Annotated in this window: 92 protein-coding genes and 2 tRNA genes (2 of these 94 running past the window's edge); 53 read left to right on the top strand and 41 right to left on the bottom strand. The window is 66.2% G+C overall.

Translation table 11 applies throughout. From position 1 onward, the window contains the following. The 3 genes in view from J0A91_RS14695 to J0A91_RS14685 are tightly spaced (at most 39 nt apart) and all read left to right on the top strand, a layout consistent with a single transcriptional unit that may run on beyond the window. Positions 1-2,306 carry the 3' portion of a glycoside hydrolase family 2 TIM barrel-domain containing protein gene (locus tag J0A91_RS14695; RefSeq protein ID WP_069205531.1) on the top strand. It extends 364 nt beyond the left edge of the window, so the window shows 2,306 of its 2,670 coding nt (coding positions 365-2,670); the start codon falls outside the window, past its left edge; its stop codon occupies positions 2,304-2,306. Beyond that, complete coding sequence (gene uxuA, locus J0A91_RS14690) at positions 2,303-3,502, top strand: mannonate dehydratase (protein WP_240502029.1); 1,200 nt, start codon at positions 2,303-2,305, stop codon at positions 3,500-3,502. The genes J0A91_RS14695 and uxuA overlap by 4 nt, the downstream gene beginning before the upstream one ends. A gap of 39 nt (positions 3,503-3,541) precedes the next feature. After that, positions 3,542-5,167, top strand: coding sequence for a carboxylesterase/lipase family protein (locus J0A91_RS14685; RefSeq protein WP_069205530.1), 1,626 nt, complete (start codon positions 3,542-3,544; stop codon positions 5,165-5,167). 15 nt (positions 5,168-5,182) lie between these two features. Here the strand turns inward: J0A91_RS14685 and J0A91_RS14680 are convergent, their stop codons facing one another. Then, complete coding sequence (locus J0A91_RS14680; RefSeq protein WP_069205529.1) at positions 5,183-5,851, bottom strand: TetR family transcriptional regulator; 669 nt, start codon at positions 5,849-5,851, stop codon at positions 5,183-5,185. A gap of 106 nt (positions 5,852-5,957) precedes the next feature. Here J0A91_RS14680 and J0A91_RS14675 point away from each other — a divergent pair, with 106 nt between their 5' ends. The 4 genes from J0A91_RS14675 (at position 5,958) to J0A91_RS14660 (ending at position 10,647) form a co-directional block, all read left to right on the top strand. After that, on the top strand, positions 5,958-6,941 hold the full coding sequence (locus J0A91_RS14675) for an MBL fold metallo-hydrolase (protein WP_069205528.1): 984 nt from the start codon (positions 5,958-5,960) through the stop codon (positions 6,939-6,941). After that, positions 6,931-8,235 carry a fumarylacetoacetate hydrolase family protein gene (locus tag J0A91_RS14670; RefSeq protein WP_069205527.1) on the top strand — a complete coding sequence of 435 codons (1,305 nt, stop codon included), beginning with the start codon at positions 6,931-6,933 and terminating at the stop codon, positions 8,233-8,235. Before J0A91_RS14675 ends, J0A91_RS14670 begins: the two co-directional genes overlap by 11 nt. After that, positions 8,232-9,278, top strand: a complete 1,047-nt coding sequence (locus J0A91_RS14665) for an amidohydrolase family protein (RefSeq protein ID WP_069205526.1) — start codon at positions 8,232-8,234, stop codon at positions 9,276-9,278. Before J0A91_RS14670 ends, J0A91_RS14665 begins: the two co-directional genes overlap by 4 nt. 61 nt (positions 9,279-9,339) lie before the next feature. Next, positions 9,340-10,647: an MFS transporter gene (locus tag J0A91_RS14660; protein ID WP_069205525.1), complete on the top strand. Its 1,308-nt coding sequence runs from the start codon at positions 9,340-9,342 to the stop codon at positions 10,645-10,647. Here J0A91_RS14660 and J0A91_RS14655 read toward each other — a convergent pair. The 3 genes from J0A91_RS14655 to J0A91_RS14645 form a co-directional block, all read right to left on the bottom strand. Continuing rightward, positions 10,641-11,393 (bottom strand): alpha/beta fold hydrolase, encoded by a 753-nt coding sequence (locus tag J0A91_RS14655; protein ID WP_069205524.1) that lies wholly within the window; start codon positions 11,391-11,393, stop codon positions 10,641-10,643. The two genes, J0A91_RS14660 and J0A91_RS14655, sit on opposite strands and share 7 nt — an antisense overlap. 90 nt (positions 11,394-11,483) lie before the next feature. Next, positions 11,484-11,876 carry a nuclear transport factor 2 family protein gene (locus tag J0A91_RS14650; protein WP_240502028.1) on the bottom strand — a complete coding sequence of 131 codons (393 nt, stop codon included), beginning with the start codon at positions 11,874-11,876 and terminating at the stop codon, positions 11,484-11,486. Further along, entirely contained in the window at positions 11,873-13,003 is a 1,131-nt protein-coding gene (locus J0A91_RS14645; protein ID WP_069205522.1) for a cobalamin-independent methionine synthase II family protein, read from the bottom strand. The genes J0A91_RS14650 and J0A91_RS14645 overlap by 4 nt, the downstream gene beginning before the upstream one ends. A gap of 161 nt (positions 13,004-13,164) precedes the next feature. Between J0A91_RS14645 and J0A91_RS14640 the strand changes: the two genes are divergently transcribed. From J0A91_RS14640 to J0A91_RS14625, 4 genes are all read left to right on the top strand, one after another. After that, the gene (locus J0A91_RS14640; RefSeq protein WP_083224963.1) at positions 13,165-15,696 is read left to right on the top strand and encodes a TonB-dependent receptor domain-containing protein; all 2,532 of its coding nucleotides are present in this window, start codon (positions 13,165-13,167) and stop codon (positions 15,694-15,696) included. 66 nt (positions 15,697-15,762) lie between these two features. After that, a complete protein-coding gene (locus tag J0A91_RS14635) occupies positions 15,763-16,668 on the top strand; it encodes a VOC family protein (RefSeq protein WP_069205521.1) in 906 nt (301 codons plus the stop codon). A gap of 21 nt (positions 16,669-16,689) precedes the next feature. Further along, a complete protein-coding gene (locus tag J0A91_RS14630) occupies positions 16,690-17,805 on the top strand; it encodes an FAD-dependent oxidoreductase (protein ID WP_069205520.1) in 1,116 nt (371 codons plus the stop codon). Positions 17,806-17,819: 14 nt separating this feature from the next. Beyond that, positions 17,820-18,779: a fumarylacetoacetate hydrolase family protein gene (locus tag J0A91_RS14625; RefSeq protein WP_069205519.1), complete on the top strand. Its 960-nt coding sequence runs from the start codon at positions 17,820-17,822 to the stop codon at positions 18,777-18,779. Between the two features lie 176 nt (positions 18,780-18,955). Here J0A91_RS14625 and J0A91_RS14620 read toward each other — a convergent pair whose 3' ends face one another. From J0A91_RS14620 to J0A91_RS14550, 15 genes are all read right to left on the bottom strand, one after another. Continuing rightward, complete coding sequence (locus tag J0A91_RS14620) at positions 18,956-22,087, bottom strand: TonB-dependent receptor (RefSeq protein ID WP_069205518.1); 3,132 nt, start codon at positions 22,085-22,087, stop codon at positions 18,956-18,958. A 561-nt stretch (positions 22,088-22,648) separates the two neighbouring features. Beyond that, positions 22,649-24,220: a glycoside hydrolase family 32 protein gene (locus J0A91_RS14615; RefSeq protein ID WP_169833149.1), complete on the bottom strand. Its 1,572-nt coding sequence runs from the start codon at positions 24,218-24,220 to the stop codon at positions 22,649-22,651. Positions 24,221-24,397: 177 nt separating this feature from the next. After that, complete coding sequence (locus tag J0A91_RS14610; RefSeq protein ID WP_069205516.1) at positions 24,398-27,256, bottom strand: TonB-dependent receptor; 2,859 nt, start codon at positions 27,254-27,256, stop codon at positions 24,398-24,400. A gap of 119 nt (positions 27,257-27,375) precedes the next feature. Then, positions 27,376-28,896, bottom strand: coding sequence for a glycoside hydrolase family 32 protein (locus J0A91_RS14605; protein WP_083224685.1), 1,521 nt, complete (start codon positions 28,894-28,896; stop codon positions 27,376-27,378). After that, positions 28,893-30,269, bottom strand: coding sequence for a sugar porter family MFS transporter (locus J0A91_RS14600; RefSeq protein ID WP_169833148.1), 1,377 nt, complete (start codon positions 30,267-30,269; stop codon positions 28,893-28,895). Before J0A91_RS14600 ends, J0A91_RS14605 begins: the two co-directional genes overlap by 4 nt. Continuing rightward, positions 30,262-31,224: an ROK family protein gene (locus J0A91_RS14595; protein ID WP_069205515.1), complete on the bottom strand. Its 963-nt coding sequence runs from the start codon at positions 31,222-31,224 to the stop codon at positions 30,262-30,264. The genes J0A91_RS14600 and J0A91_RS14595 overlap by 8 nt, the downstream gene beginning before the upstream one ends. A 172-nt stretch (positions 31,225-31,396) precedes the next feature. Beyond that, the gene (locus J0A91_RS14590) at positions 31,397-32,485 is read right to left on the bottom strand and encodes an ROK family transcriptional regulator (protein WP_206364909.1); all 1,089 of its coding nucleotides are present in this window, start codon (positions 32,483-32,485) and stop codon (positions 31,397-31,399) included. A gap of 229 nt (positions 32,486-32,714) precedes the next feature. After that, positions 32,715-35,486: a glycosyl hydrolase 115 family protein gene (locus J0A91_RS14585; RefSeq protein WP_240502027.1), complete on the bottom strand. Its 2,772-nt coding sequence runs from the start codon at positions 35,484-35,486 to the stop codon at positions 32,715-32,717. Between the two features lie 202 nt (positions 35,487-35,688). Beyond that, positions 35,689-37,092 (bottom strand): aldehyde dehydrogenase family protein, encoded by a 1,404-nt coding sequence (locus J0A91_RS14580; RefSeq protein WP_069205513.1) that lies wholly within the window; start codon positions 37,090-37,092, stop codon positions 35,689-35,691. Position 37,093: 1 nt separating this feature from the next. After that, positions 37,094-38,188 (bottom strand): NAD(P)-dependent alcohol dehydrogenase, encoded by a 1,095-nt coding sequence (locus tag J0A91_RS14575; protein WP_069205512.1) that lies wholly within the window; start codon positions 38,186-38,188, stop codon positions 37,094-37,096. 1 nt (position 38,189) lies between these two features. Continuing rightward, entirely contained in the window at positions 38,190-40,820 is a 2,631-nt protein-coding gene (locus J0A91_RS14570; RefSeq protein WP_083224684.1) for a TonB-dependent receptor, read from the bottom strand. A 119-nt stretch (positions 40,821-40,939) separates the two neighbouring features. Next, positions 40,940-41,875, bottom strand: coding sequence for a helix-turn-helix domain-containing protein (locus J0A91_RS14565; RefSeq protein ID WP_069205511.1), 936 nt, complete (start codon positions 41,873-41,875; stop codon positions 40,940-40,942). 206 nt (positions 41,876-42,081) lie between these two features. Further along, complete coding sequence (gene guaB / locus J0A91_RS14560; RefSeq protein WP_069205510.1) at positions 42,082-43,539, bottom strand: IMP dehydrogenase; 1,458 nt, start codon at positions 43,537-43,539, stop codon at positions 42,082-42,084. A gap of 95 nt (positions 43,540-43,634) precedes the next feature. Continuing rightward, positions 43,635-44,735 (bottom strand): mechanosensitive ion channel family protein, encoded by a 1,101-nt coding sequence (locus J0A91_RS14555; protein ID WP_069205509.1) that lies wholly within the window; start codon positions 44,733-44,735, stop codon positions 43,635-43,637. Between the two features lie 111 nt (positions 44,736-44,846). Continuing rightward, entirely contained in the window at positions 44,847-46,454 is a 1,608-nt protein-coding gene (locus J0A91_RS14550; RefSeq protein WP_069205508.1) for a phosphoenolpyruvate carboxykinase, read from the bottom strand. A gap of 397 nt (positions 46,455-46,851) precedes the next feature. Between J0A91_RS14550 and J0A91_RS14545 the strand changes: the two genes are divergently transcribed. From J0A91_RS14545 to J0A91_RS14520, 6 genes are read left to right on the top strand one after another with little or no spacing between them, the layout of a single operon-like run. Beyond that, positions 46,852-47,559: a response regulator transcription factor gene (locus tag J0A91_RS14545; RefSeq protein WP_069207353.1), complete on the top strand. Its 708-nt coding sequence runs from the start codon at positions 46,852-46,854 to the stop codon at positions 47,557-47,559. Next, entirely contained in the window at positions 47,528-49,096 is a 1,569-nt protein-coding gene (locus J0A91_RS14540; RefSeq protein WP_069205507.1) for a sensor histidine kinase, read from the top strand. The genes J0A91_RS14545 and J0A91_RS14540 overlap by 32 nt, the downstream gene beginning before the upstream one ends. Next, positions 49,093-49,521: an HPr kinase/phosphorylase gene (locus J0A91_RS14535; protein WP_069205506.1), complete on the top strand. Its 429-nt coding sequence runs from the start codon at positions 49,093-49,095 to the stop codon at positions 49,519-49,521. Before J0A91_RS14540 ends, J0A91_RS14535 begins: the two co-directional genes overlap by 4 nt. Then, the gene (rapZ, locus tag J0A91_RS14530) at positions 49,518-50,468 is read left to right on the top strand and encodes an RNase adapter RapZ (RefSeq protein WP_240502026.1); all 951 of its coding nucleotides are present in this window, start codon (positions 49,518-49,520) and stop codon (positions 50,466-50,468) included. Before J0A91_RS14535 ends, rapZ begins: the two co-directional genes overlap by 4 nt. 16 nt (positions 50,469-50,484) lie before the next feature. Then, the gene (locus J0A91_RS14525; protein ID WP_069205505.1) at positions 50,485-50,892 is read left to right on the top strand and encodes a PTS sugar transporter subunit IIA; all 408 of its coding nucleotides are present in this window, start codon (positions 50,485-50,487) and stop codon (positions 50,890-50,892) included. After that, positions 50,889-51,164 carry an HPr family phosphocarrier protein gene (locus tag J0A91_RS14520; RefSeq protein ID WP_069205504.1) on the top strand — a complete coding sequence of 92 codons (276 nt, stop codon included), beginning with the start codon at positions 50,889-50,891 and terminating at the stop codon, positions 51,162-51,164. The genes J0A91_RS14525 and J0A91_RS14520 overlap by 4 nt, the downstream gene beginning before the upstream one ends. A 37-nt stretch (positions 51,165-51,201) precedes the next feature. Here the strand turns inward: J0A91_RS14520 and J0A91_RS14515 are convergent, their stop codons facing one another. Beyond that, the gene (locus J0A91_RS14515; protein WP_083224682.1) at positions 51,202-51,648 is read right to left on the bottom strand and encodes a MarR family winged helix-turn-helix transcriptional regulator; all 447 of its coding nucleotides are present in this window, start codon (positions 51,646-51,648) and stop codon (positions 51,202-51,204) included. 54 nt (positions 51,649-51,702) lie between these two features. Here J0A91_RS14515 and J0A91_RS14510 point away from each other — a divergent pair, with 54 nt between their 5' ends. Next, positions 51,703-52,818 carry an FAD-dependent oxidoreductase gene (locus tag J0A91_RS14510; protein WP_069207350.1) on the top strand — a complete coding sequence of 372 codons (1,116 nt, stop codon included), beginning with the start codon at positions 51,703-51,705 and terminating at the stop codon, positions 52,816-52,818. A 128-nt stretch (positions 52,819-52,946) separates the two neighbouring features. Then, a complete protein-coding gene (locus J0A91_RS14505) occupies positions 52,947-53,525 on the top strand; it encodes a CC0125/CC1285 family lipoprotein (RefSeq protein ID WP_069207349.1) in 579 nt (192 codons plus the stop codon). A 34-nt stretch (positions 53,526-53,559) separates the two neighbouring features. Here the strand turns inward: J0A91_RS14505 and J0A91_RS14500 are convergent, their stop codons facing one another. Together J0A91_RS14500 and J0A91_RS14495 are read right to left on the bottom strand one after the other, a co-directional pair. Beyond that, complete coding sequence (locus tag J0A91_RS14500) at positions 53,560-54,654, bottom strand: NAD(P)/FAD-dependent oxidoreductase (RefSeq protein WP_069205503.1); 1,095 nt, start codon at positions 54,652-54,654, stop codon at positions 53,560-53,562. Beyond that, the gene (locus J0A91_RS14495; protein ID WP_069205502.1) at positions 54,651-55,598 is read right to left on the bottom strand and encodes an alpha/beta hydrolase; all 948 of its coding nucleotides are present in this window, start codon (positions 55,596-55,598) and stop codon (positions 54,651-54,653) included. Before J0A91_RS14495 ends, J0A91_RS14500 begins: the two co-directional genes overlap by 4 nt. 48 nt (positions 55,599-55,646) lie before the next feature. Here J0A91_RS14495 and J0A91_RS14490 point away from each other — a divergent pair, with 48 nt between their 5' ends. The 8 genes from J0A91_RS14490 (at position 55,647) to J0A91_RS14455 (ending at position 63,314) form a co-directional block, all read left to right on the top strand. Continuing rightward, a complete protein-coding gene (locus J0A91_RS14490) occupies positions 55,647-56,126 on the top strand; it encodes an A24 family peptidase (protein WP_069205501.1) in 480 nt (159 codons plus the stop codon). Between the two features lie 32 nt (positions 56,127-56,158). After that, on the top strand, positions 56,159-57,160 hold the full coding sequence (gene cpaB, locus J0A91_RS14485; protein WP_069205500.1) for a Flp pilus assembly protein CpaB: 1,002 nt from the start codon (positions 56,159-56,161) through the stop codon (positions 57,158-57,160). Between the two features lies 1 nt (position 57,161). After that, a complete protein-coding gene (locus tag J0A91_RS14480) occupies positions 57,162-58,745 on the top strand; it encodes a type II and III secretion system protein family protein (RefSeq protein WP_083224681.1) in 1,584 nt (527 codons plus the stop codon). Between the two features lie 22 nt (positions 58,746-58,767). Next, a complete protein-coding gene (locus J0A91_RS14475; RefSeq protein WP_069205498.1) occupies positions 58,768-59,379 on the top strand; it encodes a CpaD family pilus assembly protein in 612 nt (203 codons plus the stop codon). After that, a complete protein-coding gene (locus tag J0A91_RS14470) occupies positions 59,376-60,662 on the top strand; it encodes a CpaE/TadZ family protein (RefSeq protein ID WP_069205497.1) in 1,287 nt (428 codons plus the stop codon). Before J0A91_RS14475 ends, J0A91_RS14470 begins: the two co-directional genes overlap by 4 nt. Before the next feature lie 35 nt (positions 60,663-60,697). Beyond that, positions 60,698-61,672, top strand: coding sequence for a type II secretion system F family protein (locus tag J0A91_RS14465; RefSeq protein ID WP_069205496.1), 975 nt, complete (start codon positions 60,698-60,700; stop codon positions 61,670-61,672). A gap of 22 nt (positions 61,673-61,694) precedes the next feature. Next, on the top strand, positions 61,695-62,693 hold the full coding sequence (locus tag J0A91_RS14460; protein WP_069205495.1) for a type II secretion system F family protein: 999 nt from the start codon (positions 61,695-61,697) through the stop codon (positions 62,691-62,693). A 90-nt stretch (positions 62,694-62,783) separates the two neighbouring features. Next, positions 62,784-63,314 carry a hypothetical protein gene (locus J0A91_RS14455; protein WP_069205494.1) on the top strand — a complete coding sequence of 177 codons (531 nt, stop codon included), beginning with the start codon at positions 62,784-62,786 and terminating at the stop codon, positions 63,312-63,314. Positions 63,315-63,320: 6 nt separating this feature from the next. Here J0A91_RS14455 and J0A91_RS14450 read toward each other — a convergent pair whose 3' ends face one another. Both J0A91_RS14450 and J0A91_RS14445 read right to left on the bottom strand, forming a co-directional pair. Beyond that, complete coding sequence (locus J0A91_RS14450; RefSeq protein WP_069205493.1) at positions 63,321-64,211, bottom strand: TraB/GumN family protein; 891 nt, start codon at positions 64,209-64,211, stop codon at positions 63,321-63,323. Positions 64,212-64,281: 70 nt separating this feature from the next. Then, positions 64,282-65,406, bottom strand: a complete 1,125-nt coding sequence (locus J0A91_RS14445) for a TraB/GumN family protein (protein WP_169833147.1) — start codon at positions 65,404-65,406, stop codon at positions 64,282-64,284. Positions 65,407-65,592: 186 nt separating this feature from the next. Between J0A91_RS14445 and J0A91_RS14440 the strand changes: the two genes are divergently transcribed. The 3 genes from J0A91_RS14440 (at position 65,593) to ppdK (ending at position 71,978) form a co-directional block, all read left to right on the top strand. Continuing rightward, complete coding sequence (locus J0A91_RS14440) at positions 65,593-66,447, top strand: glycine--tRNA ligase subunit alpha (RefSeq protein ID WP_069205492.1); 855 nt, start codon at positions 65,593-65,595, stop codon at positions 66,445-66,447. 244 nt (positions 66,448-66,691) lie between these two features. Further along, positions 66,692-69,139: a glycine--tRNA ligase subunit beta gene (gene glyS, locus J0A91_RS14435; protein WP_069205491.1), complete on the top strand. Its 2,448-nt coding sequence runs from the start codon at positions 66,692-66,694 to the stop codon at positions 69,137-69,139. A 136-nt stretch (positions 69,140-69,275) separates the two neighbouring features. Beyond that, positions 69,276-71,978 (top strand): pyruvate, phosphate dikinase, encoded by a 2,703-nt coding sequence (ppdK, locus tag J0A91_RS14430; protein ID WP_069207347.1) that lies wholly within the window; start codon positions 69,276-69,278, stop codon positions 71,976-71,978. Positions 71,979-72,002: 24 nt separating this feature from the next. On the opposite strand, the gene J0A91_RS14425 is transcribed toward ppdK, so the two are convergent. Further along, a complete protein-coding gene (locus J0A91_RS14425) occupies positions 72,003-72,158 on the bottom strand; it encodes a hypothetical protein (RefSeq protein ID WP_169833146.1) in 156 nt (51 codons plus the stop codon). A gap of 180 nt (positions 72,159-72,338) precedes the next feature. Here J0A91_RS14425 and J0A91_RS14420 point away from each other — a divergent pair, with 180 nt between their 5' ends. The 5 genes from J0A91_RS14420 to J0A91_RS14400 all read left to right on the top strand — a co-directional run bounded on the left by J0A91_RS14420 (position 72,339) and on the right by J0A91_RS14400 (position 77,049). Next, positions 72,339-72,986: a 50S ribosomal protein L25/general stress protein Ctc gene (locus J0A91_RS14420; RefSeq protein WP_069205490.1), complete on the top strand. Its 648-nt coding sequence runs from the start codon at positions 72,339-72,341 to the stop codon at positions 72,984-72,986. A gap of 270 nt (positions 72,987-73,256) precedes the next feature. After that, positions 73,257-73,832 carry an aminoacyl-tRNA hydrolase gene (gene pth, locus J0A91_RS14415; protein WP_069205489.1) on the top strand — a complete coding sequence of 192 codons (576 nt, stop codon included), beginning with the start codon at positions 73,257-73,259 and terminating at the stop codon, positions 73,830-73,832. After that, the gene (locus J0A91_RS14410) at positions 73,829-74,431 is read left to right on the top strand and encodes a TIGR02466 family protein (protein ID WP_069205488.1); all 603 of its coding nucleotides are present in this window, start codon (positions 73,829-73,831) and stop codon (positions 74,429-74,431) included. The genes pth and J0A91_RS14410 overlap by 4 nt, the downstream gene beginning before the upstream one ends. Before the next feature lie 182 nt (positions 74,432-74,613). Continuing rightward, positions 74,614-75,714, top strand: a complete 1,101-nt coding sequence (ychF, locus tag J0A91_RS14405) for a redox-regulated ATPase YchF (protein WP_069207346.1) — start codon at positions 74,614-74,616, stop codon at positions 75,712-75,714. Between the two features lie 54 nt (positions 75,715-75,768). Further along, a complete protein-coding gene (locus J0A91_RS14400; RefSeq protein ID WP_069205487.1) occupies positions 75,769-77,049 on the top strand; it encodes an alkaline phosphatase family protein in 1,281 nt (426 codons plus the stop codon). A gap of 2 nt (positions 77,050-77,051) precedes the next feature. Here J0A91_RS14400 and J0A91_RS14395 read toward each other — a convergent pair whose 3' ends face one another. From J0A91_RS14395 to J0A91_RS14385, 3 genes are all read right to left on the bottom strand, one after another. Beyond that, a complete protein-coding gene (locus J0A91_RS14395) occupies positions 77,052-78,233 on the bottom strand; it encodes a histidine-type phosphatase (RefSeq protein ID WP_069205486.1) in 1,182 nt (393 codons plus the stop codon). 51 nt (positions 78,234-78,284) lie between these two features. After that, complete coding sequence (locus J0A91_RS14390) at positions 78,285-80,852, bottom strand: TonB-dependent receptor (RefSeq protein ID WP_069205485.1); 2,568 nt, start codon at positions 80,850-80,852, stop codon at positions 78,285-78,287. Positions 80,853-80,950: 98 nt separating this feature from the next. Beyond that, on the bottom strand, positions 80,951-81,844 hold the full coding sequence (locus tag J0A91_RS14385; protein WP_069205484.1) for a peptidylprolyl isomerase: 894 nt from the start codon (positions 81,842-81,844) through the stop codon (positions 80,951-80,953). 100 nt (positions 81,845-81,944) lie between these two features. Between J0A91_RS14385 and J0A91_RS14380 the strand changes: the two genes are divergently transcribed. The 7 genes from J0A91_RS14380 (at position 81,945) to J0A91_RS14350 (ending at position 91,631) form a co-directional block, all read left to right on the top strand. Beyond that, positions 81,945-82,035: transfer RNA gene (locus J0A91_RS14380), tRNA-Ser, on the top strand. 324 nt (positions 82,036-82,359) lie between these two features. After that, positions 82,360-84,729: a PAS domain S-box protein gene (locus J0A91_RS14375; RefSeq protein WP_240502025.1), complete on the top strand. Its 2,370-nt coding sequence runs from the start codon at positions 82,360-82,362 to the stop codon at positions 84,727-84,729. Positions 84,730-84,786: 57 nt separating this feature from the next. Then, positions 84,787-84,984 (top strand): hypothetical protein, encoded by a 198-nt coding sequence (locus tag J0A91_RS14370; protein WP_069205483.1) that lies wholly within the window; start codon positions 84,787-84,789, stop codon positions 84,982-84,984. A 121-nt stretch (positions 84,985-85,105) separates the two neighbouring features. Further along, positions 85,106-87,334: a hypothetical protein gene (locus tag J0A91_RS14365; RefSeq protein ID WP_240502024.1), complete on the top strand. Its 2,229-nt coding sequence runs from the start codon at positions 85,106-85,108 to the stop codon at positions 87,332-87,334. A 101-nt stretch (positions 87,335-87,435) separates the two neighbouring features. Beyond that, complete coding sequence (locus J0A91_RS14360) at positions 87,436-87,834, top strand: DUF2946 family protein (RefSeq protein ID WP_069207343.1); 399 nt, start codon at positions 87,436-87,438, stop codon at positions 87,832-87,834. A 102-nt stretch (positions 87,835-87,936) separates the two neighbouring features. After that, positions 87,937-90,291 (top strand): TonB-dependent receptor family protein, encoded by a 2,355-nt coding sequence (locus tag J0A91_RS14355; RefSeq protein WP_069205482.1) that lies wholly within the window; start codon positions 87,937-87,939, stop codon positions 90,289-90,291. After that, on the top strand, positions 90,291-91,631 hold the full coding sequence (locus tag J0A91_RS14350) for a PepSY-associated TM helix domain-containing protein (RefSeq protein WP_069205481.1): 1,341 nt from the start codon (positions 90,291-90,293) through the stop codon (positions 91,629-91,631). Before J0A91_RS14355 ends, J0A91_RS14350 begins: the two co-directional genes overlap by 1 nt. Here J0A91_RS14350 and J0A91_RS14345 read toward each other — a convergent pair. Further along, the gene (locus J0A91_RS14345) at positions 91,628-93,913 is read right to left on the bottom strand and encodes an FdhF/YdeP family oxidoreductase (protein WP_069205480.1); all 2,286 of its coding nucleotides are present in this window, start codon (positions 93,911-93,913) and stop codon (positions 91,628-91,630) included. The two genes, J0A91_RS14350 and J0A91_RS14345, sit on opposite strands and share 4 nt — an antisense overlap. A 124-nt stretch (positions 93,914-94,037) precedes the next feature. Here J0A91_RS14345 and J0A91_RS14340 point away from each other — a divergent pair. After that, positions 94,038-94,110, top strand: a tRNA-Thr gene (locus J0A91_RS14340). 100 nt (positions 94,111-94,210) lie between these two features. Further along, on the top strand, positions 94,211-96,484 hold the full coding sequence (locus tag J0A91_RS14335) for an FdhF/YdeP family oxidoreductase (RefSeq protein WP_069205479.1): 2,274 nt from the start codon (positions 94,211-94,213) through the stop codon (positions 96,482-96,484). Between the two features lie 47 nt (positions 96,485-96,531). Here the strand turns inward: J0A91_RS14335 and J0A91_RS14330 are convergent, their stop codons facing one another. The 6 genes from J0A91_RS14330 to dusB all read right to left on the bottom strand — a co-directional run bounded on the left by J0A91_RS14330 (position 96,532) and on the right by dusB (position 101,377). Further along, the gene (locus J0A91_RS14330; RefSeq protein WP_069205478.1) at positions 96,532-96,846 is read right to left on the bottom strand and encodes an I78 family peptidase inhibitor; all 315 of its coding nucleotides are present in this window, start codon (positions 96,844-96,846) and stop codon (positions 96,532-96,534) included. Further along, complete coding sequence (locus J0A91_RS14325) at positions 96,843-97,364, bottom strand: DUF6438 domain-containing protein (protein ID WP_069205477.1); 522 nt, start codon at positions 97,362-97,364, stop codon at positions 96,843-96,845. The genes J0A91_RS14330 and J0A91_RS14325 overlap by 4 nt, the downstream gene beginning before the upstream one ends. Further along, positions 97,361-97,798 carry a hypothetical protein gene (locus J0A91_RS14320; RefSeq protein ID WP_069205476.1) on the bottom strand — a complete coding sequence of 146 codons (438 nt, stop codon included), beginning with the start codon at positions 97,796-97,798 and terminating at the stop codon, positions 97,361-97,363. The genes J0A91_RS14325 and J0A91_RS14320 overlap by 4 nt, the downstream gene beginning before the upstream one ends. Before the next feature lie 87 nt (positions 97,799-97,885). Next, the gene (ntrC, locus tag J0A91_RS14315) at positions 97,886-99,304 is read right to left on the bottom strand and encodes a nitrogen regulation protein NR(I) (RefSeq protein WP_069205475.1); all 1,419 of its coding nucleotides are present in this window, start codon (positions 99,302-99,304) and stop codon (positions 97,886-97,888) included. After that, on the bottom strand, positions 99,301-100,368 hold the full coding sequence (locus tag J0A91_RS14310) for a two-component system sensor histidine kinase NtrB (RefSeq protein WP_069205474.1): 1,068 nt from the start codon (positions 100,366-100,368) through the stop codon (positions 99,301-99,303). The genes ntrC and J0A91_RS14310 overlap by 4 nt, the downstream gene beginning before the upstream one ends. A 4-nt stretch (positions 100,369-100,372) precedes the next feature. After that, entirely contained in the window at positions 100,373-101,377 is a 1,005-nt protein-coding gene (dusB, locus tag J0A91_RS14305) for a tRNA dihydrouridine synthase DusB (protein ID WP_069205473.1), read from the bottom strand. Between the two features lie 95 nt (positions 101,378-101,472). On the opposite strand from dusB, the gene J0A91_RS14300 reads away from it, so the two are divergent. From J0A91_RS14300 to J0A91_RS14290, 3 genes are read left to right on the top strand one after another with little or no spacing between them, the layout of a single operon-like run. Next, on the top strand, positions 101,473-102,615 hold the full coding sequence (locus J0A91_RS14300) for a bifunctional 2-C-methyl-D-erythritol 4-phosphate cytidylyltransferase/2-C-methyl-D-erythritol 2,4-cyclodiphosphate synthase (protein WP_069205472.1): 1,143 nt from the start codon (positions 101,473-101,475) through the stop codon (positions 102,613-102,615). Continuing rightward, on the top strand, positions 102,612-103,151 hold the full coding sequence (locus J0A91_RS14295) for a hypothetical protein (protein WP_069205471.1): 540 nt from the start codon (positions 102,612-102,614) through the stop codon (positions 103,149-103,151). Before J0A91_RS14300 ends, J0A91_RS14295 begins: the two co-directional genes overlap by 4 nt. A 2-nt stretch (positions 103,152-103,153) precedes the next feature. Then, positions 103,154-103,681 (top strand): CinA family protein, encoded by a 528-nt coding sequence (locus tag J0A91_RS14290; protein WP_069205470.1) that lies wholly within the window; start codon positions 103,154-103,156, stop codon positions 103,679-103,681. Here the strand turns inward: J0A91_RS14290 and J0A91_RS14285 are convergent. Both J0A91_RS14285 and lipA read right to left on the bottom strand, forming a co-directional pair. Then, entirely contained in the window at positions 103,615-104,100 is a 486-nt protein-coding gene (locus tag J0A91_RS14285; protein ID WP_069205469.1) for a type II toxin-antitoxin system RatA family toxin, read from the bottom strand. The two genes, J0A91_RS14290 and J0A91_RS14285, sit on opposite strands and share 67 nt — an antisense overlap. 138 nt (positions 104,101-104,238) lie before the next feature. Next, the gene (gene lipA, locus J0A91_RS14280) at positions 104,239-105,180 is read right to left on the bottom strand and encodes a lipoyl synthase (protein WP_069207342.1); all 942 of its coding nucleotides are present in this window, start codon (positions 105,178-105,180) and stop codon (positions 104,239-104,241) included. Positions 105,181-105,303: 123 nt separating this feature from the next. On the opposite strand from lipA, the gene J0A91_RS14275 reads away from it, so the two are divergent. After that, positions 105,304-105,933: a carbonic anhydrase gene (locus J0A91_RS14275; RefSeq protein ID WP_069205468.1), complete on the top strand. Its 630-nt coding sequence runs from the start codon at positions 105,304-105,306 to the stop codon at positions 105,931-105,933. Positions 105,934-105,938: 5 nt separating this feature from the next. Here J0A91_RS14275 and J0A91_RS14270 read toward each other — a convergent pair whose 3' ends face one another. From J0A91_RS14270 to aspS, 3 genes are all read right to left on the bottom strand, one after another. Beyond that, positions 105,939-106,910 carry a cell wall hydrolase gene (locus J0A91_RS14270; protein WP_069205467.1) on the bottom strand — a complete coding sequence of 324 codons (972 nt, stop codon included), beginning with the start codon at positions 106,908-106,910 and terminating at the stop codon, positions 105,939-105,941. A 71-nt stretch (positions 106,911-106,981) separates the two neighbouring features. Next, positions 106,982-107,755, bottom strand: coding sequence for a polyphosphate kinase 2 family protein (locus J0A91_RS14265; protein ID WP_069205466.1), 774 nt, complete (start codon positions 107,753-107,755; stop codon positions 106,982-106,984). 72 nt (positions 107,756-107,827) lie between these two features. Continuing rightward, positions 107,828-109,621 carry an aspartate--tRNA ligase gene (aspS, locus tag J0A91_RS14260; RefSeq protein ID WP_069205465.1) on the bottom strand — a complete coding sequence of 598 codons (1,794 nt, stop codon included), beginning with the start codon at positions 109,619-109,621 and terminating at the stop codon, positions 107,828-107,830. A 188-nt stretch (positions 109,622-109,809) separates the two neighbouring features. Here aspS and rnd point away from each other — a divergent pair, with 188 nt between their 5' ends. Next, entirely contained in the window at positions 109,810-110,985 is a 1,176-nt protein-coding gene (gene rnd, locus J0A91_RS14255; protein WP_069205464.1) for a ribonuclease D, read from the top strand. A 223-nt stretch (positions 110,986-111,208) separates the two neighbouring features. On the opposite strand, the gene J0A91_RS14250 is transcribed toward rnd, so the two are convergent. Next, positions 111,209-112,522: a tetratricopeptide repeat protein gene (locus tag J0A91_RS14250; RefSeq protein WP_240502023.1), complete on the bottom strand. Its 1,314-nt coding sequence runs from the start codon at positions 112,520-112,522 to the stop codon at positions 111,209-111,211. A 171-nt stretch (positions 112,523-112,693) separates the two neighbouring features. Between J0A91_RS14250 and yaaA the strand changes: the two genes are divergently transcribed. The 4 genes from yaaA to gyrA all read left to right on the top strand — a co-directional run. Beyond that, a complete protein-coding gene (yaaA, locus tag J0A91_RS14245) occupies positions 112,694-113,446 on the top strand; it encodes a peroxide stress protein YaaA (RefSeq protein WP_069207340.1) in 753 nt (250 codons plus the stop codon). Continuing rightward, positions 113,443-114,138: an SDR family NAD(P)-dependent oxidoreductase gene (locus J0A91_RS14240; RefSeq protein WP_069205463.1), complete on the top strand. Its 696-nt coding sequence runs from the start codon at positions 113,443-113,445 to the stop codon at positions 114,136-114,138. The genes yaaA and J0A91_RS14240 overlap by 4 nt, the downstream gene beginning before the upstream one ends. Positions 114,139-114,231: 93 nt before the next feature. After that, positions 114,232-114,471, top strand: a complete 240-nt coding sequence (locus J0A91_RS14235; RefSeq protein WP_069205462.1) for a hypothetical protein — start codon at positions 114,232-114,234, stop codon at positions 114,469-114,471. 188 nt (positions 114,472-114,659) lie between these two features. Next, positions 114,660-115,343, top strand: the 5' portion of a protein-coding gene (gene gyrA / locus J0A91_RS14230) for a DNA gyrase subunit A (protein ID WP_069205461.1). 2,073 nt of this gene lie beyond the right edge of the window; the window shows 684 of its 2,757 coding nt (coding positions 1-684); the start codon lies at positions 114,660-114,662; the stop codon falls past the right edge of the window.

Below are 115,343 nucleotides of genomic sequence, written 5' to 3'. Positions count from 1 at the left end.
CGGTCTGGCTCAACGGCACGTTGCTCGGCACGCATCAGGGCGGTTTCTCACGCTTTCGGTTGGACGCGACCGATGCGCTTCGCCCCGGCGAGCGCAATCTTCTGGTCGTCAAGACCGACAACACCAAGCCCGCCCCCGGCACCACCACCGCCGACACGCTTCCGCTGAACGGCGACTTCTTCGTTCATGGCGGCCTGTACCGCCCGGTGCGGCTGATCACCACGGACCCGGTCCATATCGACATGCTCGATGCCGGCGGCCCCGGGGTATACGCGACGACACAGGCGATCGACGGCGCGCGAGCGACCGTCGGCGTCGAGATCAAGCTACGCAACGACGGCAGCGCCAAGGCGCCGGTGCGGATCGTCACGCGGTTGATCGACGCCGCCGGCAACGTTGCCGCGGACGCCATGGAGACGCTCTCGCTCGCTCAGAAAAGCGGCGGCAATGTGCGGCAGTCGCTCGCCGTGCCCAACGCGCATCTGTGGCAGGGCACCACTGATCCGTATTTGTATCGCCTGTTGGTCGAAGTGCTCTCGGCAAACGGCCGCGTGCTCGACCGGGTCGATCAGACCTTTGGAATTCGGCAAATGCGCTTCGACCCGGCGCGTGGGCTGTTCCTGAACGGCAAGCCCTACCCATTGCACGGTGTCGGCTATCATCAGGACCGCGAGGGCAAAGGCTGGGCGATCGATGCGACGGACACCGAACAGGACGTCGCGATCCTGCGCGAAATGGGCGCCAACACGATCCGCCTGACGCATTATCAGCATGGTCAACCGATCCACGATCTCGCCGATCGCTACGGCCTGATCGTGTGGGACGAAATTCCGCTCGTTTCGCAATGGACCTTGGGCGGCGCGAAGCAGGCATCGCCCGGCTTGCTCGCCAATGCGCGCCAGCAACTCACCGAGGAAATTCGCCAGAACGGCAATCATGCTTCGGTGGCGAACTGGGGAATCGCCAACGAGGTGGACTTCGGCAATTCGCTTCCCGCCTTCCTCGCCGGCGCGGCCGGCACGCCACCCGACCCCATGCCGCTCCTGCGCGAACTCAACACGCTGGAGCATCAGCTCGACCCGAGCCGGCCGAGCAGCCTCGCGACGTGCTGCGAGGGCCGGCTGTTCGCCGCCGGCGTCGACGTGCCCGTCACCGCGCCCGCTGCCGATCTTGGCGGCGCGAACCGCTATTTCGGCTGGTATTACGGCACCCCGAGCGATCTTGGCCCGGCGCTGGACGCGCTCCACGCCAAACGGCCGGATCAGCCGCTCGCGGTGACCGAGTTCGGTGGCGGCGGCGCGACGACCGTTCACACCGATAACGTGCTGGGCGGCCCGGTCGACTCGCGTGGACGGATGCAGCCCGAGGAGGTCGAGAGCTGGATTCACGAAGGCAATTGGGCCGTGCTGGCGAGCAAGCCCTATCTGTGGGCAAGCTGGCTGTGGGCCGGGTTCGATTTCGCCAGCACCGTCCGGCAGGAAGGCGACGCGACCGACATCAACACCAAGGGTCTGGTGACGTTCGATCGCAAGATCCGTAAGGACGCCTATTATTTCTACAAGGCGAACTGGTCGGCCATGCCGACGGTCCACGTGACCGGCCGCCGTTATGTCGATCGTGCTCTCGCGACCACCGAGGTGCGCGTGTACAGCAACGCGCCGAGCACCGAGTTGCTCGTCAACGGCAAATCGATCGGCACGCTGGCGGCGTGTCCGCAGAAAATCTGCATATGGCCGGCGGTACGGCTGGCGCGCGGCGCGAACCAGGTCGTCGCGCGCGGCACGTTCCCACAAGCGCAGATCGAAGACACGATCGCGTGGCACGTCGGCGACGATGTGGCGCGCGCCGTTCGGATCGACAGCGGCGCGCTGGTCGCGGGGGCGAGTTCCACCGGGCACTTCGGTTCCGACACGTTCTTCACCGGCGGCACAGCGGCAACGGTCGACAAGCCAGCCGATTATGGCAAACCGACCGTCGCCACGCCGATCGCCGGCACAGCCGACGGCGCGATCGCGGCGACCTATCGGAAGGGCGACTTCGCCTATCGGGTGCCGCTCGACGACGGGCGCTATACCGTGACGCTCACCTTCGTGGAGCCGTCCGCGAAGCCCGGCGAGCGAATCTTCGACGTCCTCGCCGATGGCGTTCCGACGCTGCGCGCGCTCGACGTGGCGAAAGCGGCCGGTGCGCCGTTGACCGCCCTCCGCCGCAGTTTCCCGGTGACGGTGCGCGGCGGCCTGCTCACCCTCGCCTTCCGGCCTAGCAAGAGCGAAGCGATCGTATCCGCGGTGGAGGTTGCACGATGACATTCCATCCGATGACCCAAACGCTGCGCTGGTTCGGCCCCGCCGACCCGGTGGCGTTGCGGGATATCCGGCAAGCCGGTGCTACCGAGGTGGTCAGCGCGCTCCACGACGTCCCCAATGGCGCGTTATGGACTCACGAGGCGATCGCCGCGCGCAAGACGATGATCGAGGCCGCCGGGCTCGGCTGGACAGTGGTCGAAAGCCTGCCGGTCCATGAGACCATCAAGACTGGCGGTGACGACTACGATCACCTGATCGAAACCTATCAGGCCAGTCTGCGCAACCTCGCCGCGAACGGCATCACTGTCGTCACCTACAATTTCATGCCGCTGCTGGACTGGACGCGGACCGACCTCGCCTGGGAATTGCCCGACGGTGCCCGTGCGCTGCGCTTCGAACTGGAGGCGGTCGCCGCCTATGATGTCCACATCCTGCGCCGGCCCAATGCGGAGCGGGACTATGCCGCGTCGATCCTGGCCGCCGCCGAGCGACGTTTCCACGCGATGAGCGCGGATGACCGTAGCCGCCTAGAACGCACGATCATCGCCGGGCTGCCGGGCAGCGAGGAGCATTTCACCTCCGCCGAATTCCTGCGTGCGATCGAAACCTATGCCGATATCGACGCGCGACGCCTGCGCGATCGTCACGTCGCGTTCCTGGAGGCGGTGTGTCCGGTGGCGGAGGAGGTCGGCATTCGGCTGGTCGTTCACCCGGACGATCCGCCTTTTCCGATGTTCGGACTGCCGCGCGTGGTGAGCACCGAGGACGATGTCGCCCAGCTTTTCGCGCGGGTGCCGAGCCAGGCGAACGGGCTGTGCTTTTGCGCTGGCTCGTTCGGGGTGCGCGCCGATAACGACCTGCCGGGAATGGTCGAGCGGCTTGGCAGCCGGATCGGCTTCCTCCACCTCCGTTCGGTCCAGCGCGAGCTCAATGGCGCGTTCCACGAGGCGGCGCATCTCGAAGGCGACGCGAACATGCCGGCCGTGGTCGCTGCGGCGGTCGCGCTGTCCGCGCGCGAGGGGCGTTCGATCCCGATGCGGCCGGACCACGGGCATCAGATGCTCGACGATCTCTCGCGGACGACCAACCCCGGTTATTCGCTGATCGGTCGGATGCGCGGCCTTGCCGAGCTGCGGGGGCTGGAGCGCGGGGTCGCTTCGGCGCGGCTCACGGCAGCCGCTGTCAACGCAGCGTGAGAAATATCGTAAAACTATAAAATTCCAGGAGAGTTGCCCGTGAAGAGTTCATTCCGCGCCGCGCCGCTTGGCCTTCTCGCGCTCGCGCTTGGCGCGTTGCCGGCGCAAGCTGTGTCTCAGGGCCAGCCTGCTGCACCCGCCGTCGTGACAGACGCGGGGCGGCTCGATGGTATCAAGACAGCGTCCGGGGTGGATGCGTATCTCGGCATTCCTTATGCGGCTGCGCCGGTGCGTGACCTGCGCTGGCGCGATCCGCAGCCGGTTCGGGCGTGGACCGGCACCTATCATGCGGACCGGTACGGCCCACAATGCATGCAGCCGCAGCGGAACCTGAACACCAACCAATATTCGGGCGCCGAAGTCACCAGCGAAGACTGCCTGTACCTCAACGTCTGGGCAAAACCCGGCGCGAAGAAGGCGCCGGTAATCGTCTTCCTCCACGGCGGCGGTTTTTTCATCGGGTCCGGCGGGATGCCGCTCTACGGCGGCGAGGCGGTGGCGCAGCGCGGCGCGGTGTTCGTCAATCTGAACTACCGGCTCGGCGTGCTCGGCTTTCTGGCTGACGCCGAGCTGTCGCGCGAGTCGCCACACAAGACGTCGGGGGATTACGGATTTCTCGACCAGATCGCCGCGCTCACGTGGGTCAAGCGCAACATCGCCAGGTTCGGCGGTGACCCGGACAATGTGACGGTGGCCGGTCAGTCGGCAGGGTCGATGTCGGTGCTGGCCTTGCAGGCAAGTCCCCTCGCGCGCGGCCTGTTCCAGCGCGCGGTCGGGATGAGCGGTGCGTTGATCGGCGGTGCCGGTCCTGCCGCGATGCGCTCGCTGGCCGAGGGCGAGCGGGATGGCGAACGCTATCGTCAGGTGATGAAGTTCGGCAGCATCGCCGATATGCGTCGCCTCTCCGCTGACCGGCTGATCGTGCCGCGCACGCCCGGCTCACCGGGCGTCGGCCCGATCCAGGACGGCTATGTGCTGCCCGCGCCGGTCGATGCGATCTTCGCGAGGGGCGAGCAGAACGACGTGCCGCTCCTGCTCGGCTTCGCCAAGGACGAGGCGCTCGGCGGCTTCGGCACCATCAAGGATCTTGCCGATTACCGCACGCGCGCGGCGGAACGGTTTGGCGATCGGACCGAGGCCTTCCTGAAACTGTATCCGGCCTCGACCGATGAGGCGGCGCGCGCGCAGGCGCATCTCGCCGACCGCGACGCGACGATGGTCGCGGCGATGAAGGCGTGGGCGACGGCGCAGGGTGTGCGTGGCCGCGCGCCCGTCTATTCGTACATGTTCGCGCGCGCGCATTCCTATGCGCCGGGCGTGACCTTCCCGGACCTCGATCCGGCGACAGCGGGTTCGTATCACACGTCCGAGGTGCCGTTCTGGCTGGGCACGCTGGACAGCTTCAACCTGTACCGAAAGACGCGCGACTGGACCGCGGCGGATCGGGCGTTCAGCGGCGAGATGCTCGAATCGCTGGTGGCTTTCGCGCGGACCGGCAAGCCGGACACCAAGGCGCTGCGCTGGCCGGTCTATCAGGCGAAGCAGCCGCGTCTGCTGAAACTCGGAACGCCCGTGACGACCGCCGACTGGCCGAGCGCGCAAAAGCTCGCGTTCTTCACGAGCATGCCTCCGCGCCCGCCGGCACCGGGAGCGCTGCGGGACTGAGGTGAGACCCCTCGCCTAGCGCTCGCGCAGGCCGTCGAGCAGCAAGCGCACGACGAACCGCTCATAGTCATGCTCCAGCGCGGCCATGTCGGAACCGGGCGGCACGAGCAGTTTGATGAGCGCCTGCCCGGACATGAAGAAATCGCTGATGCCGACGATCGCGAGGTGCAGGAACAGCGGATTGAAATCCGCGAGTTCCTCACCTTCCGCATCGTGCTTCAGGTTTTCGTAGAACTCGATTGGCCGCCGGTTCCACGCGCGCACCTGATTGCGCACGTCTGCCGAGCGCGCGCCGCTCAGCTCCTCCACCATAAGCCGCTGCATGTATTTGGCTGACCGGCTGAAGCGGAACGTGCGGTGGATGAACTCCTCAAGCGCGGCGACCGGGTGTTCGCTGGCATATTCGGGCGGATCGGATTCCGCCAGAAGTTGCGCGACTTCGAGCAGCAAAGCCTCCCGCGAGCCGAAATAATAGCGCACCAGCGCCGGATCGACTCCCGCCGCGCGCGCGACCGCCGCGACCGATACGCGGTTGGGCGGCAGCGTTCGCAGCAGCGCAAGTGCCGCCGCCAGTACCGATTCGCGGATAGCGCCGCCGCCGCTGCCCGCCGGGCGCCCCTTCCGGCGTCTCTCTCCGGGCTGTTTCGCGGGAGCGGAATCAGGTTTTGCAGGTGTCTTTGCCATTCGCATCGTGTTGGCAGGCGAAGCCGGCTTGGGCAACGGCGCAAGAATTCTTGCAAAGCGGAATTATCGCCGTACACTCGCGTCAAATACTACATAGGAGAGACGGATGCCGAACTGGCCGTTCACGCGCGGCGTGCATGATCTGGGCAATGGCCTCTATGGTTATGTCCAGCCCGATGGTGGCTGGGGCTGGTCGAACGCGGGCCTGGTGGTGTCGCGGGGGCAGACGCTGATGGTCGATACGCTGATGGGGCTCGACCTGACCCGCGACATGCTCGAAGCGTTCAAAAAGGTGCCGGGCGGGGATCGCATCGACCGGCTGTTCAACACCCACGCCAATCCCGATCACTTCCTCGGCAACGGCGCGGTCGAGGGCGCGGAGATCATCGCGACGACGGCATGCCGCGAAGACATGAACGAATATGATCCCAAAAGCCTCGCCTCGCTTCGCACCAATTACATGAACATGGGCGATGCCGGCGCATTCCTGTTCGAGACGATGGGCAATTTCGATTTCGGCGGGATGGACACGTTCACCTTTCCGACCACGCTGTTCGACGGGCAGATGACCGTGACCGTTGGCGACAAGGCCGTCGAGCTGATCGATCTCGGCCCCGCGCACACCAGTTCGGACACGATCGCCTGGGTGCCGTCCGACCGCACCGTCTTCACCGGAGACCTCCTTTTCAACGAGGGCCATCCGATCATGTGGTCGGGGCCGATCGAGAACTGGATCGCCGCGTGCGCGCATATCATCGCGCTCGATCCCGAAATCGTCGTGCCGGGCCACGGACCGATCACGGATGTGACCGCGGTCGCGAACCTCAAACACTATTTCGAATATGTCCGCGACGAGGCACGCAAGCGTTTCGATGCCGGCATGGGCTGGAACGACGCCGCTCGCGACATCACCATGACCGAATATCGCGGCTGGAAAGACCCCGAGCGGATCGTCGCCAACGTGTTCTCACTCTATCGCCAATGGGGCACCACCTTCACCCCGGAGGAATCGCGCGACCTGTTCGGCGCGATGGGCCGCTATCATTGGGAATCGCAGCGTCATGCCGAGGTGTGCGGCCATGACCATTGAGCTGAACGCGACGCACGACCCGGCCGCGATGAGCTGGGTCCAAAGCGCGAATGGCGACACCGACTTCCCGCTGCAGAATCTGCCGTTCGGCGTGTTCCGCACCGCAGCGGCTTCGCCGCGCGGCGGCGTGGCGCTGGGTGACAGCATCATCGATCTTGCCGCGCTCGCCGCGACCGGCCTGCTCGGCGAAGCGGCGTTGGACGCGGCGAAGGCAGGGTCGCACGACACCCTGCTGCCCTTGCTCGCCGCCGCCCCCGCTGCCGTCAGCGCGTTGCGCGCGGAGATTTTCGCGCTGTTCCGCGACGACAGTGCACATCGCGCGGTGCTGGAACCTGTACTCGTCCCGATCGACGACGCCGAACTGCTGATGCCGCTCAAGCCATCCGCCTTCACCGATTTCTGCACCTCCTACGATCATATCGCGCGGATGGGCGGCGGCGGCGTGCCTAAGCTCGCCGCGCTGTCGCTGCCGGTTGCCTATAACGGCCGCGCCAGTTCGGTGCGGGCGAGCGGTGCGCCGGTGATCCGCCCGATGGGCCAGTTCGAGACACCGCCGGCCAGCGGCGCGGTGCAATGGGGGCCAGAGCCGTTGCTCGATTTCGAGCTGGAATTCGGCGCCTGGCTGCGCGGCGGCAACCCGATCGGCACGCCCGTCAGCGTCGCCGAGGCGGAGGCACTGCTGTTCGGCTGCTGTCTGGTCAATGACTGGTCGGCGCGCGGCATCCAGTTCTTCGAGATGATCCTCGGGCCGCATCTCGGCAAGAGCTTCCTGACGACGATCAGCCCATGGATCGTGACGATGGAAGCGCTCGCCCCGTTCCGCGCCGCCGCGCGCGGCCGGCCCACGGGTGAGCCGGCGGTGCCTACGTATCTGCTCGATGCCGCCGACCGGACGCACGGCGCGGTTGCCGTCACGCTGACGGCCGATCTCGCGACCGCTGCCGGAGCGCACGCGCGGATCGTCGAGACCGAGCTGGCGGACCTGTACTGGACGCTGGCGCAGATGGCCGCGCATCAGGCCTCGAACGGCGCGCCGCTGGAGGCGGGCGATCTGATCGCCACCGGCACCGTCTCTGGCGCGGCGGATACCGCGCGCGCCTGTCTCGCCGAAATCACGATGCGCGGCGGCAGCCCGATCGCGCTGCCCGACGGCTCGACGCGGACGATGCTCGAGGACGGCGACACACTGATCCTTCGCGGGCGCGCCCACGCCGCGGGCTTCCGCCCGATCGGCTTCGGCGACTGCACCGGCACCATCCTCCCGGCACGCACCGGCACGGAGACACACGCATGACCATCACCACCTGCGGCGACCGCCAGCCGATCCGCGTCGCCGCGCGCGGGCGCCACCTCGTCGTCGATATCCACTGCCATCTCGGCATTCCTGCCGCCGACGCGATCGTGCAGGGCAAATATCCCGGCCCGCCGCCGGGCATCAACGACTTCACCAGCGCCAAGACCAGCGAGGTCAACCGCGCGCAGTTCGCCACGATCGGGCGGACCCTCAACACGGTCGATACGCGGCTCGCGGACATGGATCGGCTCGGCATCGACGTGCAGGCGATCAGCCCCAGCCCCGGCCAGTATTTCTACTTCACCGATGCCGACACCGGGCGCGCCGCCGCGCGCGCGGTCAACGACGGGATCGCCGCCGCCGTCGCCGCCACGCCCGACCGTTTTGTCGGCATGGGAACGGTGCCGTTGCAGGACGTCGGCCTCGCCGTCGAGGAGATGCGCCGCTGCGTGCGCGACCTCGATCTGCGCGGGATCGAGATAAGCTCGAACGTCAATGGCGTGGATTACCATGATGAACGCTTCCGGCCGTTCTGGGCGGCAGCGGAAGACCTGGGCGTGCTGATCTTCATCCATCCGCTTGGCTTCACGCATGCGCAGCGGATGAGCGAATATTATTTCAACAACCTGATCGGCAACCCGCTCGAATCGACTCTGGCGGTTGGGCATCTGATCTTCGGCGGCGTGCTCGACCGCTATCCCGGCTTGCGGATCTGCGTGGCGCACGGTGGCGGATACATGCCGGGCTATTGGGGCCGGATGGATCACGGCTGGCGCGCGCGTGGCGACTGTTCGGAACATTGCACGCACGCCCCGTCCAGCTACCTGCGCAAGCTCTGGCTCGACACGCTGGTGTTCGATCAGGACCAGCTCGACAGCCTCGTGCGGACACACGGCGCCGATAAATTGTGCCTCGGCAGCGATTATCCCTTCGACATGGCGGAGCCCGATCCAGTCGGCTTCCACGCGCGGCTGAGCGACGCGGATCAGGCGCGTATTCTGGGGCTGAACGCCGCCGATCTGCTGGGACTGACGCTTACGTAACGCCGCGAACGCCGAAACAGACGCGAGCCGCACGAGCGGCCGAAGCAGGAGAGTGATAGCGATGACGTCTCAAGACCCTGCCGGCCCGGGCACGCGTGCGGGCGCGACGCTCGTGGCCCTCTTCCTCGCCAACACGCTGAGTTGGGGGGATCGCGCGTTGCTCGGCGTGGTGGTCGATCCGATCAAGCGCGACCTGCTGCTCAGCGACACGCAGATGTCACTGCTGAACGGCGCGATCTTCATCGCCTTCAATCTGGTCGCGGGTGTCGCGATCTCGCACTGGGTCGATCGTGGCAACCGCAAATTCATCCTGCTGGTCGGGGTGGCGATCTGGTCGATCGCGACGGCGTTCATCGGCGCCGCCACCGGCTTCGCGAGTCTGGCGACGGCGCTGGTGCTCGTCGGGGTCGGCGAGGCGACCGTCTTCCCGGTCGCGCTGTCGATGATCGGCGATCTGCGCGTACCGGCCGAGCGGCCACGCGCGGTCGCGATGTTTCAGGCGGGGACGTTCGTGGGTCTGGTCGGTGGCTCGATCCTCGCGGGCGTGCTGGCGGCGGCGCATGGCTGGCGATGGATGTTCGTCATGTGCGGCGTGGGCGGGCTGGTGCTGATGGTGGCAATGGTCTTCGCGGTGCGCGACCCGGCAAGACGCACGGACGGGCTATCGCTCGACGCTACCGCCGATGGTGACGCGCGCGGAGCGATCGGGCGCGTGCTGACGACGCCCGGCTTCGTGCCGCTGTCGCTCGGCATCGGTTTTCTCGGCACGGTCGGCGCGGTGCTCGGCGCGTGGGGCCCGGCGTTTCTGCAACGCAGCCATCACGTGCCGCTCGCCGAGGTCGGCGCGGTGATCGGGCCGGCGGTCGGGATCAGCGGCATCGCCGGCACCGTTATCGGCGGCGTGCTCGCGACGCTGCTGGTCCGGCGTCGCGGCAGCGCGCGTGCCGGGTTGCTCGTGCCGCTGATCGCGACGCCGCTCGCGACGCCGTTCCTCGCGCTGTTCGTGTTCGCGCCGACTCTCACCGGCGCGATGACGGCGACCGCGATGATGACGTTCCTGATCTCGCTCGGCGTCGCGCCCTGCTTCGCGCTCGGCAGCGATATGGTCAGCCACCGCGTCCGCGCGCTCGCCTCGACGCTGATGCTGTTCGCGTTCGGCCTGATCGGCAGCGCGATGGCGCCGTTCGTCGTGGGGCTCGTCAGCGACGTGCTGGCGCCGGGCTATGGCACCGAATCGCTGCGCTACGGATTGGCGACGATGATCGTCACGCCGGCGGTGGCGACGCTGCTGCTGTTGTTCGCGTACCGGCGGCTGACGGATCTGGCGCCGCGCCTGCGTGATCCGGCCACGGCCGCGGTGTTTCACTGAGGCGCGTAGCCGTTTTGGCAGGGCGTAGCCGGCGGCTCCGCGAGCCAGCGGGATAGCGCGGCATTGACGGCACCGGGCGCTTCGACAGGCAGCATGTGCCCGCAGCCGTCGATCACCACGAGTTCGGCACCGGGGATGGCCGCCGTAATCGCGCGATGTTGTTCAGGCGGACTCCAGCGGTCCTCGCTTCCAACGATCACCAGCACCGGGCAGTCGATGCTCGGCAGCAATGCGGTGACGTCGGGCCGGTTGAGCAAGGCCGCCTCCTGCGCCTCGTAGCGCGCCATGCCGGCGTCGCGGCACATCGCGGCGAGCGTTTCCACCAGCGCGGTGTCGCGCGCGGCGGCGGCACCGAGCATCGGCGGCAACCAGACATCGACCAGCGCGGAAATCCCCTGTGCGCGCCCGATATCGCGAAGCGCGTGGCGTTTCTCCTGCTCGCCGTCGCGGCGCGGGTGGACGCCGGTGCTGGCCAGAACGAAGCGCGCGACGCGTTCGGGTGCCCGCCGCACCACTTCAAGCGCGACGCGGCCGCCCATCGAATGGCCGAGCAGCGCGAAGCGCGGCGGTGCGGCGGCGAGCAGCCGCTCGGCCATCGCGCCGAGATCATCGAGATCGCCATAATCGGCCGCCATACGCGCTGAGGCGAGGCCGGCGAGCTGGCCCGCGAAAATGCGTGCGTCGCACATCAGACCGGGCAGTAGCAGAAGCGGCGTACTTTCTCCGGCGGCGGGATTCTCATGCATGAACGGTCTCCTGTGCGAGCACACCTATCGGCGCTGAGGGAAAATGGCAGGCTCCGCCCGTGCCTCTGCGCGGTGGGTCGGGCGGCGCGATCAGAACGTCAGGGTGCCGCGCCGTTCGGCGAAGCGCCAGCCCTGTTCCGTGTGGACGAACCGATCCTCGAACCCGCCGACCAGCGGCGGCGTGCCGGCAGCGGTGAACAACAGCATCGCGCTGCTGCCGTGCGCGGTCGTCTCGCTCTGGACCTGGATGACGACATTGGCGCAGACGTGGCGTGTCGTGCGGGGTGGCCGGCTTTCGAAGGCGGCGAGGATCGCGGGCCGGCCAATCACCGGCGAATCCGGCGCGGTGGGGCGAGTCATGCAGCCATCGGCGGCGTAGAGCGCGGCCACCTCGGCCCAGCGCGCCTGATCGTTGAGATTGGCGTACAGATGCACGAGCCGGGTACAGTCCCACTCGGCGGCGCGGCGCGCTTCCGGGGTCACAGCCGCGCGCCGGCGATATCCGCGCCTTCGCGCAGCGCGCGCAGCTTGGCCCATGTCACCGCCGGGTCGATCTTGCCATAGCCGGCGAAGGTGCCGAAGCCGCAGTCGGTGCTGGCGACCACGCGGTCCTTGCCGACGATCGCCGCGAACCGCTCGATCCGCTGCGCGACCAGTTCGGGGTGTTCGAGGTAATTCGAACAGGTGTCGATCAGCCCGGGCGCGAGGATCTTGTCCTCCGGCACGCGCGCATCGCGCCAGACCGTCCATTCATGCTCGTGACGCGGGTTCGCCGCTTCGAACAGGATCGTCGCAGGGCGCGCCTTGAGAACGATACCGATGATCTTCTCGAGCGCGATATCGTGATCGTGCGGGCCTTCGTAATTGCCCCAGCACACGTGCATCCGCATCCGCTCCGGCGCGATGCCGGCGGTGGCGGCGTTGAGCGCCTCGACATTGGCTTCGATCGTGGCGAGGAACTCCCCCTCGCCCATCTCCTGATAGCCGGTGTGGCGCGACATCGCGAGATCTGGGCAATCGAGTTGCAGCTCGAAGCCGGCTGCGACGATCGCTTCGTATTCGGGCCGCATCGCAGTCACCAGATCAGCCAGATAGGCCTCGTGGCTCGGGTAATGGAGGTTCTTCTGGAACGCGGTGATGAGGCCGGGCGACGCGGCGTTCATGAAGGCGCGGACCGCCCTGCCCTGCCGATCGAGCGCGGTGCGGAAGCGGCGGATGTCGTCGTGCAGCGGCGCCAGGCTGACCAGCTTCACGTCGCCGATGCAGGACGCGCGCACGAACTCCTGCGCGCCCATGATATGCGCGAGCTTGGCGCGCAATTCGGGCAGCGGCGCGAGATCAAGCGCCGGTTTGCGATCCACGTGACCGCCGAAGCCGGACAATCGCTCGATCATATAGGTCGAATAGCCGACCTTGCCGAGTTCGCCGTCGCTGACCACCGTCACACCGGCTTCGACCTGCGCGGCGACCGCCGCATCGACGGCGGTCTGCACGACGCTGTCGAACGTTGCGGCATCATAGGGCTGGCCCTGATCGCGCGCGAGCAGCAGCGGGGTGAGTTCGCGTCCGCGCGGCAGGCTGCCGACGTGGGTGGTCGCGATATGCGTCATGCGAGATTTCCCAGGGTCATGATTATTCACTTCTACAGCAAAGATCGAATTCGGAAAGCCGGTGCCACATGCGGGCTTGAGCCCTGCTATAATTCATGATAGCCAGAATTAATAATCCGGCATGCGGGAAATAAGCCGCAGCCGAACTGGAGGGGATGACGATGAATCGCGCAATCCTGCTGCTTGCCTCGGCCAGCGTCCTGGCGATGGCCACGCCCGCTCATGCCCAAACGCCGCCGCCCACGTCCGCAAGCGGAGACGCGGCGCCGGTGCCGCAATCGCTTCCCGCCGCCAATTCACCGCAAGGCGGCGCGCCCAACAGCACCCACATCGATACCAGCGCCGAAGGGCTCGAGGATATCGTCGTCACCGCGCAGCGCGTCTCGGAAAGCGCGCAGCGCGCGCCGATCGCGATCAGCGTCATCAAGCCCGAGGATCTGGTGCAGCAGGCGGTCACCCGTCCTGAGGATCTCTCGCGGGTGGTGCCTGCGCTGGTCGCCGCCAGCACTGGCGGCTCCTACACCACTTTCGTGGTGCGCGGCGTCGGCAACACCACGGTAAACGCCTATTCGGACCCCGCGGTCGCGTTCAACTACGACGGCGTCTACATCGGCCGCCCCTCCTCGACGAGCGGCAGCTTCTACGATCTCCAGCGGGTCGAGGTTCTGAAAGGGCCGCAGGGCACGCTGTACGGGCGCAACGCCACGGGCGGCGCGATCAACGTGATCCCCAATCGCCCGCAACTCGACACGCTTTCGGCCGATGGCACGGTGAGTTACGGCAATTACAACACGGTCAACGCGCAGGCCGCGGTGAACCTGCCGATCAGCACCTCCGGCGCATTCCGCCTCGCCGGGAATTATGCCTCGCACGATCCGTTCTACAACGACGGCACCAACGACCAGCACGAATATGGCGCCCGCGCTCAGGTTTATGCCGAACTCACCCCGACGCTGAACACGCGCATATCGGCGGACTATGCGCATCAGGGCGGCGCCAAGCTGTTCGCCACCTACGTCGGCACCGCGACGCCGATCTTCGGCCGGACCGGTTTCAGCGGCTACAGCTACAGCCCGACCAATTACGCCCCCGGCGAGGGCATCTTCAGCCCGAAATCGCAAGCCTATCTCGCGTCGCATTACATCGCGCAGGCGGGCCGTGCCGGCGAGGTGGTGCAGGGGCAGCCGTACAACAACAACGATTTCTGGGGCATTCTCAGCGAAACCAACTGGCAGGTCGGACCGGGCACGCTGACCGTGGTGCCGGCGTACCGTGAATCCCGGCTCGACAATCTCATCACCCCTGGCATGAACGGCGCTGGCACCCACGAGAAGGACCGGCAGTTCAGCGGCGAGGTCCGCTATGCCGGCAAGACCGGCCCGCTCGATTTCGTGGTCGGCGGCTATTATTTCGGCGAGCACATCCGGTCGAACACCTATTTCTCGCAGTTCGTGCTGGTGCCGTACCAGAATTTCACCACCACGACCGATTCCTACGCGGGCTTCGGCAAGCTGACGTGGCATGCGACCAGCAAGCTCAGCCTGACCGCCGCCGGCCGATACACGCAGGACAAGAAGCGCTTCGACGGAACCAGCGACACCTACATCCTGTTCTGCGGCAACCCGGCGTCCTTCCCGCCAAACCAGTGCCCGACCGTGCCGTTCATCCCGCTCGTTCCCGACGCCGCATCGCTGCGCGCCTTCTATGCGGCGCGCGGCGTTCCGGTGACGAACGTGCCGCTCTTCGCTTTGCCGCCCGCCTTCGGCGGATCGCAGACCGCGCCCTTCGTGCTGAACGCGAAGACCGCGATCAATTCCGGTCTCACCAATTCGAAGTTCACCTACCGGCTTGGTGCGGAATATGCGTTTTCGAACACGTCGATGGCCTATGTCAGCTACGAGACCGGCTATCACGCCGGCGGCTTCGCGTTCGCGCAGGGGCTGGAAAGCTACAAGCCGGAGACGATCGCCGCCTGGACGATCGGCAGCAAGAACCGCTTCTTCAACAACACGGTGCAGTTCAACATCGAGGGCTTCTACTGGAAATACCGCAACCAGCAGTTCAGCACGTTCGGATATGATCTCGGCAACCCGCCGACCACGGTGTTCCTGACCCGCAATGTCGGCAAGAGCACGATCTATGGCGTCGATGCCGACGCGCAATTCCTCGTCACCCGCAACACGCTGCTGTCGGGCAGCGTGCAATATGTCCACACCAATTACGACAGCTTCCAATATGACGTGCCCAATCAGGGCGCGCCGCCCCCGACGACGTGCGGCGCGCAGGCCGGCAACAGCGTCATCAACGGCGTGACCGAAGCAGTGTATCATATCGACTGTTCGGGCCAGCCGGCGGTCAACACGCCGGAATGGTCGTTCAACGTCAACGGGCAACAGACGATACCGCTGGGCGACTATAAGATCGTGCTTCAGGCTGGCACGCGCTACCGCGGGCGCGCGCAGGAAGACCCGAGCTATTCGTCCTATATCTACGCCAAGGCCGGCACGACCTCCAACGCGTCGATCACGTTCGGGCCGACCGACGAGCGCTGGTTCGTGACGGGATTCGTCAACAATCTCGAAGACTTCCGCCGTGTGTTCGGGGTGTCACAGGTCGCCGCGAGCGGCATCTACATCGGGTCTTACGAAGCGCCGCGCACCTATGGCGTTCGCGTCGGTGCACGGTTCCGCTGACAGATCCAACTTGCTATTTCCTATAGGCAGGAATATGCGGATCAGCGAAGCGGAGGGCCGACGTTGATGGCAAGCGTAAACGATCTGCAATATGTCGGGCTCGCAGTTCCCGATCTGGCCGCCGAGCGGGACTTCTTCGGCAAAACCTGGGGACTGGTCGAAGTCGGCGAGCATGACGGCAAGGTCTATTTCGCGGCCGAAGGCTCTCCGCACGCCTTTGTCATCCGGCTGCGCGAGGATGTCGAACGCAAGACCGATCTGATCGGCTTCTCGGCGGCGGGGCGCGCCGCGGTCGATACGATCTTCGCCAAGGCACAGGCGGCCGGCGCGAAGATCATCGCCGCGCCCGGCCCCGCCGACGGGCCGGCCGGCGGCTATGCCTGCCGCTTTTTCGATCCAGAAGGCCGTGCGATCGAGGTGGTGTGCGAAGGCACGCCGCGCCAGCACCGCACGCTCGCCAAGGGCGAGGCGATACCGATCGGCATCAGCCACGTCGTGCTGCATTCGCCCGACATCAAGGCGCTGGAGCACTTCTACGAAGACGTCCTCGGATTCCGCCTGACCGACTGGATCGGCGAGTTCATGGTGTTCCTGCGCTGCAACACCGCGCATCACCGTCTCGCCATCCTGCCGGGACCGCCCACGCTCAACCACATCGCCTTCGACGTGAGTTCGGTCGACGAAATGATGCGCGGGCTGGCGCGGATGCACGAGAACAATGTCAAGCTGAGCTGGGGTCCGGGCCGCCACACCGCCGGCAACAACACATTCAGCTACTTCGTCACGCCCAACGGCAACGCGGTGGAATATACGTCGGATCTCGAGGAGGTCGATGACGCGACCTGGGTTCCACAGACCTATGCGCCGACACCGTCGATCACCGACCAATGGGGCACCGGCCGGATCATTCCCGGCAATGTCCCACACGCCGAACTGAGCCCCGACAAGGGCTTGTGGCACATCCCGGCCTGATCGCCGGCGAAAGGAAACATCATGGGGGATCGGGTTCTCGTCGTCGGCGGCGGTGTCGGCGGTATGACGGCGGCAATATCGCTCGCCAGACGCGGTGTGGCGGTGACGTTGATCGACGCCGATCCACAATGGCGCGTATACGGCGCCGGCATAAGCGTGACCGGTATCTCGCTGCGGGCGTTCGACGATCTGGGCATTCTGGACGAGGTACGCGAACGGGGTTTCGTGGGCGCGGGCATCCGCCTGCGCAGCGTGACCGGACATGTCATCATGGAATCACCGGTTCCCGAAAACCCGCTGCCGATCCAGTCGGGCGGCGGAATCCTGCGGCCGGTGCTGCACGACATTCTGTCGCGGGCGGTGCGCGCGGCCGGGGTCGAGGTGCGGCTGGGAATCAAGGCCGAAGCGCTGCACGATGACGGCGACGGCGTGGATGTTGCGTTCTCGGACGGCAGCAGCGGCCGGTTCGACGTGGTGGCGGCGGCAGAGGGCATCTTCTCCGCCACGCGCGGGATGCTGTTCCCGCAAGCCCCGGCGCCACGCTTCACCGGCCAGGGCTGCTGGCGCATCCTCGCGCCCCGCCCTGCCCATCTCGATCGTACCGAGTTGTACGTCGGCGGCGCGGTCAAGCTCGGCATCAACCCGGTCTCGCGCGATGAGATCTACATGTTCGTGCTCGAACATGTGCCGGACAATCCCTGGTTCGCGCCCGAGGAGCAGCTTCCCCATCTCGACGCCCTGTTGGCACCGTTCGGCGGCGACATCCCGGCGATACGCGCGGGCCTCGGCGAGGCCTCGCAGATCAATTACCGGCCGCTCGAATGGCTGTTGCTGCCATCGCCCTGGTACAAGGGGCGCGTCGTGCTGATCGGCGATTCCGCGCATGCGACGACGCCGCACATGGCATCGGGCGCCGGCATCGCGGTCGAGGACGGGCTGGTGCTGGGCGAGGAACTGACCAGCGGCACGTCCGTGGACGAAGCGCTGGCGCGCTTTATGGCGCGGCGCTTCGAGCGGGCGCGGCTCGTCGTCGAGAATTCCGTGCGTATCGGCGAGATCGAGATGGCGGCGGGCGATCAGGTGCCGGCGACGACGATCATGGGCGAGACGATGCACCTGCTTCAACAGCCCTATTGATCAGGAATCCCGCAATGACCTTTGGCCTTGCCACGATCACCTTTGACCGGCACCCGGAGGTCGCACTCGTCGTCGACGATCGTGCCATGCCGCTGGCAGCGAGCGGCGAAACGCGCGACCTGCTTGCGCTGCTCGACGACTGGGACGCGGTGCTGCCCGCGCTCGAACGCGCCGCGACCGACCCAGCCTTGCTCGCCAGCGCGCGGCCGATCGACACGCTTACCGTCCACGCGCCGTATCTGCCGCGCCAGATTTTCTGCACCGGCGCCAATTACAAAAAGCATGTCGTCGGCATCATCATGGGCGATCCCTCGATGCGCACCGCCGAGCATGATGCGCTGAGCGAGGAAGACCGCCGGCGCCATGTTGAAAAAATCATGGACGAGCGCAAGAATGCGCTGCCCTATTGCTTCATCAAACTGCCGTCGTGTGTCGTCGGCCCGCAGGACGCGGTGATCCTGCCGAACAACGTCGAGAAGCCCGACTGGGAGCTCGAACTCGGCGTCGTGATCGGTCGCCGCGCGCGACATGTGGCGGCGGAAAACGCAATGGCGTATGTCGCCGGTTTCGTGATCGTCAACGACGTCACCGCGCGGGAGCATATCTTCCGGCGCGACGGATCGGCGATCGGCGCCGACTGGCTGTCGGGCAAATGCTTTCCGACCTTCCTGCCGTTCGGCCCGACCCTCGTGCCGCGCCAGTATGTCGCCGATCCCTACGATCTCACCATCACGCTCTCGGTGAACGGCAAGGTCTATCAGAACGAAAGCACCGCCGACATGATGACGTCGATCGAGCGCCAGATCGCCTATCTGTCGGATCGCGTGGCTTTGCAGCCCGGCGACGTGATTTGCACCGGATCGCCTTATGGCAATGGGTCGGCGTTCGGTGTCTTCCTCAGGGACGGCGACATCATGGAGGGGACGATTACCGGCCTCGGCACCCAGCGAAACCGCTGCGTCGCCGAGCGCTAAGTGATCCGACCAGGCTGACCGGCAGCCCCGCCGCCTCCGTGGCGGCGGGGCTTTCGTGCCCGGCGCGTCGCGAAACCGGGCCGAATCCCCGGCGTCCGGGCACCTAGTCTTTGGGCATGTCGGCGTTCAGGCAGACTAGGCTGAACGCCTGCCTGAACGCCATCCTTCACTACGGCCTAGAACGTGCCGCGCAGACCGACCAGAACCTGTCGGCCGGGCTTGTACTGGGTGAAGGCGAGATTCTCGAACTGGAAGTACGACTTCAACGTCGCATCGGTGAAGTTCGAGACGTTGATCGTCAACTGCGGCGCGTGCGGCAGGTTGAAGATCTTGTCGAGGTCGAACGCCGACGAGAAGTCGTAGCTCGTATAGTCGAAGCCATAGAGCGCCGCCGCTGGGATACCGTTCTGTGCCGTGCCGCTGTTCTGCGAACCGCGACGCGAAGTCGTCGACACGCGCAGCATGACACCGTGCTTCTCGTAATAGCCCGTGATGTTGTAGGTGAACGGCGCGACCCCGAACGCGACCGCCGCGCCCTTGCTGGTCTGATCGACGATCGTGGCGTTGGCGTTGAAGCCGAAGCCAGTGACGCCGATGTGGCTGGTCAGGAAGTCAAGCGGCTGGACCCACTGGAACTCGAGGCCGTTGATCGTCAGCTTGTCGGGCACGTTGAGCTGTGAGGTGATCTGGACCTGCGCCGCGGTCGGACCGCCACGCGAGTTCAGCGCGATCTGCTGGGTCGGGTTCAGCGTGTCATAGGTGATGCCGTATTGCGCCAGGTTGGTGAACGGCACCGTCGTGATGTTGGTGGTGGTGAACCCGGTGATCGACTTGCGGAACGCGTTGACGCTGATCACACCCTCGCGGCCGGTATAATATTCGAAGCCGAGATCGAGGTTGGTCGAGAGATAGGGCTTGAGGGCCGGGTTGCCGATCGACGCCTGATCGGCAGACGGCGCGGGGAACGATACGCCCGGCAACTGCGCCGAGGGATCGGGGCGAGTCATCGTGCGCGATCCGGCGACACGTGCCACGGCATGCTCACCGATGTCGTAGGCGAACGTCGCCGCCGGCAGCCAGTTGGTGTAGTGATTGCGCGTCGTCACCGATCCGGTGAGGTTGGGATAGCGGCTGCCGTCCGGCAGGCTGGCACCGGCGGCATTGGTGTTGCGCGGATCGGGCAACGACGTGGTGCCGGTGATGAGCTGGATCGTGTCGACGTAGCGCAGGCCGACATTGAACCGCAGCGTGTTGCCGCCGAGTTCCTGCGCGCCGTTCAACGTGGCGAACGCCGACTTGACGATTTCGCGGATCTGACCGCTCATCGCGCTGGTGTTCGACGCGCCGTTGGCCGGGGCATTGTCGTGGAACGACTGATAGTTGGTCGCGTTGGCGAACGCCGGGAAGTTGACGGTCACGAAACCAGCCGGGCCGGGCATCAAATAGCTCGGGAAGGCAGAATTCGGCACCAGCGACCCGCCGTAGCTCACCGGACCGGTCATGCCTGCGGTCGAGCCGGTCCCGTAACCCGGATAGCTCGGATACCCCGCCGGCGCCGCGCCGGGCGCGTTCAGCCCTTCGCACGGCGGCTGCGTGTTCGGCGATGCCAGGAAGACGCTGGGATTGTTTCCGCATGCGGCGTTCTGCCAGGCCTGGCTGTTGTCATAGCCCTGGATCACGCGCGAAACGTCATCATAGGCACCGCCAACCTTGAGGTTCAGCTTGGTGCCGCCCCAGGTCAGATCGCCGCGAAAGCCCTTGGTCTTGTTGGTGCGGCGCTCGTCCTGAAGGTTGAGACGGCTGCCGGTATACCAGCCGAAATTCTTCGGATCGTTCAGATCGAGGTTGCTGGTGATGCTCGGAACGCCGGACCCATCGTTGGCATAGGTCACGGTGTTGCCGACGCCGAGCGGGGTGGTGGCACCGACCGTCGGGCTCTCGCGATGGAAGGTCGAGCGCGAGTAATTGCCCTGCAGGTTCAGCTTGAGCGTATCGGAAATTTCCCAAGAGCCGCCCGGATTGACGCTGACCAGCTTGGTGGTTTCGATATACGGTCGGAATTCGTCGAAGAACTGCGCGTTGGCGAACGTGCCGCCCGCAACCGCGCAACCGGTGGTGCAATCCGACTTGTCGAAGGTCAGGTTGGTCGGGATGATCGCGCTGTTGCGGACGATCCATGCCATGTCTTCGCGGATCAGATTGTTGTGCTTGTAGCCGTACAAACCGTCCACGTAGAACCGCAGCGTATCGGTCGGGCGCCACTCGGCGCTGACGATCGCGTTGATACGGTCGCGCGAACCGCGCGCGTCGGAGGTGCGGCCGAGGCGGGGAAGCAAAGCGTTGTCGATCTGCTGGATCGTCGCACCCGGATTGTGCGCGAGCAGGAAGGCCTGATCGATTGGCGTGCCCGCGACCAGCCCGGCACCCGCACCGACTGGAACGACCGACGGAATCGTCCAATTACCGCCGCCAGTGCTGTTACAGCCGCTGGTGGCGCCACATTGCGCGGCACTGAGCTGCGGATTGGTATATCCAATCGTCTCGAAGCCGCGCGTATCGGTGAACAGGCGTTGCCCGGAAACACCGGCCAGAATGCCGACCGTGTCGTTGTGCCAGCTTCCGATCATCGAGCCGCGCACGCCGATGCGATCGTCGGGGCTCTGGTTGGAGCCCTGGATGTTATAGGCGAGGAACGGCTTGGCGTTATCGAACGGGCGCGCCGAGCGAAGATCGACGTTACCAGCGGCGCCGCCTTCCAGCAGGTCAGCCGTGTAGCTCTTGTTCACGGTCAGCTTGGTGAAGAGATCGGTCGGGAAGAAGCTGAGATCGACCGAACGATCGGTGCCCTGAGCGTCGGTCGCGCCCGACGACGCGACCGCGATCGGCGCGCCGTTCAGCGTCACGTTGGTGAAGTTCGACCCCAAACCACGGATCGCGACGTTCACGCCTTCACCGGTGATGTCACGCGTGATGGTGATGCCCGGGATGCGGTTGAACGATTCCGCGATGTTCGTATCGGGGAACTTGCCAATGTCTTCCGCGAAGATCGAATCGGTAAAGCCAGTCGAATCGCGCTTCGCGTTGGTCGACTTGGCAAGGCTGGACCGATATCCGGTCACGACGATATCTTGAGCCGCCGAATCCTCCGGCTGCGCCGAGATCGACGAGGCGGTATCCTGCGCTTCGGCAGGCGTGGACTGCGGAGGCGTCGCCTGCGCGAGCGCGGCAGAGCTATACAGGCTTGCGCACGCCGTGGCGCACAGCAGTGCCGAACGAGTCTTGTAAAGGCGTAGCTTTTGCGATTTCATTTCTGCATCCCCTCTTAGGTGTGCCGACATTTGTCGATCAATGTGACTTTACTGTTGGAAATTGGGTTCATAACCAAGGATTGACGGCGCTAATCCGGCATAGCTTGCCTGATAATTGATGATCGAATGCCGATTACATCAATCATACATAAAACTTTCCCGGCAGAGGTATCTTCCTCTGTCGATCAGGCACGCCAACTTGTTTAAAAAAACCTGTCACTCCACCAAGAGCAAAGACATCGGTACATGGTAGCGCTATCTACTAGCGTGCGTTCGCGGGTGTCAACCCGATTGGTCTGGTCGTCTAAAAAAACTGGTTGTGCCGGATGCCGAACAATCGCCTTGCCCATTCTGAGCTACCGACCTTCCGCCGGGCTGGCAGCGGTCCGACGCGTTGCCGCAATCGTCCATAATTGGCGTCTCGGCGGCGGAATGGGGGTGGCTGCTATACCCGGCGCGACGGGCGCGCGGCGACGTTGTGGGCCAGTTGAGCCCCTCTATTCTCCGATCATCGTGAGCCACCGGCCGGCGATTTCGCCCGGGAGGTTACAGGATCAGACTTTAGGACATTCGCCTGACCGCAACATTCGAGACTTTCACGCGCCCGCCGATGGCACTTAGCTGAAGCCCGGTCGCGGTCACGGGGGCGGTGATCAGTTCCGACATCGATGCCGCCCCATCGTTCAAAAACACTTCCACCGAGCCGGAATCGATGAACAGACTGATGGTCGCGGTACCAGTGGAAAAATCGCAGGATACGCTGCGATCCTGCCGCCATGCGCTGACATCCGGTGCGTTCGGTCCGTCGGCGTCGCGCTTCAGCGAAACCATATTGTCCTGCGGCACGAAAGCGATCTGCGTAGAGACCCCCTCGCCTTTCCGAACCGACAAGCACACTCTGGCAGGCCAGTTTTCCCCGATGCGGGTCAGCGTGACATCGATACGGCAAGCGGCCGCGCCGGCCCCTGCCGGCCACGCATAGTCCGAACCTTGCGTGATCGTTTGATCCTGCCCGAGGAGAGTCAGATCGAAGACGGAGTTCTGCGCCGCCAGCGGCGTGCTCAACAGCCGCGGGACTGTCCCGACACGCTGCAGCCGCAGCCGGCGGACAAGGCTGAGTTGCCCGCGATAGTCGTGAGTCACCGGGATCTTGTTCACATAATCCCAGTTGCTCATCCACGCTATCGAATAGGCCGAAGCGAGCGGATCGGCTGCCGCCGGGTCCGTCCAGACAACGGCGGCATAGAAATCGGCGCCGCCGTCAAGCCACTGACCGTCCGGAGCGGTGGGCGTGAACGTGACCCCGTCGAAATCCCCCACCCAATACCATGTTCCGACGGTGAACCCGCGCTTGGTGCCGTTTCCGCCCACCAGCAATATCCATTTGTCTTCCGATGTCTTTCCATCCGCATCGTACAGATGCAGCTTGAACAGGTGCGAACATTCCATGATGCGGCCAACGGCATCGGAAGCGAAGCCGCTGGCATATGTCCACTGCCGCAAGTCCGGTGACGTGTAGAGTCCGATCTTGCCCTCTTCCGAAAGCGTCATCACCCAGCGGCGCGTCGGCGCGTGCCAGAACACTGTGGGATCGCGGAAATCCTTATGGCCCGGATAATTCGGCAGGACGATACCGTGAAAGGTGAAGCTGGCGCCGCCGTCCAGCGAGTACCACAAGGCGCAGGATTGGTTCTGCCCGCCGGCATTTGGCGCCGGCATGGTGACGAGAGTGACCAACGCGCCCATGCCGAACCCGGCGGTGTTATCGCTATCGATAACGGTGCTGCCGCTCCAGACATCTCCGAACGGAGTCGTGTTGCGATGGATCGCGATGCCTTGATCCTGCCAGGTGACAAGATCCTTGGAGGTCCAGCGCCGCCAGTTGGTGCCGCCAACAGGATAGGTGGGGTTGTAGAGCGCCCACAGCACCCAGCTGTCGCCGACCTTGAGCGGGCGCTGGGGATCGTTGATCCAGCCACCGGCCGGCGCGGCGATATGGTAGCGCGGGCGCACATTCGGCGCAGCGGGTGTGCCGCTGACAGCAACGCCGGGCGGGGTCGATGCGCGCGGCGCCGTGCCGCTGCCAGCCAACGCCCGTCCACACGACGCCAGCGCAGGAAGGGTGGTGATCATGCCCAGCGTCGTGCGTCGCGTGTACGATGTTCCGCTCGTCAATGTCCTGGCTCCTATCCGCATTTGCTCGGCGCGCCATCGCGTCCGGCCCGTGCCGCGACAGCATCCTGGCGGGCGCGGACGAAGATCGAAAAGCCCCGTGCAGCACGGGCTTGGCGCGCTGCACGGGGCCGGACACTACATCTTGAACCGCACGCCGAGGCTCATGTAGCGGCCTTCGACCCGGAGATCGCGGCCGAAATATTGCGTCTCGTTATAATATCGATAGTTCTTAAACGGTTGCGCCAGGATGTTGCTGACGTTGGCGACGATGGAGATGCCTTTGATGGGCTCATAGCTCGCGGAGAAATCGAGCCGCGACACAGGCCGGACCAGTTCACCGGCGTATTGATCTTCGTTGATGGTGCGGTTGTAGCTGGTCGTATAGCCGGAACGCCAGTTGTACGAGAGGCGCGTCGATACCTTACCCTTTTCGTAGAAGCCGGTAAGATTGTACGCCCATTTGGAAAGGCCAGTGATCTGCACCTGCCGGTCATCCCCACCGAGCACCTGCGGCAGTGCGTTGGTGCCGTCCAGATACGTGCCGTTCGCCTGTACGCCGAAGCCCGAAAGCAGGCCCGGCAGGAAGTCGAAGAAGGTCTGCATCGAAACCTCCAGGCCCTTGATGCGCCCCTTGCCCGCGTTCTCGGGGCGATCGAGCTGAACGCGGCCGTAGATCGGATCGTTCACGACCTGGGTATAGTTGGCGATGAAGCCGTCGAGATCGCGGTAAAAAGCCGCGACCGATGCCGAGCCGTTCCTGGAGAAGTACCATTCCAGAGTGGCATCATAGTTCTTGGATGTCAGCGGGCGCAGGTTCGGGTTGCCGCCGGAGCCGCTTGCATCGAACTGTGGCGGGGAGCCATCCGGCCCCGGGCTGTTCGCGGTTATGTTGAGCGAAGGATTAAGCTGGCCGAATCCCGGGCGCGTCCGCGTCTGCGTGTAGCCCAGACGCACCTGCCACTGACGGGAAAACCGAATGCGGGCGATGGCGGATGGCAGGACGTCTACATAGTTTTGCCTGGTCGTCGTCGGCACGATGGCCGTGGTGCCGTTGCTGGCCGGCACGCGGCTGAACCCGCGATAGCTACCATCGGTGTTCACGACGCGCGCGCCGGCAGTACCGTCGACCTGGATGCCACCAAGATCGAACGCGAACTTGCCCTGTCCGTAGAATGCGTAGGTCGCCTCGCTGGCGGTAAAGCCGCCCAGCGGGTCTACCGGGATCGCCGCCGTGGCGTATTTCGTTACGGCATCACGGATGCCGGCATCGTTGGGGAACAGGATCGTTGCCCGCTGAACCGATTGATAGGCAAGCTGACGCAATGCCTCACTGTTGGCGATGATCGCGTTACGATCGGGTGCCAGCCAGTTCTGGAAGCGCTGGGGATCGTCGCGGAAGCCATCCGTGATCATCCCGAGCGCCCCGGTCGGGAGACTGGCGAGGGGGATGTCGAGGCCAGCGACGTACGCGTAACGGCTGTTGTTCTGGGACGATGCGTTGCGGTCACTCGCGCGGACGCCGAACTGAAGGTGCGGCAGGAAGCCCCAGTCGGTTTCGAGATCGAGATCGACGCGCCCCTGAATGCCGTCACCCTTCGCGACGAACTCCCTCTGGTTGTAGCCACGCCAGCGCGCGGTGTTCGGGTTAGTAATATCGTACCCGCCCAGATCGAACACCGCGGACCCGCGCGCGTCCCAGTCGACGTTGATGGTTGGGGCGGTGGCGAGTTGGGAGTCTACCGCGATCTCCGTCGCCTGGTAGCGGCTGTTGGTATAGGCGAAGTCGCCCGACAGCGTGGCGCGGCCGGTCTTCCACTTGAAGCCCAATGCGCCCTGATAGGTGTCGGTGCGATCGTCCTGCGCCACGCGCGAGAATTCGGGCACGTAGCCGCCGGTCTTGGTGAAGCTCGCCGCCTTGTCCGCCTCACCAGGCACCAGGACGACGTTGCTGAGCGTGGGGGCGACACCGTTCGCGTCACGCCGTTCGAAATTGACGTTGAAGGAGTCGCGCATCACGTTGCCGCGATAGGCCTGCCACAGCCCCTCGGCGTAGATTTCCAGGTTGGCGGACGGACGCCACTGGATCGTGCCGTTGACGGCGGGACGATGCCGGATGCCCTTCTCGTAGAAGTTGCCGGCGTTCGCCGGAAAGTTGAAATTGCCGACGCCGGGCGTGGTCACGTGGATGTCATCGGCAGGATCATCGAGGCCGAAGCCGCGCGGCGTGATCACGGCGGAATCGGCGTAGCGATCGGCATTGCGATAGGTGGTGCGCACATAGCTGACGTTCACCAGAGCGCCGATCTCGCCGATCGGCGTATCCCAGCGCTTCGTCAGCAACAGGTTGCCCGAGGGATCGAACGCCTTCGACTGGTCGTTGTACGATCCACGGATTTCGCCCGCGATCTCCGTGTCCTTCACGTCGAATGGTCGGCGCGACCGCAGGTTGACGAGACCCGCCAGGCCGGGTTCGATCAGGTCCGGCGTTCCCGATTTGTAGACCTCTATGCCCGCCGCGACCCCGGCCGGGAAATCCTGAAGATGCAGCACGCGGTCTTCGGCCGAGAAGAACTCGCGCCCGTTGAAGGTCGTGGCGACATCCGTCAGACCACGGACCAGAATGACACCGGCCTCGTCGTTGTAGCGTAGGACGGTGACGCCGACGATACGCGAGATCGCCTCGGCCGCGTTGTTGTCCGGCAACTTGCCAATGTCATTGGAGACGATCGCGTCGACGATCGAATCCGAGTTGCGCTTGACCTCCTGCGCGGAGCCGAGGGCTGCGCGATAGCCGGTGACGACGATATCGCTGGCGGCGTCTGCCTGCGGATCGCTGGCCGGAGCGCTGGCGGGCAGCGGATCTCCGACCGGCGTCTGGGCGGCTGCGGTTTGATTGGCTGCGGGAGACGAATTCGTCTGCGCCGATGCGGAACCCGCTACGATCAATGGAATCACGGCCGTAGACGTCAACAGAGCGTGGAAAGTCCTCGTCATAAAGATCCCCTCTTTTATCACGTTTGGTTTGTCAGATGTTGGTGATCGGGGCCTTTAAGCCCCGGACGGTCAGCTTGGAGCCGACATGGCGGCTGCCTTCGGCACGAGAAACGTCATGGTCATTTGGACGCGGTGTTCACCGCGCCTCCGTTCATCGTCCATGCGGTGAGCTTCATTTGCGCGACGCCGTTTCGCGAGGACGCGCTCCATTGCAGCGGGCCACCGCCACGGAAGAACCGGTCGGTGATCGTGCGCTCACCGTCGTTGATGAAGACTTCGAGGATGGATTCGTCGGCCAGCACGCGCAGCTTCACCCGGCGCGATTTCAGATCGACCGGAGCGACGTGGCGGTTGGCGAAGCCATCGTGGAAGTGCGGCCCCGAGCGGGTCCGGTCGATGAAAACCTCATCCACGCTCGGGTTGACGCCGATGACCGTCTGATAGCCTTCGCCGTCGGTGAGGGCGATCGCCACCTGCTCGGACGCGCCGGTATCAAGCTCGAACTCCAGATCGACCGATCCGCCCTGGACCGGCAGCGCGGTCGCGGTTTCGTTCAGCGTCGCGGCAAAGGTCTGCCGGCTGCCGTGCAGAGACGCCACCTCCCGCACGGGCGTCTGCGCGATGCGATAGCCCTCTGCCGACTTCCTGAGCGTGACTTGCCGCGGCACGGTCATCAATCCGCGCGAGGGCCACGTCGGGATCGCCTCGGCGTACCGCCAGTCGTTCGCCCATCCGATCCAGATGCGGCGTGGATCGTCCTTGGGGAGATCGTTCCAGGATACGGCGGCATAGAAGTCCGCCCCATAGTCCATCCACTGCGTATCGCCCGACCAGCCGGGCGCGGGGGTGAAGCGCGTGCCGTCGAAATCGCCGACGAAATACTGCCCGCCCGAACCGCCACCAATGGCGTTGTCGCCAAGGTTGATGCCGAGCACCCAGCGTTTCTCACCCGGCGCGCCACCCTCCACGGGCAGCTCGAAGAGATCCGGGCATTCCCAGTTCTTGCCCCGCCCACCAGCCGGCCCGAAGCTGCTGGCGAAGGTCCATTGCTTGAGATTGGGCGAGGTGAAGATGACGGCACGGTTCTCCAGCGCCATCACCGCGACCATGACCCAGCGCTTCGTGGCAGCGTGCCAGAAGACCTTCGGATCGCGGAACTCGGGCGATCCCACACTCAGCACCTCGCCATGTACGGTCCAGGTCCGCCCGCGATCATTGCTGTAGGCGACGTACTGCGATTGCAGCTTCGCCTTGGGATTGTGGCCCGTGTAAACCGCGATCAGCGGCGGCTTGCCGTTGCGACCGAAGCCGCTGGTGTTGTTCCAGTCGACCACGGCACTGCCGGAGAAGGCCATGACATCGCGGGTTTCGGGAATGGCGATGGGCAGTTCCTGCCAATGCACCAGATCGCGGCTTACCGCATGCCCCCAGTTCATATGGCCCCAGCGGTCACCGTGGGGATTGTACTGGTAGAAAAGATGGTATTCACCATCGTAATAGACCAGCCCGTTGGGGTCGTTCATCCAGTTCTTCGCTGGCGCGAAATGATAGCTCGGACGCGGGTCCGGGCGCTGGGCTGATGCCGAAACCGAAGCCGTGAGCGCCATGCCGGCGGCCAGCAAGATCGCGATCGTCTTCATGCCGCGGCTCCACGCAAATTCATGTCTTCCAGGGCGACGCCATTGGTTTCGGGCATCATCTTCCACGCCCAGACAAACTGGAGCAGCATCATCCCGCCGAAGAAGGCGAACACCCAGCCGCCAACGGCACTCGCGACGACCGGGAACAGCCAGGTGATGATCGCGGCCATCACCCAGTGCGTCGTCGAGCCCAGCGCCTGCCCCTTGCCGCGCACCGAGCTTGGGAAGACCTCGGAAATGAACACCCAGATGACCGCGCCCTGGCTGACCGCGAAGGCGGCGATGAACGCGAGCAGCCCCGCCAGGATCAGCGTGCCGTCGGGCGCCGCGCGTTCGAGCTGCCAGCCGACCAGAAGGAGCGCGCCGGCGCAGATGATCGAGCCGACCAGAAGCAGCGGCTTGCGGCCGAACCGGTCGATGAGGAAAAGCGCCAGCGCGGTGAACAGCAGGTTGGTGCCGCCCACCGCGACCGACTGGAGCAGCGCACTGTCCGCGCCTGCGCCGGCCAGTTCGAAAATGCGCGGTGCGTAATAGAGCAAGGCGTTGATGCCGGAGAGCTGGTTGAACATCGCGATCGCGATCGCGCAGGCGACTGGCAGCTGATGCGATGCCTGGAAAAGACGCGGAACGCCCTTGGCGGCTTCGCGCCGGTCCGCGGCCTCGATACGGAGCAGTTCGGCATGCGGATCGCTGAAGCCGAGGCGCGTCATCACGGCGACCGCCGGATCGCGGCGCCCGCGTATCGCCAGCCAGCGCGGGCTTTCGGGAAGGACAAGGATCACCACCAGGAACAGGACGGAGGGCACCGCGACGATGCCGAACATCCAGCGCCAGGCCGTTTCGGGCGGCAGCGTTTGCGCGATGATATAGTTGGACAGGAAGGCGATGAGGATGCCGAGGACGATGTTGAGCTGGTTCATCGCCACCAAGCGCCCACGGAACCGCGCCGGTGACACTTCCGCGATATAGATCGGCGTCACGACGGAGGCCGCGCCGATCGCCACGCCGCCGAGGAAGCGGAACGCGATCAGGATGTACCAATTGTGCGCCAGCCCGGTGCCGAGCGACGAAAGCACGTAAGCGATGGCGACAGACAGCATGATCGCTTTGCGCCCATAACGATCGGCCGGCGCACCCGCGACGAGCGACCCAAGGACGGTGCCGATCAGGGCCGAGGCGACGGTAAAGCCCAGGGACGCTTCGGTCAGCGCGAACTGGGTCTGCAGCGCGCCGGTCGCGCCGGAAATCACAGCGGTATCGAAGCCGAAGAGAAGACCGCCGAGCGCGGCGCCCGCCGCGCTCATCACGATCGCAGGCGTCGCCCGGGCGTCATCGACGGCACCGACATCGTCGGAGCTTACAACGTTATGCATTGACGGTTTCCGCTCTGCTGGAGGGGGTTTCGGTAATCGCCCAGTGCATCGGCCACTGACGCGTCGCGGTGCGATATGCGAGTGCGAGGGCGCCGGTCAGACCGGCGGACGATCCGGCGGTCGGCGCGGCGACATAATCGTCCATGTCGATCGAGCGCATGCTTGCGTCGTAGCCGGCGAGCTTCTCGGAGAGCGCCCGACGTACCCGGCCATACATCTGCGGCTGCATCACGCCGCCGCCGATGATGATGCGATCAGGACGCACGGTATAGGTGAGCGTCGCACACAGACCGGCGAGGTAATCGGCTTCGATAGCCCATGCCGGGTGATCGCTCGGCAGCGTCTCCGCCGGCACGCCCCAACGGGCCTGCATGGCCGGACCGCAGGCAAGACCTTCCAGACAGTCACCATGATAGGGGCAGATTCCGGCAAACCGATCGTCGCCCGGCGCGCGCGGCAGCTTGATGTGGCCCACCTCCGGGTGGTTCGCTCCGCCGTGCGGGGCGCCGTTGATCAGCAAGCCCACGCCGATGCCGGTCCCGACCGTCACGTAGCAGAAGGTGTCCAGCCCCTGCCCGCTGCCGAAAAGCCGTTCACCGACCGCCGCACAGTTCACGTCGGTGTCGAGCGCCATCGGTGCGCTGATGGTGCGGCGGAAATGCGCGAGCAGATCGACGTTTTGCCAGCCGGCCTTCGGCGTGGACGTGATGCAGCCGTAGTCGGATGCGACCGTGTTCAGCGACAGCGGCCCGAAGCTGCCGATCGAAAAGGCCGAGAGTGGTCCGTGCTGCCGCGCAGCCTCCGAGAAAAAGGCGCTCGCCGCGCCCAGCGTCTGCGCGGGCGTCGTGGTGGGAATACGGGTCTGCATGAGCGTCGAGCCGTCGCGATCGGCGATGGCGCAGAGAAACTTGGTTCCGCCAGCTTCGATGCCGCCGAGCAGCAGCGCATCCGTCATCGCAGCGCACCCGCGTTTCGATGCGTGCCGATGATGGTTTTAGAACGAACAAACACCGAATCCCCCTCCCGATAGCTGCCGCCGGATTCGCGGTCACCAGACTAAATCTACTGATGAGATTTAGTCTGTCAAGCACGCTCGGGAACCGCGCGACGTTGGAGGGCTCCTGGGGTCAGTCCTTCTTGAACAGGCTGGCGAGGTCCGGCGCGAAGCTGGCATGGAGCGGGAGCAGACCAGCGCCCACGGCTGCGGCGACGTTGCCAAGCGTGCCATTTCGAATTTCTGGCGCGAAGAAGTCGGGTGGTGCATCCGTGGAGAAGTGGCGTCGCAGACCGCTGGCGATCTCTTCCAGTCCCGCGGGCGGAAGCGCGCCGTCGATGATAACCGCTTCAAGGTCGAGCAGGCTGTTGGCGCTGGTAACCGCCGATGCGAGCGCTGCGACGCATCGCCGCGTCCAGGCCGAACGCTCCTCGGCGCCAGCGTTCTGATCGAGCGCATACAGCGAGGCGTGATGAACCAAATAGTCGCTCTTGCCCCCAGCGCAGACCGGTATCGACGCGAGCGCCCCGGCGTTGCCATGCCGGCCTTGATGCACGCGGCCGCCCAGCACGAGGCCACCGCCAATGAACGTACCAATATTGATCGCGAGAAAATCCTGAAGATCAACGCCGGCGCCGCACAGCAATTGCGCAAGTGCCGCCGCGTTGCCGTCATTCTCGAAATAGGCCGGCCATGCGAGTCCGGCCTGCAACCGATCGGCCACGTCGGCGCGGCGCCATTCATCGGCCTGATCGATCGATATCCCGATCTCGTTCCGCCATTCTCCGAGGAACCACGGCATTGCCACACCAATGCCCATGAAGGCTTCGGCACTGAGCAAGGTGGTAGATCCAAGATGCTCGTCGATAAACGCGTTGACGTGCCGCAGCACTGTGTCGATCGACGGGAAGCTGCCGGCGTGACGGCAAACCGCTTTCCGTTCACCATCGAAGTCCAGCAGGACGAGCGTGGTGTCGCCACGTCCCACTTCGACGCCGACGGTATATCCGCGCTTACCGTTGATCCGATAGATCGTCGCGGGCTGCCCCATGCCGCCGGTGCGCTTGCCGGCCTGAAACAAAAGGCCGCCCTCATCCAGTTCATCGACGATACGCACGACCGCCTGAGGAGACAAAGCCGTCACGCGCGCGAGTTCCGCCTTGGAAGCGCCATTCATGCGTCGCACGGCCGACAGGATCAGACGCTCGTTGTAGCGTCGCATCCCGCCGGCGTTCGTTCCCCTACGCATCCTATCCATAGCGTATCCTTATTCGTTCAAGCCTGGTGCGCTATGCTGGCGCGCTGCATCGTCCAACCCGCATCGGATCGGTTTCGGGCTCGCACGGACCGGGCCGGAAAGCGAGGGCGTGCGACGTTTTCCGGCCGATCCACATTTTCCGTGGGCGGTTAAGCGCTGCGACCATAAGCTCTCAACCGGGATCGTGTGCGCTTCACCGCGTGGCCGGCGCACCATAAAGATCGGGTGCGCCATCGAACCTGACGTCGATGCGATCGAGGAGGAAGCCGGGGTCGAGGGCGACGATGCGAATGCTGTGACTTCCCTTGGCAAGCTGCGAGAGAAACAAAGTCCGCTTCGCCGAGTTCGACAGGACGTTTTGCTTCCATTCGTCGCTACGGCCATGCGTATCAAAATCGAGCGTCCGCGCGGGGCCGTCATCGACCCGGACCGCAACACGCAGGCGGTTCGCGGAGGTCAGCGCGTGAACCGGAAGAGCCTCGACGACCAGATTGGCGTCTCCGCCGGTCGTCGCTTCGAACGTGTAGACGAGCGGCGCGCCGTCATGCTCGTCCTTGCGTGACGGGAGGTTCAGCCGGGAGCGCAAAAGCGCGCCGTGCGAGCCGAGGCCGGCGATCCGCTCCCAATCGCCGCTGGCGGTGGACGCCTCGGTCGCGGGAAGCGACACGATGCGGTCAACTTCGACCGCGCTCAGGCCCGCGCCCGGCGTCGCGAGTATGGCTGAGACCGGGAATGTCTGGTCACCGCAACGGATCGAGCCGCCTTTGATGGCTCCGTTCCCGTCATAGGAAAGAGCGATCCGCTGCTGATAGCCGTTGGCCGGTTGCAGTCTCCCGCGCGACGCCCCGGGCTGGAGCCCGGTCGCGCCGTCAAGCGACCATTCGAGCGGCTTGCCCCAAGAGTAGATCGTCAGCGCGTGGCTTGCCGGACGCCCGCTCACGAACTGCAACGCGCCGTCGTCGATCGCGCAGCCGGGCTTTTCTGGAAAATCCACCTTGGGGTACGCGGGTTCGGCGAACACGGGAAGCCGGCGCGGCGCCATGTCCATGATGTTGCGCCATTTGCCGCCAGCCTGGCGGTTGTACGTCTCGGTATCGGCGACGATGCGCGCATGTGCGGCGCGCGCCTCATCAGACAAGAGGTTCGCCACCGGCCGACCCTGACGGGCGTAGAGTGCGGCGAGATCGAGCTTGAGGTTGCGCGTGTTGAGATTGGCCGCGCCGCGCACCGGATACAGCACCAGTTCGAAATAGGCGTCGCGGCGGTCGGCTGGGATGCGGGAGGCCAGCGCGTCCGCGCGCGACGCCAATTCCGCATAGCGATCGATACGCTGCTGGGCCTCGCCCCCGCCCGACCGGACGTAGTCGCCGATACGGATCGGCGTGATCGGCTCGACCTGGCTGAACCCTATGAATTCCGGCCGCCGCTCGAATGCGAGATCGTAATAGTCGGTCAGGATGTCGGCGATCGGGCGCCCCAGCGCCTCCCCGAACTGCGCGCTGGCCCAGTCGGCGAGATGCGCCTTCGCCGGGCGGTTGAGCGTTTCGTGATCGAAAGCGGCATCGAGGAAATATTGGGTGAGATATTCGCCGGGTTTGATGTCCCCAACGTTCACCATCCAGATTTTGTGGGCGCCCATCGTCCACGCACGATCGAGTTGCTCGCGGATAAGCGCCGGATGGGTGGTCGCGAGCCACAGATAATCGTGGGGCCGCCCCCAATAGGAGATGTGATAATATAGGCCGGAACCACCGCCGCGCGCCTGCTCCTGCGGCGTTGGGAGTTGGTTGATATATCCGTAATTGTCCTCCGGCCAGACCAATGTGACGTCGTCCGGCACTTTCAGCCCCAGCGCGTAGAGGTCGAGCACCTCCTTGTAGAGAGTCAGCGCCTGCGGAATGGCGGTCGCCGGCCGGGTCTGGGCCTGCGAAAGCAGGTCGCGCTGGACGCCGATCGCCTCAGCCAGCGCGTCGCGCGCGACGGTGGGCGATGAGGCGCCTTCCATCTCGGAATCGTGCTTTCCCCGCAGACCGACGCTATAGACGTTGTCGAAGCCCTTCACCGCCTGCGCGCGATCGCGCCAGTATCGCACCATCGCGTCGCGGTTGGTGAAGAAGTTGAACGGCCCCTGCTTCGCCTCGTCCCACTCGCGCACATTGTTGCGCATGAGCGGCTCGGCATGGGAGGTGCCGACCACGATGGCATGGTCGCGCGCCGCTTCCGCATTGCCCGCGACCTGATAGAAGGGCTTCGTGCTCTCGTGCATCGCCGGCCAGATGAGGTTCGCCTTCAGGCGCCACATGAGTTCGTAGATGCGGCCGTACGTCTTGGGACCGATATCGCCAACCTCGGGCTCGAACGTCTTCGCCGCCCAAGGCTGGAGGCCCCAATCCTCGTCGTTCAGGAAGATGCCGCGATACTGAACCGACGGCGTATCCGACAGGCGCAATCCACCATCGACAACGACCTTGCTCCGCCTGCGCGGCGTAACGTCGGCCCACCACTCCCATGCGGAGACACCCATCTCGCGGGTAAGGTCGACGGTTCCCCAGATCGCGCCACGGGTGTCCGACCCGGCGATAACGAGATAGCGGCGCCCGGCATGGCTGCGGGAGGGGAGCGCCACGCGGAGATAGCGTTCCCACTGACCAGCGAGGGCCGAGGCGTCGATGCCAGTGTCCTTCACGACGGCATCGAGCAACCCGCTCCCCCTTCGGGCGATGACGACGCAGGTCGCCGCGCAATCGTCCAGTTTGGCGGAAAGACGGGGCTTGGCGCCGGTGACATGCTCCAGGTCGCCGGCCAGCATGGCGGCGGCGAGCGACAGGGGCTGGCCATCGCCATGCACGACCGTTGGGATGGTGCCGCTGTCGGAGAGCGTGACGTCCTGAGCGAAGGCCGGGGTCGCGACGATGGCGCTCGCCACCCCGCCGACGCCCGCGACCGACCGGAGCAGGCTCCGCAAGATGGTCGGTCGAGAGCCGCCTCGATTCAGCGGCGCACGTATGATGCTCCGGAACGGCGCGGACTCTGGATCGCCACACCGCCGGTTTCGAGCATTGTTCCGTCTTTCCATCGCACGAGGCTCCTCGTCGTCGGTCGTACGGTTGCGCAACGAATGTGTCGAGCAACGACGTGTCAGCCCCGCAGACCGGCGGATGCGATGCTCAAAGCGCGACGTTGACCACTCGCGCCTGGGTGAATTCCTCCAGTCCCGCGAGCCCCTGCTGGCGGCCGATCCCCGACTGCTTGGCGCCGCCGAACGCCACGTCGAAGGGCAGATCCAGATGGCGGTTGACCCAGATCGTGCCGCTGTCGATGCGGCGTGCCACGTCCTCGCCGCGCGCCGGATCGGCGGTCCATACTGTGCCGCCCAACCCATAGTCGCTCGCATTGATCCGCTCGATCGCTTCGTCGAGCGTGTCGTAGGAGAGGATCGGAAGCACCGGGCCGAACTGCTCCTCGCGCACCAGCGACGCCGAGTCGCCGATATCCCGCACGATGGTCGGCGCGATGAAATAGCCGTCGCGCGCGATCGCCTCGCCGCCGGCGATGATCCGGCCTGAGTTGCGCGCGTCGGCGAGATAGCCGAGCACCTTTTCATATTGCACGCGGTTCTGCACCGGGCCGATCTGCGTCCCCGGCTCCAGCCCGTCGCCGACCACCGCCGCGTCGGCCAGCGCCGCCAGCGCCGCGCACAGCGCCTCGTAGAGCGATGCCGGCGCATAGACCCGCTTCGCCGCCAGGCAGACCTGTCCCGCGTTGAGCATCGCCGCGGCGAAAATTCCCGGTGCGACGGTGGCGACATCGGCATCGTCGAGCACAAGCGCCGCGTCGTTGCCGCCCAGTTCGAGCGTCGAGCGCGCGAGCCGGTCGGCGGTGGCGACCAACACCTTCTTGCCGGTCGCGGTCGAGCCGGTGAAGCTGACGTGCGCGACGCCGGTGTGCGCGGCGAGTGCCGCGCCGAGATCGTTCGCGTCGGCGATCGTCTGGAACACGCCTGCGGGCAGGATCGGAGCCGCCACCTCGCCGAGCAGCAGCGTCGTCAGCGGGGTCGTCGCCGCGGGCTTGGCGATGACGGTGTTGCCGGTAACGAGCGCCGGTGCCACCTTCAGCATCAGCAGGATCATCGGGAAGTTCCACGGCGTGATCGCGGCGACGACGCCAAGCGGCGCACGGTGTTCGGTGATCCGCTCGAGATCGGTCGCGCGGATCACGTGGGGTTCAAGCGTCTGCGCGGCGAAATAGCGCAACGCCGCGATCGTCCCGCCGATCTCGTGTGCGGCCTGCGCCAACGGCTTGCCCTGTTCGAGCGTCAGCAGCGCCACGAAATCGTCGAACCGCGCCGCCACCGCATCCGCGAACGCCTCCAGCCGCTCGCGCCGCGCCGGATAGCCGAGCGCCGCCCAGGCGGGGAATGCGCGGCGGGCCGCGGCGACGGCCCGGTCGAGCTGCGCCCGGTCGGCGCGCGGTGCGGTGGCGAAGGCGCGCGCGGTCGCCGGGTTGACCACGTCGATCGTCGCGGCGCCCGCTTCCAGCGCACCGTCGATCAGCAGGTGATATTCGGTCATGTCAGATCATCCTCACGACGGGTTTGACGACGCGACCGCTCTCGCCGGCGGCGATCGCGTCCTCGATCGCGTCCAGGGGGAAAAATTCGATCAGCTTCTCGATCGGGAAGCGGCCCGAGCGCCAATGCTCAATCATCGCCGGGATCGTCGTCTGGGGATCGGACGATCCTTCGACGATGCCGATGATGAGGCGGCCGGCGCTCATCACATGCGCGGCGTCGAACCGGATCATCGTGTCGGGCGCGAACGCGGCGAGCAGGCCGATCCGGCCACGCGGCCCGAGCACGCCGATGCCCTGCTCGACGAGGGGCGCGTGACCGGTGGTGTCGAGGACATGGTCGACACCGGCGATGCCGAACTGATCGAGCGTCCGGCCGTCGGCGACGTGCCCCTCGGTCGCGCCGAGGTCTCGCGCCAGCGCGATCCGTTCGGGCGAACGGTCGACCGCGACGATCCGCGTCGCGCCGGCGATCCGCGCCGCCATCACCGCCGCCAGCCCGACCGCGCCGGTGCCCAGGATCGCGATCGAATCGCCCGCCCGCACGCCGAGCGCGTTCCACACCGCGCCCGCGCCGGTCAGGAAGCCGCATCCGAGTGGCCCCATCATCTCGATCGGCAGGTCGGCATCCACCTTCACGACATTGCGCGCCGAGACGATCGCATGAGTCGCGAACGAAGACTGGCCGAAGACATGGCTGTGGACATCGCCGCCGCCCGGCCCGTGCAACGCGGTCGAGCCGTCGGCGCGCGTCGCCAGGAAGTTGAGCGGCACGAACTGATGGCAATAGGCCGGCTGATGATCGACGCAGCAGCGGCACGCACCGCAACTCGCGAAGCTCAGCACCACCGCGTCGCCGGGGGCCAACCCCTCGACCGCGCTGCCCACCGCGACGACATGGCCGGCGCCCTCATGCCCCAGCACCACCGGCCGGGGCACCGGCAGCAATCCGTCGCGCATCACCATGTCGGTATGGCAGACGCCGGTCGCGACGATTTTCACCAAGACCTCATCGATGCGCGGATCGTCGATCGTCAGCGCCTCGATTGCGGTTCGCCCGCCGTCGCGTGTGACGGCTGCCCGGATCGCGTGTGGCATGTCAGAAACTCACGCCGAGACGGACATACCATTCGGCGGGCCGGCTATAGGTGCCGAAGAACACCCCGTCGCTGATGTTCTCATTGCCCGTCGTCAGATAGCGGTTGCCGGTGATGTTGGTGCCGCCGGCGGTCAGCGTCCACTTCCCGCCCGGTTCGCGATAAGCCACGCTGGCGTTGAAGACGTCGATGGTGGGGCGGCGCAGCAGGTACGTGCGCTGCGCATCGTTCCATACGCTGGTCGCATGGGTCCAGTCCGCGAGCAGGATCATGGTGGCGCCGTTGCCCAGATGCGCTTCGTAGCGCGGGCTGACGTTGATCTTCCATTTGGGAGTCTTGGGCAGATCCGCACCGACGAAGGTGCCCGCCTGGAACGCATTGGGCGCGCTGACCGCGAGGACGCCCGGCAACACCGAGGTATAGCGCGCGTCGATGAAGCCGACCGAGGCATTGACGACCAGACCGCGCGCCGGCGCCACCACCGCCTCCAGCTCGACACCGCGAATACGGGCGTCGCCGGCGTTGCGGATCGTCGGCGAGGTGCCTTGCTGGAAGTTGAGCTGGATACCCTGATACTCGGTGGTGAAGGCGGCGGCGTTCAGTTGCAGCTTGCGATCGAGGAACTGCGACTTGATGCCGATTTCCCACGTCGTCGCCTTTTCGGGTCCGAACGGCTGCGCGGTGGGTTGGGGGTTGGTGAGGCGCGTCGTCCAGCCGCCGGTCTTGTAGCCCTTCGACCAACTCGCATACGCCATGACCCGATCGATCGGGTAAAGCTGGACGCCGACCTTGGGCGAGAAGTTCTGGAAACTCTGCGTGTTGACGCCCGGCGCATAGACGCGGATCGGGTTGGCGGGATCGGGGTATCCGGTGCCCTGCTGACACGTCACCGGAGCGAGCGGAAACGGGCCGTTCGGCGTAATGTTACCCTGCGGGTCGCTGCACCCGAACAGCTTGTAGTTGAACCCGTTCAAATCCTGCTGGCCACCCTCGAACTGTTTGTCCTCGCGAGTGTACCGGCCCCCCAGCGTCACGCCGAGCAGCGGGATCGGGCGATAGTCGATCTGCCCGAATCCGGCATAATTCTGCGTCTCCAGGGCGTTGGGGCCATCGACCTGGAGCAGACCTTCCGCGAACGTGACATAGTCGTGCAGGCCGCCCTTTTCCTTGAAGTAATAGCCGCCCAGCACATAGTGCAGCTTGTCATCGAGCAACGTGCCGAGCAGTTGCACCTCCTGGCTGAACTGCCACTGGTGCATCGCGAAACTGAGCTGAAGGAAGTTGAGCGGCGAGCCGTCGCCATCGACGCCCGAGCGCCAGTCGAGCTGGCGATACGCGGTGATCGACTTCAGCGTCGTGTTCGGCGCCGGGTTCCATTCCACCGTTCCAGCGAAGCCGTAGCTCGTCATCCGCGAGAAGTCATTGCCGGTGGCGTAGCTGGTGTCCTTGTTGCCGGTCAGGAAGCGGTTGTCGTACGGCAGCAGGTTGTTGTTCGGATTACCGTCGACGTTGACGCCCGCGATCGGTTGCTGGTGCAGCGCCGTGTTGTACTGGGTGCCGCGAACGCCGCACAGCGCCTGGGCGTTTCGCGCCGCGATCTGCGCGGTGTTCGCGCCGATGCAGAAATTGTACAGGCCGGCGAACAGGAAGCCGGTCGTGCCGGTCGGGTCGAACGCGGTGCCCGGCAGGTTGGCCGTGCCCCCGAAATTGCCGGGAACATTGCCCGCCGTGCCGAGCAGTGTGTTGGCGAGTCCGGTGGAATTTTCGCGCGTGTAGTCGCCCGTCAGCGTCACCGTGACGTGTTCGCCCTTCCATTTCAGTTTGCCGCGCAGGTTCCAGTTGTTGTCGCCGCCCTCGTCGCTCGGCGACGAATAGCCCGATGATGGAAAGCCGGTGTAGCTCGCGCTGTTCGCCGCAAGCGGATCGGGATAGGGAATCCGTTTCATATACCCGGTGCGCGTCTTCACGCCGAAGGTCAGCGCGCCGGCGAGATCGTCGGTAATCGGCAGATCGGCGGTGCCACGCGCCTGGAGCAGGCCGTAGCTACCGGTCGTCACGTCTGCCTTGAAGCGAAACGTGTCGCCGGGATCGCGCGTCACCACGGAGATCGCGCCGCCGATCGTGTTGCGCCCGAACAGCGTGCCCTGCGGCCCCTTGAGCACCTCGACCCGTTCGACATCGAGCAGATCCTGGTTCGCCCCGACCGAGCGGGCGAGATAGACGCCGTCGACATAGATGCCGACACCCGGATCGATGTTGAACGCGAAATCGTCCGATCCGATGCCGCGGATATAGGCCGACAGCACCGAGGGCGATCCCGAGAACGGTGTTCCCGCATCGAGATTGACGTTGGGTGCCAGGCCGGACAATTGGGCGATGCTGCCGACGCCCCGTTCCTGCAGGGCGTTCGCGGTGAAGGCGCTGATCGCGATCGGCACCGACTGGACGTTCTCCGATCGCTTCTGCGCAGTGACGACGATGTCGGGGACGCCGCCGGTCTCGGCCGGCTGAGCCGCCGCCGGCGGGTTCGCCGGGTCGCCGCCCGGTTGGGCTTGCGGCTGAATTCTGGCGTGTACAGTGGTAGCGGTGCAAAGCGCGATTATGCTGACCGCCGCGCGAGTGACGTGACGCATTCTTTCCTCCCCAGGAGTCCGTGACAGCCGTGTTCGGCTTGAGCGGATGTATGGGGCAAGGCGCGGTGTCCGTCTTGAACGGACAGCGGGCTGCGATTGAACGCCTGTGCGCCTGCCGGTCAGCCGTCGGCGCGGCGGCGTGAGAACGTGCCGGGGGGAACGCCGAACCGCGCCTTGAAACGACGACTGAAATGCGCCGCATCGGCAAAGCCGAGTTCATAGGCGAGATCGGTCATCGACTGGGTCGACGGCGACTCCTTCAATCGCTGCGCGGCGATGCTCAACCGCCGGTCGATGATGTAGGCGGTGGGCGTCGTCGCCAGATCGGCGAACACCCCCTGAACCGCCCGGGGCGGCAGCGACAATGCCCGTGCGATCTGCCCGGTTCGCATCGAACTGTCGGCGAGGTTCGCGTCGACATAGGCCAGGACACGGCGTCGCGCGTTGCTCCACTCGGCGGCCTCGGGCGCCCCGACTTGCCCGAAGCAGCGGCCGATGAGATGGCCGACGGTCATGCCGAGCGCGTCGGTCTCCTCGGGATCGATCGTCTCCGGCCAATGCTGGCGGAAGATCGAACCGAGAAAATCCCGCAACAACCCGGCGGAGGGCGCGCGATGATCGACGACCAGCGCTGGCGCGGCCGCCCGCTCGCGAAACGCGGACAGCGGAAAGTCGATGACGAACATCTCATTGCGCTCGGAAACCTGAAGCTCGTACGGCTCGTCGACCGCGCAATAGGTGAGGTCACCCGCCACCAGCGCGGCAGAGCGGCCGCGCTGCACGGTGGTGCTGAACCCCGAATGCTGGAGATGGATCTTGCCGCGATCGGTGGCGGCCGGCGGCCGGGGGCCACTCCAGCGGCGGATCGTGGCACGATCGGACCGCGCGACCGACACGACGATGTCACCGAGCCGGCACGTCTCCCATTCGGCGGCAAGATCGCGTTCGCCGTCGATCACGATCCCGGGAAAGATGCCCGACACGCGCTCGTTCCAGTAATCGAGTCGTCCGTCCGCTGGCTGGCTGCTGGTCGATAGCCGGGTGGTGAGCGCCATTGCTCCAGATCCTATCCTCATCTCGTCGTCTGCGCGCGATCCGAGAGGCTTAGGGCCACGGCGCGGGGCCGGCAAGCGCGCATACCCCGCGACCGTCAGTCGATCGAGCCGCGGGTTGGGCTTGGCGCGAGCGCGCTATTGCGGCGACGAGTCCGGCGCGGGATGCGGCGGCGCTGACCGAGAGATCACCGCCCCCACCGCACCGCTTACCGGGTCGGATAGTTCGGCGCTTCCCGGGTGATGGTCACGTCATGGACATGGCTCTCGCGCAAGCCAGCGCCAGTGATCTGCACGAAGCGCGCACGCTTCTGCAACTCCGCGATCGTCGCCGAGCCGGTATAGCCCATCGCCGCGCGGATGCCGCCGACGAGCTGGTGGATCACGTCCCTGGCCGGCCCCTTGTACGCGACCTGCCCTTCGATCCCCTCCGGCACCAGCTTGAGCTGGTCCTTGATGTCGCCCTGGAAATAGCGGTCGGCCGAGCCGCGGCCCATCGCGCCGACCGAGCCCATGCCGCGATAGCTCTTGTAGGCGCGGCCCTGGTACAGGAAGGTCTCACCCGGCGCTTCCTCGGTGCCGGCCAGAAGCGAGCCGATCATCACGCACGATGCGCCGCCGGCGAGCGCCTTGGCGATGTCGCCCGAGGTACGGATTCCGCCGTCGGCGATGACGGGGACGCCGTATTTCTGGCCGATCTCGGCGCAGTCCATCACCGCGGTCAATTGCGGCACGCCGACGCCGGCGACGACGCGGGTGGTGCAGATCGAGCCGGGGCCGATGCCGACCTTGATGCCGTCCGCGCCAGCGTCGATCAGCGCGCGCGTGGCCTCGCCGGTGGCGACGTTGCCGGCGATCACCTGTACGGAATTGGAGAGTTTCTTGACCCGCTCGACCGCGCGCGCGACGTCTCGGTTATGGCCGTGCGCGGTGTCGATCACGACGAGATCGAGTTCGGCGTCGATCAGCGCGGCGGTGCGGTCGAACCCCTTGTCGCCGACGGTGGTGGCGGCGGCGACGCGAAGCCGTCCGGTGCCGTCCTTGGTCGCGTTGGGATAGGTAACCGCCTTCTCGATATCCTTGACGGTGATAAGGCCGATGCAGCGATACGCGTCGTCGACCACGATCAGCTTTTCGATGCGGCGCTGGTGGAGCAGCCGGCGCGCCTCTTCCGACGTCACGCCGGGCGAGACGGTGGCGAGATTGTCGTGCGTCATCAGCTCGGAGACGGGCTGCGCGGGGTTCTCGGCGAAGCGCACGTCGCGGTTGGTGAGGATGCCGACGAGCCGGCCGTCGGCCTCGACCACCGGGATGCCGCTGATCTTGTGGCGCTTCATGATCGCCTGCGCCTCGGCGAGCGTGGCGGAGGGGGCGATCGTGATCGGGTTGACGACCATGCCGCTTTCGAAGCGCTTGACCGCACGCACCGCGGCGACCTGATCCTCGACCGTCAGGTTGCGGTGGAGCACGCCGATGCCGCCGAGCTGCGCCATCACGATCGCCATGTCGGCCTCGGTGACGGTATCCATCGCCGAGGACAGGATCGGGATGTCGAGCGCGATGCCGCGCGTCAATTGGGTGGCGGTGTTGGTCTGGCTGGGGACGATATCGCTCTCGGCCGGGTACAGCAGGACATCGTCGAAAGTGAGGCCGAGGCGAATGTCCATGAAGTGCCGTGTCCTGCTTAGTGGGAAGCGAGTCGTGGCGGTCCATGTAAACAACGGCCCCCGCTGGCGCTAGGGGTGCGGGGTGACGATTGCGGTTAGGGCATTCCGCCTGCCCCGTCCCGTTCCGGCTTCCATGCATCCCGCCCCAGTTCCGCGCGGTGCCGTGGGAGCGCCTCGGGCATTTCGTCGCGGATATAGGCGAGCATCGCTTCGCGCAGGTCGCAGCGCAGATCGAACGCGGTGGGCGCGTCGCGGGCGGTGGCGAGGATGCGGACTTCGATCGCGTCGGGCTTCATGTCGGTGACTTGCAGTACCTGCGCGCGCCCGTCCCAGCGCGGGTTGCTGCTGACGATCTCGGTGTATTTTTCGCGCAGGCGGGCGATGTTGGCGGTCGGATCGAGATAGAAGAACGCCGAGCCGAGCAGTTGCGAGCCGGTCCGGGTCCAGTTCTGGAAACTGTCCTCGAGAAACTTCGAGACGGGAACGACCAGCCTGCGCTCGTCCCAGATCTTTACCACGACATAGGTGAGACGGATCTCCTCGATCTTGCCCCATTCGCCTTCGATGATGACGACATCATCGAGCCGGATCGGCTCGGTGAAGGCCATCTGGATGCCGGCGATGACGTTCTTGAGGAGCGGCTGCGCGGCGGCGCCGACCGCGAGCGCTGCGAGACCGGCCGAGGCCATAAGCGTGACGCCGACGCTGCGCACGCTCGGGATACTCAGCAGCATAAGACAGATCGTCACGAAGCCGACGCCGAGCAGCGCGATCTGGGTGAGGATCGCGCTGCGCGTCCGCCTGCGGCGCGCGCGCAGGTTGTCGGCGACCGAGATGTCGGCGAACAGCGAGATCGCCTTGTCGCTCGCGCGGATCATGTTGATCGCCAGCCAGCCGATCAGCGCAGGCACCAGCATGCCGGCGGTGCGCGCCCACAGGATCGTTCCGGTCTTACCGAGATCGAGCGACTCGCGAACCATCGCCAGCCCAAGCGTGATGAGGATGAATTGCAGCGGGCGCTTGGCGTAGTTGACAAAGATGTCGTCGGCAGAACCGGGCGTTCGCTCGGCGATTCGGCGAAGCGCGTTCATCACCAGCCAGTGCAACGCGAGCGCGAGCAGCACGGTGACCGCGATCGTCGCGAGGTTTACGAGCGATGCGGGAACGGCCCATCCGGCGATTGCTACGGTCGACATGCCACCGATAACCGCTCACGCGGGCAAGCGTTCCTCGCAGGTGCAGCATGACGGCGAGTCGTGCCGGACGGTCGGCCTGATACGGCCCACCGCCCGGGTGCGATCGGCCGGTTATACGCTCGCGGAGGTCTTCGGCGCGGACTGGCGCACGCCTTCGTCGACGTGATCGGCGAATTGCGCGAAGTTCTCGACGAACTGATCGACGAGCCGGCTCGCGGTCGCGTCATACGCATCCTTGTCTGCCCAGGTCTCGCGCGGATCGAGGATCGCCGAATCGACGCCGGTCACCGCGACCGGCACCTTGAAGCCGAAGTTCGGATCGGTGCGGAACTCGGCACCGTTGAGGCTGCCGTCGAGTGCTGCGTTGAGCAGCGCACGAGTCGCCTTGATCGGCATGCGGCGGCCGACCCCGTATTTGCCGCCGGTCCAGCCGGTGTTGACCAGCCAGCAATCGACCCCGCCCTTGGCGATCCGCTCTTTCAGGAGGTTGCCGTAGACCGAAGGGTGGCGCGGCATGAACGGCGCGCCGAAGCAGGTCGAGAAGGTCGCCGAGGGTTCGGTCACACCGATCTCGGTGCCGGCGACGCGCGCGGTATAACCCGAGAGGAAATGGTACATCGCCTGATCGGGGGTGAGCTTCGAGATCGGCGGAAGTACGCCGTAGGCATCGGCGGTGAGGAAGATGATGTTCTTCGGGACCGGCCCCATGTTCTCGGCCGAGGCATTGGGAATGAAGTCGATCGGGTACGAACCGCGGCTGTTCTCGGCGAGGCTGTTGTCGTTGAAATCGAGCGTGCGGGTCTCGGCGTCCATCACGACGTTTTCGAGGATCGTGCCGAACCGCTTGGTAGTGGCGTAGATTTCCGGCTCGGCCTCGGGCGAGAGGTTGATCATCTTCGCATAGCAGCCGCCCTCGAAGTTGAACACGGCGGTATCGGACCAGCCATGCTCGTCATCGCCGATCAGCGTGCGGCTGGCGTCGGCCGACAGCGTCGTCTTGCCGGTGCCCGACAGGCCGAAGAACACCGCCGTATCGCCATCCGGGCCGATATTGGCCGAACAGTGCATCGGCATCACGCCCATCGGCGGCAGCTTGTAGTTGAGCAGCCCGAATACCGACTTCTTCATCTCGCCGGCATATTTGGTGCCGCCGATCAGGATCAGCTTTTCGGTGAAATTGACCGCGATCACCGTCTCGGTGCGCGTGCCGTGCTTCGCTGGATCGGCGCGGAAGCTCGGCAGGTCGATGATCGTGTATTCGGCGCCGAAGTCCTTGAGTTCGTCCTCTTCGGGCCGGACCAGGAGCGTGCGGATGAAGCTGCTGTGCCACGCCAGTTCGGTGACGACGCGGACATGGACGCGATATTCCGGTTGCGACCCGCCGAACAGATCCTGCACGAAGAGTTCGTCCTTGCTCGCGACGGCGGCGAAGAAATCGGCTTTCAGCGCCGCGAACTGATCGGGGGTCATGCCCTTGTTGGTCTTGCCCCACCAGACGGTGTTCTCGGTCTCGGCATCGCGGACGATGAACTTGTCCTGCGCGGAGCGGCCGGTGTGTGCGCCCGTCTCGACGACCAGCGCGCCGTCGATCGACAGGCGGCCTTCGCCGCGCGCGACCGCCGCCTCGACGAGCCGCGCGGTCGGCAAATTCCAGTTGAGTTTGGCTTTGGTCTCGATGCCCTGCGCGGCAAGGCCAGCGTTCGGAATGCGATCGCTCATCAGTTCAGTCTCCCCAGTACGGCCGGTCGTATCGATCGTGCGCGTGTCTCAATGACCTGATTGGCATATCGCTCGCACCCCCGCCGGTCAAACGCGTCCGATCCGGCGTGAACGCCAGCGAGACAGGGCGGGGAAAATCGCGGATCGGCGCGCTGGTGGGATCTGTCGGATTTTGGTTCACGCGGAGGCGCAAAGAGAAGAAGAAGATGAGAGAGCAGAATGACCTGAAGGCGCGAAGCGCCCTGATAGCCGGATGACCGGAACCCGCCCGGCGCCCTGCGCGCACCCCCTCAGCGCCCTTTGCGCCTCTGCGCGAACCAACTCCGCGCCTCCACGCTGTTGAGCGATCACGTGCTTTGCACTAACGCGGTCTCCCAGTAACGAAGGTGTGCTTGCGATGACGGCTACGATCGCGCTCGTCGATGATGACCGCAACATCCTCACCTCGGTGTCGATCGCGCTCCAGGCGGAGGGATTCCTCACCCGCGTCTATTCGGATGGCGAAACCGCGCTCAAGGCGCTGATCGACAATCCGCCCGATCTCGCGATCTTCGACATCAAGATGCCGCGCATGGACGGGCTCGAGCTGCTGCGGCGGATGCGCGAGAAGAGCATGATCCCCGTGATCTTCCTCACCTCGAAAGACGACGAGCTCGACGAGGCGCTCGGGCTGGCGATGGGCGCGGACGATTATATCGCCAAGCCCTTCTCGCAGCGGCTGCTGATCGCGCGCATCCGCGCCATCCTGCGCCGCACCGAAGTGTCGTCGCCGGGCGCGGCCGAAGGCGGTGAGCCGACCGAGACGGTGCTGGTTCGCGGGCGGCTGTCGATGGATACGGCGCGCCACCGCGTGACGTGGAACGGCGCCGACGTGACGCTAACCGTCACCGAGTTCCTGATCCTCGAGGCGCTCGCACAGCGCCCTGGCGTGGTGAAGACGCGCAACCAGTTGATGGATGCCGCCTATCACGACGACATCTATGTCGACGACCGCACGATCGACAGCCACATCAAGCGCGTGCGGCGCAAGTTCCGCCAGACCGACGCCGATTTCGACGCGATCGAGACGCTGTATGGAGCCGGCTATCGCTTCTCCGAGGAGTGACGACCGCGAGCTGACGCTGCGCTGGTCCGCGCGGGTCTCGCTGACCCCGCGCATCCTGTTCGTCAATGTGTTCGCGCTGGCGATGCTGGCGGGCGGGTTCTTCTATCTCGATTCGTATCGCAGCCGCATCGTCGACAGCCGCGTCGCGCAGGCGAGCCGGGAAGCACGGCTGATCGCCGAGGCGCTCGGCGCGGTCGCGCCGGACGCGCGGCCAGCGGTTGCGCTCAGGCTGGCGCGCGATACCGGCACGCGCATCCGCCTCTACGATCGCGCGGCGCGGCCAGTGCTCGACACGCGCGCGCTGGGCAAGCGCAACTTCGTTCTGCTCGACCCCGACAAGCAGGATTGGGGCATGGCGGCGGCGCGGTTCCTCGATGCGATGATCGACACCGTGGTCGGTGCGCCACGCGCGCCGCTGTACCGCGAGCGCCGGTCCGGTTCGGATTGGCCCGACGTGCGGCTGGCCCGCAACAGCCTGCGCGCGCCGGCGACGGTGTGGCGCGCGCCCGATCGCACGCCGGTCATCACCGCCGCCGCCGCCGTGCCGAACGGCGGCGTGGTGATGACGACGGTCAACGCGCGCGACATCACCCAGACGGTGCGGCTCGAACGGTTCCGGCTGAGCGTGGTGCTGGCGATCGTATCGCTGGTATCGGTGCTGCTGTCGCTGTTCCTCGCCCGCACGATCGTGCGGCCGCTGCGCCGGCTGGCCTGGTCGGCGGTGCGCGTTCGGATGGGGCGCGCGCGTGAGGTGGTGGTGCCGCGGTTGCCCTCGCGGCGTGATGAGATCGGCATGCTCGCGCGCGCGCTGTCCGACATGAGCCTCGCGCTCCGCGCGCGGATCGACGCGATCGAAGCCTTCGCCGCCGACGTGACTCACGAGATGAAGAACCCGCTCGCGTCGTTGCGGTCGGCAGTCGAGGGGCTGGCGAACGTTCGCGATCCCGAGCTTCAGCGGCAATTGCTCGCGATCGTGCGCGATGACGTCCACCGGCTCGACCGGCTCATCACCGACATTTCCGAGGCGTCACGGCTCGACGCGCAGCTCGGCCGCGCCAAGTTCGAGTCCGTGGATCTGGGCGCGCTGATCACCGGGCTGATCGCACAGCACACTGCGCGCGGGATCGAGCATGAGGTGGTGCTGCGCTTCGACCGGCCGACCGGCGGCGCGCTCACCGTATTGGGCGAAGGCGCGCGGCTGGAGCGGGTGTTCGAGAATTTGATCGACAACGCGATCTCCTTTTCGCCCGAACACGGCGTGATCGTGATCTCCGCCGCCGAGGATGGCGACGATCTGGTGATCCGCGTCGAGGACGAAGGCCCGGGCGTGCCGGAGGAATCGCGCGAGACGATCTTCAACCGCTTCCATTCGTTCCGGCCCGATAGCGAATCGTTCGGCAAGCATTCTGGGCTTGGCCTCGCGATCGCACGGACGATCGTCGAGGCGCATCACGGCACGATCCACGTCGAATCGCGCGAGGACCGACTTCACGGCGCGCGCTTCGTGGTGCGCCTCCCACTTGGACCACGCGCGTGACGGCCGCGCGGCTCCATGCGACGTGCGTCGCGATTCGCGCGCATGCGGTGCTGCTGATCGGCGCGTCGGGCAGCGGCAAGTCCGATCTGGCGCTTCGGCTGATCGATCGCGGTGCCATGCTGGTGAGCGACGACCAGACGATGCTGACGGTGGTGGACGGCACGCTGGTTGCCGCACCGCCCGCGACGATCGCCGGGCTGATCGAGGTGCGCGGGATCGGCATCGTGCCCCTCCCCCATCGCGCTATGGCGCCCGTCGCGCTGGTGGTGCGGCTCGGCGAGCCGGTGGTGCGGATGCCCGAAGCGGGGCTGACTGAGGTAATCTACGGCATTGCAATTCCGCTCATTCGGGCCGATTCTCATGAGGCTTCGGCGCCGCTCAAGGTGGAACTGGCGTTGCGGCGTGTGACTGGCGAGGCGACATGACGGCGATGGGTATTGGCGATCGTAAGGATATCCTTCTCGTCACCGGCATGTCTGGCGCAGGCAAGTCCACCGTGCTGCGCACGCTGGAGGATCTCGGCTGGGAGATCGTCGACAATCTGCCGCTGGCGCTGCTCGACCGGCTGCTGAGCGCGCCGTTGCCCGAGGGCGCGGACGGATCGTCGCAGCCGCTCGCGATCGGCATCGATGCGCGCACGCGCGATTTCGATCCGGCGCGGATCGTCAGCCGGATCGAGTCGCTGCGCGAGGGGCATCGCCTCGACATCGGCACGTTGTTCCTCGATTGCGCCGGGGGCGAGCTGGCGCGGCGCTATTCCGAGACGCGGCGGCGGCACCCGCTCGCGCTCGACCGGCCGGCGGTGGACGGGATCGCGCGCGAACGCGAACTGCTGGCGCCGCTGCGCAGTTGGGCCAACCGGCTGATCGACACCACCGACATGACCGCGAACGAACTCGCGCAGCAAGTCCGCGCGACCTTCTCGGGCGAACGGCTCGGCGAGCCGACGTTGCAGGTGATGTCGTTCGGCTTCGCGCGCGGGTTGCCGCGCAGCGCGGATCTCGTCTTCGACATGCGCTTCCTGCGCAATCCGCATTGGGTGCCCGAGCTTCGTCCCGGTACGGGACTCGATGCTGACGTCGGCGCCTATATCGCCGAAGACCCGGCTTACGAGACTGCCGTCGGGCAGATCGAATCGCTGCTGCTGCTGTTGCTGCCACGCTACAGGGCGGAGGGAAAATCCTATGTCACCATCGCCTTCGGCTGTACCGGAGGGAGACACCGCTCGGTTCATGTCACCGAGCGGGTGGCGGCGCGGTTGCGCGGCGCGGGTTTTTCGCCCACGGTCGCGCATCGCGATCTTGCTGCATCGCCGCAAGACTCGCTGGAGGGCGCCCGGGGGGTAGCCGACGGGGACGGGACGCAGGTTTGATGAGCAGGATTGCGCGATGATCGGGCTCGTATTGGTGACTCACGGTCGGCTCGCCGATGAATTCGTGACCGCGATGGAGCATGTCGTCGGCAAGCAGGAGCGGATCGCCACGGTCGCGATCGGCCCCGAAGACGACATGGAAGCGCGCCGCAACGACATCGCCGAAGCGATCAAGCTGGTCGATGCCGGGCGCGGAGTGATCGTGCTGACCGATCTGTTCGGCGGCACCCCCTCCAACCTCGCGATTTCGCTGATGGAGCGCGGACGGATCGAGGTGATCGCCGGCATCAACCTGCCGATGCTGATCCGGCTCGAATCGGCGCGCAAGGCGATGAAAGTGGTGGACGCGGTCGCCGCAGCCCGCGAAGCTGGCCGCAAATACATCTCGGTAGCCTCCGAAGTGCTGGGAGAAGCGGCGGCGTGAGCCAGATTGAACGGACGGTCCTCATCACCAACAAGCGTGGCCTGCACGCGCGCGCGAGCGCAAAATTCGTGACGCTCGCCTCCACCCTGCCCTGCGAAGTCGCGGTCGAGAAGGATGGCGCCGGATCGGTGACGGGAACCTCGATCATGGGGCTGATGATGCTGGGCGCGGCAATGGGCGATTCGATCGTCATTCGCGCCGAGGGCGACGGCGCCGAACATGCGGTGAGCACGCTGGCGGAGCTGGTCGAGGCGCGCTTCGGCGAGGATTGAACGGAGTCCTCCCCCGCCAGGGGGAGGATTGAGCAGCTTACCCCTCCATCGCCTCCACGTTCGCGAGCACGCGTTTCAGCAACCCGATCAGCGTCTCGACCTCCGCGTCGGACAGCCCGCGCATCGCATCCACATTGCCCTGACGCAGGATCTCGCGGCCGGCGGGCAGTTTCGCGCGCGCGCTTTCGGTGAGCGATATCAGGCTGCTGCGGCGGTCGGCGGGATCGGGTTCGCGCTGGACCAGACCGTCGCGTTCCATCCGCGTGAGCAGTTGCGCCATCGTTGGCTGCTCGACCTTGGCCCAGCGCGCCAGCTCGGTTTGCGACTTCCTCTCGCCGTCGCGCAGCGCCGACAGCACCGGGAGCTGCGCGGTCGCGAACCCTAGCGGCCCGAGCCGCCTGTCGCCGATCCGCCCCAGCGCGCGCGCAATCCGGGTGAAATAATGGCCGGGCGTAACCATCGGCGTCCAGGCGGGATCGACCATTGCATAGGTTCCTATGTTTATATATAGGCTCCTATGTACATCGAGGAGGCGACCATGACAATCGACCCACGTATCGCGATCATCGGCGGCGGCCCCGGCGGGCTGATGCTGGCGCGACTGCTGCACCTGCACGGTCTCGCCCCGATTGTGTTCGAGCGCGACGCGCATGCCGACGAGCGCCCGCAGGGCGGCTCGCTCGATCTGCATGCGGAGACCGGGCAGCACGCGATACGCGCGGCGGGGCTGGAGGATGCCTTTCTGGCCGAAGCGCGGCCGGAGGATCAGGGCGACCGGCTATATGACGCGGACGGCACCTTGCTGTTCGACCGCGACGGTCACGGCGACGACCGTCCCGAGATCGACCGCAGCGCGCTGCGCCGCATCCTGCTGGAATCGCTGCCCGAGGGGATGGTCCGCTGGGCCAGCCGGGTCGAGGCGATTACCTCGGACGAGAGCGGCCACACTGTCGTCACCGCAGGCGGTACACAGGCGTTCGACATCGTGATCGGCGCGGATGGTGGCTGGTCGCGGCTGCGCGCGCTGCTGAGCGATGTCCAGCCGCGCTATGAAGGCGCGGTGTTCGTCGAACTCGGGTTCGATCGGCGGCGGCATCCGCAGGTCGATGCTCTGGTCGGGGCGGGCAAGATGTTCGCGGTCGGCGAGAACCGCGTGCTGATCGGGCAGCGGAACGGTCACGACCATATTCGCGGCTATGCCGGCTGGCGGATCGACGAGGCGGACGCGTGGGCGCTCGGCGCCATGCCGCGCGAGGCGGCGCGTGCGGCGACGCTGGCGGTGTTCGAAGGTTGGTCGTCCGCGCTGCGCGATCTGATCGGCGGCGGCGATCTGCTCGGGGTGCGGCCGCTCTATGCGCTGCCGATCGGGTATCGCTGGCCGAGCGTTCCGGGCGTGACCTTGCTGGGTGACGCGGCGCATCTGATGTCGCCGTTCGCGGGTGAAGGCGTCAATCTCGCGCTTGCCGACGCGGTCGATCTTGCCGAGGCGCTGACCTCGGGCGCGGGCTGGCCGGCTGTCGAGCGCTATGAAGCGGCGATGGTCGCGCGTGCCACGCCCGCTGCGGAAGACGCCGCGCACGGGCTGGCGGCCGTGTTGTCCCGCAAGGGCGCGGCGCCGGTGCTCGACCATTATCGCGCGCGCCTCAGTGGCTGATCGGCAGTTTCAGGTATCAAATTTGTCACGGGACATTGGCGATGGCGACTTTATCGTCGGCTGGACGTTTTCGTTTGGCGGTGTTCACGACACGGTTTGTCGCAGTCACCGATCCTTTGGAGGCCCTGATGTCCAAATCCCGAATGCTGACCGGCGTGCTACTCGCCACCACCCTGCTCGCCGCTGGCTGCGCTACGCAGACCCCGTATCGCCCCGCCACCGGATCGGGCTTCGCGCGCACCGGCTATAGCGACCGCCAGATCGAGGCGAACCGCTTCATGGTGAGCTTCGCCGGCAACGGCTACACCCCGCGCGAGACCGTCGAGCGGTATCTGCTGTTCCGCGCCGCGCAACTGACCGTGCAGCAGGGCTATGACTATTTCGTGCTGGCCGACCGACAGACCGACAAGAGCACGCGCACCTATGCGACGCCAGAGCCGTTCGTCGGCGGGCCTTATGGCTATTGGGGTCCGGCGTGGAGCTATTACGGGCGCGGGTTCGGCTGGCGATCGTGGAGCCCGTATGGCGGCAGCCCGTTTTGGGATCGCGGCATCGACATCCAGACCGTCGAGAAGTTCGAGGCGCATGCCGAGATCGTCCTCGGGCGTGGCCCGAAGCCCGAACGCAACGTGCGGGCGTTCGATGCGCGGGATGTCATCAAGAACCTCGGCCCGACGATCGTGATGCCCGAGCCGGGCAGGCGGTAATCTCCGTCGCCCAGGCTTGCGCCGGGGCTCGGCGTCACGCCGGGGTGGCGAAGCGTCCGGGCGCATAGCGCGCGGGGTCGATCGCGGCGGCGATCGGGTCGGGCGTTGCCCCCAGCAACACGGCGGCGGCGAGCGCGGCGGCGGCGGGGGCGGTCTGGATGCCGAACCCGCCCTGCCCCGCGCACCAGAAGAAGCCGGGCACGCGCGCATCGAAGCCATAGACCGGCAGCCGATCGGGCGCGAAGCTGCGCAGCCCCGCCCAGCGCCGCTCCAGCCTGGCGACACGCCAGTCGACAACATGCTCGAACCGATCGATCGCCAGCGCGACGTCGATCTCTTCGGGCTGCACGTCGCCGGGCAGTGCCGGCGTCTCGTCATGCGGGCTGAGCCACAGCCGCCCGCCCGCCTCGGGCTTGAAATAGAAACGCCCGCCGATGTCGGCGACATGCGGCAGGCCGGCGGGGGCCGGCGGGTCGGTCAGCAACTGGACGACGGTGCGGCGATAGGCGGCGATGCCGATCGGCGCCGCGCCCGCGAGTCCCGCGATAGCGTCCGCCCATGCGCCACCGGCGTTGACCAGAATGTTCGCGCGATACGTCTCCGCGCCCGCCGCGATCGTCCACCCGCCGCCGTCCCGCGTCGCCGCGCGCAACGGTGAATCGACCGCCAGCACCGCGCCCGCGCGCCGGGCGGCGGCGAGATACGCCGCATGCAGCCCCGCCACGTCGATATAGGCGCAGCTCGGCTCGAACACGCCAAGCGTCCATTCGGGGCGCAGCCCGGCGATGTGATCGCCGGGATCGACCGGTTCGAGCGCGATGCCGCTGCCCTCGAATTCCGCGAGGAACGCGTCGATCGCCGCGGCATCGCCCGCCCGGCCGATGTGCAGCGAGCCGAGCGGCTGGAGGAACCCGCCCGCTTGCAGCACCGGACCCGACGCGGTGGTGAGCGGCGCCACGCCCGGCCCGCCATACGTCTCCGACCAGAACGCGGCGGAGCGGCCGGTCGCGTGATACCCGGGCGCGCTCTCTGCCTCGATCAGCAGCACGCGCGCGCGGTCACCGATCGCGGCGGCAAGGCTCGCCCCGGCCATACCCGCACCGACGATGACGATGTCGAACCGTGTCATGCGCCGGCCCCCAGCCGCGCCGCGAGGAAAGCGTCGATCTCGCCGAGCGCACGGTCACGCACCGCGTCGACCTCGCGCAATATCTCATGCGCGCACTCGCGGCCGAAGCGCACTACGCGCACGTCGGGCAGCCGCGACGCGACGCGCAGCGCTGCACGCGCGGAGACGAGTTTGTCGTAATCGGCGACCAGCATCAGCACCGGCACACGCACGTCGGCGAGCCGCGAATCGGTGCGCAGCAGGCGAGTCGAGGCGAAGGCTTCGATCAGCCAGCGCCAGCTCGGCGGGCCGAGCCGCAGGTCGGGCTGCGCCGTCTGCCAGAAAATTTCGTCCTGATAGCGCGCATCGTCGTGGGTGAGCAGCGCCTGTCGGGTCTCAGTCGTTGCCGGGATTTCATTGCCGCGCCACGCGCGCCGCGCACCGTCGCCGCGCCCGCCGATCCGCCGCGCCGCCCATTCGCCGACCTCCGCGCCGACCGGGCTCTTCAGCCCCAGCATCGGCGCGACCAGTACCGCCACGTCCGGCGCGATGCACCCTTCGGTGATCGCGCGCAGCACGAGATGCCCGCCCATCGAATGTCCGATCGCGACCGTCGGCCCGGCCGCCTCAGCGCGCCACGCCCGCCAAAATTCCTCGAAGTCCTCGATATAGAGCGAGAAATCCTCGACATGGCCGACGCGGGGATCACCCGAAAGCCGTCCCGAGCCGCCCTGCCCGCGCCAGTCGAACGCGGTGATCGACCAGCCTTGATCGTGCCAGTGCGCCAGCGTCTCCAGATATTTCTCGAACACGTCGCCGCGCCCGGCCTGGAACAGGATGCTGCCGCGCGGGGTCACGTCCGCCGGCCAGTCGAAGCGGCGGAGCATCCACCCGTCGCGCGCACGCCAGAAGCCGATCCGCGCGCCAGCGGGAATGGCGCGGCGATAGGGGTGCGGCGACAGCATCCGCTCTGGTTACTTTTTTGAAAGCCATTCCGTCTAGGCGCTTTTCCCATGGGTGGGACGGTATTCGTGACATTGTTGTCGAGCGCGCTGGCGCTGCTTCTGGTGTGGGCCGGAATCGAGGACGCGCGCCGCCGCGAGATCGCCGACTGGAAGAACATCGCCATCGCGCTGCTCGCGCCGCTGTGGTGGTGGGCGAGCGGGATGACGCCCTGGCCCGACATGGCACTCCAGATCGGCGTCGCCGCGATCGTGTTCGGCGTGTTCTGCTTCGTGTTCGCGCGCGGCTGGATGGGCGGCGGCGACGTCAAGATAATCGGCGCGCTCGCATTGTGGTTTCCGCTGCAACTGCTGGTGTGGATGCTGCTGGTGATGTCGATCGCCGGCGGCGTGCTCACCATCGTCATGCTGTTCGATCGCGCGCGCGATCCGGCCAAGCCGATCGAGGTGCCTTACGGCGTCGCGATCGCCTTCGCCGCCCTGCTCGCAATGCGTGAACTGCATTTTAACCACCCAAGCATATTTGCTTGAGCCGGAATTAGCCGGGCGTCGAAAGGCCTGAGATGGACAGTCGCAAAATCATATTGCTGGTGAGCGCGCTGATGGTTGCCGCCATCACCGCGTTCCTGGCGCGCAGCCTGATCGTGGGCACGCCCGCGCCCCAGGCGGCGGCAATTGCGGCTGCGGCGCCGGTCAACGGCCCCGAAGTGCTGGTGGCGACGCGTGCGTTGCCGATCGGCACGATCCTCGACGCGACGGCGGTGAAGTACCAGCCGTGGCCCAAGGAACTGGTGGAGAACGCCTATTTCATCCACCAGGGCAATTTCGACATCAAGACGCTGCAAGGCACCGTCGTGCGCAATCCGATCACCGCCGGGCAGCCGATCACGCAGGGCGCGCTGGTCAAGCCGGGCGATCGGGGTTTTCTCGCCGCCGCGCTCGGGCCGGGCATGCGCGCGGTGACGGTCCCCGTCTCGCAGCAGAGCAGCGTCGCCGGTTTCGTGTTTCCCGGCGACCGGATCGATCTGGTGCTGACGCAGAACGTCGTCGGCGGCGGCGACGGCCCGCCGCTCAAGGTCGCCGAGACGGTGATGCGCAACCTGCGCGTCCTCGCCACCGATCAGCGCACCGACAATACGCTCGACGAGAACGGCAAGACTCAGGTCCGCACCTTCTCGATGGTGACGCTCGAGGCGACACCCAAGCTCGCCGAACAGATCGCCGTCGTGCAGACGCTCGGGCAATTGTCGCTGTCGCTGCGCAGCCTCGCCGATAACCAGTCCGAACTCGAACAGGCGATCGCCAGCGGCGCGGTGAACGTGCCCGACGGCAGTGATCCGAAGGCCGAAAAGGCGATGATGGTCAAGGTCGCCGCGCAGCCGAGCGCCGGTAGCATCTCGTACGAAACCGGCGCCGACGTGTCGCGCTTCCAGCGCCGCACCGTGCCGGGCAAGCCGGTCGAAACGAATACGCCGGGCGGCGCAACGCCTGTCCCCAAGGGGCCGGTCGTGCGGGTCGCGCGTGGCAATGCCGTGACCGATGTCGCGGTTGGGGGGAAGAAGTAGGATGCGCGCTGTCTCAAAGTCGATCGGCTGGCCGCTGGCCGTCGCGCTTGTCGCAGGGGGGGCGAACGCCGCTCCGCTCAAACACCCGACGCCCCGGCGCGGCGCGCCCGCCGTCGCGCCCGCCAGCACGCTCTTGCAGGTGAGCACCGGGCGCGGTCGTCTCATCAACCTCTCCCGTCCGATCACGGACGTGTTCGTCGCCAGCGACGCCATCGCCGATGTGCAGGTCCGCTCGCCGACGCAGCTCTACGTGTTCGGCAAGGGCCAGGGCGAGACGACGGTGTCGGCGACGGCGGCCGGGGGCGCGGTAGTCTATTCGGCGACCGTCCGCGTCGGCAACAATTTCGACACGGTCCAGCAGATGCTCAACATGGCGATGCCGGAATCGCACATCACCGCGACGACGATGAACGGACTCGTGCTGCTCACCGGCACCATCGCCAGTCCCGGCGACGGCGCGGAAGCCGAGCGGCTGGTCCAGTCGTTCGTCGGCGATTCCACCAAGGTGCTGTCGCGGCTGAAGAGCGCGACGCCGCTTCAGGTGAACCTGCAGGTGCGCTTCGCCGAGGTGAGCCGCAGCTTCGTCAAGAATATCGGCGTCAATCTCAGCAGCTACGACAAGGCCGGCGGTTTTCAGTTCGGCGTCGGCCAAGGCCGGCAGGCGACTCAATATGCGCCCTACGGCGGGCTCTTCACCGGCGGCACGAGCGCAAGCACCGGAACCAGCCTGCTCAATACCATTGCCAATGGCACGACGATCGGCGCGGCCGGCAAGCTGTTCGGGGTGAATTTGCTCTCCTCGCTCGATCTCGGCGAGCAGGACGGCCAGGTGACGACGCTCGCCAATCCGAACCTCACCGCCTTGTCCGGCGAGACCGGCACGTTCCTGGCCGGCGGCGAGATCCCGATCCCGGTGAGCCAGGGGCTTGGCGCGGTATCGGTCGAGTACAAGCAATATGGCGTCAGCCTCGCCTATACGCCGACCGTGCTCGCCGATGGCCGGATTTCGCTGCGCGTGCGCCCCGAGGTGTCGCAATTGACCTCCGACGGCGCGGTGACGATCAGCGGCACGACGATCCCGGCGCTGAGCACGCGGCGCGCCGAGACGACGGTCGAACTCGGCTCGGGCCAGAGCTTCATGATCGCAGGGCTGCTTCGCAACGATCACAACAATGCGATCAGCAAGGCTCCGGGCGTCGGTGACATGCCGGTGCTCGGCGCATTGTTCCGCTCGAACGCGTTCAAGCGTAATGAATCCGAACTGGTGATCGTCATCACGCCGTATCTGGTGAAGCCGGTCGACGCGAACCAGATCGTTCTGCCGACCGACGGCTACAAGGCGCCGACCGATCTCGACCAGATCCTGTTCGGGCAGCTCGGCGGCGGCACCACCGGCGCGCAGCGGCCCAAGCCGCGGCTGGCGGCACCCGTCACCGCGCAGCCGGTGCTCGGCGCCGCGACGCCCGTGCCATCGCCGGGCGCACCTACCACGCCTGCCGCGCCACCGCCGGGTGAACGGGCGGTGGCCGCGACCGCTCCGAAATTCCAGAAGCCCGGTGCCGCTGCGCCCGGCTTCGACAATTGACGCTGTGCAAGGGGCAAAATCCATGCGGAAACATCTGATCCTGATCGCGGCGCTCGCCATCGGCGGCTGCACCGGCACACAGAACCGAAGCCTCGAATCGGTGCATCAGCCGGTCGTGGCGCGCACCGATTATGTGTTCGACGTTGCCACCAGCGGCACCGCGCTCGCCCCCGGGGAGGCGCAGCGGCTCGCCGGGTGGATGACGTCGATGCGGCTCGGCTATGGCGATCACGTCGCGGTCGATGATCCCGGCAGCTACGCGACCCGCGCGCACGAGCAGATCGCCGCGCAGGTCGCGCGCTATGGGCTGCTCGTCGCGGACGATGCGCCCGTCACCGATGCGCCGGTGACTCCGGGCATGGTCCGCGTCGTCATCAGCCGGACGAAGGCGACCGTGCCGGGCTGCCCTGATTTCAGCCGCGTGAGCCAGCCCGATTTCGAGAACCATACCGGATCAAACCAGGGCTGCGCGATCAACAGCAATCTCGCCGCGATGGTCGCCAATCCGATGGACCTTGTGCACGGGCAGAGCGCCGGCGCGGCGACCGACACCGCCTCCGCGACCAAGGCGATCGACAGCTTCCGCAAGGCCGTGCCCACCGGCGCGGGTGGGCTGAAGGAGGTGAAGAAATGAACGCGCCCTTCAATCCCGGCAAGATCGGGCTTCGCGAACCGTTCGTCGCCTATGTCTGCGACGATGCCACGGCCGAGACGATCCGGGGCGTCGCCTCCGACATGGGCTGGGCGCAGGAGAAGGTCTCCACGGGGGGCTTGCGCAATGCGGTCCAGTCGCTGTCGGTCGCGGCCAGCCCGCAGATCTTGCTGATCGATCTGTCGGAGAGCGGCGATCCGCTCAACGATATCAATGCGCTCGCCGAAGTGTGCGAACCCGGCACCGTCGTCATCGCGACCGGCCAAGTCAACGACGTGCGGCTGTACCGCGATCTCGTCGTCAGCGGCATCCAGGATTATCTGCTCAAACCGCTTAACCCCGCGTCGTTGCGCGATGCGCTCACGCACGCGCAGGCGATCTTCAACGCGCCCAAGGTGATCGAGGACACCGGCACCCGCCCGCATTGCGCGACCGCCTTCATCGGCGCGCGTGGCGGGGTCGGCGCGTCCACGCTGGCGACCTCGATCGCGTGGCTGATCAGCGAGCGCGGGCCGCGCAACACCGCGATCCTCGATCTCGACGTGCATTTCGGCACCGGTGCGCTCGCGCTCGATCTCGAACCCGGCCGGGGACTTACCGACGCGATCGAAAACCCCAGCCGCATCGACGGGTTGTTCATCGAACGCGCGATGGTCAGGGCCAGCGACACGCTTTCGGTGCTGTCGGCCGAAGCACCGATCAACGCGCCGATCATGAGCGATGGCGCCGCCTTCCACCAATTGCAGGAGGAGATGCGGCACGCCTTCGAATGCACGATCATCGATCTGCCGCGCGCGATGCTGGTCCAGCACCCGCACCTCGTCGCCGAAGTCCAGGTCGCGGTGATCGTCACCGAGCTGACGCTGGCGGCAGCGCGCGATACGATCCGCATCCTCTCCTGGCTCAAATCGAACGCGCCGCTGACGCAGGTGATCGTGGTCGCCAACCGCGTTCTGCCGGCAGCGCAGCTCGAGATCAGCCGCAAGGATTTCGAAGGCTCGATCGAGCGCAAGATCGACTATTTCGTGCCGTTCGACCAGAAGCTCGCCGCGCAGGCCGCCAAGCTCGGCAAGACGCTGGCCGAGGTCGGCAAGACTTCGAAGACGACCGCGCCGCTGGTCGACGTCGCGACTCAGATCCTCGCGATCGGCGACACCGAAAGCGGCGGGCCGGGCCGCAAGAAGAGGGCCGGCGCGGCGTCGCTGCTCGGGAAGATCGGCGATCTCAAGGCGATGATGCCGAAACGCGCCGCGAAGACGAAATAAGCTTGGCCTGAGCGACGGGAGCGATTGAAGCCGCGATGGACATGATGCCGATCCTTGCCGTTGGCGTCGGTGCGCTCGGCGTGCTGGTGCTGCTGGCGTTCGCGTTCACCGGCCCCTCGCCCGAACGCGCGCGCACGCGCCGGCTCGCATCGGTGCGCGAACGGCATGGCGAGAGCGCAGACCCGTTCTCCGCCGTGCAGGCGCGCCGCATCGCCGCCACGCGCGGCACCAGGATGGACGCGGCGGCGATGCGCTATCTGCCGCGCCCCGATGCGCTCAAGAAACGGCTGGCGATGACCGGCAAGAGCTGGACGATGGGCCAATACGGCGCGGCCACGGTCGGCTGCGCGGCGGTCGTGGCGGCGATGCTGATCCTCCTCAACCTGCCGGTCGCCTTGTCGCTGCTGCTCGGCGTCGCGGTTGGCGCTGGCATTCCGCACATGACGGTGGGCTTTCACATCAAGCGGCGCGTCGCCAAATTCACCGCCAAATTCCCCGACGCCATTGAACTGCTCGTGCGCGGCCTGCGCTCCGGCCTGCCGATCACCGAGACGATCGGCGTCGTGGGGCAAGAGATCGACGGACCGATCGGGGTCGAGTTCCGCGCGATCACCGACAGGATGCGGATCGGCCGCACGCTCGACGCAGCGTTGCAGGAGACCGCCGACCGGCTCGGCACGCCCGAATTCCAGTTCTTCGTCATCAGCATCGCGATCCAGCGCGAGACCGGAGGCAACCTCGCCGAAACGCTCGCCAACCTCGCCACGGTGCTGCGCACGCGCTTCCAGATGAAGCTCAAGATCAAGGCGATGTCGTCCGAATCCAAGGCATCGGCGTACATCGTCGGGGCATTGCCGTTCATCGTGTTCAGTATGATCTGGATGATCAACCCCAGCTACATGCAGAACTTCTTTGTCGATCCGCGGCTGATCATCGCCGGGGTTGGCGGGCTGGTGTGGATGGGGATCGGCGTGTTCATCATGGCCAAGATGGTCAGTTTCGAAATCTAACCAGAGGTACGAGCGGCATATCATGGCACCAGCAGCCGGACCAAAGATCCTCGGGATCGACGTCTTCGCGGTCGCGACCTTGCTCGCGGGCGTGGCGGCGTGTGCCGTCCTGCTCGCTGTCTATGCGGCCATGACCGTTCGCGACCCGATGACCAAGCGAGTCAGGGCGCTCAACGATCGCCGCGAACAGTTGAAGGCGGGGATCACCGCCTCGACCAAGCGCCGCGCCAAGCTCGTCACCCGGAACGAGACGACCGACCGCATCAAGGCGTTCCTCTCCGCGTTCAAGATGCTTCAGGACAGCCAGGTCAGGGCGGCGCAGACCAAGCTGCTTCAGGCCGGCATCCGATCCAAGGAATATGCCGTCGCGGTCATCTTCGGGCGGCTGGTGCTGCCGATCGTGTTTGGCGGCCTGAGCCTGTACTTCGTCTATGGCACGGACATGTTCGCAACATGGTCGCCGCTCAAGGCGTATGGCATCGTCGCCGCCAGCTTCATCCTGTCGTACAAGGCGCCCGACCTTTACCTCGACAACAAGGTGACGAAACGTTCGGACGCGATCCGCAAGGGCTTGCCCGACGCGCTCGACCTGTTGGTGATCTGTGCCGAAGCGGGACTGACCGTTGACGCGGCGTTCGGCCGCGTCGCGCGTGAACTCGGCAAGGCCTATCCCGAACTGGGCGACGAATTCACGCTCGCCGCGATCGAACTGAGCTTTCTGGCGGAACGCCGGCAGGCGTTCGAGAATCTCGCGGCGCGGGTGAAGCTCGATGCGCTCAAAGGCGTGGTCACCACGATGATTCAGACCGAAAAATACGGCACGCCGCTGGCGTCGGCGCTGCGCGTGTTGTCGGCGGAGTTTCGCAACGAACGCATGATGCGCGCCGAGGAGAAGGCCGCGCGCCTCCCCGCGATCATGACGATCCCGTTGATCTTGTTCATTTTGCCGACCCTGTTCATCGTGATTCTCGGGCCGGCGGCCTGTTCCATTTCGGACTCGTTCATCCACGGAAACCACTGACCTGTCCCGAATCGGCGCACAACCTGGGCTTGCTGGCCGCAGGCGTGCGCGTCAGGAATGCGGACTCGTCGATGGAGGGCCGGTGCCGCGATGCTGTTCGATTCCCCGCTGCAACTGCTGGTGCTGTGTGCGTTGGCGATCGGCGGCTGGTTGCTTGGGTTTGCCACCAATCCGACGACGGTCCATCACGACAAGGTGATGCGCCGCCTCAACCGCGAGTTCGCGGCGTTCCGCACGCAAGCGCAGAACCGGCTCAACACGCTGACGCGCCATGCCGCCGCGCTGGAGGCGTCTCACCAGACGATCGCCGAGCGGCTGGGCGAAGCCGAAGCGCGGATCGCCGCCTTCAAGGCCGAGGCCGCGCCGCCGCCCGACCCGGAAGAGCCGGGCGATCGCGCGCGCCCTGGTCCGCCCGACGTGCTGACCCGGATCGACGGCATCGACGGCTCGATCGACCAGCGGCTGTCGGCGCTCGGCATCACCCGCTTCGAGGACATCGAGAAACTGTCCGATCAGGACGAGATGGCGCTGGAACTGCGCCTCGCGCTGCCGGCGGGATACATCACCGGCCGGCAGTGGCGACAACAGGCGGCGGCTTTGCGCGCCGCCGGCGAGGCGTGATCCCGTTCAGTAGCGGATTCGCGTCACGGTGATGTGCTTCTTGGCGAGCAGCGCCTGGACGCTGCCCGCGCCGGCGAGGTGCCCCGCCCCGACCGCGATGAACACCGTGCCGGGTTGATCCATCCGCTTGGCGATCCAGTCCGCCCAGCGCGCGTTGCGATCATACAGCAGCACCTGGCGCAGCACCGGCTGCTTGGTGAGATCCTCGTTCATCATCCTGCCGAGCCCGTCGGCATCGCCCTTGCCCCACAGATCAACCATCTTGTTGATCTCGGCCGGGAACGTATCGATATCCTCGATGCCGGAGAGCAGGAACGAGACCTGCGCGTCCTGCGGCAGATCGTGAAAATAGCCGAGTTGCTGGCCGAGCGTCTCCAGCCCGGTAACCGGCTTGCCCGCCGCCTTGGCCGCCGCGTCGAGCTGCTTCTCGACACCGTCTTCGCGGCCGAAGCCGCTCTTCTGCAATTCGATCTGGCCGACCGTCGCGCCGGCGAACCACGGCTCGAACCGGTCGAAGGCGCTCGGCTGTACGCCGAGCTTGGCGAGACCGGCGAGATAGGCAGGCCGCTTGGCGGCGGGAATTTTCTCGGTCAGCGTCGGCCCGGTAGGATCGATCGCGAGCGGCAGAATCACCTTCTGCGCCTCCTCGCGCGAGGGCATCGGGATTTCGAGGACGAGGCTGTCGCTCGCGTCGAACGCCTTCCGCACGGCCTCGTCGAACCAGCCGAGACCGGGCTTGAGCGCATGGATCGTCCCGAACAGGTAGATCGTGGTGTCCTTGTCCTTGGCCACCCACAGCGCGGGATCGACATCCTTGACCGCGCCCGGCGCGGGCTGCGCGCAGGCGGGCGTGGCCACGATCAGGCTTGCCGCCAGCAAGGTCTTCAAGAAGCGCATCGTTCACATCCCACAAAGCCGAACGGCGCCGATTATAGAATCCGCAGCGTCCCGCCAGCCCAAAGTCTGGCTATTGCACGCGCGTCACCCGCACGCCGCGCTTGCGCAGCAGCGCCAGCACCGAATCGGGGCCGATGAAATGCCCTGCCCCGGCCGCGAACAAGGCGGTGCCGGGCATTTTCAGCCGTCGCACCAGCGCGTCCGCCCAGGCCCGGTTGCGGTGCGCGAGCAGCGCGCCACCCAGCGCATCGCCACCGCTCGTCGCCATCATCTCGCGTGTCAGCGCCGAGCCGGCGCCGAGGTCGCCCTGTGCCCAGGCGTGAGTCGGCCCGCGGCGTTCGGCACGAGTCGGCGCTGGCGTATCGAGCGCCTTGTCGAGCGACCGGCGCTGCTCGGCCTCGGGCACCGCGCTCACCTGCGCCATCACCTTTGCGGCATCCTCGATCGCGATGACCGGTTTGTGGCGGCTGCGGAATTGCGCCTCGATCCAGTCGTCGGCGCCGGGACCGGGCAGTTCGCCCGCCTGCGTGTCGCGCACGAAGCCGACCGCGATCGCGGCGATCCAGGTCGGCATTTCATCCATGATGCCAGCCGCTTCGGGCGGCAGCGTGTCGGTGAAACGCCCCAGCGCGGCGCGGTGATCGGGCGAGACGCGCGCGGCGAGCGGCGGCAGCGGCGTGTCGCCATCATGCGCGGTGGCAAAGTCTGGCACGGCATCAGCATCAATCGCCTCGACGATCAGCGTGTCGGCCCTGGCGACGATCGCGTCGATCGCGGCGTCGCGCCACGCGAAGCCGGGAGGCAGCACATGCACCGTGCCGAACAGATAGATCGCCGTGTCGCGGTCGCCGATCCGCCAGATCGCCGGATGCGGACGATAATTCTGGGAAAGCTGCGACAGCAGCAGCGCGTCCGCACTGCGCGCCGCTTCCTCGGGCGAGATCGCGTCGTCGTCGAGCGGCGCTGCCGGCGGCGCGGTCTGATCGTCGAGCGGAAGTGCCGCGTAGACGATCCGTGGGCCGGCCACGACCGGCTGGCCGGAAAGCGTAAGCGTCTGGCTGGCCGGAACGCCGGCATAGGCGATGCGTTGCGCCGACGCCGGGGCGGTCGCCCAGCACAGCGACAGCACGGCCGTCAGGGCACCACGTACCCCAGACCCGCCCGCTCGCGGCAAAGCGAGACCAATGCGCGCCATGATGGCGCCGATGAAGCGCAAACCCGCCGCGCCGTCAATCGGGCGCGGCGCGGACGGTTGACCCTGTTTCGGCCATACGCCAAAGCCCGGTGCCATTAGACACCCGCGAGGATACAGTTCTTGGCCGCAAGCCACCTCTCCGCTCCCGCCCGCCCCGCTCCCGGCGGGCCGCTGAGCTTCCAGCGCATGATCCTGACGCTTCACGATTACTGGAGCGCGCATGGCTGCCTGATCCTGCAACCGTATGACATGGAGATGGGCGCCGGCACCTTCCACCCGGCGACGACGCTGCGCGCGCTCGGCCCGAACCCGTGGAACGCCGCGTTCGTCCAGCCGTGCCGCCGCCCCACCGACGGCCGCTATGGCGAGAACCCCAACCGGCTCCAGCATTATTACCAATATCAGGTGATCCTGAAGCCGAGCCCGCCCGACTTGCAGGAGCTGTACCTCGGCAGCCTCGCCGCGATCGGCATCGATTTCACCCGCCACGACATCCGCTTCGTCGAGGACGATTGGGAAAGCCCGACGCTCGGCGCATGGGGGCTTGGCTGGGAAGTGTGGTGCGATGGCATGGAGGTCACGCAGTTCACCTATTTCCAGCAGATGGGCGGCTATGACTGCAAGCCCGTCGCGGGCGAACTGACCTATGGGCTGGAGCGGCTCGCGCTGTACCTCCAGAACAAGGACAGCGTGTACGATCTCGCCTTCAACGATGCCGAGGGCAACCAACCGCAGATGACCTATGGCGACGTGTTCCTGGAGAACGAGCGCCAGATGAGCACGTGGAACTTCGAGGTCGCCGATACCGAGCGGCTGTTCGACCTGTTCCGCAAGGCCACCGCCGAATGCGAAAGCTGTCTGGAGGCGAAGCTGCCGATCCCCGCCTACGAACAGGCGATCAAGGCGAGCCACGTCTTCAACCTGCTGCAAGCGCGCGGGGTGATCTCGGTGGCGGAACGGCAGGCGTATATGGGCCGCGTGCGCGATCTCGCGAAGGGCGCGTGTGCGTCGTGGATGGAGAAGAACGGGTGGGCCGCGTGATGACCCTCAAAACCGTCGCTCCGGCGCAGGCCGGGGCCGCTGTGTATGGGGCACCCGGTTCGTTCAGTAACGCAGCGGCCCCGGCCTGCGCCGGGGAGACGGTTTCGAGCCACCCCGTTTACGTAAACCGCTGTTCCCCCGCGAAGGCGGGGGTCCAGACCCCAACCAACATCTCGTGCGCCAGCGCGATCGGCGCTGCGCGCCGAGGCTGGACCCCCGCCTTCGCGGGGGAACGGAGAGCATCATGACCGACTTCCTCCTCGAACTCCGCTCGGAGGAAATCCCCGCGCGCATGCAGGACAAGGCGCGCGACGATCTCGCGCGGCTGTTCGCGGCCGAGCTGGCGAAATCCGGCCTCCACACCGACGTGATCGTCACCTTCGCGACGCCGCGCCGGCTCGCGCTGATCGCGCGCGATCTGCCGCAGGCGACCGCCGCGGTTTCGGAAGAAACCAAGGGGCCGAAGAACAGCGCGCCGCCGCAGGCGCTCGACGGCTTCCTGCGCAAGACCGGGCTGACGCGCGAGCAGCTCGTCGAGCGGGACGGCGTGTTCTTCGCGGTGATCGACAAACCCGGCCGCGCCACCGCCGACGTGCTCGCCGAAGCGATCCCCGCCGTGATCCGCGCCTTCCCCTGGCCCAAGTCGATGCGCTGGGGCGAGGCGTCGTTGACGATGGAATCGCTGCGCTGGGTGCGCCCGCTGCAAGGCATCGTCGCCTTGTTCGGCGAGGATGTCGTGCCATGCGAGATCGCCGGCGTCGTCGCGGGCGCGGCGACGGTCGGGCATCGCTCCCACCATCCCGGCGTCATCACGATCGGCTCGGCGAGCGACTATGTCGAGAAACTGCGCGCCTGCCACGTCGTCGTCGATCAGGACGAGCGCCGCCAGATCATCGCGCTCGGCGCGACGATGGCGGCGCGCAAGGCCAACCTTGAGCTGGTCCGCGACGAGGGCCTGCTGGCCGAGAACGCCGGGCTCACCGAATGGCCGGTGCCGCTGCTCGGGCGCTTCGACGAAGCGTTCCTCAGCGTTCCGCCCGAGGTGATCCAGCTCACCGCGCGGGTGAACCAGAAATATTTCGTGTGCCGCGACGCCAGCGGGAGCCTCGCCAACGCATTCGTCTGCACCGCCAATATCGACGCGGTCGACGGCGGCGCGAAGATCGTCGAGGGCAACCAGAAGGTGCTCGCGGCGCGGCTCAGCGACGCGAAGTTCTTCTACGAGACCGATTTGAAGGTGCCGCTCGCCGAACAGGCGGCGAAGCTCGACCGGATCGTGTTCCACGAAAAGCTCGGCACCGTCGCCGACAAGGTCGAGCGCGTCGCGAAATTGGCGCGCTGGCTGGTGGAAGAGGGCATCGTCAAATCTCCCTCTCCCCCTGTGGGAGAGGGAAGGGGCCCGCTCGCTTCAGCGAGTGGGAAGGGTGAGGGGGACGTTCCGAGCCTCACGCCCCCTCACCCTTCCGCGACTGCGTCGCTCCCTCCCTCTCCCACAAGGGGAGAGGGAAATCTGGCCGATCTCGCCGAGCGCGCCGCACGGCTGGCGAAGGCCGATCTCGTCACCGGCATGGTCGGCGAGTTCCCCGAATTGCAGGGCCTGATGGGCGGCTATTACGCCGCCGCGCAAGGCGAAGATCCGCGCGTCGCGGCGGCGATCCGCGATCACTACAAGCCGGTCGGCCAGGGCGACGACGTGCCGACCGATCCGGTGACGGTGGCGGTATCGCTGGCGGATAAGCTGGATACGATTGCCTGCTTTTTCGCGATCGATGAGAAACCGACCGGTTCTAAAGATCCCTTCGCGCTACGCCGTGCTGCTTTGGCAGCTATCCGGCTCTTGCAAGCCAATAACCTGCGGATGGAGCTGATGCCGATCATTGCTCACGCTGCCTGGCGCTCGCCCTTCGACAGTCTACCAGAGCCGAACACTGCGGCTGCTGACGCATTTACACAATTAATCAGATTCGTCCGCACAGGTTCTGACGTCGCGATTGATATGTTCGGCCAACTTCGGACGCAGGCTGACGCTAAATATTCTGAGGCGTTTGAAATTAGATTCAAACGCTCACGAGATATTGGGTTTGAGGCAGTTACCTTCTTCGCCGACCGCCTCAAAGTCCAGCAACGCGAAGCCGGCGTCCGTCACGACCTGATCGACGCGGTGTTCGCGCTCGGCGGGGAGGACGATCTCGTCCGGCTGCTTGCACGCGTCCATGCGTTGCAGGCGTTCGTCGACACCGAGGATGGGGCAAATCTGCTCGCCGGGTACAAGCGGGCGGCGAATATTCTGAAGAAGGAGGGGTTCGCGCAACCTGCTCCCCTCCCTGGAAGGGAGGGGCTGGGGGTGGGTCGCCCCGAGGCGACCGACGCGCGTTCCCAAGGCGAACCCACCCCCGCCCCCTCCCTTCCAGGGAGGGGAGACGAAGCGAGATATGCGCCCGAACCCGCCGAGGCCGCCCTCCTCGCCGCGCTCGACGCGGCCGAGCCGGCCGCCGCCGATGCCGTCGCGCATGAGGATTTCGAGGCAGCGATGGCGGCGCTCGCCACGCTGCGCGCGCCGATCGACGCGTTTTTCGAGACCGTCATCGTCAATGATGCCGATCCCGCCAAGCGCGACGCACGCCTCAAGCTGCTCGCGCGAGTCCGCACGGCGGTCCACAGCGTTGCCGACTTCTCGAAGATCGAAGGCTGATCTTAGCGGTAACTTGGATAACTCTGACAATTGACGGATAGCGCTAACAGACATGGTGCGATCAATTTAGCGCACCTGACTTGAATTCTTTCGTGCTGCGATGCACAACGCGCGAAACGAAATTCTGGAGAAAGACATGGCGACGATTCTGGCTGACACGGGCATTTCAACCGATCAGCGCTATGTCTATCGCTTCGGCGGCGGTGTTTCGGATGGCGGCAAGGGTGACCGCAACCTCCTCGGCGGCAAGGGCGCCAACCTTGCCGAAATGGCCTCGATCGGCTTGCCCGTGCCCCCCGGCTTCACGATCAGCACCGAAATGTGCACGCGCTATTACGACGAGGGCGGCCGCTTCCCGGACTCGCTTCGCGACGAAGTCGCCGCCGGCATCGCCCATATCGAGGGCGTGACGGGCAAGATGTTCGGCGACAAGGCCGATCCGCTGCTCGTGTCGGTGCGCTCGGGCGCGCGCGCGTCGATGCCGGGCATGATGGATACCGTGCTCAACCTCGGCCTCAACGACCAGACCGTCGAAGGGCTCGCCGCCACCTCGGGCGACGCGCGGTTCGCGTGGGACAGCTATCGCCGTTTCATCCAGATGTATTCGGACGTTGTGCTCGAACTCGATCACGGCGCGTTCGAGGAAGCGCTGGAAATCGCCAAGGAAGACAATGGCTATTTCCTCGACACCGACCTGACCGCCGACGATCTGCGCAAACTCGTCGCCGAGTATAAGGCGCTCGTCGAGCAGCAATGGGGCAAGCCCTTCCCGCAAGACGTGCATGACCAGCTCTGGGGTGCGGTCGGCGCGGTGTTCGGCTCGTGGCAGTCCGAGCGCGCCAAGGTCTATCGCCGCCTCAACGACATTCCCGCCGCTTGGGGCACCGCCGTCAACATCCAGGCGATGGTGTTCGGCAACATGGGCGACACCTCGGCGACCGGCGTCGCCTTCACGCGTGACCCCGCCAAGGGCGACCGCGCCTATTACGGCGAATTCCTCATCAACGCGCAGGGCGAGGACGTCGTGGCCGGCATTCGCACCCCGCAATATCTGACCAAGGCCGCCAAGGATGCGGCGGCCGCCAAGCCCGCCTCCATGGAAGAGGCGATGCCCGAGACCTTCACCGAACTGGCCAAGGTGTTCGACCTGCTCGAAACGCATTACCGCGACATGCAGGACATCGAATTCACCGTGCAGCAGGGCAAGCTCTGGATGCTCCAGACCCGCTCGGGCAAGCGCACCGCCAAGGCGGCGCTCAAGATCGCGGTCGAAATGGCCGAGGAAGGCCTCATCACCCGCGAGGAAGCGATCGCGCGAGTCGAGCCGCAGGCGCTCGACCAGTTGCTCCACCCGACGCTCGACCCCAAGGCGGTGCGCGACGTGCTGACCAAGGGCCTGCCCGCCTCGCCGGGCGCGGCGAGCGGAGCGGCGGTGTTCGACAGCGACACCGCCGAGAAGCGCGCAGCGGCGGGCGACAGCGTGATCCTGATCCGAGTCGAGACTAGCCCCGAAGACATTCACGGCATGCACGCCGCCAAGGGCATCCTCACCGCGCGCGGCGGCATGACCAGCCACGCGGCGGTGGTCGCGCGCGGCATGGGCCGGCCCTGCGTGTCGGGCGCGGGCTCGATCTCGATCGACATCAAGGCGCGCGTGATGCGAGTCGGCGGTCGCGAGATCGCCGAGGGCGATATCGTCACGATCGACGGCACCACCGGCGAGGTGATGGCGGGCGCGGTGCCGACCGTGCAGCCCGAACTGTCGGGCGATTTCGGCACATTGATGGGCTGGGCAGACGAAGTGCGGCGCCTCAAGGTGCGCGCCAACGCCGAAACCCCGCTCGACGCCAAGACCGCACGCGAGTTCGGCGCCGAGGGCATTGGCCTGTGCCGCACCGAGCATATGTTCTTCGATGCGGAACGGATCACCAACGTCCGCCAGATGATCCTCGCCGAAGACGAGGCCGGCCGCCGCGCCGCGCTGGCGAAACTGCTGCCCGAACAGCGCAGCGACTTCGTGCAATTGTTCGAGGTGATGGCCGGTCTGCCGGTGACGATCCGACTGCTCGATCCGCCGCTCCACGAATTCCTGCCGCACGAGGAAGCCGAGTTCGCCGAGGTGGCGAGCGCCGCCGGCGTCGATATCGACACGCTCAAGCGCCGTGCCGCTGAACTCCACGAGTTCAACCCGATGCTCGGCCATCGCGGTTGCCGGCTCGGCGTCACCTATCCCGAAATCTACGAGATGCAGGCGCGCGCCATCTTCGAAGCAGCGATCGAAGTCGCGGAGAAATCCGGCGCGGCGCCGATCCCCGAGGTGATGATCCCGCTCGTCGGCACGCGCCGCGAGCTGGAGCTGATGAAGATCGTGGTCGATCAGGCCGCGCAGGCGGTGTTCGCCGACAAGGGCCGCACCATCGAATATCTCGTCGGCACGATGATCGAACTGCCGCGCGCCGCGCTGATGGCGGGCGAGATCGCCGAGGTCGGCGAGTTCTTCTCGTTCGGCACCAACGATCTGACCCAGACCACGCTCGGCGTGTCGCGTGACGACGCGGCGCGTTTCCTCGGCGTCTATGTCGAGAAAGGCATCTACGCCAAAGACCCGTTCGTCAGCCTCGATGTCGAGGGTGTCGGCCAGTTGATCGAACTCGCCGCCGAACGCGGCCGCAAGACTCGCGCCGGCATCAAGCTCGGCATCTGCGGCGAACATGGCGGCGATCCGGCCTCGATCGCATTCTGCGAACAGACCGGGCTCGATTACGTCAGCGCCTCGCCCTATCGCGTGCCGATCGCGCGGTTGGCGGCGGCACAGGCCGCGCTCGCCGCCAGGGGGTAATCGCTCCGCGCGAAGGTCGGGGCGCTACGCCTCGACCTTCTGCTCGTGCGAGGCGATCAGCGCGTTGAGCACGCGGATACGTTCGCGCGTCTCGGTCGAATCCTGCGACGGATAGGTCTGGATCTTGTCGAGAAGGATGGCGAGTTCCTTCTTCCACTCGGCCTGGTTGTTCTCGGACATTGGCACTCTCCTTTTATGCTCTCCCGCCGATATGGGGAGCCTTGCGGCGGTGTCCAGCCGGGCCGCGCGCGCATCTCGCCTTGCCCTTCGCACGCGCTTCCGCTATGCGCGCCGCCTTCCGGTCAGGGTCATCCCTGGAGGCCTGAGCGGATTTGAACCAACGTATTTCGGAGATCTGCAATGAGCGAACAACTGACGCTCGCAGCCGAGACGCGCGAACAGGTTGGCAAGGGAGCCTCCCGTTTGCTTCGTCGTGAAGGCCGCGTACCCGCCGTCGTCTATGGCAACAACCAGGAACCCCTGGCGATCCACGTCGAGGAAAAGGCGCTGATGCGTCTCCTCATGACGGGTCACTTCATGAATTCCCAGGTGATGATCGAAACCGGCGGCAAGACCGTCCGCACGCTCCCCAAGGACGTTGCGTTCGATGCCGTCACCGATCGTCCGGTTCACGTCGATTTCCTGCGCATCGGCGCGCACACCACCGTTCACGTCAGCGTGCCGGTCGTGTTCACCGATGAGGACGAGGCCCCCGGCATCAAGACCGGCAAGGGCGTGCTCAACATCGTCCAGCACGAGATCGAGCTGGTCTGCGACGCGGCCGCGATCCCCGACGACATCACCATCTCGCTGGCTGGCCGCGAGATCGGCGATTCGATCCACATCTCGAACGTGACGCTGCCCAAGGGCGTGACGCCGGCGATCACCGACCGCGACTTCACCATCGCGACGATCGTCCCGCCGACCGTGCCGACCGTCGCCGACGAGGAGGCTGATGCCGCCGTCGCCGAGGCGCAGGCCGCCGAGGCAGCACCGGAAGCCGAGTAATCGAACGAAAGCCCTCTCCCCTCCGGGGAGAGGGTTGGGAGAGGGGCAGTAACGGGCGCTGCGCTCTAGCACTGCCCCTCTCCCCAGCCCTCTCCCCAGAGGCAGGGCAATCGCATATGAAATTTTGTGTCGCAAACCGGGCTTTTCGCAATTTTCGCGTTGCGCGGAAAAGTGCCGATTTTCGGGATTTGGACTTTCCGAATACTCGGTTTCCGGCGATTGGATTTCCATATGCGATTGCCCTGCCCCAGAGGGGAGAGGGAGACTTTAGTGCAAATCTGGGTCGGTCTCGGCAATCCGGGCGCGCAATATGCGCTCAACCGCCACAATGTCGGCTTCATGGCGATCGACACGATCGCCGATCTCCACGGCTTTTCGCCCGTCAAGAAGGCGTTCCAGGGCTGGACTCAGGAAGGCCGCATCGGCCCTGACAAAATCCTGCTGCTCAAGCCGGCCACCTTCATGAACGAAAGCGGCCGCAGCGTCGGCGAGGCGATGCGCTTCTACAAGCTCGACACCGGCGACGTCACCGTCTTCCACGATGAACTCGATATCGCGCCGTTCCGCGTCAAGGTGAAGGTCGGCGGCGGCACCGCCGGGCATAACGGCCTGCGCTCGACCGAGGCGCATATCGGCAACGCGTTCCGCCGCATCCGGCTCGGCATCGGCCATCCCGGGCACAAGGACAAGGTTTCGCCCTACGTGCTCGGCAATTACGCCAAGGCCGAGATGGACCCGCTCTCCGACATGCTCGGCGCGGTCGCAGCCGAAGCGCCGTGGCTCGCCAAGGGCGACGACGTGCGCTTCATGAACGATGTCGCGCTACGCCTTGGAGACGGCAAATGACCATCCGCACCCTGTTCGCGACTCCGGTGTATGAGGGCAGCCTCGCCGATCCGCGCATGCTCGAGGAACTGGAGCAATCCTGCCTGATGTTCGCGCAGGAGGACCGCGCCGGGCGCGCGTGGTCGAAGCAACACAATTACCGCGGCTACACCAGCTATGCCTCGCTGGGCGACCTGCCGCAGCGCGACCCCGCCTTCAGCGATCTCGCCAAGAAGCTCGCCAAACACGTCGCCGCCTTCGCGGAAGGCTGCGCGTTCGATCTCGGCGGGCGCAAGCTCCGGCTCGACAGCCTGTGGGTCAACGTCCTCAAGCCCGGCGGCATGCATTCGGGGCACATCCACCCGCATTCGGTGGTGTCGGGCACGCTTTACGTCGCGGTGCCGCCGGGCGCGGGCGCGATCCGCTTCGAAGACCCGCGCCTGCCGCTGATGATGGCCGCCCCCACCCGCCGCGAGGATGCCCCCGAGGCGCAACGCACCTTCGCGCACGTCGCGCCGGAACCGGGGACGATCCTGCTGTGGGAAAGCTGGCTGCGCCACGAGGTGATCGCCGGCACCGCCAAGCAGGACCGGATCAGCATCAGCTTCAACTATAGCTGACGCCTACTCCGTCATCCCAGCGCACGCTGGGATCTTACTGGGGAACGCGCGCGGCCGACAGCGGGAGACCCCAGCTTGCGCTGGGGTGACGACGCGGCCATCTGGCAATCCTGCGCCGCACTCGCTATCGGCGGCACCATCTCGCGCCCGTTGTGGCGCACCAGCATTTCAAGGACGAGAATATGGGTTTCCGCTGTGGTATCGTGGGCCTGCCCAATGTCGGCAAGTCGACCCTGTTCAACGCGCTGACGCAGACGGCGGCGGCGCAGGCGGCGAACTATCCGTTCTGCACGATCGAGCCGAACGTCGGCAACGTCACGGTGCCCGATCCGCGGCTCGACCAGCTTGCCGCCGTCGCCGGATCGGCCAAGATCATCGAAACGCAGCTCGCTTTCGTCGACATCGCCGGGCTGGTGCGCGGCGCCTCCAAGGGCGAGGGTCTGGGCAATCAGTTCCTCGGCAACATCCGCGAGGTCGATGCGATCGTGCATGTGTTGCGCTGCTTCGAGGATGGCGACGTGACGCATGTCGAGGGCAAGGTCGATCCGATCGCCGACGCCGAGACGGTCGAGACCGAATTGATGCTGTCCGATCTCGAGAGCCTCGAAAAGCGCGTGCCCAACCTCGCCAAAAAGGCGGCGCAGGGCGACAAGGAAGCCAAGATCGGCGTCGCGGTGTTGGGGCAAGCGCTCGAGCTGTTGCGCGAGGGCAAGCCCGCACGCCTGACCGTCCCCAAGGACGAGGAGGAAGCGCGCGTGTTCGCGCAGGCGCAGTTGCTCACCTCCAAGCCGGTGCTCTACGTCTGCAATGTCGATGAGGGCGATGCGGCGAACGGCAATGCGCTGTCCGCGCGAGTGTTCGAAAAGGCCAAGGCCGAGGGCGCCGAAGCTGTGGTCGTCTCCGCCGCGATCGAGGCCGAGATCGCGACGATGCCGGCCGACGAGCGCGGCGAATTCCTTGATGAACTGGGGCTGGAAGAGACCGGCCTCGCCCGCGTCATTACCGCCGGGTACAAATTGCTCAAGCTGCTGACCTTCTTCACGGTCGGCCCCAAGGAAGCGCGCGCGTGGACGGTGCATGTCGGCGCCAAGGCCCCGCAGGCGGCGGGCGAGATCCACACCGATTTCGAGCGCGGTTTCATCCGCGCCGAGACGATCGCCTTCGCTGATTACATCGCGTTCAAGGGCGAAGCCGGCGCGCGCGATGCGGGCAAGCTGCGGCAGGAAGGCAAGGAATATGTCGTTCAGGACGGCGACGTGATGCTGTTCCGCTTCAACGTCTGAGTTTCCGCGCTACACTGTCTTGAAGATGTCGCAGACCCGGCGCAGGGGGCGGTGATGCGTTGGTATAGCAAGATCGCCGTCGCCGGGCTTTGCGCGGGCCTTCAGGCCTGTGTCACGCCCCCGGCAGCAGCCCCCGCCCCGCCCGTTGCGTCCGCCGCCGAAGCGGCACGGACGCCGGTCACCATATTGATCTCGATCGACGGGTTCCGGGCGGATTACCTCCAGCGTGGTGTGACGCCCAACCTGTCGGCGCTCGCGGCGGCGGGGATCAGCGCGGCGATGCGGCCGTCCTTTCCGTCGAAGACCTTCCCCAACCACTGGACGATCATCACCGGCGAGCGGCCCGATCGCAATGGCATCGTTTCGAACACTATGGAGGACGTGCGCCGCCCGGCTGAAACCTTCACCATGGCGACGGACGACCCGTTCTGGTGGAGCGAGGCCAAGCCGTTGTGGGTCGATGCCGAGCAGGCCGGCATTCGCACTGGCGCGCTGTTCTGGCCTGGCTCGAACGTGGCGTGGGGCGGTGCGGTCAAGCCCAACGGCCACGGCGCCACCACCGGCGGGACACGGCCCGAGGACTGGATGCAATTCAACCAGGCGGTGACGAGCGAGCAGCGCGTTAACGGCTTGCTCGACTGGATGCGTCGCCCGACCGCGATCCGCCCGCGTTTCGTCGCCATGTACTTCGATACCGTGGACAGCGCGGGGCATGATTTCGGCCCCGACGATGCCCGCACCACCGCCATCGTCGGCGCCGTCGACGCGCAGGTCGGCAAGATCGTCGCGGGCTTGCGCGAACTCGGCCAGCCCGCCAATTTCGTCATCGTCGCGGATCACGGCATGGCCGCGACCAGCAGCGCACGCGTGATCGCGATCGACTCAATCGCCAACCCCGCAGACTACCGCATTTTCGAAACCGGGCCGTTCGCCTCGCTAACGGCGGTGTCCGGGCACGAAGCGGCGCTGGAAAAGGCGCTGTTCGCGCGTCACAACCATCTGCAATGCTGGCGCAAGGACCAGATTCCGGCGCGCTTCCATTATGGCAGCAATCCGCGCGTCCGGCCTTACTTCTGCCTCGCCGAGCCGGGCTGGGAAACCGCCAAGACCACGCCCGACAAAGCCCGCACCGGCGGCAATCACGGCTATGACAATATGGCGCCCGAGATGCTCGCGCTGTTCGTGGCGAGCGGGCCGGCGATCAAGCCGGTCGGCACGCTGCCGTCGTTCGACAATGTCGATGTCTATCCGCTGCTGCGCGATCTGCTCCACCTGCCGCCCGCGAAGGGCGTGGACGGAGACGATGCGCCGTTTCGGGCTGCGCTCAGGCGCTAGCGTTATTGTCGCAGGATCGCGACGAAGCGGGCGGCCGGGCATAAAGTGCCGCAGCCGGGCACGCTGAGCACCTGTTCGAACGGCGCGCCGCCGCCAGCCCGCAGCGCCGTGAGCGGTTGCGCACGGTATTTGACACGCACGAACGCCCTCCCCGCCGCATCGCGCAATCGCTCGATCACGATCGCACCGCCGGGCGCTGGATCGTCCGCCGCATAGCCAGGCACGTGCCAGTGGACACCAAGCAGCCCGCCAAGATTGGCGATCTGCGTGTCGTGCGCGGAGAACACCGTCACGCGTGCCGCCTCGCGCTCGGTCAGCGCCGCCGCGATGGTCGGGGTTATCAGCGCCAGATTGGCGCGTGCGACCGGCATAGGCCGTGCGAGCAGGCGGAATTCGAGCGCGTGAAGTTCGGATAGCGCGGTCACGTCGGCGGCACTGGCGCGGCCGAAGCCGACGTCGGCCATGGGCTTGCCGTCGGCATATTCGAGCAGCAGCACTTGCGCTGCAGTCGAAGCGAAATCGAGCGCGCCGCGCAGCTTGGGGCGGCTGGTCACGGTCGCGTCGGTGAGGCCGGTCGGCGTCCGAGTCACACCGCACGCGGGCTTACGCGCGCAGAGGATCGTGTCGAGCTTGCGCAGCAACGGGGCGTAGCGCGCGTCGAGCGCCGCCACCCCGCCCGGCCCGATCGCGGCCTTCACCGCCGCGTTCACCGCCACCGGGTCGAGCGTCGCGCCCCTGCCAAGCGGCGAGAAGACCGGATCATCGACATCCTGCGGCTTGTGCGTGCTCGGCAGCGTGCAGCCCGGCGCGAAACCTGACGCCCAGGCATCGGCGGTGGCGATGGTGCGCTGGTCGCTGTCGGCGATGATCGCGACCGATCCCGCCGCCGGGCAGCCGTTCGCCGGCAACAGCCCCGCCGCGACGAAGCCTGCCCGATCGGCGGTGCCAAGCGCCGTCACGGCGACCGTGCCGTGCGCGGTCAGCCAGCCCGGCGGCACCGCCCAGTCCGGCCAGCGCTCTGGCGTGACGCTGGCCGGCATCGCGGGCGCCTTGGTGGGCGGACGGACGCCGTGACGCATCATCAGCACGACGCGGTCGAGCTTGAGCGTCGGGGTTTTGGCGAGTGCGGCACTGCTGCCAAACCCGGCCAGCGCGAGAGCAAGAGTCAGGCTTGAACGGCGCATCGACGTACCTCTTCCATAGTCCCCGTTCGTCCCGGGGGTTGGATGCATCCGCTAAAAGTGCAGTTGCACACCACCCCGCAGCGAATAGTCGTAGCGCTCGCGTTCGACCAGATTGGCCTTGGTGCCGATGAAGCGGCGCCACGGCGCGTCGGTCAGGTTGGTGCCATCGGCGAAGATCGTCACCATCGGCGTGATTTGATAGCTGGCATGCACGTCAAGCTGGCCGTTGTTGTCGGTATACTCGTCCGCCGCCGCGCTGCCGCCGAGCAAGTCGAGATATTTCGACCGATAGCTGTAGGCGACCCGCGCCGCGAAGCCGTATTTTTCGTAGAAGAGCTGCGCGGTGCCAATGTCGTGCGACTGGAAACCGAGCGGCAGATCGCCCGCGCGGATGCCCGGCGCGGTCGCATGCCCCTCGACATGCGTGTAATTCGCCGAAACGCCAAAGCCGCTGAGCAGACCTGGCAACCACGTGAACTGGGTCTGCGCGTTGAGTTCGATGCCGTACACCACTTCGCTGTCGGCGTTGATCGGCTGCGATACCTGCGCGACCGGATAGGTCACGCCCGCAAAGCTGGCGTTCGTGACGCGGGCGCTGCTCGTGTAGATCGGGTTGTCGATATGCTTGTAGAACAGGCCGATCGCGAACACGCTGTCCTTGGTCGGATAATATTCGAGCGAGGTGTCGAGGTTGACGGACTTGTACGGCTTGAGATCCGGGTTGCCGAGCGAAATACCCGGTACCGCATCATCGGTGACGACGACGAACGGCGCGAGATTGGGATAGTTCGGTCGGCCGATCGCGGTCGTCACTGCAGCGCGCATCAGCACGTCCGGCGCGATATCCCATTTGGCGTTCAGGCCGGGAAACACGTTCGTATAGCTCTTGCCGCCGAAGCGGTTGTAGCCGTCGGTCAGCTTCGAAGCGGCGTTGACCACAGTCGCCTTGGTCTTGTCCTCGGTATGCTCGATCCGCACGCCCGGGATCAGCGTGAGCGGCCCGAACTTGAGCGTCGCCATCGCATAGCCGGCGATGATGCTTTCGCTCACGTCATAATCGCTCGACAGCGAATCGGCGAGCGTCGCGGTCGGGTCCAGCTTGAGCGTGGCCGGGTTAGCCTCGACATAGGCACGCGCCTTGAAATAATCGATACGCTGACCGAAGCTGTACATGCCGTTGTAAAAGCCGGTGTCGCCGACATACCCCAGATTGGTGAGCGCCAGCACGGTGCCACCGGCCTTGTAGTTGGTCTTGTCCTGATTGTTGAACTTGCGGCGATCGAGATACTTGCCGCCGATCTTGACACTGCTGTCGTCGCCGATCGCGATCGGCAGTGTGTAATCGACCCGCGCCTGCCAGATTTCCTCATAGGCCTGGCGCCGATCGAGATTGAATTTGGTAAGCGCGAACTTGCTCGGATCGGTGAAGCCGGGCGTGCGTGGGGTGAAGCTGTAGGGATCGGTCGAGAGATCGTAATCGACCGTCAGCCCGCTTTTGGCGGTCGCGAAGGTGAACTCGCTGCGGATCGGATCATCCTTGACCGCCTTGGTGTAGCCGCCCGATGCCTCAAGTTTGCCGCCACCGACGTTGAAGTCGCCGCCCAGCGTCACCGACTTGGTGTTGTCGTCCTCCTCGCGCCGCCGCACCAGAATCGTACCGGTCGCCTTGAACACGCCATTGGTGGCACTGGCAGGGGCGATGCCGGTTTCGCTGCCGATGCGGTTCTGGTCGCGCGTCTCGTGGTCGGTGAATTTCGAATAGCTCGACCGGATATAGAGCTTCACGTCGTCCGACGGGCGGTAATCGACATTGCCGACCACGCCGAGCCGGGTTCGGACGAGATTGTAGTCGCGCAGGCCGTTCTGGTCCGGAATGCCGGTGCCCCATGCTTCTGATCCCTGGAAGTTCTCCGACTCGATCGGCCGACGCGAATAATTGGCGGAGACTACGGCGCCGAATTGCTCGTTGGCGCCGAAGCGGCCGCCGACCTGCCCGTCGACCTCCCACGGCGTCTTGCCGTTGAGCTTGCTCCACCCGGCCGAACCGCGCGCGCCGAGGAAGAAGCGCTCGCTGCGATCATAAGCGTTCAGGGTGCGGATCGCGACTTCGCCGCCGATCGCATTGGCATCCTGGCTCGGCAGCAGCGACTTGGAGACGATGACCGACTGGATCATCGCCGAGGGCAGATCGTCGAGCTTGACCTGCCGGCCGTTCGGCTCGGGCGCGGGCAAGGTCTGGCCGTTGAGCGAGACGTTGACGAGGTTGGGGTCGATGCCGCGAATGATGACGTACCGGCCCTCGCCCTGATCGTTGGCAACCGAGAGACCCGGAAGGCGGCGAACCGCCTCGGCAACATTCTGGTCGGGCAGCTTGCCGACATCGTTGGCGTAGAGCGCCTCGACGGTGTTGTCGGCGTTCCGCTTCTCGGCGACCGCCTTGCGCTGGCCTTCGCGCGCGCCGGTGACGACGATGTCGGGCGCCGCGTCGTCGCTCGCGGCCTCCGGTGCCGGAGCGGCCGGCGCGGCTTCCGTGTGCGCCAGCGCGGGTGCGGCGAAGGCGCCCGCAACGACCGCGCACGCGGCGGCACGCGCGAGCAGCGCGCTTTTGATCGGCTTCATCGATGGTCCCCCACAATCCCTGCGGGCGCGCTAGGCAACGTTCGCGACGTGCGCGCGACACGGCGGTTACGGTTTCGCGTCAGCCGTCGCGAACGGCCTCAGCCAACCGGCGTCTTGCGCACCGGCACGTCGAGGTTGCACAGATCGGCGTTGCCCGCCGGCACGGTGAAGAACGGCAACCCGCGATTGGCGCGCGCCTCCAGCGTCCGTGCGAATTCGGGCGCGGAGGGCTTGAGATATTGATAGGACAGCCGCTCGCCAGCCGGGAGGTCGCTCGCGATCGCGACCCGGCGGATCGGCACATTATCGGCGGCATTCTCGTACAGGCCGAGCCCCCCGCCCGTCCCACGCTTGCGCGCCGAGAACGTCGCCATCCCGTCGATCACGCGCCCGACCACCGCGATGTTGCGATCGAGATGGCGCGGCGCATGGCCGATGACGGTGTACAGATCGCCGCCCGTCCCGACATCGGGCGCGAGATCCCGCGCGACCCCGACCATACCATAGCAATGCGGCAGCCACTGCGAGCGCCCGTCACCCGCCACCGCCCAGCCTTCGACGGTGAAGCCGGTGACGGCGGCATAAGCGTCCTTATATCGATTGGCGACGATCGGATGCGCCGACGCCGGCCATTCATATTCGGCGGGCGGGTGAAGCGCGATGCCGGCGGCGGGCGGCTTCTTGCTGGTCGGATCGCCCCATTGCGTGACGTAATTGTCCTGCACGCGGTAGATCGCGCCGCCCTGCCACCAGCCGCTGCGCGCGATCGTGCGGATGTTGGCGACATGCACCGGCGCGAGCGTGGACGCGAGCCAGATCACCCCGCGCTGGCCATCGGCGAAGTCGATGACCAACAGATCCTCGGGTGCGATGGTGGCCCAGGACGACGCCGGCGCCGCTGCCGCGATCTTCGCGGCGGTCGGCTTCGGCGGCGGCTCGGCGCCCTGTGGTGCGGCGGCGAGGGCGAGGAGCATGGGCAGGATCATCGGCATGGGCGCGACCCTGACACGACGAACGGCCAGCACGCAATCCTCACGCGCCGCTTGCGCTGCCCGCACCGACCCGATAGGGGCCACCAATCCCAGGTAATGCGGAGCGGTGGCCGAGTGGTCGAAGGCGCTCGCCTGGAAAGTGAGTATACGTCAAAAGCGTATCGAGGGTTCGAATCCCTCCCGCTCCGCCATCACTTCAGAGGTTACGTTGGCAATCGCCGCCAGCGCGGAATGTAGTCGCCGCTTTGAAAGCCGCGGCTTTCGCGTCCGATCTTGTCCGAAATCTGTGCATCAAGTGCCGCCATCGGAGAATCGGCGCGGATCGCGCGCTGAAGGCTGACAACCGGCTGCGTTGGGCATGCCGCGAGACGGCAGCCGCGCGCCGGGTCGCATCACACAAAAAGCCGGTCAGTGCCCCAACAGGAACCTTCCATAGCTGTCGAAGGTTGGGTCGGCTATGGTGGGCGCCAAGTGCGGCACGAGGCCAGCGTATCAACTGCAAGGGTTCGTTGAGGGTGACAGGTTCGGGGCGGCGCGCGAGCGGCGGCGGGACGTATGACTTTGCCGCGGGTGGCGGCGAACTGGGGGACCGGATCGCGCGCTTCGACTGGGCATCGACCAGCATCGGCCCGGTCGAAGGTTGGCCCGCCGCGATGAAGACGATGCTTGCCTTCGTGCTTCGCTCGCCGGTGCCGATCGTGACGCTATGGGGCGACCGCGGCGTAATGATCTACAACGATGCTTATCGCGCCTTCGCCGGCGCGCGGCACCCCGGCATCCTCGGCACCGACGTTCTCGAAGGCTGGCACGAGGTCGCCGAGTTCAACGCCAACGTGATGCAGAAGGTCTATCGGGAAGGCGGAACGCTCTCCTATCAGGATCAGGAACTGACACTGGTCCGCGATGGCACCCCGCGCGTGCTGTGGACCAACCTCGAATATTCGCCCGCGTTCGATGAGAACGGCCGGCCGATCGGCGTGGTCGCCGTCGTGATCGAGACCACCGAGAAGGTGCTCGCCAGCCGCCAGTTGGAGGACGACCGCAACCGGCTCTGGACGATTTCGCGTGACCTGCTGCTGGTCTGCACGATGGAAGGCACGATCACCGCCATAAACCCTGCCGCGACCCGCATGCTGGGCTGGGCCGAAGCCGAACTCGTCGGCATCGCCATTTCGGAACTGGTTCATCCCGACGATCTCGCCAATACCATCGCCGAATTGGAAAAGGCCAACCGCGGCGAAATGACGCTGGCGTTCGAGAACCGCTATCGCACGCGCGATGGCGCGTATCGTCTTCTCGCCTGGACGGCGGTGCCCGACGGCAGCCGAATCCACGCCGTGGGCCGCGACATCACCGACGAACGTCAACTCGTCCGCGACCGAGACCGGATCTGGAAGCTGTCGCCGGTGCTCAAGGTGGTCACGGACTCGAACGGCTGCATCTCCGACGTCAACCCATCGTGGACGCAGAAGCTCGGCTGGACGCGTGACGAGACGCTCGGCCGCCGAAGCGCGGATTTCATGGTGGACGACGAGGACCGATGGATCGAGCGAGTCGAGGCATTGCGGGCGGGCACACCACTCCCGGAATATCGCACCACGCTGCTCGCCAAAGACGGCGCGCACTATGTCATCCAGTGGACGACGGTGCCGGAGAACGGCACGTTCTACGGCTTCGGGCGCGATGTCACCGCTGAAATCGAAGCCGCCGCAGCGCTCGCCGAGACCGAGGCCGCACTTCGCCAGTCCCAGAAGATGGAAGCGGTCGGCCAGCTCACCGGCGGCATCGCGCATGATTTCAACAATCTCCTGCAAGGCATCACCGGCAGCCTGGAGATCGTCCAGCGCCGCGTCGCGCAAGGGCGGATCGACGAACTTGACCGTTTCATCGCCGGCGCATCGACCGCCGCCAACCGCGCCGCCGCGCTCACGCACCGGCTGCTCGCTTTCTCGCGCCGCCAGCCGCTCGATCCCAGGCCGGTCAAGGCCAACGCGCTCGTCGCGTCGATGGAAGACCTGCTGCGCCGCACGATCGGCGAACGGATCGACCTCGAGTTCGTGCTCTCGGGCGGTCTGTGGACGACGAGATGCGATCCCAACCAACTCGAAAGCGCGATCCTGAATCTCGCGATCAATGCGCGCGATGCGATGCCCGATGGCGGCAAGCTGATTATCGAGACATGTAACGCGCATCTCGACAAAGCCTATGTCGCGCGGCAGCGCGGTGTGAAGCCGGGGCAATATGTGTGCCTGAGCATCACCGACACCGGCACTGGGATGGACGCCGACACGGTGAGCAAGGCGTTCGAGCCGTTCTTCACGACCAAGCCGATCGGCCAGGGCACCGGCCTCGGCCTGTCGATGATCTACGGATTCGCGCAGCAGTCTGAAGGCTATGCCAAGATTTATAGCGAAATCGGCCACGGAACGACGTTCAAACTCTACCTGCCGAGATATCGCGGCGGTGCTGAGGAGGAGGACGCGCCACCGCCGACCGCCGCGCTCCAGCAGGCCGAGGATGGCGAGGTCGTGCTCGTCGTCGAAGATGAAGCCGTTGTGCGCGGACTGATCCTCGAGGAGCTTCACGAACTGGGGTATGCCGCGCTGGAGGCCGTCGATGGGGCGAGCGGGCTTGAAATGCTGCGCTCGAAGCGGCGGATCGACCTGCTGATAACCGATATCGGCCTGCCCGGTCTTAATGGCCGGCAATTGGCCGACGCGGCTCGCGAATTACGACCCGGGCTGAAGGTGCTGTTCATGACCGGCTATGCGGAGAATGCCGCGCTCGCGTCCGGGTTTCTGGAACATGGCATGGAGATGATCACCAAGCCGTTCGCTATGGAAGCGCTGGCGAGCCGGATTCGCGCGATGCTGGAGACGCAGTGAGCGGCGGGAACGTCGCCTTTCGGCAGGGGTTCTATCCCTTGGAAACTGGAGGCGATCATGACCGACAAGCAACCCACGCACGCCGATGGCGGCGAAAAATCCAAGACCGTCACGCCCAAGGCCGGATCGGCCGGCGAAAGCGGCGGCGGCGCCTACCCCAACCCACACACCGGCAAGGATGCCGATGGTTTCGACGGCGGGCAGACCGAGAAAGCGTACAGCGGACCGAAGAACCCGAACGCGACCACTGAATAGGGTGATCGGCGCAAACTTCGTAACATGGATCGATTGCGGCGAGATCGCCGGGAACCTGCGCAAACGTCAGGGGATTGTCACGCGATGATGATGGCCCTTCCGGCCTGACGAGGAGGACACAGTGGCGACCCGTGCCCGCACAGACCACCACAACGTGAGCGCGAGCCCGTATGTCCTGGCGCTGCGGCAAGCACTGCGGGACGGCGGCACCAGCGCCGTCACGACGTTCGACATCGGCGCGTTATCTGTAGAGGTGCGCGCTGGGCCGGATTCGGTGTGGGCGTTCGTGCGCCGTGCCGGTGCCGGTGGGCTGGCGGTGCGCGCCGCCTATCTCGCCGGCCCTTTCGAGTGCGAACTGCTGAACGCGGACGATACCGAACTTGCCAAGTTGCGGCTGAGCAGCGTCCTCGGTGAGCATATCGTCACCTTCCGGACTCGCGACGATGCGCTCGAATCGTTGCGGATCACCGTCGCGCTGACGCCGGCCACGCCGATTCTCGTTCCGTTTCTGCCGCGCGATCTCTATCCGCTCGATCGCAACGATGATCCGCTGGGGGCGAGCGGGCGGGTCGAGGCCGGGCAGCGTGGGCTCAACGTCGGCGTGCTGTATTTCCACATCGACGAGCCCGCGTTCGGCAACGTCCTGTACTTCCAGAACCTGACCGCGATGAACCCGTATTATCGCGCGACCAAGATCGCACCCGACAATGCGGTCGGCGGGGTGTGGCCCGAACTCGGCTATCTGCCGCCAACCCCCGCGCAAAGCGGCACGCCGCCCACCCATGCGCTTCCCGCCGGCGAGACGGTGACGATGTCCGACGCGATCCTGGTGTTCCGCCACGACGCGCCGCCGCATGAGCGCGAGTCCGCGCGCCAGTTCCTGCAAATGCTCGGCGTCGCGTACAAGCAACTGGCGCTGCCGAACACCGACTTTCACGATTGGGTGGGCCGGGCCGAAAGGACGCTGCGCGATCTCGACGAAGCGCCGGCGGCGACCATTCGCCACTATGGGCATCGTTATATCCACCCCTACACCGCGAGCGAATATCCCGACATCATGGTGCAGATGTCGATCATTTCGGCGCTGCACGATTGGGGCAAATGGACCGGCGAAGAATCACCGCTCAAGAAAGACCTTCAGGCCGGTCTCGGCAAGTTTTACGATCCCAAGCTGCGGACGTTGCGCCGCTATCTGCCCAACGTCGGCAAGGACAAGAACGCCGATGCGGTCGATAGCTGGTATCTTTATCACCCGCTGCTCAATCTCAGCAATCTCGCGCTCGACGGCGATACCCAGGCGCGCAAACTGTTCCTCGATTCGATCGACTACGCCATCAAGGCCGCGCGGCATTTCGACTATGTCTGGCCGGTCCAGTACGACGTGACCGACTTCTCCGTCATCACCGACGTCGCCGGGGCGGATGGCCGGGGGCAGACCGACGTCGGCGGTGTCTATGCCTGGGTCATGCTCCAGGCGTTCGAGCTGACCGACGACAAGCGCTTTCTCGACGAGGCGCGCGCCGCGCTCGATGCCGCGATGGGGCTGCGCTTCAACGTGAACTATCAGGCGAACCTCACCGCCTGGGGCGCTGCCGCCTGCATGCGCCTGTGGCGGATCACCAACGCGCCGGTGTATCTGGAGCAGAGCTACGTCTATCTCGGCAGCTTCTTCCACAATTGCGAGATTTGGGAGAGCCAGCTCGAGCTGGCTGTGCATTACCGCAATTTCCTCGGCGCGACCTGCCTTCAGGATGCGCCTTACATGGCGATTTACGAATGCTTCGAATCGTTCGCGGCATTCGAACGCTATCTCGATGACAGCGGCCCCGAGCTCGATCCCGCAGTGCGGATGCTGATCGCGGAATATTGCAAATATGCACTCGACCGGGCGTGGTATTATTATCCAGACGTTTTGCCGCCCGAGGCGATCTCCCCCGAGCAGCGCGAGAGCAACGGCTATGTCGACCGCAAGCTGTCATTCCCGCTGGAGGATCTGTACCCGGACGGGCAATTGGCCGGGCAAGTCGGGCAGGAAGTCTATGGCGCCGGCGCGGCGTTCATCTTCGCAACGCGCGCATTCACCCATGTCGAGGGCGCGCCGTTCCTGGTGTTCTCGGACCATCTGCTACGCGCGATCGAACGCACCGGCGAGCGTTCGCTGACGGTGACGCTCGACGGCGGCGAGACCTGCACCGCCGCGATAGGCCTGGTGCGCCGGAAGCGGCACAAGCTCGGCAAGAGCCGGGTCACCACGATCGGCGGCGACGTTGTTCGCGCGCACGCCTCGTCGCCGGACCGGGTCGAATACCGCGTGCCGGCGAACGGCCGACTGATTCTTACCTGGGAATGACGACACGCCGGCATGGACGTTTTGCCGTCGTGACACCGCCCCTCGGTGCGCATAGAAGCTTGGGCGTGCAGGCGCTTCGCGATCATTTCAGGCAGCACCGTATGCTGGCGACCTGGTTGCTGACGCTCGCGCTGCTGCTCAAGGTCATCGTGCCGAGCGGCTATATGCTCGATACGTCCGGCGGAGCGATCGGCCTCGTGCTGTGCTCGGGCATGGCGCCGACCCCGGCGGCACCCGCCCATGTCATGACGATGCCGGGCATGACCCATCACGCCACGGACGATACCCGACACGGCAGCAAGAAAGACGGGCAAACGGCCGAGCAGCCGTGCGCCTTTTCCGGGCTGAACGCCGCGTCGCTGGCGGCGACCGATCCGATCCTGCTCGCGCTGGCGATCGCGTTCGTTATCGCTACCGTGTTCCGGCAGGTCAGCCAGAAGCCGGTGCGCGCGCGCGCCTATCTGCGGCCACCCTTGCGCGGACCACCCGTGTACCAGTGACGATCGGCACCTTCGCGCGCGCCTGAGCGGCGCAGCGTGCGCCGATGGCGCGGTCGATGCCGCGCCTCCATCCTTGCTGCACTCGCGCCAACAGGAGTCACTGTGCGCCTTTTTCTGCCTTGCGCGGCGTCGATCGCCGTGCTCGCCGCTTCGGCGGCCTCCGCCCAATCCCCGCCAGACGCACGCCGCGCCGAACTGCTCCGGCAACGCGACGCGATCGACGCCGAGCTGCGCCGGATCGATGCGACCGCCCCCTCCCCAACCGCTGCTCCCGCGTCGAACGCGCCAGCCGAACCGCGCGACATCATCGTAACCGGCAACGCATTGACGCTCACCACCAAAGTTGCCGGCCAGACCGACACCACCATCGCCAATGCCGATTTCCGCAACACGCCCGCAACGACGATCGCCGATATCGTCAAGCTCTCGCCCGGCGTGACCATCACCGGCGGCAACGGCCCGCGCGACGTCGGCGTGTCGATCCGCGGGTCGAACGCGCGCAACAGCTTCGGCGCGCGCAACATCCAGGTGTTCGAGGATGATTTTCCCGTCACCCAACCCGATGGCCTCGCCCGCTTCGACCTCACCGATCCGCATGCTTATGGCGCGGTCGATGTGGTGCGCGGGCCGTCCTCGGCGCGCTACGGCAATTACGCGGTCGAGGGCGCGATCAACTTCCGCACGCGCAGCGGCCGCGACCTGCAAGGCGTCGAGGCGGGGATCGACGGTGGCAGCTTCGGCTATCTCAACGCTTACGCGACGCTCGGCCATGCCGGGCACGGCTTCGATTACAGCGTATTCGGCAGTTTCGCCCGCGCTGACGGTGCCACCGGCCACACCGGCTATCAAACCGGCACAATCAACGCGCTCGCCACGCTCGCGCTATCCGATCGCGACCGCATCACCGGCAAGGTGATCTACAACGAGGGCGATTTCCGGCTCTCGACACGATTGTCGTACAATCAGTATCTCGCCAATCCGTACCAGCAGGACTGCGACCGCGCAGCGACCGCCGCGCCGGGTTGCGGAACAATCTCGGTGCTGGCGAACGGCGTCAATGGCGCGCGCCTCACGCAGACCGCCGCCGAGGGCGATCTCGCCCGCAACGACCGGCGCACGATCGTCGGCGCGCGCTACGAACATGACTTTGCCGCCGGCACGACCTGGCGCACGCAGGCGACCTTCGACAGCCGCGTGGTCTTCCAGCCGACCAGCGCGACGCCGTTCCGTGGCACGCTCAACAGCTACAACATCAGCTCCGACGTGACCGCGAAGACCCGCCTCGCCGGCTTGGACTCGGTGAGCTTCATCGGCGTTTTCTACAATTACCTCGACGCGCAGAATTACTCGTTCAACAAGACGCCCGCCGGACGCAACGGCATCGGCACGCCGACGCAGACCGTGTTCGGCGGGGTGCGCAACATGGGGGTCCGCGCACGCGAGGAATTGAGCCTCACCCCCGACCTCCAACTCATCCTCGGTATCGGCTACGAGCATTCGCAAATCGACATGCGGCAGACCGCCTACGCCTATCCGGTAGGCGCCAGCCCGGTGCTCACCTACATCCCGGCACTTCGCGACTTCGACAATGTCGCGCCCGAGGCGTCGCTGGTGTGGCAGGCCGATCCGGCGCTCAAGCTGCACGCGCGGATCGGCACCGCGTACGGCATCCCGCAATCGGGCCAGTTGTTCGTCACCACCGCAGGCGTGGCCGGCAATAACGCCGATCTCAAGACGCAGACCAACCTCGGCGTCGATCTCGGTGCCGAGGTGAAGCTCGCCGACACGCTCACCGCCGAACTGACCGGTTATTACGAATGGTTCCGCAACGAGCAGGTCACCCAGTCGGCGGGCGTCAACCTGCTGTCGTTCACCACCAACGTCCCGCGCTCGATCCACCGCGGCGTCGAACTCGCGGTGCGCTGGACGCCCCTGCCCGGCGCGCTTCCGGGCGGCTATGTGCAGGCGAATTACAGCTACAACGACCAGCGCTACACCCGTTATACCGAGCGGCTGACCTCGGGCGCGATGTCGGCGGCGTTCGACCGTGCCGATAATCGCATTCCCGGCGTGATCCCGACGTTCGTCAACGCCCGCCTCGGCTACGACACACCCCACGGCGCGCTCGCCGGGCTGGGAGGCTTCGCGGAAGTGACGTACCGCTCACGCTATTTCATCGACAACGCCAATTTGCTGAGTATCCCGGCCTATACATTGCTCAACCTCAACGTGCATTACGATCCCCCGGCGGGTGACGGCTGGTGGTCGCGCATGTCCTTCTACGCATCGGTGCAGAATCTCACCGACAAGACCTATGTCGGATCGGCCTCGATCATCTCCGACAGCCTCAACGCGGCGGGCCAGCAGAACCCGGCCCCGGTGCTGATGACCACGACGGGTTCGCTCTACGCAGGGCAGCCGCGCACCGTCTATGTCGGCGTGAAAGGACGGTTCTGATGGCACCTATTTCGCGCCCGAGCCTCGGCTACAATGCTGTGTGGCGCTGGCATTTCTATGCCGGGCTGTTCTGCGTCCCGTTCGTGATCTGGCTGGCGCTGACCGGCACGATCTATCTGTGGAAGCCGCAGATCGAAGCCTGGCTCGACCGGCCTTACACCCACCTCGCCACCACCGGGCCACTGGCCTCGCCCGACGCGCAGGTCGCCGCCGCGTTGCGCGCGGTGCCGGGGGCGACGCTGCACAAATATGTGCTGCCGCAACGCGACGATGCCGCCGTGCAGATCCTCGTCACGCGCGATCATGCCGACAAGCGCGTCTATCTCGATCAGCGTTCGCTCGCGGTGCTGAACGTGGCGACCGAGGAACAGCGCCCGTTGCGGGTGGTGTTCCACCTCCACGGCGAACTGCTCGCGGGCGCCGTCGGCAGCTATCTGGTCGAGATCGCCGCGTGCTGGGCGATCGTGATGCTGCTCACCGGATTGTATCTATGGTGGCCGCGCGGGCGCTCGGGGCTCGCGGGGGTGCTCTATCCGCGCCTGCGCAGCAACGGTCGGCCGTTCTGGCGCGATCTGCATGCCGTCGCCGGCATCTGGGTATCGCTGTTCGCGCTCGGCCTGATCCTCACCGGACTGCCCTGGGCCAAGGGGTGGGGCAGCTACCTCACCGAAGTCCGGCAGCTAACCGGCACCGCGCGCGGGCCGGTCGACTGGTCGATCGGCGGCAAACCGCCCGCCGATGCGATGAGTGGCGATCATGCCGGCCACGGTGGCATGATGATGGCCTCGGCACCGATCCGGCCCGGCGAGCTTGCCCGCGTGATCGCCACGGTTCGCCCGCTCGCGGTCGCGCCGCCGGTGCTGATCTCGCCACCGACGCGGCCGGGCGCGCCGTGGTCGGTCGCCTCTGATGCCGCCGACCGGCCGTTGCGCAGCGACCTGAAAGTCGATGGCGAGACCGGCGCTTTGCTCAGCCGTATCGACTTTGCCGAGCGCCACTGGATCGACCGCGTCATCGGCTATGGCGTTGCGATCCACGAGGGCGCGCTGTTCGGGATCGTCAACCAACTGCTCGGCACCGCGACCGCGCTGCTGCTGGTTCTGCTCGCCGTCTCGGGCGTGGTGATGTGGTGGCGCCGGCGGCGGGTCGGTCTCGGCGCGCCGACCACGCTGCCAAGACCGGCGTTCGGCGCCGGTCTGGTGGTCGCGATCGTCGCGCTGGGGCTGTATCTGCCGATGTTCGGCCTCACGCTGATCGTCGTGCTTGCCGCCGAAGCGATCGTGCGGCGGTCTATGCCGGGCGCGGCGCGCTGGCTGGGGTTGCGGGCGGCGACCGCCTAAGCGGCGCGCAACGTCACCCGCACCGATTTGTACGATGGCGTGCCGCTGTGGGGATCGTGATCCTCCAGCGGCACGAGGCAATTCGCCTCCGGGTAATAGGCCGCGAGCGACCCGCGCGCGATCGCATACGCCACCGCCGTATAGCCCTCCAGCCGCCGCCCCGGCCCCGCCTCGATATCGACGATAGCGCCGTGCGCCAGACCGAGGTCGGCGAGATCCTCGGCATTGGCGAACACCACGTCGCGCCGGCCGGTGATACCACGATAGCGATCGTTCAGCCCGTAGATGGTGGTGTTGTACTGGTCGTGACTGCGGATCGTGGTGAGCAGCAGGGCGCCCGCCTCCCCGCTCGCGCCGGCGAGCGGATGAGTCAGGAAATGCGCCTTGCCGTCGGAGGTGTTCCACACCCGGTTCGAAGCGCCCACCGTGAGGCGGAAGCCGCCTTTGTGGCGCACGCGCACGTTGAAATCGCGGAAGTCCGGGAACACCGCTTCGATAGCGTCGCGGACACGATCGTAATCGGCGACCAGCCCGTCCCAGTCGATCGCCACGCTGGGCAGCGTCGCCTTGGCGATCTCCGCGACGATCGCCGGCTCCGAGCGCAGATCGGGTGCTGCGGGCTTGAGCCGCCCGCGCGAGGCGTGGACCATCGACATCGAATCCTCGACGGTCACCCATTGCGATCCGCTCGCCTGCTCGTCGTGTTCGGTTCGTCCAAGGCAGGGCAGCACGATCGTCTCGCGCGCGGTGAGCAGGCAAGTGCGGTTGAATTTAGTAAGGATATTCACCGACAGATCGAGATTTCGAAAGGCGGCGAAGCTCGCCTGCGGATCGGGCATCGCCACCGCCAGATTGCCGCCGAGCGCGATCAGGGCCTTGGCGCGCCCGTCGCGCATCGCCGCCAGCGCCTCGACCGCATTGTGGCCATGCGCGCGCGGCGCCCTGATGCCGAAACGCGAATCGAGCCGTGCCAGCATCGCCTCCGACGGAATCTCGGTGATGCCGACGGTGCGGTCGCCCTGCACGTTGGAGTGGCCGCGCAGCGGGCAAATGCCAGCCCCCGGCTTGCCGATATTGCCGCGCAGCAACAGCAGATTGGCGAGTTGCTGGACGTTGGCGGTGCCGTTGGCGTGCTGGGTAATGCCCATGCCGTAGCACAGGATGACCCGTTCGGCCCGCCAGTAGGTTTGCGCCATGCTCTCGATCGCGCCGCGCGTCAGCCCCGATCGGGCGACGATCTCGTCCCAGCCGGTCGAATCGATATCCGCGCGCAGCGCGTCTAGGCCGAGCGTATGCTCGGCGATGAACGCCCGGTCGAGCAGCCCTGCCCCGCCAGCGGCCAGATCGGCGGCATCGGCTTCGAACAGCGCCTTCATCATGCCCTTGAGCATCGCGCCGTCACCGCCGACGCGGACCTGATGATATTCCGACGCCAGTTCGGTCGCGTGCGTGCTGAGCATCTCGGTCGGATGCTGCGGCGATTTGAACCGCTCGAGCCCGCGCTCGCGCAAGGGGTTGGCGACGACGATCGGCACGCCCCGCCGCGCCGCCGCGCTCAGCGTCGAGAGCATGCGCGGGTGGTTGGTGCCGGGATTGTGGCCGATGCAGAAGATCGCGTCGGCGAGGTCGAAATCCTCCAGCGTCACCGTGCCCTTGCCCACCCCGATCGACTGCGGCAGCCCAACGCTGGTCGCCTCGTGGCACATGTTCGAGCAATCGGGGAAATTGTTGGTCCCGTAAGCGCGCGCGAGCAACTGGAACAGGAACGCCGCCTCGTTCGAGGCGCGGCCCGAGGTGTAGAATTCCGCCTGATTGGGGTCCGCGAGCGCCTGCAACCCAGCGCCGATCCGCGCGAACGCCTCGTCCCATGCGATCGGTACGAAATGGTCGGTCGCCTCATCGTAGCGTAGCGGGTGCGTAAGCCGGCCCGCATCCTCGAGCGCATGATCGCTCCAGCCGAACAATTCGGTCGCGCTGTGGCGCGCGAAGAAATCGGGGTCAACCCGTTTGGCGGTCGCTTCCCACGTCACCGCCTTCGCGCCGTTCTCGCAAAATTCGAATGACGAGGTCTTTTTGGGGTCGGGCCAGGCGCAGCCGGGACAATCGAATCCGTCTGGCTGGTTCATCTGGAGCAGCGCGCGTGTGTCGGTGGACGCGCCCATCTGGTCTCGCACCGCCAGCGCCACCGCCTTCAACGCGCCCCAGCCGCCCGCCGGGCCATCATACTGCTCGACCCCGGCAACCGCCCGCTCGGCCTCAGGCGTATCGCGATAATCTGGCACGTCGACTCCTCACACGCTTCACGGTCGATTCTGGCCGCTCGATCGCCGGAGATCAAACATCCGTTGGTATGGACCTCGGATCGGACTTGGCGCGCGCGGACACGGTCGTTATAGGCGAACGCCTGCCCGTATAGCTCAGTTGGTAGAGCGCCACCCTTGTAAAGTGGATGTCCGGGGTTCGATTCCTCGTGCGGGCAGGGTTTACCGGTCGAACGACGCGCTTCGATCAGGAACCCGACGCGATTTCAGGGCGTTGTCTGCTGCTGTAGCAGCGACGATCGCCGGAGGACGCGTTTCATGGAAGAAGACGAGACCGTTCATTACGATGGCGCCGAAGGTGGCTGGGGTTCGGTGCGCGGCATCGTCGAGACGGCCTTGCGCGAGCGCGCGCGGCCAGCGGCGCTCGATACGCTCAGGCGGCAGAACAAGGCCGGCGGGTTCATGTGCGTGTCCTGCGCGTGGGGCAAACCCAAGGAGCCTCACACCTTCGAGTTCTGCGAAAACGGCGCCAAGGCGACGCTTTGGGAACTGACCAGCCGGCGCTGCACGCCCGAGTTCTTCGCGGCGCATACCGTGTCGGAACTCAAAACCTGGGCCGATTACGATCTCGAACAGACTGGCAGGCTGACCCATCCGCTTCGCTACGATCCGGCGACAGACAAATACGTTCCGTGCGGTTGGGACGAGGCGTTCGCCGCGATCGGCGCCGAATTGAAAGCGATCGATCCCGGCGCCGCCGTTTTCTACGCGTCGGGCCGGGCCAGCCTCGAAACGAGCTATCTCTACGCCCTGTTCGCGCGGCTGTACGGCCACAACAACCTGCCCGACAGCTCCAACATGTGCCACGAAACCACCTCGGTCGCGTTGAAGGACGTGACGGGGTCGCCGGTCGGTACGTGCGTGCTCGCCGATTTCGAACTGTGCGACGCGATCTTCTTCTTCGGGCAGAATCCGGGCACCAACTCCCCGCGTCTGCTTCATCCGTTGCAGGAAGCGGTCAAGCGCGGCTGCAAGATCGTCACCTTCAACCCGATCCGGGAGAAGGGACTGGAGGTCTTCAAGAACCCGCAAAGCCCCAAGGAGATGCTCACCCCCGCCGAGACCAAGATCTCGACGCTCTATCTGCAAGTCAAGACCGGCGGCGACATCGCCGCGATCACCGGCATGATGAAGCACGTGCTCGCGAAGGAGGCCGAGCTGTGGGCGACCGAGAAGCGCCACGTCCTCGACGTCGATTTCATCGCGCAGCATACCGATGGCTCCGATGCGGTGAAGGCGCATGTCGAGGCGACCGACTGGTCCGAGATCGAAGCGGAAAGCGGCCTCGCCCGCGCCGATATCGAGGCGGCGGCCGACATCTACATCGGCGCCAAGCGCTCGATCGCGATGTACGGCATGGGGCTGACCCAGCACGTCCACGGCAGCGACAACATCAAGCTGCTTGTCAATCTGTTCCTGATGAAGGGCAATATCGGCCGCGACGGAACCGGCGTCTCGCCGGTGCGGGGGCACTCCAACGTGCAGGGCCAGCGCACTGTCGGCATCACCGAGAAGCCCGAACTGGTGCCGCTCGACAAGCTCGCCGAGCAATATGGCTTCGAGCCGCCGCGCGAGAAGGGCCTGACCACCGTCGATGCGTGCGCCAAGATCCTCTCTGGCGAGGTGAAGGCGTTCGTCGGCCTAGGCGGCAACTTCGTGCGCGCGATCCCCGAGCGCGAGATGATGGAGACGGCCTGGATCAAGCTGCGGCTGACCGTCCAGATCGCGACCAAGCTCAACCGCAGCCACCTCATCAACGGCGAGGTAGCGTACCTTCTCCCCTGCCTCGGGCGATCAGAGGAAGACCTTCAGGCGAGCGGACCGCAGGCGGTGACGATGGAGGACAGCCTCTCCTGCATCCACGGCTCGCTCGGCAAGGCCAAACCGACTTCGCCCGAGCTGAAGTCCGAACTGGCGATCATCGCCGGCATCGCCAAGGCGACGCTACCGCCTAACCCCAAGGTGCCGTGGGATGCGTGGCTCGGCGATTATGCCAAGGTGCGCGATGCGATCGAGGAGACCTATCCCGAACAATTCCACGACTTCAACCAGCGGGTGTTCACCCCGGGCGGGTTCTATCGCGGCAATTCGGCGCGCGAACGGGTGTGGAAAACCAAGAGCGGCAAGGCCGAGTTCACCGTGCCGAAAAAGCTCAATTCGTGGGGAATCGGCGACAAGGCGGGCCGCTGGCGGCTGATGACGTTGCGATCGAACGACCAGTTCAACACCACAATCTACGGCTACTCGGACCGGCTGCGCGGCATCGAGGGCACGCGCGACGTGCTGCTGATGAACCCGGACGATATCGCGGCAGCGGGGTTGGTCGAAGGGCAGATCGTCGGGCTGGCGAGCGATGCGGACGATGGTGTCGATCGGCAGGTCGGCGGGCTGAAGGTCACCCGGTTCCTGCTGCCGCGCGGATGTCTGGGTGCCTATTATCCCGAGATGAATCCGCTGGTGCCGCTATCCTGGCATGACGAGGAATCGAAGACACCGGCTGGCAAGAGCGTTCCGGTTCGGATCGTGACCTAAATTGATCAGACGGCCTGCCCCGATCATCGGGCAGGCCGTCCCTGTTGCTATCCGCAGAGCGCGCTCACGACCTTGCCGGCCGGATCGATGGCGAGCGTGATGCGCTCGACCCGGAAATCTTGCGTCACCATATCGCCCGGTGCGATTCGCCGGATCTTGCTTGCACCGGTGCGCTGCTTCACCTCAGCGTCATCCGGTGCGGCGTGGCCCACCAGCTTCGCCGCCGCTTCGGGCTGGCATTGCTGGGGCGCGGTTGTGGCGTCATGTGCCCCCGGCGCGGCTGGATCGGCGTCATGTACGGTCGGCACGCATGCCGTGATCAGCGCGGAGGCGGTTACGAGCGTGAAAGCCGTGCTTTTCATCCTCGTGAAACTCCCGGTCTGGTGGTCTGGCGCATCCAGTCTTCGATGCCGAGCCGTTGCGGCACCGCGCGCAGCACGACATCGAGATCACGCCCCGCGCCCTCACGGCAACCGCCGCGATGCGTCGCGACCGTCTGCTGGCCCGCCGCGCCCGTCCAGGTGATCGTATAGGTCGCCATGTCCGTTATTGAGACGGTGCAGGGCACTGCGGTCGTACTGCCATCGGCGGGCCGGAACGGCGCGAGATCGGCCGCCAGCGCGCGATAGACATCCGGCGCGGCGCGGCGCTCGCGCGTGCCGAGCACCGCGGTATGGCGCTCTCCCGTGAAGACAACCGCGCCATCGGCTGCGACCCTGACGTCATAGACCGGGCAGAAACCGAAGCACGGCCCCACCGAGATCGCGATCGACGTCGGCGCGCCGGCGGCGGGCGCAGGCGCAACACCGGGCGCGGCGGTCGCGCAGGCGCCAAGCGCCGCTAGCGCGCCGCATGCCGCCGCGAGCTTCACCGTCTTCACTTCGCCGCGCCCCGGACGCCAGCCGGCAGCATATAGGCCGGGCAATAGCGATAGGTTGTGCCCGGCCCGCGCGTCTGGATCGTGAAGGTCAAAGCGTCCTGAACGGTAACGGTCTGGCGCTCGCTGACGCGCGGCGCGGGTCCGGCACCGGCATCGACGCACGACTGGCTGACCGAATAGCGATCTCCCTTGCGCGCGAGCACGCGCACGCGGCAGGCGCGCGAGTGCGCGTCACTGATGCCGCGCCCATCATATTGGCGGATCGCCGCATTCGGCGCTGACTCGCAGGTGACGCCCTTCTGGACGTAGATCCCGGGCTTGAGGCGGTACACCCCGCCGGGCTTGGGCGAGCGATCCACGCTCGCCACGGCAGGCGCGCCGCCTGCGATAACCGCGAGCGTCAGGCTCGAAAGCAGTCCGATTCGAAGCAGCATGTCATTCTCCCGGTAGGTTCCGATCGGCTGTATCGTGCCGAATCTGAACGTAGACGGAGCCGATCGCCCGATCCCTTGAACGCTGCGTCAGCCGATGCCGAGCGTGTCGAGCCGCTTGCGCAAGGTGTTGCGGTTGATGCCGAGCGCGCGTGCGGCACGAAGCTGGTTGTTACCGTGCCGCTCCAGCAGCGCCTCGATCAGCGGGCGCTCGACCTCACCGATGATGCGATCGTACAACGAACCGTCATCAAGCGCCGCCGGCTCCTCGATCGCCAGCCGCTCGAGCCGTGCGCGGATCGCCGCTGCGATGCCGGGATCGACCTCCGCCGGCGGATTGGCCGAATAGGAACCGCCGAGCAGCACGCGAACCTCGCCCGCGCCGATCATGTCGTCGCGGCTGAGCACGGCCATGCGGCGCATCATATTTTCCAATTCGCGCACGTTGCCGGGCCAGTCGTGGCTTTCCAGCACCGCGATCGCCTGCGGGTCGAGCTGCTTGCGCGGCAGTCCGCTCTCGGCAGCGCGGTCGAGGAAATGGCGCGCGAGCAAGGCGATGTCCTGCCGTCGCGCGCGCAGGGCCGGCAGCGTCACCGGGACGACGTTGAGCCGGTAGAACAGATCCTCGCGGAACTGCCCGTTCGACACCAGAACGGCGAGATCGCGATTGGTCGCCGCGACGATGCGGACGTCGGCGCGGATCGTGCGGGCGCCGCCAACGGTGGTGAACTCGCCCGATTGCAGCACGCGCAGCAGCCGGGTCTGCGCCTCCATCGGCATGTCGCCGATCTCGTCGAGAAAGAGCGTGCCTCCCGCCGCTTGCTCGAACCGCCCGGCCGAGCGGGCCTGCGCGCCGGTGAACGCGCCGCGTTCATGCCCGAACAATTCCGCCTCGATCAGCTCGCGCGGGATCGCCGCCATGTTGATCGCGACGAACGGCGAACGGCGGCGCGGCCCGAGATCATGGATCGCGCGCGCGACCAGCTCCTTGCCCGTCCCCGATTCGCCCGAAATCAACACGGTAAGGTCGTTCGACACGACACGCGCGATCACGCGGTACACGTCCTGCATCGCCGGCGAACGGCCGATCAGCGGCAACGCGCGGTCTTCCTCGCCGATCGGCTCGGCGACGCCGCCCGAACCCCGCGCCAGCGCGCTTTGCACGGCAGCGGCGAGCGTATCGAGGTCGAACGGCTTGGGCAGATAATCGAACGCACCGACCTCGGTCGAGCGAACCGCCGTGGTCAGCGTGTTCTGCGCCGACAGGACGATCACGGGGAGACCGGGGTGTTCGGCGACCAGCCGCGCGACCATGTCGAGGCCGTTGCCGTCGGGCAGCACGACATCGGTGATGAGCACGTCGGGCAGCCCCGCCGCGAGCCGCATCTCGGCCTCGGCGAGCGTCGCGGCGGTGGTCAGGCGATGGCCGTCGCGTTGCAGCGCCTGCACGATCACGGTGCGGATCGCGCCGTCGTCATCGACGACGAGGATGTTGCCGGCTCTGGTCACGCTGAACCTCTGGGAAGCAGGATACGAAATACGGTGCTGAGCGGCGAGCCTTCGCGCGCATATTGGACGATGCCGCCCATATCGCGCACCAGCTTATCGACCAGCGAAAGGCCAAGCCCCTGCCCCTCGGGCTTGCCCGACACGAACGGATCGAACAGGTGATCCGCGATCTCCTCGGGCGCGCCGGGGCCGTTGTCGATGACGCACACTTCGATCGGCAGCGGCCGGCGGGGGCGGCCCGGCGACGGGCTTACCGCCATGCCGTGCCGATACGCGGTGGAGAGCAGGATGCGCGGGTTGGCGACGGTGGTGAGCGCCTCGCAGCCGTTCTTGAGCAGGTTGAGCACGACTTGCAGCAACGCGTCTGGATCGACCAGTACCGGCGGCAGCGATGGATCGAACCGTTCCTCGATCGTCACGTTGCGGCCGAACCCGGCCAGCGCGACCCGCCGCGCGTGGTCGAGCAGCGGGTAGATGTTCGAAGGCTGAAGGTTGAGCGGACGTGTGTCGGTGAAATCCTGCATCCGGTCGATCAGCGCGGCGATGCGATCGACTTCGGTGGTGATGAGCGTCGTGAGAGTCGTGTCTGTCTTCGGCCCGGCGAGCAGTTGTGCCGCGCCGCGAATGCCCGATAGCGGATTCTTGATCTCATGCGCGAGCATCGCCGCCGCGCCGATCGCCGCGCGCGCCGCCGAAGCGCGATCGACCGAATGCCCCATTCGCCGCGAGGCGGCGGCGTGGTGCAATGTCACGGTTCGCCAGCCGGGCCGGTCGGCGACGCGCGCCTCGATGTAATCGACCCGGACGCGCATGCCGCCGCGCCGCAGTTCGATCTCGGTATCGAACGCCGCGAACAGCCGCTCGTCGCGGTCGCTCGGCGCGCGCGGTGGGACGATCACCGAATCGAGCGTCTGCCCGCGCATCGCGCGTTCGGACAGGTTGAGAAGCGTCTCGCACTCGGCATTGGCGTAGGTGATGCGGCCGTCAGGATCGAGCACCATCACCGCCACCGGCAGAGTCGCGAACAGCTCGGCGAAGCCCGGCCCCGCCGCACCCTCGGTCATGCGGTCACGCCGCCGCGCGGCTGCGCCACGGCGCGTAGAACTCGGCGAGCATCGCCTTGACCTGATTCGCATCGGCGATCTGGTTGGTCTTGTTGCGGAACTCGGCCGAACCATGCAGTCCGCGCGTGTACCAGCCGATATGCTTGCGCATCATGTTGACGCCGGTTTCATTGCCGTAATGCTCGAGCATCGCCTCGTAATGTGCTGCGATGAGGCAATATTGTTCGTCAAGTGTCGGATCGGGAACGCGCCGGCCGGAGCGGAACCACTCCATCACCTGACCGAGCAGCCACGGCCGACCATAGGAACCCCGTCCGATCATCACGCCGTCCGCGCCCGATTGCTCCAACGCCGACTCGGCCTCCTCGATCGAGCAGATGTCGCCATTCGCGATCACCGGCACGCTCACCGCCTCCTTCACGCGGCGGATGAAGCCCCAGTCGGCATTGCCCTTGTACATCTGGTTGCGGGTACGGCCGTGGACGGTGATCATCTTCACGCCGAGATCCTCGGCGATGCGCGCGAGCTCGGGCGCGTTGAGGCTCGAATGGTCCCAGCCCATCCGCATCTTGAGCGTGACCGGCACGCTCACAGCATCGGCCACGCCCTTGATGATCGCAGCGGCGGTGACGAGATCGCGCATCAGCGCCGATCCCGCATCGCCATTGGTCACCTTGCGCACCGGGCAGCCCATGTTGATGTCAATGATCGCGGCGCCACGATCTTCGGAGAGCTTCGCCGCCTCGCCCATCTCATAGGGTGTGCAGCCGACGAGCTGCATAGAAACCGGGTCTTCGATCGGGTGCCACGCCGCTTTCTGGAGCGACTGGCGGGTCTCGCGGATCGCCGCCTGACTCGCCACCATCTCGGTGACATTGAGGCCAGAGCCGTACCGGCGCACGATCGTGCGGAACGGCATGTCCGAGACGCCGGTCATCGGCGCCAGGATGATCGGCTGGTCGATCGTCACGGGGCCGATCTGGATGGGAGCGAGGGTGCGCGGGGTCACGGTTGGTCTGCCTGAAAAACAGGCAGCCTATAGGCGAGAGCGCCGCGTGCGGCAAGGCTGGCGGGCGGGTGCGGCATGGGCTAGGCGCTGCGACCATGTCGTCCACTCGTACCGTCGCGATCATCGTTGCCGCCGGCCAGGGCCTGCGCAGCGGCAGCGCGCTTCCCAAACAATTCGCCGCGCTCGCCGGCAAGCCGATGCTCGCGCACAGCCACGCCGCGCTCGCTGCACATCCCGATATCGACAGCGTGTTGGTGGTGATCGGCGCCGGGCAGGAGACGATGCTCGCGGAAGCGCTCGGCGATGTGCCCTTCGTCATTGGCGGCGCGACTCGGCGTGAGTCGGTGCTGAGCGGCCTCGAAGCCTTGGCCGCCGATGCGCCCGACCGCGTGCTGATCCACGATGCCGCCCGCCCCTTCCTGTCGGCGACGGTGATCGACCGACTGATCGCCGCCCTCGATGCCGAGCTCGGTGCGTTCCCCGCCTTGCCCGTCGCCGACACGCTGGTGCGCGACGACGGCACGCCCGTCCCGCGCGACGGACTCCACCGCGTCCAGACCCCGCAAGCGTTCCGTTTCGCCGAGGTGCTCGCTGCGCACCGCACCTGGCCCGAGGACGCCGAAGCGACCGACGACGCGCAGATGGTCGCGCGGTCGGGCCACACAGTCTCCATCGTCCAGGGCGACCCGATGCTCGAAAAGATCACCCACCCCGCCGATTTCTCCGCCGCCGAGGCGCGCCACGCCGCGACGTTGCGGGTGCGGACCGCCTCCGGCTACGATGTCCACCGGCTCGTCGAAGGCGAGGAATTGTGGCTCGGTGGGCTGCTGATCCCCCACGACAAGGGGCTATCGGGGCACAGCGATGCCGATGTCGCGCTCCACGCCATTACCGACGCTTTGCTCGGCACGATCGCCGACGGCGATATCGGCATGCACTTCCCGCCGAGCGACCCGCAGTGGCGCGGCGCCAATTCGGCGCAATTCCTCCAGCACGCCGCCTCGCTGATCGCGGCACAGGGCGGCATCATCGACTTCATCGATCTCACCATCATCTGCGAGGCGCCCAAAATCGGCCCGCACCGCGCCGGTATGCGCGCGCGCATCGCCGAACTGTTGCGGCTTGAGCCGGGGCAGATCAGCGTCAAGGCAACCACCACCGAGCGGCTTGGGTTCACCGGACGCGGCGAAGGCATCGCCGCACAGGCCATCGCAACGATCAGGATTGGCACGCAATGAAAGCACTCCAAAAGCTGGCATTCGCCGCCGCGGCATGCGCGCTCACCGGCCAGGCGGCGGCGGAGCCGCTCCGCGCGCGCGCGTGCCTAACCGCGCCCGAGGCCGAGTCGCTGCTCATCACCGTCATTCCCGATGCGCTCGAAGAGGTTAGCCACACCTGTGCCAACCAGCTTCCCGCCGGCGCGCTGCTGCGCAGCCCCAGCCGCGCGTTCGGCGACAGTTACCGCACGCTCGCCGATGCCAATTGGCCCAACACGCGCCGCGCACTCGCCAAGATCCTGCCGCCCGATGCCGCGCCGATGCTCGACAACGATCTTGCCCGGCTGATGCTGATCTCGCTCGCGGGGCCGATCGTCGCGCAGCAGGTCACGCCAGCCGATTGCGGGCCGGCCAATCGCTTCCTTACGATGATCGCGCCGCTGCCGCCCAAGAACGCGGTCGCGGCGATCGTGGCGGCGATGCAAATTGCCGCGACCGATCGCAAGAACGGCACCAAGCCCGCCGCCATCCCCGTCTGTTCGTTCGGAGCGCAGTGACCATGCTCACCATCTTGCCCGAAGACCTTGTCGCCGCCGCGCGGAAGGTGGTCGATGCCAATCTCGCCGCCGGCCGCACCGTCTGCGTCGCCGAGAGTTGCACCGGCGGCCTCGTCTCTGCCGCGATCACCGAAATTCCGGGGTCGTCGGAGATGTTCGAGCGCGGCTACATCACCTATTCGAACGACGCCAAGGTCGATACGCTCAATGTCAGCCCCGACGTGATCGACACGTTCGGCGCTGTCTCGATCGCGACGGCGTGGAGCATGGCGCAGGGCGCGCTTGAGGCGAGCGGTGCCGACGTCGCGATCGCCATCACCGGGGTTGCCGGGCCAGGCGGCGGCACCGAGAAGAAGCCGGTCGGTACGGTCGTATTCGCCCGCGCCGAGCGCGGTGCCGATCCGCAGCACGTCGTCGCCGATCGCAAGGACTTTGGCGAGATCGGGCGCGGCGGCATCCGCCTTCAGGCGGCGTTGTGCGCGCTCGAATTGCTGATGCCGTCGGCGGCCGAGCCCGACGGCGAACCGTAAAGCGCCGCGGCGCGCTCCTCGAATGCGCCAATCATCTTGCGTAGCGCGACACCGAACACCTGCCCGGCGAGCATCTCGAACACGCGGTTCTTGAACGCGAAATCGACCGTAAAATCGACCGCGCAGCCGGTGCCCTCCGGCCGGAACACCCAGTCGTTGCGCAGATATTTGAGCGGCCCATCGAGATAGTCGACATGCACCCGCTCTGGCCGCTGCTTTTCGACCTTCGACGTGAAGGTCTCACGCAGCCCCTTGAAGCCGACGATCATGTCGGCGACCATCTGGGTTTCGCTGTTCGATCGAATGCGGATCGCCGACACCCACGGCAGGAACTCGGGATAGCGCGCCACGTCGGCGACCAGATCGAACATCTGTTCGGGCGTGTACGGCAGATGGCGGGTCTCGTGGTGCTTAGGCATCGCGCGTCGCCCAGTCCATATCCGTCACAGGGCCAAATAGCGTCACCCCAGCGCAAGCTGGGGTCTGCCCGTGATGGCGGGGGCCTTTACCGCGAGAGACCCCAGTTCGCGCTGGGGTGACGTATGTGGCGTGCAGGTTCACACCCGCACCGTCGCCAGCTTAGCCTCCCGCGCAGCGCGAAGCCGCGCGAAATCATCGCCCGCGTGGTAGCTCGAGCGGGTCAGCGGCGAGGACGCCACGAGCAGAAAGCCCTTGGCGCGCGCGATCGCCGCATAAGCGTCGAACGCCTTGGGCGTGACGAAATCGAGCACCTTGGCATGGCGCGGCGTCGGCTGGAGATATTGCCCCATCGTCAGAAAATCGATGTCGGCGGAGCGCATGTCGTCCATCACCTGATGGACTTCGAGCCGCTCCTCACCCAGCCCGAGCATCACGCCCGACTTGGTGAAGATTGAAGGGTCGTGGCGCTTGACGCTTTCGAGCAGCCGCAGCGACGCATAGTAACGCGCACCGGGCCGAATCGTCGGGTACAGCCGGGGGACCGTTTCGAGATTGTGGTTGTACACGTCGGGCCGCGCCGTGACGATCGACTCGATCGCGGCCTGCGCCTTGTTGCGGAAGTCGGGCGTGAGGATCTCGATCGTCGTCGTGGGCGTGGTGCGGCGCAGCGCCTCGATCACCTTGACGAATTGCGACGCACCGCCATCGGGCAGATCGTCGCGATCGACCGAGGTGATGACGATATGCTCAAGCCCCAGCTCGGCGGCGGCATCGGCGGTGTGCTGCGGCTCCAGCGCATCGACCGCGCGTGGCATGCCGGTCTTGACGTTGCAGAACGCGCAGGCGCGGGTGCAGGTGTCGCCGAGGATCATCACCGTCGCGTGCTTCTTGGTCCAGCATTCGCCGATGTTGGGGCAGGCCGCTTCTTCGCAGACGGTGTTGAGGCCGAGCCGGCGCATAAGCCCCTTGGTCTCGTTGAACACCGCGCCCATCGGCGCTTTCACGCGAATCCAGTCGGGCTTGCGCTGGCGGCCCTCGGGTTGGGCGGCGGGGTGAGCGATCGGAGTAATCTCGTTCATGGCTCGCAAATAGCCATCCGCACCGCTTACCACAACTGCCGCGCGGATCATCATGGTTGCGCTTGTCGTATGCGGCGCTTTGCCCCTAGGAACCCCGCTATACCCGAAACGACGGAGAGCAGTATGAGCGGATTCGCGGACCTCATCGAAGGCTATCAGCGCTTTCGCGTGGTCGACTGGACTCGCCAGCGTGATCGCTGGGCCGAATTGCGCGAGGGCCAGGCGCCGCGCGTGATGGTGATCGCCTGTTCCGACAGCCGGGTCGATCCCGCGCAGGTGTTCGATACCTCGCCCGGCGAGATCTTCGTGGTCCGCAACGTCGCCAATCTGGTGCCGCCGTTCGAACTCGACGGATCGCGCCACGGCGTCTCGGCCGCGCTCGAATTCGCGGTCACCCAGCTCAACGTCACCGACATCGTGGTGATGGGGCATGGCTCGTGCGGCGGCGTCAAGGCGTCGCTGACTCATGCCTTCGACGGCGCAGCCCCCGGCGAGGGCGGTTTCATCGCGCACTGGGTCGACATGCTCGACACCGCGCGCGACGGCATCGTCGCCGAACACGGCACCGGCCCCGAGGCGGCACGGGCGCTCGAACTGGAAACGGTGCGCGTCAGCATCGCCAACCTGCGTACCTTCCCGTTCATTCCCGAGCGCGAGGCGGCGGGCACGCTCACGCTGCGCGGCGCCTATTTCGCGATCGCCGACGGCGTGTTGCACGTGATGGGCGAAGACGGCGCCTTCACGCCGGCCTGACCCGCTCAGGCCGGGTCGCTCGCCGCCGGCACGCTGATGTGGCGCGGTTTGCCGGCGTCCTGCGCTACATCGGGCGCGAATGCCCCGCGATGCACGCGAATGCCGGCGACCCCGCTGTCGGCCACAGGCGTTAGCGCCGGCGCTACCGGGGCCGGCGCCGCGTCCTGGGGGGCGCTGCGGTGGATCGTCACCGATCCGACCACCTGGATGCCGCCATCGACGGCGCTGGACGCCACAACATTGCTTTCATCGCTCGCTGCGAGGATCGGACTGATCCGTACCGGCACGGTCTCGTTCCCCGAATAGCTCTGCCGGAAGGCGAGCGCATTCTCCATCGCGCCGCGCCAGCGGTAGAAGATATGCGCCCCGATCGCCGCGACCTGCTTCATGCTGGTCGCCCACCACGGCGACACGTAATTGGCGTGGTAGAAGGTCGCAGACCCCACCGGCGCATAGACCAGTCCCGCCAGCGCGCCCGTCGCCACCGCCCGCGCTCGCGCCCAGGCGGCGGGCTGGATCGGATGATTCATCGATCCGTCGCAGGTGAAGCTGAACTGGCAGCCGGTCGATCGCGTCGATCCCTGGTAGACGACCCCGCAGATGCTGCTGGGAAACGCCGGATCGCGCACCCGGTTGAGCACGACCTGCGCGACCGCGCGCTCGCCCTCGTCCGATTCGGAGCGCGCCTCATAATAGACCGCCGCCGTCAGGCAATCGATCGCCCGAGCGGCATCGTCGGGCGTCTGCGCGCGCGCGAGGAAGGCGGGCGCCGCGTCAAACTCCGACTCGGTCGCGGCAGCCGCTTCGCGCAGCGCCGTGCGTGTGAGATCCATCGGCACTTTCAGATCGAGCTGCCTGAGCAAATCGGGCGCGCGCACGATCGGCGGGATGTCCATCACCACCTGCATCGGCGGCGTGCGCGTACACGATGTCATCAGCACCAGCGTCGGCAGCACGAGCAGCAAAAATCTGAGCATGACAATCCGACGCGGTGGCAACTCGCGTTCGAATAGCCGCCAAGCCTTAGCTTTGGATTAAGGACGCCGTCTCACAGCCCCAGCGCCGCGCGCGCGACCTTCTCGACCTCGGGGTCGAGCTGCGGCGGGGTCATGTCGACGCCAGCTTCCAGCGCGTCCGCGATCAACGTCAGCGCGGTGATCCGCGCCACCTTCTTGTCATTGCCATCGACGACATGCCACGGTGCCCACCGCGTATCGGTGCGGCGAAACATGTCGTGCATCGCGTCGAGATATTCGTTGCGCTTGGCGCGGTTGCGATAATCCTCCAGCCCGGTCTTCCAGCGTTTCCATGGATGATCGAGCCGTCCCGCCAGGCGCTTGTCCTGGGTCTTCTGACTGACATGGATGAACATCTTGACGATCGTCGTGCCTGAATCGACCTGCTGCGCCTCGAACTCGTTGATCTCGTCGTAGCCGCGCTTCCACGCCTTCTCGCTGGCGAAATTCTCGACCCGTTCGACGAGGACGCGACCGTACCAACTGCGATCGAACACTGCGATGTCGCCGTTCGCGGGCAACCGCTGCCAGAACCGCCAGAGGAAATGCCGGTCGCGTTCCTCCTCGGTCGGCGCCTTGATCGGCCAGACCTCGAAGTTGCGCGGGTCCCATTCGCTGGTCAGCCGCTGGATGATGCCGCCCTTGCCCGCCGCGTCCCAGCCCTCGAACAGCACGATCGCGCGTTTGCCGTGGACGATGTGCGCGACCTGAACGTGCGCGAGCCGCTTCTGCAGCTTGGTGATCGCGGCATCATAATCGCCGTCATATTCGGCACCGGATTCATAGTCGGACAGGGAGATCGTCATCCCCTACCCTAACCGGTCATGCCGAGCGAAGTCGAGGCACGTGCGCCCCGCCTCGCTCGACAATGACGACGCTTATTTCGCGCCGGGACCGTCCACCGTCTTGATGTGGAGTTCCTTCAGCTGCTTCGGGGTGGCGAAGTTCGGCGCGCCCATCATGAGATCCTCCGCCTTCTGCGTCATCGGGAAAGTGATGACCTCGCGGATGTTGGGCTCGTCGGCGAGCAGCATGACGATCCGGTCGACACCCGGCGCCGACCCGCCGTGCGGCGGAGCGCCGCACTTGAACGCGTTGATCATGCCCGCGAAGTTGGTGTCGACATCGGCCTGCGTATAGCCGGCGATCTCGAACGCCTTGTACATGATCTCGGGCTTGTGGTTGCGGATCGCGCCCGACGACAGCTCCACGCCGTTGCAGACGATGTCGTATTGATAGGCGAGGATATCGAGCGGGTTCATCGTCTCCAGCGCGTCCATCTCGCCCTGCGGCATCGAGAACGGGTTGTGGCTGAAATCGACCTTCTTGGCGTCCTCGTCATATTCAAACATCGGGAAATCGACGATCCAGCAGAATTCGAAACGCTTGTCGTCGATCAGGCCGAGCTGTTCGGCGACGCGCGTGCGCGCGAGGCCGGCGAGCTTGGCGGCCTGCGCTTCCTTGCCCGCCGCGAAGAACATCCCGTCGTCAGGGCCGAGGCCGAGCGCGTTGGCCATCGCCGTCATCTTCGCCTCGCCGTGGTTCTTGGCGATCGGCCCGCCCCATTCGCCACCCTTGCGCGTCGCATAGCCGAGGCCCGCGAACCCTTCGCCCTGCGCCCAGCTATTCATGTCGTCGAAGAACTTGCGGCTCTTGTCGGCGGTGCCCGGCGCGGGGATCGCGCGCACCACGTCACCGCCCTCGACGATCGACGCGAACCGGCCGAAGCCCGATCCGACGAACTGCTCGGACACGTCCGAGATCAGGATCGGGTTGCGCAGGTCGGGCTTGTCGTTGCCGTATTTCAGCATCGATTCGCGGTACGGGATTCGCTTGAACGGCAGCGGGCTGACGGTGCGGCCCTTGCCCTGCCAATCGGCGAACTGCTCGAACACGCCGTGCAGCACCGGCTCGATCGCGGCGAACACGTCGTCCTGGGTGACGAAGCTCATCTCGAAATCGAGCTGGTAGAATTCGCCCGGTGAGCGATCAGCGCGGGCATCCTCGTCGCGGAAGCACGGCGCGATCTGGAAATAGCGGTCGAACCCGGCCACCATCAGCAACTGCTTGAACATCTGCGGCGCCTGCGGGAGCGCGTAAAATTTGCCCGGATGCACGCGGCTCGGCACCAGATAATCGCGCGCGCCCTCGGGGCTGCTCGCGGTCAGGATCGGCGTCTGGAATTCGGTGAAGCCCTGCCCGATCATGCGCTGGCGCAGCGACGAGATCACCTGCGAACGCAGCAGGATGTTCGCGTGGAGCCGCTCGCGCCGCAGATCGAGGAAACGATAGCGCAGGCGGATATCCTCGGGATATTCGTTCTCGCTCGCCACCGGCATCGGCAGGTCATGCGCGGCTGACTGCACCACGGCGGAGGTGGCCCGCACTTCGATCGCGCCGGTCGGCAGGTTCGGGTTCACCGCCTCGCCGGCGCGCGCCACCACAGTGCCGGTGATCGTCACCACGCTCTCGCTGCGAAGGCTTTCGATCACGTCGAACACCGGGCCGCTCACGTCGGTGACGATCTGGGTGATGCCATAATGGTCGCGCAGATCGACAAAGACGAGATCACCGTGATCGCGCTTCTTATGGACCCAGCCCGACAGGCGGACTTCCTGGCCGACCTGTTCGGCGCGGAGTTCGGCGCAAGTGTGCGTGCGATAGGCGTGCATGGTTCTCGTCTTTCAATCGTCACCCGCCCCGCTCGTCACCCCAGCGCAAGCTGGGGTCTCCCGCGGGGAGGGCACTCACTATCGCCGAAATACCCCAGCTTGCGCTCGGGTGACGGCATTGGATGGTCCGCGCACTCCCTTTCCGACACGCCTTTGTCAAGGCGCGCATCCCTCGCTAAAGGGTCAAGATGCATATCCATCCGCTCATTACCGACAGCGCCACGCTCGCCAATCTCTGCACCCGCCTCGCCGAAGCCGATTTCGTCTGCGTCGATACCGAGTTCATGCGCGAGAACACCTTTTGGCCCGAACTGTGCCTGATCCAGATCGCCGACGAGAACGAGGCGGCGGCGATCGATCCGATGGCGCCCGGCCTCGACATGCAGCCGCTGCTCGACCTGATGGTCAACAACCCGGACGTGCTCAAGGTCTTCCACGCCGGCGGGCAGGATCTCGAAATCGTCTATAACCTTACCGGCAAGACGCCCTATCCGCTGTTCGACACGCAGGTCGCCGCAATGGCGCTGGGGCAAGGCGAACAGATCGGCTATTCGAACCTCGTCGATGCTTATCTCGGCATCAGCGTCGACAAGGGCGCGCGCTTTACCGACTGGAGCCGCCGTCCGCTCGACGCGCGCCAGATCGAATATGCGATCGGCGACGTGACTCACCTCGCCAAGATCTTCCCCAAGATGCTCGCACGGCTTCGCAAAACCGGGCGCGGCGCGTGGCTCGATCAGGAGATGGAGCGAATCGGCGACCCCGCCAACTACGCCAACGATCCCGAAGAAGCGTGGCGCCGCATCCGCGTGCCCAGCCGCAAGGCCGATATCCTCGGCCGCCTCAAGGCGCTGGCGCGCTGGCGCGAACTGGAGGCGCAGGGCAAAAACCTCCCGCGCGGCCGAATCGTCAAGGATGAGACGATCGCCGACATCGCCGGCCACCCGCCGCGCAAACAGGCCGACCTCGCCAAGGTTCGCGGCCTCTCCCCGACCTGGGCGACCAACGACATCGGCGGCCGCATGATGGTCGCACTGGAACATGCCGAGCCGATGCCCGCCGAGGAGATGCCCGCGCGCGACGATCGCAAGCCCGGTCTGGGTAAGGACGGCGCTTTGGTGGCGGACCTGCTCAAGCTGCTTCTAAAAATCCGCTCACGCGACATCGACGTGGCGGCACGGCTGCTCGCGCGCGGCGATGATCTCGATGCGCTCGCAGCGGGCCAGCGTGAGGGGCTGTCGATTTTGGAGGGGTGGCGCTTCGAACAATTCGGCCGCGATGCGCTCGATCTGGTCGAGGGGCGGCTGGCGTTCGCGGTGGTGGGCGGCAAGCTCAAGATGACTCGCGCGGAAACGGTGGAGTGAGCCGGGCGATGCGGCGTTTGATCCGGTCGAGCGAATGCTGTCTCGCTCCGTCGGCTTAACGCTGGCGTAGTTAACGCTGCCTTAAACACCCGTTCGTGCTGAGCTTGTCGAAGCACGTGCCAAGTAACGCAGCGTCTGGGGGCATGTGCTTCGACAAGTTCAGCACGAACGGAGTAAAAAACAAGAGGGCGGCCCCGGTCTGCACCGGGGCCGCCCTTTTCATTTACGCCGCGACCGGAGCCGAGGCGAGCCAGGTGAGCCACAGCTTGGCGATGTCCGCGTTTGGTGCGGTCGTCACCTTGGTCAGCGTGGCGCGCGCGCCTTCCTTATCGCCACCGAGCGCCTGCGCGATGCCGAGGTGGAGGTTGAGGCGGTCGTTGTCGTTCACGCCCTTGGTGGCAGCCAGCTTGTACAGTTCGGCGGCCTTGGCGTAGTTGCGCTCGCCGAGATAGGCGTCGCCCGCCTGCGAGGCGAGATCGCCCTTCGGCGCGGCAGCGGCCGCCTTTTCCTGCGCGGCGAGCGGCTTGTCCGACGCGATCGATTCACTGGCCTGCTTGGCCATGTCGGTCGCGGTGGCGTTGCCGGCCGGGATCACCTTCGAATCGAAGCCTTCCTTGATGACCGTCTTGGCTTCGGTCGGCAGTCCGGTCTTGTTCGCGGCATCGGCGTAATCGATGTACTCCTTCGCGCCGGCGAGCGAATTGGTGACCCGCATCAGGCGGTACAGATCGATCCGGTTGCGATCGGTCAGCTTCGCCGCACCCGGGCCGGAAAAGCCGAAGGTGTAAATCGCGGTGCGCCAATTCTCCTTGGTGCCGTAATTCGCCAGCCACGCCTGCGTCCAAGTGTTGGTCTGCTCCGGGAGATTGGCCTTGATCGCATGCGACACGGCATATTTGTACCATGCCTCGGGCGCCTTGCGACCGGCGGCCTGCTCGGCCTTGACCGCAGTGTCGAGCTCGGCGACGCCACCGGCCACGTCACCCGCCTCGACCTTCGCGCGCGCAAGGTTGAGCGGAAGATCGGCATTCTGGTAGCCGAGGTCACGCGCGCTCGCCATCAACTGCGCCGCTTTGGCATAGTCCTTCTGGTTGTAGGCGAGGTTGCCGCGGATATAGGTGAACTGCGCCTTTTCCGCCTTCGGCGTGATCGGATTGGCGATCAGCGTTTCGAGCGGCTGGGCCAGCACGACGTCGTTGCGCTGCGCCTCGGGCAAGGCGTTCATCTCGCCACTCGCCACCTGGAGGCGGAACTTGGCGATGATGTAGCTGTCGGACGCGTTCTTCGCAAGCCCGTCGGCCTCGGTCAGCTTCGCCTTGGCCGTCGCATAATCCGGCGGCGTCGCGGCGAGCGCGGTCTGGATCGCGCCGAGTGCCGGACGCGCCTCGTTCGACAGGTTCTTTGGGTTGAAGCCGTCGGCAGGCGCCGCTTCGGCCGGCTTTTCCTTCTTCGCGTTCGCCGGCAGCGCGATCACGGTGCCACCTAGGCCGAGCATCAGCGCCCCGGCAATCGCAATCCTCGAAACACCCTGCATCATGAAGTTCTCCTACGTCGGCGCTGGCCGATCACCGCGCCGCTCTACCGATCCGTTTCGCCGCGTTCAAGCGACGCGGCGTGTGCCGGCTTCTGGCCGGCGCGGACTGAACAACGGTTGAACCCGGATGCGGCTCCCTTTGACGCTTTGATGCGCGGCCGCTACCCGCCCGCCATGATTGCTTTGCTCTCGCCCGCCAAAACGCTCGATTACGAGCGGCCGATTCCCGATGTGATGCCAACCAAACCGCGCTTCGTCGAGGAAGCCGATACACTCGCTGCCGCAGCAGCGCGGCTCGGCCAAAAGAAGCTCGCCGAGTTGATGCACATCTCGCCCAAGCTCGCCAAGCTCAATGCCGACCGCTTCGCCGGTTTCGCCGACGCTCCCGAACGTCCGGCGCTGTTCGCCTTTGCCGGCGACGTCTACACCGGGTTCGAGGCGGCGACACTCGACGAACCGGCGATCGCGTTCGCGCAGGATCATGTCCGCATGCTATCGGGGCTATATGGGCTGCTCCGCCCGCTCGATGCGATGCGCCCCTATCGACTCGAAATGGGCACGCGCTGGGCACCGCGCCGCAAAAGCCTGACCGATTGGTGGGGCGACCGAATCGCGGCCGCCGTGCGCGACGATGTCGCCGCGGAAGGGTCTGGCGTCGTCCTCAACCTCGCCAGCCAGGAATATTTCGCCGCCGTCGCCGGCCGGCTGGAAGGCGTGCGCGTGATCGACGTCGATTTTCGCGAACCCGGCCCGGACGGCCCACGCTTCGTCAGCTTCAACGCCAAGCGCGCGCGCGGCATGATGGCGCGCTGGCTGTGCGAACATCGCATCACGGAGGTGGCGGCAATGCAGGGCTTCGACAGCGACGGCTACCGCTTCGACGCGGACGAGAGCGATGACGATCGCTGGCGGTTCACCCGCGCATGAGCAGCGCGGTCGTCATCGGCGCATCGGGCGGGATCGGCGCGGCATTCGTCCGTGCGCTGGAGGACGAAGGCACGTTCGGCACCGTCCACGCCTTCGCGCGCAGCTTCTCGGGCGCCGGCCATCTCGATCTGGAGGACGAGGCCAGCATCGCCGCCGCTGCCGCGATCGTCGCCAAGGGCCCGGCACCGACGCTGATCCTGGTCGCGACCGGCCTGCTCCACGAAGGCGAGCGTGGCCCGGAGAAAGCGATCGCCGATCTCGACCCGGTATGGCTCGCACGCAATTTCGCGATCAACGCGATCGGCCCGGCGATCGTCGCCAAGCACTTCCTGCCGTTGATGCCGCGTGATGGCCGCTGCGTGTTCGGCGTTCTGTCCGCGCGGGTCGGCAGCATCGCCGACAACCGGCTCGGCGGCTGGTACGGCTACCGCGCTTCCAAGGCGGCACTCAACATGCTGGTGCGCACGCTGGCGATCGAGGAGAAACGCCGCAACGGCCGCTCGATCGTGGTGGCGCTGCACCCCGGCACCGTCGACACCCCGTTGTCGCGCCCGTTCCAGGGCAATGTCGCGCCAGGACAGTTGTTCGAGGCCGATCGCGCCGCGTTGCAACTCCTCGACGTGATCGACGGACTCAAGGCACCCGATTCGGGCAAGCTGTTCGCGTGGGACGGCGCCGAAGTCTCTCCATGACGGAGATGTCATGTGGGCTTCATTATGGCTCGCAGGCGATGGGTCCAGACCCAATCGCGGGGCGCGCCGCGTCCTGACCCGAGGAGAGCCATCATGAAAACCCTGACGCCGCTGTTCGCTATTGCCGCGCTGGTCAGCGCCCAGACCGCCACTGCCGCCCCCGCCGCCAAGCCGACTCCGGCTGCTGCGAAGCCAGCGCCCGTGGCCAAGGTGAAAACCGTCAAGGCGAGCGCGACCACCGGCCGGATGGTCACGACCAAGACCTCGACCGGAAAGACCATCACCTACGATTGCTCGAAGGCCGGCAACGCCAGCAAGAAAGCCTGCAAGTAAGACTGTCCGCCTGCGGCCCTACCGTTCTCCCGCCAACGCGGGAGAACTTCGGGTCGTTTTGCCGCGCGGCTGCGGCGCCGCCTAGCGACCGGATTTCCCCGCGCGGGCGTGCGTGCGCGTGACATGGCCGGCGCGCTCGGCTAGGGTGACCGTCACCCAAACGAAACAAACCCGAAAGATTTGACGCTTTGACCGACGAGACGCTGCTCGCCGACCCTTCGGATATTTCCCCGATCTCGATCGTCGAGGAAATGAAGACCTCGTACCTCGATTACGCGATGAGCGTGATCGTGTCGCGCGCCCTGCCCGACGTGCGCGACGGCCTGAAGCCCGTCCACCGCCGCATCCTCTATTCGGCGCAGGAAAGCGGCTTCCACTACAACCGGCCCTATCGCAAATCGGCGCGCATCGTCGGTGACGTGATCGGTAAATACCATCCGCACGGCGACAGCTCGATCTACGAAGCGCTGGCGCGCATGACCCAGGACTGGGCGATGCGGCTGCCGCTGATCGACGGCCAGGGCAATTTCGGCTCGATGGACCCTGATCCGCCCGCCGCGATGCGCTACACCGAGGCGCGCCTCGCCAAGTCGGCGAGCTTCCTCATGCAGGATCTCGACAAGGATACCGTCGATTTCGTGCCGAACTACGACGGCTCGGAAAGCGAGCCGTCGGTGCTGCCCGCGCGCTTCCCGAATCTGCTCGTCAACGGCGCCGGCGGCATCGCTGTCGGCATGGCGACCAACATCCCGCCGCACAATCTCGGCGAGGTCATCACCGCCTGCCTCGCCTATATGGACGATGGCGCGATCACGACCGAGCAGTTGATGGAAATCGTGCCGGGGCCGGACTTCCCGACCGGCGCGATCATC

This window comes from Sphingomonas panacis, assembly GCF_001717955.1.
GTDB lineage: Bacteria > Pseudomonadota > Alphaproteobacteria > Sphingomonadales > Sphingomonadaceae > Sphingomonas > Sphingomonas panacis.
This window is presented reverse-complemented; position numbering and strand designations above follow the sequence as displayed.

What these genes read in the sequence shown, in the direction of transcription:
- J0A91_RS14625 (WP_069205519.1), top strand. Translation starts at nt 17,820, where the DNA reads ATGACCTTTGGCCTTGCCACGATCACCTTTGACCGGCACCCGGAGGTC.
- J0A91_RS14655 (WP_069205524.1), bottom strand. Translation starts at nt 11,393, where the DNA reads ATGCATGAGAATCCCGCCGCCGGAGAAAGTACGCCGCTTCTGCTACTG.
- J0A91_RS14610 (WP_069205516.1), bottom strand. Translation starts at nt 27,256, where the DNA reads ATGACGAGGACTTTCCACGCTCTGTTGACGTCTACGGCCGTGATTCCA.
- cpaB (WP_069205500.1), top strand. Translation starts at nt 56,159, where the DNA reads ATGGACAGTCGCAAAATCATATTGCTGGTGAGCGCGCTGATGGTTGCC.
- J0A91_RS14645 (WP_069205522.1), bottom strand. Translation starts at nt 13,003, where the DNA reads ATGACGCATATCGCGACCACCCACGTCGGCAGCCTGCCGCGCGGACGC.
- J0A91_RS14620 (WP_069205518.1), bottom strand. Translation starts at nt 22,087, where the DNA reads ATGAAATCGCAAAAGCTACGCCTTTACAAGACTCGTTCGGCACTGCTG.
- J0A91_RS14420 (WP_069205490.1), top strand. Translation starts at nt 72,339, where the DNA reads ATGAGCGAACAACTGACGCTCGCAGCCGAGACGCGCGAACAGGTTGGC.
- J0A91_RS14265 (WP_069205466.1), bottom strand. Translation starts at nt 107,755, where the DNA reads ATGACGATCTCCCTGTCCGACTATGAATCCGGTGCCGAATATGACGGC.
- J0A91_RS14515 (WP_083224682.1), bottom strand. Translation starts at nt 51,648, where the DNA reads ATGGTCGATCCCGCCTGGACGCCGATGGTTACGCCCGGCCATTATTTC.
- J0A91_RS14575 (WP_069205512.1), bottom strand. Translation starts at nt 38,188, where the DNA reads ATGCCACACGCGATCCGGGCAGCCGTCACACGCGACGGCGGGCGAACC.
- J0A91_RS14495 (WP_069205502.1), bottom strand. Translation starts at nt 55,598, where the DNA reads ATGCTGTCGCCGCACCCCTATCGCCGCGCCATTCCCGCTGGCGCGCGG.
- J0A91_RS14665 (WP_069205526.1), top strand. Translation starts at nt 8,232, where the DNA reads ATGACCATCACCACCTGCGGCGACCGCCAGCCGATCCGCGTCGCCGCG.
- ychF (WP_069207346.1), top strand. Translation starts at nt 74,614, where the DNA reads ATGGGTTTCCGCTGTGGTATCGTGGGCCTGCCCAATGTCGGCAAGTCG.
- J0A91_RS14615 (WP_169833149.1), bottom strand. Translation starts at nt 24,220, where the DNA reads ATGATCACCACCCTTCCTGCGCTGGCGTCGTGTGGACGGGCGTTGGCT.
- J0A91_RS14540 (WP_069205507.1), top strand. Translation starts at nt 47,528, where the DNA reads ATGGAGCCGGCTATCGCTTCTCCGAGGAGTGACGACCGCGAGCTGACG.
- aspS (WP_069205465.1), bottom strand. Translation starts at nt 109,621, where the DNA reads ATGCACGCCTATCGCACGCACACTTGCGCCGAACTCCGCGCCGAACAG.
- J0A91_RS14675 (WP_069205528.1), top strand. Translation starts at nt 5,958, where the DNA reads ATGCCGAACTGGCCGTTCACGCGCGGCGTGCATGATCTGGGCAATGGC.
- J0A91_RS14445 (WP_169833147.1), bottom strand. Translation starts at nt 65,406, where the DNA reads ATGGCGCGCATTGGTCTCGCTTTGCCGCGAGCGGGCGGGTCTGGGGTA.
- J0A91_RS14525 (WP_069205505.1), top strand. Translation starts at nt 50,485, where the DNA reads ATGATCGGGCTCGTATTGGTGACTCACGGTCGGCTCGCCGATGAATTC.
- J0A91_RS14590 (WP_206364909.1), bottom strand. Translation starts at nt 32,485, where the DNA reads ATGCGACGCTACAACGAGCGTCTGATCCTGTCGGCCGTGCGACGCATG.
- rnd (WP_069205464.1), top strand. Translation starts at nt 109,810, where the DNA reads ATGCATATCCATCCGCTCATTACCGACAGCGCCACGCTCGCCAATCTC.
- J0A91_RS14450 (WP_069205493.1), bottom strand. Translation starts at nt 64,211, where the DNA reads ATGCGCTTCTTGAAGACCTTGCTGGCGGCAAGCCTGATCGTGGCCACG.
- J0A91_RS14605 (WP_083224685.1), bottom strand. Translation starts at nt 28,896, where the DNA reads ATGAAGACGATCGCGATCTTGCTGGCCGCCGGCATGGCGCTCACGGCT.
- J0A91_RS14400 (WP_069205487.1), top strand. Translation starts at nt 75,769, where the DNA reads ATGCGTTGGTATAGCAAGATCGCCGTCGCCGGGCTTTGCGCGGGCCTT.
- J0A91_RS14440 (WP_069205492.1), top strand. Translation starts at nt 65,593, where the DNA reads ATGATCCTGACGCTTCACGATTACTGGAGCGCGCATGGCTGCCTGATC.
- guaB (WP_069205510.1), bottom strand. Translation starts at nt 43,539, where the DNA reads ATGGACATTCGCCTCGGCCTCACTTTCGACGATGTCCTGCTGTACCCG.
- J0A91_RS14545 (WP_069207353.1), top strand. Translation starts at nt 46,852, where the DNA reads ATGACGGCTACGATCGCGCTCGTCGATGATGACCGCAACATCCTCACC.
- J0A91_RS14370 (WP_069205483.1), top strand. Translation starts at nt 84,787, where the DNA reads ATGACCGACAAGCAACCCACGCACGCCGATGGCGGCGAAAAATCCAAG.
- glyS (WP_069205491.1), top strand. Translation starts at nt 66,692, where the DNA reads ATGACCGACTTCCTCCTCGAACTCCGCTCGGAGGAAATCCCCGCGCGC.
- J0A91_RS14455 (WP_069205494.1), top strand. Translation starts at nt 62,784, where the DNA reads ATGCTGTTCGATTCCCCGCTGCAACTGCTGGTGCTGTGTGCGTTGGCG.
- J0A91_RS14385 (WP_069205484.1), bottom strand. Translation starts at nt 81,844, where the DNA reads ATGCCGATGATCCTGCCCATGCTCCTCGCCCTCGCCGCCGCACCACAG.
- J0A91_RS14635 (WP_069205521.1), top strand. Translation starts at nt 15,763, where the DNA reads ATGGCAAGCGTAAACGATCTGCAATATGTCGGGCTCGCAGTTCCCGAT.
- J0A91_RS14465 (WP_069205496.1), top strand. Translation starts at nt 60,698, where the DNA reads ATGGACATGATGCCGATCCTTGCCGTTGGCGTCGGTGCGCTCGGCGTG.
- J0A91_RS14490 (WP_069205501.1), top strand. Translation starts at nt 55,647, where the DNA reads ATGGGTGGGACGGTATTCGTGACATTGTTGTCGAGCGCGCTGGCGCTG.
- J0A91_RS14270 (WP_069205467.1), bottom strand. Translation starts at nt 106,910, where the DNA reads ATGCTCAGATTTTTGCTGCTCGTGCTGCCGACGCTGGTGCTGATGACA.
- J0A91_RS14395 (WP_069205486.1), bottom strand. Translation starts at nt 78,233, where the DNA reads ATGCGCCGTTCAAGCCTGACTCTTGCTCTCGCGCTGGCCGGGTTTGGC.
- J0A91_RS14595 (WP_069205515.1), bottom strand. Translation starts at nt 31,224, where the DNA reads ATGACGGATGCGCTGCTGCTCGGCGGCATCGAAGCTGGCGGAACCAAG.
- J0A91_RS14470 (WP_069205497.1), top strand. Translation starts at nt 59,376, where the DNA reads ATGAACGCGCCCTTCAATCCCGGCAAGATCGGGCTTCGCGAACCGTTC.
- J0A91_RS14350 (WP_069205481.1), top strand. Translation starts at nt 90,291, where the DNA reads ATGGCACCTATTTCGCGCCCGAGCCTCGGCTACAATGCTGTGTGGCGC.
- J0A91_RS14235 (WP_069205462.1), top strand. Translation starts at nt 114,232, where the DNA reads ATGAAAACCCTGACGCCGCTGTTCGCTATTGCCGCGCTGGTCAGCGCC.
- J0A91_RS14680 (WP_069205529.1), bottom strand. Translation starts at nt 5,851, where the DNA reads ATGGCAAAGACACCTGCAAAACCTGATTCCGCTCCCGCGAAACAGCCC.
- lipA (WP_069207342.1), bottom strand. Translation starts at nt 105,180, where the DNA reads ATGAACGAGATTACTCCGATCGCTCACCCCGCCGCCCAACCCGAGGGC.
- ppdK (WP_069207347.1), top strand. Translation starts at nt 69,276, where the DNA reads ATGGCGACGATTCTGGCTGACACGGGCATTTCAACCGATCAGCGCTAT.
- J0A91_RS14600 (WP_169833148.1), bottom strand. Translation starts at nt 30,269, where the DNA reads ATGCATAACGTTGTAAGCTCCGACGATGTCGGTGCCGTCGATGACGCC.
- J0A91_RS14555 (WP_069205509.1), bottom strand. Translation starts at nt 44,735, where the DNA reads ATGTCGACCGTAGCAATCGCCGGATGGGCCGTTCCCGCATCGCTCGTA.
- J0A91_RS14580 (WP_069205513.1), bottom strand. Translation starts at nt 37,092, where the DNA reads ATGACCGAATATCACCTGCTGATCGACGGTGCGCTGGAAGCGGGCGCC.
- yaaA (WP_069207340.1), top strand. Translation starts at nt 112,694, where the DNA reads ATGATTGCTTTGCTCTCGCCCGCCAAAACGCTCGATTACGAGCGGCCG.
- J0A91_RS14460 (WP_069205495.1), top strand. Translation starts at nt 61,695, where the DNA reads ATGGCACCAGCAGCCGGACCAAAGATCCTCGGGATCGACGTCTTCGCG.
- J0A91_RS14660 (WP_069205525.1), top strand. Translation starts at nt 9,340, where the DNA reads ATGACGTCTCAAGACCCTGCCGGCCCGGGCACGCGTGCGGGCGCGACG.
- J0A91_RS14250 (WP_240502023.1), bottom strand. Translation starts at nt 112,522, where the DNA reads ATGATGCAGGGTGTTTCGAGGATTGCGATTGCCGGGGCGCTGATGCTC.
- J0A91_RS14670 (WP_069205527.1), top strand. Translation starts at nt 6,931, where the DNA reads ATGACCATTGAGCTGAACGCGACGCACGACCCGGCCGCGATGAGCTGG.
- J0A91_RS14275 (WP_069205468.1), top strand. Translation starts at nt 105,304, where the DNA reads ATGAGCGGATTCGCGGACCTCATCGAAGGCTATCAGCGCTTTCGCGTG.
- J0A91_RS14410 (WP_069205488.1), top strand. Translation starts at nt 73,829, where the DNA reads ATGACCATCCGCACCCTGTTCGCGACTCCGGTGTATGAGGGCAGCCTC.
- J0A91_RS14630 (WP_069205520.1), top strand. Translation starts at nt 16,690, where the DNA reads ATGGGGGATCGGGTTCTCGTCGTCGGCGGCGGTGTCGGCGGTATGACG.
- J0A91_RS14285 (WP_069205469.1), bottom strand. Translation starts at nt 104,100, where the DNA reads ATGCCTAAGCACCACGAGACCCGCCATCTGCCGTACACGCCCGAACAG.
- J0A91_RS14390 (WP_069205485.1), bottom strand. Translation starts at nt 80,852, where the DNA reads ATGAAGCCGATCAAAAGCGCGCTGCTCGCGCGTGCCGCCGCGTGCGCG.
- J0A91_RS14240 (WP_069205463.1), top strand. Translation starts at nt 113,443, where the DNA reads ATGAGCAGCGCGGTCGTCATCGGCGCATCGGGCGGGATCGGCGCGGCA.
- J0A91_RS14505 (WP_069207349.1), top strand. Translation starts at nt 52,947, where the DNA reads ATGTCCAAATCCCGAATGCTGACCGGCGTGCTACTCGCCACCACCCTG.
- J0A91_RS14570 (WP_083224684.1), bottom strand. Translation starts at nt 40,820, where the DNA reads ATGCGTCACGTCACTCGCGCGGCGGTCAGCATAATCGCGCTTTGCACC.
- J0A91_RS14330 (WP_069205478.1), bottom strand. Translation starts at nt 96,846, where the DNA reads ATGAAAAGCACGGCTTTCACGCTCGTAACCGCCTCCGCGCTGATCACG.
- J0A91_RS14290 (WP_069205470.1), top strand. Translation starts at nt 103,154, where the DNA reads ATGCTCACCATCTTGCCCGAAGACCTTGTCGCCGCCGCGCGGAAGGTG.
- J0A91_RS14335 (WP_069205479.1), top strand. Translation starts at nt 94,211, where the DNA reads ATGGAAGAAGACGAGACCGTTCATTACGATGGCGCCGAAGGTGGCTGG.
- J0A91_RS14320 (WP_069205476.1), bottom strand. Translation starts at nt 97,798, where the DNA reads ATGCTGCTTCGAATCGGACTGCTTTCGAGCCTGACGCTCGCGGTTATC.
- J0A91_RS14360 (WP_069207343.1), top strand. Translation starts at nt 87,436, where the DNA reads ATGCTGGCGACCTGGTTGCTGACGCTCGCGCTGCTGCTCAAGGTCATC.
- uxuA (WP_240502029.1), top strand. Translation starts at nt 2,303, where the DNA reads ATGACATTCCATCCGATGACCCAAACGCTGCGCTGGTTCGGCCCCGCC.
- J0A91_RS14480 (WP_083224681.1), top strand. Translation starts at nt 57,162, where the DNA reads ATGCGCGCTGTCTCAAAGTCGATCGGCTGGCCGCTGGCCGTCGCGCTT.
- J0A91_RS14300 (WP_069205472.1), top strand. Translation starts at nt 101,473, where the DNA reads ATGTCGTCCACTCGTACCGTCGCGATCATCGTTGCCGCCGGCCAGGGC.
- J0A91_RS14295 (WP_069205471.1), top strand. Translation starts at nt 102,612, where the DNA reads ATGAAAGCACTCCAAAAGCTGGCATTCGCCGCCGCGGCATGCGCGCTC.
- J0A91_RS14640 (WP_083224963.1), top strand. Translation starts at nt 13,165, where the DNA reads ATGAATCGCGCAATCCTGCTGCTTGCCTCGGCCAGCGTCCTGGCGATG.
- J0A91_RS14500 (WP_069205503.1), bottom strand. Translation starts at nt 54,654, where the DNA reads ATGACACGGTTCGACATCGTCATCGTCGGTGCGGGTATGGCCGGGGCG.
- J0A91_RS14425 (WP_169833146.1), bottom strand. Translation starts at nt 72,158, where the DNA reads ATGTCCGAGAACAACCAGGCCGAGTGGAAGAAGGAACTCGCCATCCTT.
- J0A91_RS14475 (WP_069205498.1), top strand. Translation starts at nt 58,768, where the DNA reads ATGCGGAAACATCTGATCCTGATCGCGGCGCTCGCCATCGGCGGCTGC.
- J0A91_RS14565 (WP_069205511.1), bottom strand. Translation starts at nt 41,875, where the DNA reads ATGGCGCTCACCACCCGGCTATCGACCAGCAGCCAGCCAGCGGACGGA.
- J0A91_RS14550 (WP_069205508.1), bottom strand. Translation starts at nt 46,454, where the DNA reads ATGAGCGATCGCATTCCGAACGCTGGCCTTGCCGCGCAGGGCATCGAG.
- rapZ (WP_240502026.1), top strand. Translation starts at nt 49,518, where the DNA reads ATGACGGCGATGGGTATTGGCGATCGTAAGGATATCCTTCTCGTCACC.
- J0A91_RS14310 (WP_069205474.1), bottom strand. Translation starts at nt 100,368, where the DNA reads ATGACCGAGGGTGCGGCGGGGCCGGGCTTCGCCGAGCTGTTCGCGACT.
- J0A91_RS14510 (WP_069207350.1), top strand. Translation starts at nt 51,703, where the DNA reads ATGACAATCGACCCACGTATCGCGATCATCGGCGGCGGCCCCGGCGGG.